The organism is Mesorhizobium sp. M0621 (assembly GCF_040320745.1).
Lineage (GTDB): Bacteria > Pseudomonadota > Alphaproteobacteria > Rhizobiales > Rhizobiaceae > Mesorhizobium.
In genome coordinates, this window is the sequence record NZ_JAMYQF010000011.1 from 1 (window position 1) to 110,670 (window position 110,670).

General features: G+C 62.9%; 118 protein-coding genes and 1 pseudogene. 62 read left to right on the top strand and 57 right to left on the bottom strand.

Translation table 11 applies throughout. The features are described from left to right. On the top strand, positions 1-216 hold a 216-nt coding region (locus tag NKI38_RS10225), incomplete at its 5' end, for a transposase (protein WP_352656155.1). A gap of 85 nt (positions 217-301) precedes the next feature. Here NKI38_RS10225 and NKI38_RS10230 read toward each other — a convergent pair. The 3 genes from NKI38_RS10230 to NKI38_RS10240 form a co-directional block, all read right to left on the bottom strand. Then, entirely contained in the window at positions 302-823 is a 522-nt protein-coding gene (locus tag NKI38_RS10230; protein WP_352657004.1) for a hypothetical protein, read from the bottom strand. Positions 824-977: 154 nt separating this feature from the next. After that, entirely contained in the window at positions 978-2,108 is a 1,131-nt protein-coding gene (locus tag NKI38_RS10235) for a hypothetical protein (protein ID WP_352657006.1), read from the bottom strand. A gap of 6 nt (positions 2,109-2,114) precedes the next feature. Next, positions 2,115-2,549 (bottom strand): DUF4383 domain-containing protein, encoded by a 435-nt coding sequence (locus NKI38_RS10240; protein WP_352627654.1) that lies wholly within the window; start codon positions 2,547-2,549, stop codon positions 2,115-2,117. A gap of 676 nt (positions 2,550-3,225) precedes the next feature. Between NKI38_RS10240 and NKI38_RS10245 the strand changes: the two genes are divergently transcribed. After that, positions 3,226-4,164 carry a diacylglycerol/lipid kinase family protein gene (locus tag NKI38_RS10245; protein ID WP_352657008.1) on the top strand — a complete coding sequence of 313 codons (939 nt, stop codon included), beginning with the start codon at positions 3,226-3,228 and terminating at the stop codon, positions 4,162-4,164. Positions 4,165-4,244: 80 nt separating this feature from the next. Here the strand turns inward: NKI38_RS10245 and NKI38_RS10250 are convergent, their stop codons facing one another. From NKI38_RS10250 to NKI38_RS10260, 3 genes are read right to left on the bottom strand one after another with little or no spacing between them, the layout of a single operon-like run. Beyond that, positions 4,245-5,162 (bottom strand): NAD(P)-dependent oxidoreductase, encoded by a 918-nt coding sequence (locus tag NKI38_RS10250; protein ID WP_352657010.1) that lies wholly within the window; start codon positions 5,160-5,162, stop codon positions 4,245-4,247. After that, the gene (locus NKI38_RS10255; protein ID WP_352657012.1) at positions 5,159-6,373 is read right to left on the bottom strand and encodes a mandelate racemase/muconate lactonizing enzyme family protein; all 1,215 of its coding nucleotides are present in this window, start codon (positions 6,371-6,373) and stop codon (positions 5,159-5,161) included. The genes NKI38_RS10250 and NKI38_RS10255 overlap by 4 nt, the downstream gene beginning before the upstream one ends. After that, positions 6,370-7,986 carry a GMC family oxidoreductase gene (locus tag NKI38_RS10260; protein ID WP_352657014.1) on the bottom strand — a complete coding sequence of 539 codons (1,617 nt, stop codon included), beginning with the start codon at positions 7,984-7,986 and terminating at the stop codon, positions 6,370-6,372. The genes NKI38_RS10255 and NKI38_RS10260 overlap by 4 nt, the downstream gene beginning before the upstream one ends. Positions 7,987-8,245: 259 nt before the next feature. Between NKI38_RS10260 and NKI38_RS10265 the strand changes: the two genes are divergently transcribed. Together NKI38_RS10265 and NKI38_RS10270 are read left to right on the top strand one after the other, a co-directional pair. Next, a complete protein-coding gene (locus tag NKI38_RS10265) occupies positions 8,246-9,187 on the top strand; it encodes a phosphoribosylaminoimidazolesuccinocarboxamide synthase (protein ID WP_352657016.1) in 942 nt (313 codons plus the stop codon). A gap of 105 nt (positions 9,188-9,292) precedes the next feature. Next, a complete protein-coding gene (locus NKI38_RS10270; protein ID WP_023761257.1) occupies positions 9,293-9,688 on the top strand; it encodes an acyl-CoA thioesterase in 396 nt (131 codons plus the stop codon). 500 nt (positions 9,689-10,188) lie between these two features. On the opposite strand, the gene NKI38_RS10275 is transcribed toward NKI38_RS10270, so the two are convergent. Then, complete coding sequence (locus tag NKI38_RS10275) at positions 10,189-10,557, bottom strand: winged helix-turn-helix transcriptional regulator (RefSeq protein WP_352627660.1); 369 nt, start codon at positions 10,555-10,557, stop codon at positions 10,189-10,191. 86 nt (positions 10,558-10,643) lie between these two features. On the opposite strand from NKI38_RS10275, the gene NKI38_RS10280 reads away from it, so the two are divergent. Continuing rightward, positions 10,644-11,249, top strand: coding sequence for an NADPH-dependent FMN reductase (locus NKI38_RS10280; protein WP_352627661.1), 606 nt, complete (start codon positions 10,644-10,646; stop codon positions 11,247-11,249). A gap of 146 nt (positions 11,250-11,395) precedes the next feature. Here the strand turns inward: NKI38_RS10280 and NKI38_RS10285 are convergent, their stop codons facing one another. From NKI38_RS10285 to NKI38_RS10300, 4 genes are read right to left on the bottom strand one after another with little or no spacing between them, the layout of a single operon-like run. Further along, complete coding sequence (locus tag NKI38_RS10285; RefSeq protein WP_352657018.1) at positions 11,396-12,001, bottom strand: cupin domain-containing protein; 606 nt, start codon at positions 11,999-12,001, stop codon at positions 11,396-11,398. Between the two features lie 30 nt (positions 12,002-12,031). Then, a complete protein-coding gene (locus NKI38_RS10290) occupies positions 12,032-12,181 on the bottom strand; it encodes a hypothetical protein (RefSeq protein WP_352657020.1) in 150 nt (49 codons plus the stop codon). A 29-nt stretch (positions 12,182-12,210) separates the two neighbouring features. Further along, positions 12,211-13,086, bottom strand: coding sequence for a class I SAM-dependent methyltransferase (locus NKI38_RS10295; protein ID WP_352657022.1), 876 nt, complete (start codon positions 13,084-13,086; stop codon positions 12,211-12,213). A gap of 38 nt (positions 13,087-13,124) precedes the next feature. Continuing rightward, on the bottom strand, positions 13,125-14,186 hold the full coding sequence (locus NKI38_RS10300; RefSeq protein WP_352657024.1) for a methyltransferase: 1,062 nt from the start codon (positions 14,184-14,186) through the stop codon (positions 13,125-13,127). A gap of 277 nt (positions 14,187-14,463) precedes the next feature. On the opposite strand from NKI38_RS10300, the gene NKI38_RS10305 reads away from it, so the two are divergent. The 3 genes from NKI38_RS10305 (at position 14,464) to NKI38_RS10315 (ending at position 17,209) form a co-directional block, all read left to right on the top strand. Then, positions 14,464-15,504, top strand: a complete 1,041-nt coding sequence (locus NKI38_RS10305; protein ID WP_352657026.1) for a helix-turn-helix domain-containing protein — start codon at positions 14,464-14,466, stop codon at positions 15,502-15,504. Between the two features lie 72 nt (positions 15,505-15,576). After that, complete coding sequence (locus tag NKI38_RS10310) at positions 15,577-15,996, top strand: cupin domain-containing protein (RefSeq protein WP_352657028.1); 420 nt, start codon at positions 15,577-15,579, stop codon at positions 15,994-15,996. 286 nt (positions 15,997-16,282) lie between these two features. Continuing rightward, on the top strand, positions 16,283-17,209 hold the full coding sequence (locus NKI38_RS10315; RefSeq protein ID WP_352657031.1) for a DMT family transporter: 927 nt from the start codon (positions 16,283-16,285) through the stop codon (positions 17,207-17,209). 49 nt (positions 17,210-17,258) lie between these two features. Here NKI38_RS10315 and NKI38_RS10320 read toward each other — a convergent pair whose 3' ends face one another. Continuing rightward, positions 17,259-18,788 carry a winged helix-turn-helix domain-containing tetratricopeptide repeat protein gene (locus tag NKI38_RS10320; protein WP_352657033.1) on the bottom strand — a complete coding sequence of 510 codons (1,530 nt, stop codon included), beginning with the start codon at positions 18,786-18,788 and terminating at the stop codon, positions 17,259-17,261. 125 nt (positions 18,789-18,913) lie between these two features. Here NKI38_RS10320 and NKI38_RS10325 point away from each other — a divergent pair, with 125 nt between their 5' ends. Further along, positions 18,914-19,168, top strand: a complete 255-nt coding sequence (locus tag NKI38_RS10325; protein WP_352657035.1) for a DUF1127 domain-containing protein — start codon at positions 18,914-18,916, stop codon at positions 19,166-19,168. A gap of 27 nt (positions 19,169-19,195) precedes the next feature. Here the strand turns inward: NKI38_RS10325 and NKI38_RS10330 are convergent, their stop codons facing one another. The 6 genes from NKI38_RS10330 to NKI38_RS10355 all read right to left on the bottom strand — a co-directional run bounded on the left by NKI38_RS10330 (position 19,196) and on the right by NKI38_RS10355 (position 24,447). Next, positions 19,196-20,506, bottom strand: coding sequence for a hemolysin family protein (locus NKI38_RS10330; RefSeq protein ID WP_352657037.1), 1,311 nt, complete (start codon positions 20,504-20,506; stop codon positions 19,196-19,198). Positions 20,507-20,612: 106 nt separating this feature from the next. Beyond that, positions 20,613-20,987: a hypothetical protein gene (locus NKI38_RS10335; protein WP_352657039.1), complete on the bottom strand. Its 375-nt coding sequence runs from the start codon at positions 20,985-20,987 to the stop codon at positions 20,613-20,615. Between the two features lie 68 nt (positions 20,988-21,055). Further along, entirely contained in the window at positions 21,056-21,757 is a 702-nt protein-coding gene (locus tag NKI38_RS10340; protein WP_352657040.1) for an LssY C-terminal domain-containing protein, read from the bottom strand. A gap of 73 nt (positions 21,758-21,830) precedes the next feature. Further along, the gene (locus tag NKI38_RS10345) at positions 21,831-22,637 is read right to left on the bottom strand and encodes an extensin-like domain-containing protein (RefSeq protein WP_352657042.1); all 807 of its coding nucleotides are present in this window, start codon (positions 22,635-22,637) and stop codon (positions 21,831-21,833) included. 117 nt (positions 22,638-22,754) lie between these two features. Beyond that, positions 22,755-23,834, bottom strand: a complete 1,080-nt coding sequence (locus NKI38_RS10350; RefSeq protein WP_352657290.1) for an extensin-like domain-containing protein — start codon at positions 23,832-23,834, stop codon at positions 22,755-22,757. A 187-nt stretch (positions 23,835-24,021) separates the two neighbouring features. Continuing rightward, on the bottom strand, positions 24,022-24,447 hold the full coding sequence (locus NKI38_RS10355) for a DUF3775 domain-containing protein (protein ID WP_023761271.1): 426 nt from the start codon (positions 24,445-24,447) through the stop codon (positions 24,022-24,024). A 146-nt stretch (positions 24,448-24,593) separates the two neighbouring features. On the opposite strand from NKI38_RS10355, the gene NKI38_RS10360 reads away from it, so the two are divergent. Both NKI38_RS10360 and greA read left to right on the top strand, forming a co-directional pair. Then, complete coding sequence (locus tag NKI38_RS10360) at positions 24,594-25,127, top strand: tetratricopeptide repeat protein (RefSeq protein ID WP_352657045.1); 534 nt, start codon at positions 24,594-24,596, stop codon at positions 25,125-25,127. A 272-nt stretch (positions 25,128-25,399) separates the two neighbouring features. Continuing rightward, positions 25,400-25,873 (top strand): transcription elongation factor GreA, encoded by a 474-nt coding sequence (gene greA / locus NKI38_RS10365; RefSeq protein ID WP_013530066.1) that lies wholly within the window; start codon positions 25,400-25,402, stop codon positions 25,871-25,873. Between the two features lie 96 nt (positions 25,874-25,969). On the opposite strand, the gene waaC is transcribed toward greA, so the two are convergent. The 3 genes from waaC to rfaD are packed head-to-tail and all read right to left on the bottom strand — an operon-like array spanning position 25,970 to position 28,871. Further along, positions 25,970-26,944, bottom strand: a complete 975-nt coding sequence (waaC, locus tag NKI38_RS10370) for a lipopolysaccharide heptosyltransferase I (RefSeq protein ID WP_352657048.1) — start codon at positions 26,942-26,944, stop codon at positions 25,970-25,972. Next, the gene (gene waaF / locus NKI38_RS10375) at positions 26,941-27,948 is read right to left on the bottom strand and encodes a lipopolysaccharide heptosyltransferase II (protein WP_352657050.1); all 1,008 of its coding nucleotides are present in this window, start codon (positions 27,946-27,948) and stop codon (positions 26,941-26,943) included. Before waaF ends, waaC begins: the two co-directional genes overlap by 4 nt. Further along, positions 27,921-28,871, bottom strand: a complete 951-nt coding sequence (gene rfaD, locus NKI38_RS10380; RefSeq protein ID WP_352657051.1) for an ADP-glyceromanno-heptose 6-epimerase — start codon at positions 28,869-28,871, stop codon at positions 27,921-27,923. Before rfaD ends, waaF begins: the two co-directional genes overlap by 28 nt. A 158-nt stretch (positions 28,872-29,029) precedes the next feature. On the opposite strand from rfaD, the gene NKI38_RS10385 reads away from it, so the two are divergent. The 6 genes from NKI38_RS10385 (at position 29,030) to NKI38_RS10410 (ending at position 33,208) form a co-directional block, all read left to right on the top strand. Then, positions 29,030-29,266, top strand: a complete 237-nt coding sequence (locus NKI38_RS10385) for a type II toxin-antitoxin system Phd/YefM family antitoxin (protein ID WP_352657053.1) — start codon at positions 29,030-29,032, stop codon at positions 29,264-29,266. Further along, on the top strand, positions 29,259-29,672 hold the full coding sequence (locus tag NKI38_RS10390; protein WP_502899287.1) for a hypothetical protein: 414 nt from the start codon (positions 29,259-29,261) through the stop codon (positions 29,670-29,672). Before NKI38_RS10385 ends, NKI38_RS10390 begins: the two co-directional genes overlap by 8 nt. 37 nt (positions 29,673-29,709) lie before the next feature. Beyond that, the gene (locus NKI38_RS10395; RefSeq protein ID WP_352657057.1) at positions 29,710-30,342 is read left to right on the top strand and encodes a LysE family translocator; all 633 of its coding nucleotides are present in this window, start codon (positions 29,710-29,712) and stop codon (positions 30,340-30,342) included. Positions 30,343-30,479: 137 nt separating this feature from the next. Then, positions 30,480-31,973 carry a D-glycero-beta-D-manno-heptose-7-phosphate kinase gene (gene rfaE1 / locus NKI38_RS10400; RefSeq protein ID WP_352657059.1) on the top strand — a complete coding sequence of 498 codons (1,494 nt, stop codon included), beginning with the start codon at positions 30,480-30,482 and terminating at the stop codon, positions 31,971-31,973. Positions 31,974-31,980: 7 nt separating this feature from the next. Beyond that, positions 31,981-32,553: a D-sedoheptulose-7-phosphate isomerase gene (locus tag NKI38_RS10405; RefSeq protein ID WP_352657060.1), complete on the top strand. Its 573-nt coding sequence runs from the start codon at positions 31,981-31,983 to the stop codon at positions 32,551-32,553. After that, positions 32,546-33,208 (top strand): D-glycero-alpha-D-manno-heptose-1,7-bisphosphate 7-phosphatase, encoded by a 663-nt coding sequence (locus tag NKI38_RS10410; RefSeq protein WP_352657062.1) that lies wholly within the window; start codon positions 32,546-32,548, stop codon positions 33,206-33,208. The genes NKI38_RS10405 and NKI38_RS10410 overlap by 8 nt, the downstream gene beginning before the upstream one ends. Positions 33,209-33,212: 4 nt before the next feature. Here NKI38_RS10410 and NKI38_RS10415 read toward each other — a convergent pair whose 3' ends face one another. Both NKI38_RS10415 and NKI38_RS10420 read right to left on the bottom strand, forming a co-directional pair. Then, the gene (locus NKI38_RS10415) at positions 33,213-34,007 is read right to left on the bottom strand and encodes a glycosyltransferase family 2 protein (RefSeq protein ID WP_352657064.1); all 795 of its coding nucleotides are present in this window, start codon (positions 34,005-34,007) and stop codon (positions 33,213-33,215) included. A gap of 224 nt (positions 34,008-34,231) precedes the next feature. After that, positions 34,232-34,711 (bottom strand): Lrp/AsnC family transcriptional regulator, encoded by a 480-nt coding sequence (locus NKI38_RS10420; protein ID WP_352627686.1) that lies wholly within the window; start codon positions 34,709-34,711, stop codon positions 34,232-34,234. Positions 34,712-34,959: 248 nt separating this feature from the next. Between NKI38_RS10420 and trxB the strand changes: the two genes are divergently transcribed. Together trxB and NKI38_RS10430 are read left to right on the top strand one after the other, a co-directional pair. After that, complete coding sequence (gene trxB / locus NKI38_RS10425; RefSeq protein WP_352657065.1) at positions 34,960-35,934, top strand: thioredoxin-disulfide reductase; 975 nt, start codon at positions 34,960-34,962, stop codon at positions 35,932-35,934. 78 nt (positions 35,935-36,012) lie between these two features. Continuing rightward, positions 36,013-36,909: a LysR family transcriptional regulator gene (locus tag NKI38_RS10430; RefSeq protein WP_352627688.1), complete on the top strand. Its 897-nt coding sequence runs from the start codon at positions 36,013-36,015 to the stop codon at positions 36,907-36,909. Positions 36,910-37,075: 166 nt separating this feature from the next. On the opposite strand, the gene NKI38_RS10435 is transcribed toward NKI38_RS10430, so the two are convergent. Both NKI38_RS10435 and NKI38_RS10440 read right to left on the bottom strand, forming a co-directional pair. Next, positions 37,076-37,573, bottom strand: a complete 498-nt coding sequence (locus tag NKI38_RS10435; RefSeq protein ID WP_352657066.1) for a methyltransferase family protein — start codon at positions 37,571-37,573, stop codon at positions 37,076-37,078. Positions 37,574-38,304: 731 nt separating this feature from the next. Next, entirely contained in the window at positions 38,305-40,356 is a 2,052-nt protein-coding gene (locus NKI38_RS10440) for an elongation factor G (protein WP_352657068.1), read from the bottom strand. 308 nt (positions 40,357-40,664) lie between these two features. Here NKI38_RS10440 and NKI38_RS10445 point away from each other — a divergent pair, with 308 nt between their 5' ends. Then, entirely contained in the window at positions 40,665-41,060 is a 396-nt protein-coding gene (locus NKI38_RS10445; protein WP_352657069.1) for a (R)-mandelonitrile lyase, read from the top strand. After that, on the top strand, positions 41,050-41,190 hold the full coding sequence (locus tag NKI38_RS10450) for a hypothetical protein (protein WP_352657071.1): 141 nt from the start codon (positions 41,050-41,052) through the stop codon (positions 41,188-41,190). The genes NKI38_RS10445 and NKI38_RS10450 overlap by 11 nt, the downstream gene beginning before the upstream one ends. 59 nt (positions 41,191-41,249) lie before the next feature. On the opposite strand, the gene NKI38_RS10455 is transcribed toward NKI38_RS10450, so the two are convergent. Beyond that, positions 41,250-42,452, bottom strand: coding sequence for a pyridoxal phosphate-dependent aminotransferase (locus NKI38_RS10455; protein ID WP_352657293.1), 1,203 nt, complete (start codon positions 42,450-42,452; stop codon positions 41,250-41,252). 219 nt (positions 42,453-42,671) lie between these two features. Here NKI38_RS10455 and NKI38_RS10460 point away from each other — a divergent pair, with 219 nt between their 5' ends. From NKI38_RS10460 to NKI38_RS10470, 3 genes are all read left to right on the top strand, one after another. Continuing rightward, complete coding sequence (locus NKI38_RS10460) at positions 42,672-43,565, top strand: EAL domain-containing protein (RefSeq protein ID WP_352657073.1); 894 nt, start codon at positions 42,672-42,674, stop codon at positions 43,563-43,565. Further along, positions 43,562-44,410 carry an EAL domain-containing protein gene (locus tag NKI38_RS10465; protein WP_352657075.1) on the top strand — a complete coding sequence of 283 codons (849 nt, stop codon included), beginning with the start codon at positions 43,562-43,564 and terminating at the stop codon, positions 44,408-44,410. The genes NKI38_RS10460 and NKI38_RS10465 overlap by 4 nt, the downstream gene beginning before the upstream one ends. Positions 44,411-44,521: 111 nt before the next feature. After that, positions 44,522-45,130: a glutathione S-transferase family protein gene (locus tag NKI38_RS10470; RefSeq protein WP_352657077.1), complete on the top strand. Its 609-nt coding sequence runs from the start codon at positions 44,522-44,524 to the stop codon at positions 45,128-45,130. 124 nt (positions 45,131-45,254) lie between these two features. On the opposite strand, the gene NKI38_RS10475 is transcribed toward NKI38_RS10470, so the two are convergent. The 3 genes from NKI38_RS10475 to NKI38_RS10485 form a co-directional block, all read right to left on the bottom strand. After that, positions 45,255-45,509, bottom strand: a complete 255-nt coding sequence (locus tag NKI38_RS10475) for a type II toxin-antitoxin system RelE family toxin (protein WP_352657079.1) — start codon at positions 45,507-45,509, stop codon at positions 45,255-45,257. Continuing rightward, entirely contained in the window at positions 45,506-45,706 is a 201-nt protein-coding gene (locus NKI38_RS10480; RefSeq protein ID WP_023809724.1) for a hypothetical protein, read from the bottom strand. The genes NKI38_RS10475 and NKI38_RS10480 overlap by 4 nt, the downstream gene beginning before the upstream one ends. A 271-nt stretch (positions 45,707-45,977) precedes the next feature. Further along, positions 45,978-46,190, bottom strand: coding sequence for a cold-shock protein (locus tag NKI38_RS10485; RefSeq protein ID WP_010910991.1), 213 nt, complete (start codon positions 46,188-46,190; stop codon positions 45,978-45,980). 277 nt (positions 46,191-46,467) lie between these two features. On the opposite strand from NKI38_RS10485, the gene NKI38_RS10490 reads away from it, so the two are divergent. Both NKI38_RS10490 and NKI38_RS10495 read left to right on the top strand, forming a co-directional pair. Then, the gene (locus tag NKI38_RS10490) at positions 46,468-46,797 is read left to right on the top strand and encodes a hypothetical protein (RefSeq protein ID WP_352657081.1); all 330 of its coding nucleotides are present in this window, start codon (positions 46,468-46,470) and stop codon (positions 46,795-46,797) included. 122 nt (positions 46,798-46,919) lie between these two features. Next, positions 46,920-47,456: a GNAT family N-acetyltransferase gene (locus NKI38_RS10495; RefSeq protein WP_352657084.1), complete on the top strand. Its 537-nt coding sequence runs from the start codon at positions 46,920-46,922 to the stop codon at positions 47,454-47,456. A gap of 25 nt (positions 47,457-47,481) precedes the next feature. Here NKI38_RS10495 and NKI38_RS10500 read toward each other — a convergent pair. Beyond that, positions 47,482-47,763, bottom strand: a pseudogene (locus NKI38_RS10500) (IS5/IS1182 family transposase); the annotation flags it as partial. Between the two features lie 85 nt (positions 47,764-47,848). Continuing rightward, on the bottom strand, positions 47,849-48,418 hold the full coding sequence (locus NKI38_RS10505) for a methylated-DNA--[protein]-cysteine S-methyltransferase (RefSeq protein WP_352657085.1): 570 nt from the start codon (positions 48,416-48,418) through the stop codon (positions 47,849-47,851). A gap of 181 nt (positions 48,419-48,599) precedes the next feature. Here NKI38_RS10505 and NKI38_RS10510 point away from each other — a divergent pair, with 181 nt between their 5' ends. The 9 genes from NKI38_RS10510 (at position 48,600) to NKI38_RS10550 (ending at position 56,320) form a co-directional block, all read left to right on the top strand. Next, complete coding sequence (locus NKI38_RS10510; protein ID WP_352657087.1) at positions 48,600-49,502, top strand: transglycosylase SLT domain-containing protein; 903 nt, start codon at positions 48,600-48,602, stop codon at positions 49,500-49,502. 5 nt (positions 49,503-49,507) lie between these two features. After that, entirely contained in the window at positions 49,508-49,996 is a 489-nt protein-coding gene (locus NKI38_RS10515; protein WP_352657089.1) for a GNAT family N-acetyltransferase, read from the top strand. A 307-nt stretch (positions 49,997-50,303) separates the two neighbouring features. Next, positions 50,304-51,572 (top strand): ABC transporter substrate-binding protein, encoded by a 1,269-nt coding sequence (locus NKI38_RS10520; protein ID WP_352657092.1) that lies wholly within the window; start codon positions 50,304-50,306, stop codon positions 51,570-51,572. Positions 51,573-51,624: 52 nt separating this feature from the next. Next, a complete protein-coding gene (locus NKI38_RS10525) occupies positions 51,625-52,593 on the top strand; it encodes a carbohydrate ABC transporter permease (RefSeq protein ID WP_352657094.1) in 969 nt (322 codons plus the stop codon). Between the two features lies 1 nt (position 52,594). Next, complete coding sequence (locus tag NKI38_RS10530) at positions 52,595-53,419, top strand: carbohydrate ABC transporter permease (RefSeq protein WP_352657095.1); 825 nt, start codon at positions 52,595-52,597, stop codon at positions 53,417-53,419. 199 nt (positions 53,420-53,618) lie between these two features. Next, on the top strand, positions 53,619-54,047 hold the full coding sequence (locus NKI38_RS10535) for a lysozyme inhibitor LprI family protein (protein WP_352657097.1): 429 nt from the start codon (positions 53,619-53,621) through the stop codon (positions 54,045-54,047). Positions 54,048-54,186: 139 nt separating this feature from the next. Next, a complete protein-coding gene (locus NKI38_RS10540) occupies positions 54,187-54,930 on the top strand; it encodes a DUF899 family protein (protein ID WP_352657098.1) in 744 nt (247 codons plus the stop codon). Between the two features lie 92 nt (positions 54,931-55,022). Further along, positions 55,023-55,568 carry a DUF4142 domain-containing protein gene (locus NKI38_RS10545; protein ID WP_352657100.1) on the top strand — a complete coding sequence of 182 codons (546 nt, stop codon included), beginning with the start codon at positions 55,023-55,025 and terminating at the stop codon, positions 55,566-55,568. 287 nt (positions 55,569-55,855) lie between these two features. After that, on the top strand, positions 55,856-56,320 hold the full coding sequence (locus tag NKI38_RS10550; RefSeq protein WP_352657103.1) for a cupin domain-containing protein: 465 nt from the start codon (positions 55,856-55,858) through the stop codon (positions 56,318-56,320). A 7-nt stretch (positions 56,321-56,327) separates the two neighbouring features. On the opposite strand, the gene NKI38_RS10555 is transcribed toward NKI38_RS10550, so the two are convergent. Next, positions 56,328-56,648: a DUF1476 domain-containing protein gene (locus tag NKI38_RS10555; RefSeq protein ID WP_352657104.1), complete on the bottom strand. Its 321-nt coding sequence runs from the start codon at positions 56,646-56,648 to the stop codon at positions 56,328-56,330. Positions 56,649-56,861: 213 nt separating this feature from the next. Here NKI38_RS10555 and NKI38_RS10560 point away from each other — a divergent pair, with 213 nt between their 5' ends. From NKI38_RS10560 to NKI38_RS10570, 3 genes are all read left to right on the top strand, one after another. Beyond that, positions 56,862-57,245 (top strand): DUF6152 family protein, encoded by a 384-nt coding sequence (locus NKI38_RS10560; RefSeq protein ID WP_352657105.1) that lies wholly within the window; start codon positions 56,862-56,864, stop codon positions 57,243-57,245. Continuing rightward, positions 57,246-57,710 (top strand): DUF6644 family protein, encoded by a 465-nt coding sequence (locus NKI38_RS10565; RefSeq protein ID WP_352657107.1) that lies wholly within the window; start codon positions 57,246-57,248, stop codon positions 57,708-57,710. 347 nt (positions 57,711-58,057) lie between these two features. Further along, complete coding sequence (locus NKI38_RS10570; RefSeq protein ID WP_352657109.1) at positions 58,058-58,450, top strand: RidA family protein; 393 nt, start codon at positions 58,058-58,060, stop codon at positions 58,448-58,450. Between the two features lie 172 nt (positions 58,451-58,622). Here the strand turns inward: NKI38_RS10570 and NKI38_RS10575 are convergent, their stop codons facing one another. Beyond that, positions 58,623-59,912 (bottom strand): IS4 family transposase, encoded by a 1,290-nt coding sequence (locus tag NKI38_RS10575; RefSeq protein ID WP_352657111.1) that lies wholly within the window; start codon positions 59,910-59,912, stop codon positions 58,623-58,625. A gap of 320 nt (positions 59,913-60,232) precedes the next feature. Here NKI38_RS10575 and NKI38_RS10580 point away from each other — a divergent pair, with 320 nt between their 5' ends. Next, positions 60,233-60,625, top strand: coding sequence for a RidA family protein (locus NKI38_RS10580; RefSeq protein WP_352657114.1), 393 nt, complete (start codon positions 60,233-60,235; stop codon positions 60,623-60,625). 131 nt (positions 60,626-60,756) lie between these two features. Here the strand turns inward: NKI38_RS10580 and NKI38_RS10585 are convergent, their stop codons facing one another. The 5 genes from NKI38_RS10585 to NKI38_RS10605 form a co-directional block, all read right to left on the bottom strand. Beyond that, positions 60,757-61,929 (bottom strand): hypothetical protein, encoded by a 1,173-nt coding sequence (locus NKI38_RS10585; protein WP_352657116.1) that lies wholly within the window; start codon positions 61,927-61,929, stop codon positions 60,757-60,759. Between the two features lie 272 nt (positions 61,930-62,201). Then, complete coding sequence (carB, locus tag NKI38_RS10590; RefSeq protein ID WP_352657117.1) at positions 62,202-65,705, bottom strand: carbamoyl-phosphate synthase large subunit; 3,504 nt, start codon at positions 65,703-65,705, stop codon at positions 62,202-62,204. Between the two features lie 363 nt (positions 65,706-66,068). After that, positions 66,069-66,980, bottom strand: a complete 912-nt coding sequence (locus NKI38_RS10595) for an SH3 domain-containing protein (RefSeq protein ID WP_352657120.1) — start codon at positions 66,978-66,980, stop codon at positions 66,069-66,071. Between the two features lie 212 nt (positions 66,981-67,192). Then, positions 67,193-67,951 (bottom strand): metallophosphoesterase family protein, encoded by a 759-nt coding sequence (locus NKI38_RS10600; RefSeq protein ID WP_352657123.1) that lies wholly within the window; start codon positions 67,949-67,951, stop codon positions 67,193-67,195. Positions 67,952-68,213: 262 nt separating this feature from the next. Continuing rightward, positions 68,214-68,570, bottom strand: a complete 357-nt coding sequence (locus NKI38_RS10605; RefSeq protein ID WP_352657125.1) for an ArsR/SmtB family transcription factor — start codon at positions 68,568-68,570, stop codon at positions 68,214-68,216. Between the two features lie 218 nt (positions 68,571-68,788). Between NKI38_RS10605 and NKI38_RS10610 the strand changes: the two genes are divergently transcribed. Beyond that, positions 68,789-69,967 (top strand): MFS transporter, encoded by a 1,179-nt coding sequence (locus tag NKI38_RS10610; RefSeq protein WP_352657127.1) that lies wholly within the window; start codon positions 68,789-68,791, stop codon positions 69,965-69,967. A 23-nt stretch (positions 69,968-69,990) separates the two neighbouring features. On the opposite strand, the gene NKI38_RS10615 is transcribed toward NKI38_RS10610, so the two are convergent. After that, entirely contained in the window at positions 69,991-70,446 is a 456-nt protein-coding gene (locus tag NKI38_RS10615; protein WP_352657296.1) for a MarR family winged helix-turn-helix transcriptional regulator, read from the bottom strand. A gap of 207 nt (positions 70,447-70,653) precedes the next feature. On the opposite strand from NKI38_RS10615, the gene NKI38_RS10620 reads away from it, so the two are divergent. Further along, a complete protein-coding gene (locus NKI38_RS10620) occupies positions 70,654-71,448 on the top strand; it encodes an SDR family NAD(P)-dependent oxidoreductase (RefSeq protein WP_352657129.1) in 795 nt (264 codons plus the stop codon). A 211-nt stretch (positions 71,449-71,659) separates the two neighbouring features. Here the strand turns inward: NKI38_RS10620 and NKI38_RS10625 are convergent, their stop codons facing one another. Then, complete coding sequence (locus NKI38_RS10625; RefSeq protein ID WP_352657131.1) at positions 71,660-72,259, bottom strand: LysE family translocator; 600 nt, start codon at positions 72,257-72,259, stop codon at positions 71,660-71,662. Positions 72,260-72,357: 98 nt separating this feature from the next. On the opposite strand from NKI38_RS10625, the gene NKI38_RS10630 reads away from it, so the two are divergent. Next, positions 72,358-73,227 (top strand): LysR family transcriptional regulator, encoded by an 870-nt coding sequence (locus tag NKI38_RS10630; RefSeq protein WP_352657299.1) that lies wholly within the window; start codon positions 72,358-72,360, stop codon positions 73,225-73,227. Between the two features lie 37 nt (positions 73,228-73,264). Here NKI38_RS10630 and NKI38_RS10635 read toward each other — a convergent pair whose 3' ends face one another. The 3 genes from NKI38_RS10635 to NKI38_RS10645 form a co-directional block, all read right to left on the bottom strand. Next, positions 73,265-73,915 (bottom strand): dihydrofolate reductase family protein, encoded by a 651-nt coding sequence (locus tag NKI38_RS10635; protein ID WP_352657132.1) that lies wholly within the window; start codon positions 73,913-73,915, stop codon positions 73,265-73,267. 107 nt (positions 73,916-74,022) lie between these two features. Then, complete coding sequence (locus NKI38_RS10640) at positions 74,023-74,865, bottom strand: protein-L-isoaspartate O-methyltransferase family protein (protein WP_352657135.1); 843 nt, start codon at positions 74,863-74,865, stop codon at positions 74,023-74,025. Between the two features lie 89 nt (positions 74,866-74,954). Further along, positions 74,955-76,319 (bottom strand): Nramp family divalent metal transporter, encoded by a 1,365-nt coding sequence (locus NKI38_RS10645; protein ID WP_352657137.1) that lies wholly within the window; start codon positions 76,317-76,319, stop codon positions 74,955-74,957. 212 nt (positions 76,320-76,531) lie between these two features. Between NKI38_RS10645 and mntR the strand changes: the two genes are divergently transcribed. Together mntR and NKI38_RS10655 are read left to right on the top strand one after the other, a co-directional pair. Continuing rightward, on the top strand, positions 76,532-76,984 hold the full coding sequence (mntR, locus tag NKI38_RS10650) for a manganese-binding transcriptional regulator MntR (protein ID WP_056578997.1): 453 nt from the start codon (positions 76,532-76,534) through the stop codon (positions 76,982-76,984). 101 nt (positions 76,985-77,085) lie between these two features. Beyond that, the gene (locus NKI38_RS10655) at positions 77,086-77,274 is read left to right on the top strand and encodes a hypothetical protein (RefSeq protein ID WP_352657138.1); all 189 of its coding nucleotides are present in this window, start codon (positions 77,086-77,088) and stop codon (positions 77,272-77,274) included. A gap of 105 nt (positions 77,275-77,379) precedes the next feature. Here NKI38_RS10655 and NKI38_RS10660 read toward each other — a convergent pair whose 3' ends face one another. Next, a complete protein-coding gene (locus NKI38_RS10660; protein ID WP_352657140.1) occupies positions 77,380-79,479 on the bottom strand; it encodes a hypothetical protein in 2,100 nt (699 codons plus the stop codon). 175 nt (positions 79,480-79,654) lie between these two features. Between NKI38_RS10660 and ypfJ the strand changes: the two genes are divergently transcribed. Both ypfJ and NKI38_RS10670 read left to right on the top strand, forming a co-directional pair. Next, positions 79,655-80,587, top strand: a complete 933-nt coding sequence (ypfJ, locus tag NKI38_RS10665; protein ID WP_352657141.1) for a KPN_02809 family neutral zinc metallopeptidase — start codon at positions 79,655-79,657, stop codon at positions 80,585-80,587. A 238-nt stretch (positions 80,588-80,825) separates the two neighbouring features. Next, positions 80,826-82,091: a TCR/Tet family MFS transporter gene (locus NKI38_RS10670; protein ID WP_352657143.1), complete on the top strand. Its 1,266-nt coding sequence runs from the start codon at positions 80,826-80,828 to the stop codon at positions 82,089-82,091. 273 nt (positions 82,092-82,364) lie between these two features. Here the strand turns inward: NKI38_RS10670 and carA are convergent, their stop codons facing one another. Beyond that, a complete protein-coding gene (gene carA, locus NKI38_RS10675; protein ID WP_352657145.1) occupies positions 82,365-83,570 on the bottom strand; it encodes a glutamine-hydrolyzing carbamoyl-phosphate synthase small subunit in 1,206 nt (401 codons plus the stop codon). A gap of 277 nt (positions 83,571-83,847) precedes the next feature. Between carA and NKI38_RS10680 the strand changes: the two genes are divergently transcribed. The 4 genes from NKI38_RS10680 to NKI38_RS10695 all read left to right on the top strand — a co-directional run bounded on the left by NKI38_RS10680 (position 83,848) and on the right by NKI38_RS10695 (position 85,432). Beyond that, complete coding sequence (locus NKI38_RS10680; protein ID WP_352657147.1) at positions 83,848-84,297, top strand: GatB/YqeY domain-containing protein; 450 nt, start codon at positions 83,848-83,850, stop codon at positions 84,295-84,297. A 168-nt stretch (positions 84,298-84,465) separates the two neighbouring features. Continuing rightward, positions 84,466-84,765: a hypothetical protein gene (locus NKI38_RS10685; protein WP_352657149.1), complete on the top strand. Its 300-nt coding sequence runs from the start codon at positions 84,466-84,468 to the stop codon at positions 84,763-84,765. A 163-nt stretch (positions 84,766-84,928) separates the two neighbouring features. Continuing rightward, positions 84,929-85,174: a hypothetical protein gene (locus NKI38_RS10690; RefSeq protein ID WP_352657151.1), complete on the top strand. Its 246-nt coding sequence runs from the start codon at positions 84,929-84,931 to the stop codon at positions 85,172-85,174. A 42-nt stretch (positions 85,175-85,216) separates the two neighbouring features. Further along, positions 85,217-85,432, top strand: a complete 216-nt coding sequence (locus NKI38_RS10695) for a hypothetical protein (RefSeq protein WP_352657153.1) — start codon at positions 85,217-85,219, stop codon at positions 85,430-85,432. A gap of 70 nt (positions 85,433-85,502) precedes the next feature. On the opposite strand, the gene NKI38_RS10700 is transcribed toward NKI38_RS10695, so the two are convergent. From NKI38_RS10700 to NKI38_RS10725, 6 genes are all read right to left on the bottom strand, one after another. After that, on the bottom strand, positions 85,503-85,943 hold the full coding sequence (locus tag NKI38_RS10700) for a DUF2267 domain-containing protein (protein WP_352657302.1): 441 nt from the start codon (positions 85,941-85,943) through the stop codon (positions 85,503-85,505). Positions 85,944-86,234: 291 nt separating this feature from the next. Beyond that, positions 86,235-87,152, bottom strand: a complete 918-nt coding sequence (locus NKI38_RS10705) for an NADP-dependent oxidoreductase (protein ID WP_352657155.1) — start codon at positions 87,150-87,152, stop codon at positions 86,235-86,237. Between the two features lie 158 nt (positions 87,153-87,310). Then, on the bottom strand, positions 87,311-87,667 hold the full coding sequence (locus tag NKI38_RS10710; RefSeq protein ID WP_352632382.1) for an SPW repeat protein: 357 nt from the start codon (positions 87,665-87,667) through the stop codon (positions 87,311-87,313). Positions 87,668-87,868: 201 nt separating this feature from the next. Continuing rightward, the gene (locus NKI38_RS10715) at positions 87,869-88,780 is read right to left on the bottom strand and encodes a hypothetical protein (RefSeq protein WP_352657157.1); all 912 of its coding nucleotides are present in this window, start codon (positions 88,778-88,780) and stop codon (positions 87,869-87,871) included. A gap of 111 nt (positions 88,781-88,891) precedes the next feature. Continuing rightward, positions 88,892-89,326, bottom strand: coding sequence for a CBS domain-containing protein (locus tag NKI38_RS10720; protein ID WP_352657159.1), 435 nt, complete (start codon positions 89,324-89,326; stop codon positions 88,892-88,894). A gap of 184 nt (positions 89,327-89,510) precedes the next feature. Continuing rightward, positions 89,511-90,437 carry a LysR family transcriptional regulator gene (locus NKI38_RS10725; RefSeq protein WP_352657161.1) on the bottom strand — a complete coding sequence of 309 codons (927 nt, stop codon included), beginning with the start codon at positions 90,435-90,437 and terminating at the stop codon, positions 89,511-89,513. A gap of 101 nt (positions 90,438-90,538) precedes the next feature. On the opposite strand from NKI38_RS10725, the gene pcaD reads away from it, so the two are divergent. After that, a complete protein-coding gene (pcaD, locus tag NKI38_RS10730; RefSeq protein ID WP_352657163.1) occupies positions 90,539-91,330 on the top strand; it encodes a 3-oxoadipate enol-lactonase in 792 nt (263 codons plus the stop codon). 57 nt (positions 91,331-91,387) lie between these two features. Here pcaD and NKI38_RS10735 read toward each other — a convergent pair whose 3' ends face one another. Next, a complete protein-coding gene (locus NKI38_RS10735; protein WP_352657166.1) occupies positions 91,388-92,365 on the bottom strand; it encodes a hypothetical protein in 978 nt (325 codons plus the stop codon). A gap of 394 nt (positions 92,366-92,759) precedes the next feature. On the opposite strand from NKI38_RS10735, the gene NKI38_RS10740 reads away from it, so the two are divergent. Beyond that, positions 92,760-93,473: a DNA helicase gene (locus NKI38_RS10740; protein ID WP_352657168.1), complete on the top strand. Its 714-nt coding sequence runs from the start codon at positions 92,760-92,762 to the stop codon at positions 93,471-93,473. A 22-nt stretch (positions 93,474-93,495) separates the two neighbouring features. Here the strand turns inward: NKI38_RS10740 and NKI38_RS10745 are convergent, their stop codons facing one another. Then, positions 93,496-94,443 (bottom strand): hydrogen peroxide-inducible genes activator, encoded by a 948-nt coding sequence (locus NKI38_RS10745; RefSeq protein WP_352657170.1) that lies wholly within the window; start codon positions 94,441-94,443, stop codon positions 93,496-93,498. A gap of 259 nt (positions 94,444-94,702) precedes the next feature. Between NKI38_RS10745 and katG the strand changes: the two genes are divergently transcribed. Together katG and NKI38_RS10755 are read left to right on the top strand one after the other, a co-directional pair. Then, positions 94,703-96,910 (top strand): catalase/peroxidase HPI, encoded by a 2,208-nt coding sequence (gene katG, locus NKI38_RS10750; protein WP_352657172.1) that lies wholly within the window; start codon positions 94,703-94,705, stop codon positions 96,908-96,910. 175 nt (positions 96,911-97,085) lie between these two features. Beyond that, positions 97,086-97,643: a GNAT family N-acetyltransferase gene (locus NKI38_RS10755; RefSeq protein ID WP_352657173.1), complete on the top strand. Its 558-nt coding sequence runs from the start codon at positions 97,086-97,088 to the stop codon at positions 97,641-97,643. A gap of 190 nt (positions 97,644-97,833) precedes the next feature. On the opposite strand, the gene NKI38_RS10760 is transcribed toward NKI38_RS10755, so the two are convergent. Continuing rightward, the gene (locus NKI38_RS10760) at positions 97,834-98,250 is read right to left on the bottom strand and encodes a MerR family transcriptional regulator (protein WP_352657175.1); all 417 of its coding nucleotides are present in this window, start codon (positions 98,248-98,250) and stop codon (positions 97,834-97,836) included. A 107-nt stretch (positions 98,251-98,357) separates the two neighbouring features. Here NKI38_RS10760 and NKI38_RS10765 point away from each other — a divergent pair, with 107 nt between their 5' ends. After that, complete coding sequence (locus NKI38_RS10765; RefSeq protein ID WP_352657177.1) at positions 98,358-100,586, top strand: heavy metal translocating P-type ATPase; 2,229 nt, start codon at positions 98,358-98,360, stop codon at positions 100,584-100,586. Between the two features lie 16 nt (positions 100,587-100,602). Here the strand turns inward: NKI38_RS10765 and NKI38_RS10770 are convergent, their stop codons facing one another. The 3 genes from NKI38_RS10770 to NKI38_RS10780 all read right to left on the bottom strand — a co-directional run bounded on the left by NKI38_RS10770 (position 100,603) and on the right by NKI38_RS10780 (position 103,804). Continuing rightward, on the bottom strand, positions 100,603-101,787 hold the full coding sequence (locus tag NKI38_RS10770; RefSeq protein WP_352657179.1) for an MFS transporter: 1,185 nt from the start codon (positions 101,785-101,787) through the stop codon (positions 100,603-100,605). Positions 101,788-101,933: 146 nt separating this feature from the next. After that, on the bottom strand, positions 101,934-103,598 hold the full coding sequence (locus tag NKI38_RS10775) for a Na/Pi cotransporter family protein (RefSeq protein WP_352657181.1): 1,665 nt from the start codon (positions 103,596-103,598) through the stop codon (positions 101,934-101,936). Beyond that, entirely contained in the window at positions 103,595-103,804 is a 210-nt protein-coding gene (locus NKI38_RS10780) for a hypothetical protein (RefSeq protein WP_352657184.1), read from the bottom strand. Before NKI38_RS10780 ends, NKI38_RS10775 begins: the two co-directional genes overlap by 4 nt. Positions 103,805-103,988: 184 nt before the next feature. On the opposite strand from NKI38_RS10780, the gene NKI38_RS10785 reads away from it, so the two are divergent. From NKI38_RS10785 to NKI38_RS10815, 7 genes are all read left to right on the top strand, one after another. Further along, positions 103,989-104,357 (top strand): RcnB family protein, encoded by a 369-nt coding sequence (locus tag NKI38_RS10785; RefSeq protein WP_352657185.1) that lies wholly within the window; start codon positions 103,989-103,991, stop codon positions 104,355-104,357. 156 nt (positions 104,358-104,513) lie between these two features. Continuing rightward, the gene (locus tag NKI38_RS10790; protein ID WP_352657305.1) at positions 104,514-104,738 is read left to right on the top strand and encodes a type II toxin-antitoxin system RelE family toxin; all 225 of its coding nucleotides are present in this window, start codon (positions 104,514-104,516) and stop codon (positions 104,736-104,738) included. Between the two features lie 12 nt (positions 104,739-104,750). Continuing rightward, positions 104,751-105,116 (top strand): helix-turn-helix transcriptional regulator, encoded by a 366-nt coding sequence (locus tag NKI38_RS10795; RefSeq protein WP_352657188.1) that lies wholly within the window; start codon positions 104,751-104,753, stop codon positions 105,114-105,116. 111 nt (positions 105,117-105,227) lie between these two features. Then, positions 105,228-107,174, top strand: coding sequence for a DNA primase (dnaG, locus tag NKI38_RS10800; RefSeq protein ID WP_352657190.1), 1,947 nt, complete (start codon positions 105,228-105,230; stop codon positions 107,172-107,174). A 421-nt stretch (positions 107,175-107,595) separates the two neighbouring features. Further along, positions 107,596-109,617, top strand: a complete 2,022-nt coding sequence (rpoD, locus tag NKI38_RS10805; RefSeq protein ID WP_352632355.1) for an RNA polymerase sigma factor RpoD — start codon at positions 107,596-107,598, stop codon at positions 109,615-109,617. A gap of 185 nt (positions 109,618-109,802) precedes the next feature. Continuing rightward, positions 109,803-110,096 (top strand): GYD domain-containing protein, encoded by a 294-nt coding sequence (locus NKI38_RS10810; protein ID WP_352657192.1) that lies wholly within the window; start codon positions 109,803-109,805, stop codon positions 110,094-110,096. A 110-nt stretch (positions 110,097-110,206) separates the two neighbouring features. Further along, positions 110,207-110,575, top strand: a complete 369-nt coding sequence (locus NKI38_RS10815; RefSeq protein WP_352632420.1) for a thiol-disulfide oxidoreductase DCC family protein — start codon at positions 110,207-110,209, stop codon at positions 110,573-110,575. Positions 110,576-110,670 lie beyond the last annotated feature (95 nt).

Sequence of the window (110,670 nt, forward strand, 5' to 3'; positions counted from 1 at the left end):
GCCAGGCTGTTCTTGCTGCCGAAATACTCGCCCGACCTCAATCCTATCGAGAAGCTCTTCGCCAAGCTCAAGCACTGGCTGCGCAAGGCTGCCAAGCGAACAGTCGAAACCGTCTGTGACGCCATCGGCCAAATCCTCGGCGAGGTCACGTCAACTGAATGCCGAAATTACTTCACCGAGGCTGGCTATGCCCAACCTAAATTCATCCCGCTCTAAATAAAACTCAGTGGTAGGTTTTTGATCGGGCGTCGTACGTCCGCAACGGGTCGTGAGCGAAAAACAAACCGAGACGCTGGCTGGACTACAGTCCCTTCGGCACCAGTCCGGCCAGCCAGTTCACAGAGCGTTTCGCGGCGCTGGCGGTCGCCGAGGCGGCGCGGCCGAGATCGGTCTTGACCACGGCGTAGCCGTTCTTCGTGCGATAGAGCACGCCAGTTCCGCCATCGACCACTTGTTCATAGGCGACGGGCCGGGCGGCGTCCGCTTCCATGGCCGTCGTCGGCGAACCGACCGAGACGCTCGGCCGATGGCTCAGTTCAGGCGGCAACGGGCTTTCGGTTCTGACAACGCGGCTGGCGGGCTTCAATTCCGGGCGCGACGCGGTCGCGGCCAGCTGTGAGGAGGACGACGAGCCCTTGGTGCGGCAGATGCCGGAAATCAGTGGATAGTTGAAATTCCGCTCGTGCAGCATCTGGCTTTTCATCGCGGCTTCGCACTCGGCGACGGTCGACCACTTGGCCGGCGTCTCGCCGATATATTCGCAAAGCTTGGCGTCGCAGTCGCAGCCGACGATGGTCATGGCGACAAGGGCGGTCTTGATCACGGTCTCGTCCCTTCGAGATGGCTCCTTGGCAGCTCATTCAGGTGCATGCAACATTCCATCGCGCGTGAACAAGGCGGGATTTGGCCGCGATTGTGGAATGAGCGTGGCGGGGCGCTCGCGATAGCCGATCTCTGTGGAACGTGGCCGGATCGTCTCAGTAGTCATAGACATGTTCGAGCCTGGCGCCCGACTTGATCAGCGCCGGCAGCACGAGATGCAGCTTGCGTACGGCGACAACCATGCCGGTGCGGCGCGTTGCCGGATCGGCCGGCAGAGGATAGCTGAACAGGATGCGCATGCCTTCGGGGATGGCAATCGAGTCGGTGGAGAGCATGGTGATCATGATCTCGTCGTTGCCGCCGATCTCGACGAAGGAGACGCCCTTGTCGATCAGGCGCGGGATCATGTCGGTGAACACCTGATAGCGCTTGGTAACGAAGATGGCGCCGTCGGCACCCATGTCGCGTTCGAGCAAGGTGTCCGGCTCGTCGCGAGTGGCTTCTCCGACCGGCCCCTTGGCCCAGACATGGATATCGAGAAAGGCCGGGTTCGTCGTGGCGGCGAGTGCCTTTTTGATCAGGTCGGCATAGGCCTGCTTGATGGTGTCGGCGAGGCCGAATGCCAGCTTGCGTTCGCTGGTGCGGATGGAGCTGTCGCCGGGCGCCGACTGCACGGCAAACAAGCCGGCGCGCTTTTCGGCATAGGGGAACTGGTACCACGGCACCTGATCGAGGAAGGCGGCATAGTCGGCCGCCACCTTGGCCTGATAGATGTCGGCAGCGGTTCGCTTGCCTGATACCGCCTCGGTGATGCGGCCGACCGTGTTCTCATAGGCCCACTGAAGGATATGCTCGATCGAGTGGCTGGTGCCGATGATGACCAGCATCTGGTGGTTGGCGTAGTTGAATTTGTAGGGAGAGCCGGCGCGGATCACCATGGCGTAGTCCTGCCAGAAGCGGCCGACATAAGACCAGTAGGGGAAGCCGCTCGGCTGGTCCTTATCGACGAAGCCGGCATATTCGCGCGCGGCGTAGACGATCGCCCATTCCGGGTAGGTGAGGAAGGTCGATTCCTCCGGCCGCTGGTAGCCGGGAATCTCGGCGCGCACCTTGTCGGCCAGCGCCTTGGGCGGAGCGCCGTCGGCAATGCCGGGCAGCGGCGTCTTGTCGAGCGACGTCGTCGTCAGGAAGCCATAGCTCAGCCCGGCGATCGGGATGAGGATAACGATGACGATCAGCCAGAGGATCGTCTTGATGATGCGCTTCAGCCAGCGAAACAGGAACATGGCCGATCAGGCCGTGGCGAAGTGGTCGTGTATGCGCTTTGCCAGCCAAAAGCCGACATAGACGGCGAAGCCGCCAATGACGATGTGCGGCAGGTTGGCGAAGAAGCGGGCCGGGAATTCGATATCGTTGAGGGAGCGGAAGCCGTTGATGAAGATGCCGGCATCGAGGCAGCCGGAACCGGTGATCAGCCCGAGCACGCCGTCGAACAGGTAGACCGAACCGAACAGCTTGAAATAGAACACCGCCTGGCGGTGCGAGATGAAGGCTGCGGCGAGCGCCCAGACGCCTGAGAAGGCGTGCAGCAGGTCGTCATACCATTGCAGCGAGAACAGGCCGAACAGATTGCCGTTGGCATCGTTGAACGCCGGTATGTAGCCGATGGCGACGACGCCGAAGAACAGGAAGGCATAGGCAACAGCAAGCTTCTGGATCAGCGTCATGAAGTATCCCCCTCCGAGTGACGCCGAACGTTAGCCGATTTTACCGCCGGTTGCAGCCCCAACCGAAAACACCGTAAAAATATGGGGACAAAACGACAGTCGGCGCCGGGATTTCTCCCAGCGCCTCCCTGTCAGATCAGGACACGGTCGCGGCAGCAACTTCCGTAAAGTCGTCGCGCCTTGCCGGCCTTGATTTTGACGGTCCTGCCAGTCCGCAACCCGAAAGCAGCGTCCGTTCGGGACCACGCCGGTCGCCACCCTTGCGAGCTTTGCCCTGCGCACCATCGAAGGTTTTTGCCGTCCTTCATGGCAGCATCGGTCCGCCGTCGGCGTTGGCACGCTTTCCGCGGCCCCGTAGGTCTCGGCTCCGTCCCTCGAAACAGGCAAGCCTGCTCTCGCTTCGGGCCGTACGGGCCTCAGGAAAATCCGCCTTTCACTTCGCCTTTCGGCTGGGCGATCGGTAGCCGCCTGAGATGGGTTTAACGTACGCCGGGTAAGGGTCTTGGGGAATGGCCCAGGGCCTGTGGATAGCGGGATTATCGGGGATCATTGCCGCGTTTGCCGGTCACGCCGAAAACAGGACAGCGCGTTTCGCCACTTGCTCCGCCGGCGGGCGCGAGCTTCAATGCCGGCAAAGGATCGAGCGCTGCTTGCTCGGCGCTGGGGAGGGTGCGTATTGAAAGTCGGGGTGGTTCTCAATCCGATTGCCGGTGGCGGCCGGCTGAAACGGCATTGGCCTGATGTCGCCGTGTCGCTGAAAAAGCATTTCGGCCAATTCGAGCTGCGCGAGACGCAGGCCGAAGGTGATGCCGAAAGGCTGGCGCTCGATCTTGCGGCTGAAGGTTTCAATCTGGTGATCGCGGCCGGTGGTGACGGCACCGCCAGCGAAGTGGCCGATGGCCTGCTGCAGGCATTCCAGGAGACCGGCCGGACGACCGAACTCGGCCTCTTGCCGTGCGGCACCGGCATCGATTTCGCGCGCGGGCTCGGCCTGCCGAAGGAGGTGGACGCGGTGCTGAAGCGGATCGCCGGGGCCAAGGCCCGCAAGGTCGATGCCGGGCTCATCTGCTACATCGACGACCATGGCGCGCTGGCCAGCCGCCACTTCATCAACATCGCCAGCCTGGGCCTGTCCGGCGCCACAGACCGTGCCGTCAATGCCGACAAGCGCAAGGGCAGGATGTCGGCCAAGGCGCTATTCCTGTGGCGCACCGTGGTCGAATTCATCCGCTACCGCTTCCAGGACGTCAGGATCACCGTCGACGACGGCGCCCCGGTCGAGGCGCGCATGGCCCTGGTGGCTGTGGCCAACGGCAAATTCTTCGGCGGCGGCATGATGATCGCCCCAGATGCCGATTTGACCGACGGGCAGTTCGACATCGTCATTCTGCGCGCCGCCGGCAAGCTGAAGCTGATCTGGGATATCCGCCTGCTCTACGGCGGCCGGCACCGCAATCATCCAGCGATCACCATCCTGCGCGGCAGGAAAGTAGTGGTCGAGCCGCTCGGCGATTTGGAGAAGAACGGCGCGCTGGTCGATATAGACGGCGAGTCACCCGGACGCATACCCGCGACCTTCGAAATCCTGCCGGGTGCGCTGACGCTGAGATATTGAATCAAGCCGTTGACAGATTGATTCAGATGGATCCGCCGATCCGTACAACAGACTGAAATTGTTGCGCATTTTCTGAAGCGTCAGATTTCCAGCTTGGCCGGAAAACCGGGCGCGCGCAGGTCGGTGCCGACGGTATCCTCCAGCAATTTGACGATTTGGGTCGACCAGGCGCCGCCGCCATAGGCAGCCTTGCCTTGCTCAAAAATCGCGTTGACGCGTGATGCCAGGTCGAGCGGCACACCTGACTGCTCGCCCATGGCGAGCGCGAAGCCGAGGTCCTTCAGCGCCAGGTCCATGGTGAAGCCGATGTCGTAGGAGCCGTTGAGAATGAGCTGGCTTTCGGTCTCGTGGACGAAGCTGTTGCCGGAGGAGGCAACGATGGCGTGATAGGATTGGGCGAGGTCGAGCCCGCCCTGTTTGGCCAGCATCAGCGCCTCGCCGGCGGCGACGAGATGGATGAAGGCGAGCATGTTGGTGATGACCTTGATCACCGCTGCCGAGCCGACCGGTCCCATCAGGAACGACTTCGCGCACATCGCTTCGATTGCCGGGCGATGACGCTCGTAGAGCGCTGGATCGCCGCCGACCAGTGCGGTGATTTTTCCGACCGCCGCCAGATGCACGCCACCGGTGACCGGGCATTCCAATGTCTCGACGCCCTTGGCTGAGGCGAGGGCGGCGAGTCGAAGAATCTCGTCGCGGCCATTGGTCGACATCTCGATCCAGGTGCCGCTCCGGGGCAGCCCTTCGAGCAAGCCGCCGGGGCCAGCCAGCACCGCTTCGCTGACCTTCGGCGAGGGCAGGCACGTAATGGCGTTGCCGGCCCGTGCCGCCGCGTCGGCCGGGCTATTCGCCGCCACTGCTCCAAGCGCAACGAGGCGCTCGACAGCAGTGGGATCACGGTCGAAAACAATGACGGCAAAGCCGTTGCGGATCAGGCTGGCGGCAAGGTTGCCGCCGAGATGGCCAAGACCGATGAAGGCGTAGCTTTCGCTCACGGCATCAGCGGCGTCTGCATCATCTGCAGATGCAGCTCCTTGCCCGTATAGGGATGGGCGTCGCAGACTGCTTCATTGAGCTCAACGCCGAGGCCGGGCTCCTTCGACGGGATGACGTTGCCGTCCTGCCACTCGATCTTCTTCTTCAGCAGCTTGGCGTGGAAACCGTCCCACTGCTTCAGCGATTCCAGGATGAGGAAGTTGGGCAGCGTCACCGCCAGCTGGATGTTGGCGGCACCGACGATTGGCCCGCAATAGCAATGCGGGGCGATCTGGATGTGGTAGGCCTCTGCCATGGCGGCGATCTTCTTGGTTTCCAGAATGCCGCCGGAGCGGCCGAGGTCCGGCTGCAGGATGGTCGCGGCGCGGTTCTCGATGACGCGGGCGAATTCGAACTTGGTCGTCAGCCGCTCGCCGGTGGCGATCGGGATCGAGGTCGCGCGGGCCACTTGGGCCATGACCTCGGGCATATCAGGCGGCACCGGCTCTTCGAACCACAGCGGATCATAAGGCTCGATGGCGCGCGCCATGCGCAGCGCGCCGGACGCGGTGAACTGGCCGTGCGTGCCGAACAGGATGTCGGCGCGGGTGCCGACCGCCTCGCGGATCGCCTTGACCATGCGGGTGGAGACATCGATGTCGACAAGGCGCGGCTGGTGGCCGTCGAAGGCGGTGTAGGGGCCGGCCGGGTCGAGCTTGACGGCATTGAAACCCTGCTCGACATATTCGAGCGCACAGGCCGCCGCCATTTCGGGGTCGTTGTAGACGTTCCTGCCGTCCGGTGCGTCCTCCGAATGGACACTGCCGGTGTGCGGATAGAGATAGGTGTAGGAGCGCAGCGTCTCGTGCACCTGGCCACCGAGCAGTTTGTAGACCGGCTTATCGGCTTCCTTGCCGATAATGTCCCAGCAGGCCATTTCCAGCGCCGAGAAGCAGCCCATGCCGGACACGTCGGGGCGCTGGGTGAAGCCGGACGAATAGGCGCGGCGGAAAAAGTTCTCGATGTCGTGCGGATCGCGTCCGACGAGATAGCGCTCGGCCATGTCCTCGACCATCCTTGCCGTGACATGGGCTGAGAAGGTCGCGTTATAGGCCTCGCCATAGCCGACGACGCCGCCGTCGGTGGTCAGCTTGACGAAGATGAAATACTTGCCGCCGATGCCGGGTGGCGGGTTGCCGACAACCCAGGTCTTGACGTCGGTGATCTTCATTCTTGGTCCTCCAGAACCAGCTCGGCGCCCTTCCAACCGGTCATGATCGAGGCGGCGTTGGTGTTGCCGGTGATGTTGTCGGGAAAGATCGAGGCGTCGATGACGCGCAAGCCTTCGATACCGTGCACCTTGAGACACGGATCGACGACGGCGCGCGCGGGATCGGGCCCCATGCGGCAGGTCGACACCGGGTGATAGACGGTCCCCGAGCGTTTTCGGAAATCCTGGATCAGATCGGCGTCGGAGGTGATCGACGGACCGGGCAGGACCTCTTCCTCGATGATCTCGGCCATGGCGGGCATCGAGGCGATCTTGCGCACGAATTTCACCGCTGCCAGCATCTCCTCGACATCGGCATTGGTGGAGTAGGCATTGGCGACAATTTTGGGGTAGTCGCGCGGGTTGCTGGAGCGGATCATGATCTCGCCACGGCTGGACGGGCGGCAATTGGACAGGCCGATGGAAAAGCCCGGCCATGGATCCGGCGTCAGGATCGGGCGCTCGCCGCTCTTGGGAATGACGGTTGAGAAGGCCTGGAAATAGAGCTGCATGTTGGGCCGGCTGGCCGCCGGGTCGGTGCGGAAGAAGCCGCCGGCATTGTTCATCGACAGCGACAGCGGGCCCGAACGCGTCAGGATGTATTGCATGCCGACCAGCAGCTTGCCCCACCACGGACGCAGGATCTGATTGAGCGTCGGCAGCCGGCCCTTGAAGGTGTAATTGATGCCGACATGGTCCTGCAGATGCGCGCCGACATTTTCGTTGGCGTGAACGACGGGAATGCCCAGCCCCCCAAGCAGAGCGGAGGGGCCGACGCCGGATAGCTGCAGCAATTGCGGCGAGTTGACCGAACCACCCGACAGGATGACCTCGCGGCCGGCGCGCACCGTCTTCGTCTCGCCGTTCTGCAGATATTCGACGCCAACGGCGTGCTTGCCCTCGAACCGCACCTTGGTCGCCAGCGCGTTCATCTCGACACGGACGTTGGCCCGTTTCATTGCCGGGCGCAGGAAAGCGCGCGCCGCCGACATGCGGCGGCCGTTGCGGGTCGAGATCTGGTAGATGCCGACGCCTTCCTGGGCGGCACCGTTGAAATCCGGATTGAGCGGCAGGCCGGCCTGCTGGCCGGCGGCGAGATAGCGCTTGGTCAGCGGATGGACGGCGTTCGAACAGTCGGTGACATGCAGCGGACCGCCCGTGCCGCGCCATGCATCAGCGCCGGCCTGGTTGTCCTCGAGCGCCTTGAGGGCGGGCAGCAGGTCGTCATAGCCCCAGCCGGGATTGCCGGCGGCCGCCCAGGCATCGAAATCCTCACGCGCGCCCCTGATCCAGACCATGGCGTTGATCGAGCTCGAACCGCCCAACAACTTGCCGCGCGGCCAATGGTCGGCATTGCCGGCGAGGCCGGGGTCTGGCTCGGCCTTGTAGTTCCAGTTCACATCAGGATCGAAGAAGGTCTTGCCGTAGCCCAGCGGCATCTGCACGTAGAAGCGCCGGTCGGTGCCGCCGGCCTCCAGCACCAGCACCGAAAAGCGCCCCGACGCCGATAGTTTGTCGGCCAGGACCGAGCCGGCCGAGCCGGAGCCGACGATGATGAAATCATAGGTCTGCATGATGGGTCTGGTCGGCTCCGGAAATCTGGCCGCAGCCTAGACGCGACGGGTTGACCGCGTCGCCGTGCCATCCGGCATCAGTTGTGAAAAAAGCGACCGTCAAACCGGGCGGGTTTGCGGGAATTCCCGACAATCGCGCTTGATATGCACCGGCTCGACGGCCTATGCGATGGCATTATTTTGGCGCATGATTTTTCCCGAAAAGTCTGCAGCTTTTCGGAATCATGCTCTGGCCAATTTGCGGAAGGCAGAAAATCATATGCGGACCCTTCCTGACGCGTTCATCCCCGAACTGCCGGGCCACTATAGCGGCAAGGTCCGCGAAAACTACGATTTGGCGGATGGCAGGCGCATCATCATCGCCACCGACCGTCTCAGTGCCTTCGACACCATCCTGACTTCGATCCCATACAAGGGAGAGATCCTCACCCAGACGGCTCGGTACTGGTTCGAGGAAACCGCCGATATCTGCCCGAACCACGTTCTCGAATACCCCGACCCGAATGTCGTCGTCGGCACAAGGCTCGACATCCTGCCGGTCGAGATCGTCGTGCGTGGCTATCTGGCGGGAACCACCAGCACCTCGATCCTGACCAGGTACCGGCGCGGCGATCGGGAGATGTATGGAATGCGCCTGCCGGACGGCCTGCGCGACAATGAAAAACTGGCGGAACCGATCATCACGCCGACCAGCAAGGCTTCGCACGGTGGTCACGACGAGCCCCTGTCCAAAGCCGAGATCCTTGAACAGGGCCTGCTCACGCCGGCGCAGTGGGATACCGTATCGGACTATGCCTTGCGGCTGTTCGCCCGCGGCCAGCAGCGCGCCGCCGAGCGCGGCCTCATCCTTGCCGATACGAAATACGAATTCGGCACCGACAAGAACGGGACCATCATTCTCGCCGACGAAATCCACACGCCGGACAGCAGCCGGTACTGGATTGCGGCGAGTTACGAACAGGCGCTCGCCAGCGGCAGCCGGCCGGAGAGCTTCGACAAGGATTTCATCCGCTCGTGGGTCTCGGCCCGGTGCGATCCTTACAGCGACCCTATCCCTGAGATACCCGACGAGATCGTCGAACAGGCTTCGCGGGTCTACGCGCAGGCCTATGAGGCAATCACGGGCAAGGAATTCTCTCCCGACCTTTCCGGGGACAGCGTGCTCGATCGCATTCGCTCGAACCTTGAGCGTTATTTTTAGCAGTCACGTGAGCCTTCGCCGGGGGCAGTCGGGCAGTGGCGCGTTGACCTGTCGGCGCCATGACGTTACGGGATCGAGGGCAACCGGTCTCGAAGGATTTTCCCCATGGTGCACTACGCGGATGGACGGCCGATCGGAGACCTGACGCTGCGCACGCTGGCCATGCCTTCGGATGCCAATGCAGCCGGCGACATCTTCGGCGGCTGGGTGATGGCGCAGATGGACCTCGCCTGCGGCATCCGCGCCGCTGAGCGCGCCAAGGGCCGGGTGGTGACGGCGGCGGTCAAGGAAATGTCTTTCGCCAAGGCGATGAAGATCGGCGACACGCTGTGCATCTACACCCATGTCGAGCGCGTCGGCCGCACCTCGATGACGCTCAAGGTCGAAGCCTGGGCGCAGCGCTACCTCTCCGACCTGATGGAAAAGGTCACTCATGCCGATTTCGTCATGGTGGCGTTGGATGGCGAAGGCAAGCCGAAAGCGGTTCCTGCCGAAGGCTGACGGAAGCCGGTTCTCCCAAGCTTAGTCATTTGTAACACCGCCTGTAACATCGCCCATGCGGGGGACGCGTTTTCGCGACATCCAATGGTTGCCTCCAGGCCCGATTCTGCGGGCGTTGGGGGAGAAACAATGCGTCAACATATGCTGAACAGCTGGCTTGTGGCAGCCTTGGTCGCGGTGGCCTGCCTGCTTGGCGTAACCGCCTATGCCGCAGTCAAGGAAGACCTTCCGTCCACCACCTGCTTGCATGGCAATGGCGTTAGGGAGTCAGCCGCGACATGCACGATCTGCAGCCCGGCGCCTTGCGAGGGCATGGCGCCAAGAACCTGAAATGGTTGTCTTTGGTATGCGATTGTCGTCGTCAGAGTGGCGCGTGCGTTGGTCGGCCTCAGGCACCTAAGACAAAATTGCAGCGCCTCGCTTAGAGAAGCGCGAGGTCCACTTGTCGACGGGCAATTTGGCTCACCGCGAAACTCCGGATTCCTTGCCATGCAAGGATCTCAGGCATGCACACTGTCGAATTTTTCACGTGCCGCTCTAACGCGTGTGGTGTTCTTGCGCGCCCATTCGCCCAGCGCACTGACCGGAATCAGCAGCTCGTGACCGAGCTCGGTCAGCTCATAGTCGACACGCGGCGGAATGGTCGGAAATACGGTGCGGGTGACGAAGCCGTCGCGCTCCAGCCCGCGCAAGGTGGTGGTCAGCATCTTCTGTGAAATGCCGCCGACGGCTGCGCGCAACTCGTTGAAGCGCAGCGGTCCGTCGCCCAGCTTGCCGACGACCAGAACGGTCCATTTGTCGCCGACGCGCTGCAGGATTTCCGAGATGGCGCGACAGTCCTCGGTGCGGTGCGGGTGCCTCAGTAACAAAAAGGTGCCTCCTTGCGTCTCGAGTTGACAGTATCTCATATAGCGCCGGTATCCAAACGATACCAGTACTGCAAGGAGAGCCCTTCATGTCCAAACCCAAAATCGCCATTGTCATCGGTTCGACACGCGCCGCGCGTTTCGCCGATGTGCCGACCGAATGGATCGCCAAGATCGCCAAGTCACATGCCGACATCAACGTCGAAGTCGTCGACCTGCGCGACTTCCCGCTTCCTTTCTTCGACGAGGTCGCATCCTCTGCCTGGGTGCCGTCGACGAATGAAGTGGCACAGCGCTGGCAGAAGAAGGTCGCCGAATTCGATGGCTTCATCTTCACCGCCGCCGAATACAATCATGGTCCGACGGCCGTGCTGAAGAACGCCATCGATTACGCTGCCAATGAGTGGAACAAGAAGCCGGCCGGCTTCGTCGGTTATGGCAGCGTCGGCGGCTCTCGCGCCGTCGAACAGCTCCGCCTTCATGCGGTCGAATTGCAGATGGCGCCGGTCAAGTCCGCCGTCCATATCGCCTGGGGCGATTTCCTTGCCGTCCGCCAGGGCGAGAAGAAGCTGGAAGATCTCGAGCATCTGAACCAGGCCGCGACCGCGCTGGTCAACGACGTTGCGTGGTGGGCCAAGGTACTCAAGGCAGCGCGTCAGGCCGACGCCGTCGCAGAGGAAGTCAAGGCGGCCTGACCGCCGTTCGAATTATCCTCCCAAGGATCCGGGGCGGCGCTTGCGCCGCCCTTTTCAATTGTCAGAGGCGTGGGTCAGAGGCGTGCGCCTCCCGCGCCTGTCTTGACCGGATGATGCGATCGGCGAGAACGAGCGTAGCGCCGGGGTTATGAATTTGAGGCCACCTCGGACGACGCCTGTCGTCCATGCCAGTGTTGTCCAAACTCCGGCGCCGGACATATGCCTACCCTGGCGTTTTCTCGCGGGTTGGCGTTCCAGTGACCGTATCTCGTTGCGGTTTCCATGAAGTGCCGCAGAGCCGCTTCGGAGGGAGGGACAGGCGGCGCTCCAGCCACGACCGGCGTGCCGATTTCCTTGAAAAATTTGGCCATCCTGGAAGTCGTGACGATGTTTGAGACCGCCGGCTGATGGGACAGGTTTCGAAAGGCGTGCATGGCCATGCCCGGCACATGGAAAATATCACCGGGCTTGATGCGGATCCAATCGAAGAGCACGGCCGATCCTGAAAGCCCTTCCAACTCACCGGAAACGTGGATGAAGGTCTCGAGATCCGGATGGCTGTGAAGCGGCACGATCACGCCGGGCGGAATTGTGCCCCGCATGAGGCACGGGGAATTGTCCTCCTCCCCGGGTTCGGTCAGGACCTGGATCGTAGGTCCCATGATGTCGATGGCCTGGACGCCATGCGGATCGACAATATGGCCGAGTTGGCCTGATATCACGCGGTTTTCCGAAAATTCTGGTTCCGGCATTCCATATCTCCTTCGGTTGAGCCGCCTCTGTCAGCGCTGTCGCGTCTCTCGGAAGATCGCCGTCGTTTTCCGCCACAGTCCCGGACGACGAAGCTGGATCAATCGGACGATATTGATGGGCAGAGAGGCGAAGACGGCAAGTGACGCCGCATAGCCGATGGGTTCGATCCATTGGGTCATGCCAGGCTCCAGTCCTCGCGACGCGCGGTCTATTTCGGCACTGTCGTCCAGGCGCCGACAAAGGGTGGCAACATGATGCATGCGTTGTGCTGGATGGCTTCCTCGCGCAGCCGCTCGGCCAGCGTATCGATGGCGATCTCTGCCGGGGTGGCAACGCCGACCTGCTCGGTCATTGGCAGGAGGCTGCGCACAACGCCGGAGAGATAGTCGTAGACGAGGGAATGCGGGCCACCTTCGGTTCGACTTGACGCGATCATCTGGGGCGCCGGCAGTCCGGCGGCGACAAACGTGGCGAACAGCTTGCTACCCATCTCGAGTTCGAACCCCGCCCGATCGAAAGTGCCCATGATCCATTCGATGCATTGGCGAAATTGTGGCCCGTCGGGATTGCTCCTTGCCATCGGCATGACAAGTTCCTGAAAGGCGACGACGCCGCCAGGGCGCAGATGCCGGCACAGCCGCCGCAGCGTCTCGGCAGGATCGGGCAAATACATCAGCACCAGGCGACCGATCACGGCGTCGAAGGTGCCCTCCGGCGAGAACGTTTCGATATCGGCTATCGCAAAGCGCATCCAATTGGATTGCCCGGCCTCGGCTGCGCGGCGTTGAGCGATGGCGACGGCATCCGCCGAGCGGTCGATGCCGAGCACCTTGCCAGAGGACCCGGCCAGCCTTCCGGCGATCAGCGACACGTCGCCGACACCGCAGCCGATGTCGAGCACGCGCATGCCTTCCTCGATGCCGGCCCGCCGCATCATGTCCTCGGTCAGATCGCTGAAGAATTCTCCCTGTTTCTGCAGCCGCATGAATTCACCCTCGGAATAGCCCAGAGCATAAGGGCGCGAGTCTGTGCGGGTTGCGGAGTGGCCGTTCGGCTGCCGCGGATCGAAATTGGGATCGTTCATCTCATTCTCCTTTCGGGTATCGGCCGCTCGAGGCGCGGCTACTTGCGCCCCACGATCATCGAATAGGAGCTTGTCAGGGGCGCGTGGCGCACGTCGCCAAAGCCGGCGCCGCGCATCCATCCGGTTGCATCGGCGCGGGTGTAGTCGAAGCCGCCGCGTGTCCCGACCAGCATGCTGAGGCTCATCAGCAGGCCGGCGGCGTTCTCGCGCCGCTCGTCGTCGATCATCTGGTCATAGACGATGAGCGCGCCGCCCTTCGGAAGCGCGGCAAATGCCTTGGAGAGGAGTTCTTGCTTCACTTGCAAGCTCCAGTCGTGGAGGATTTGTCCCATCACCAGGACATCGGCCGAGGGCAGTGGTTCGCTGAAGAAATCGCCTGCATGGAATCGGAGCCGATCCTCGACGCGGCGAGATTGTACATAGGCCTCGAACAGGGGCTGCATTTTCGGCAGATCGAAGCCGCCGCCGGTGAGGTGCGGATGAGCCTTGGCGATCTCGACCGCGGCCGCTCCCTCGGCGGCGCCGACATCGATGAACGTTCGATAGTCGGTCCACGGAAAACACCGTGCGAGTGCCGTCGCGACGGGGAGGCTGGAACCGGTCATTCCTTGCGCGAACCGGGCCAGCGAAGGCGGGTCGGAATAGGCGAAGTCGAACAGATCCTGGCCGTCCTTGATCCCGCTGTGCGGTTCGCCCGTCCTCAGTGTTTCGGTCAGCGAATTCCACACCGGATAGACCATCGTATCGGCCAGCCGAAGTATTCCGCCGATGTAGGAAGGCTTGCTTCGATCGAGATAGAAATCCGTTTCCGGCGTGTTGCTGTAGATACCGCTGCATCGATCTATCATTCCCAATGCGACGAGTGCGTCGAAGAAATCGCGCGCGCCTCTCTGATGCAGCCCGAGACGCTGTCGCAGCGTTTCGCCATCGAGCGGCGCCACGGCAAGATGGGAAAAAAGATCGAGTTCGACGGCGCTCAGAAGCGCCTTCGCGCCGCGAAAACCGAAGCCTAGCCGCACGATGCGATCGGGCGACAGCTCGACGGCTTTCGCCTGCTCCGCGGTTTCCGACCTCGCTGCCGCACTGATGCTTGCGTCCATGTCCTTTCTCCTCATTCGGGCAAACGGTCCGATAAATCCCATAACAGGCATTCGGCGTGGCGCTTTTCAGCCGCGCCACAGTGAAGGCACGATAGGGGATGCCGGCCCGTGGCTCTTGGGCAGGAGCGAACGGAGTTTTGGGGAAAAGTGAACTCCGTCCCGATGGGGGAACCCGTGGGCCTGTTCGGCGTTTGACCGGCAATGGACAAGATAGCGTCGGGGTGGACTGAAGGCATGAGCGCGGCGCAATTCTGGCAGAGCGGCCGTGGAGAGCCTGATGACATCGCATGAAATCACCTCGTTCCGTTTCTCGACAAAAAATCTCCCGCCAAGACAGCGGCTACTGAGATGGAACGAAACCTTCGGCCGCCCGGTGGCGCGGCGTGTGCTTGCTCCCCCGTGGTCATCCGATGGCCAGTTCCATGTCGAGATGGCGGGCTACACGCTGGGCAGCGCCAATATCTCGGACAACAGCCAGGGCATCAGCGTCATGCGGATGACAGTGACCGCGGGGGGCGAGGCCCATCGAACCCGCGAACTTCTGTCCGATGGCAATGACGACGTCATCCTGCATGTCCACGAGGTTGGCCAGCGTGTCGTCTCTCAACTCGGCCGGGAGGCAACCGTGGAACCCGGCGCCGGCCTCCTCTCGTCCAACGCCGACACCAGCAGGATGGTCTTGCCGGGGCCGGCGCGGTTCTCAAGCGTTGCAGTGCCACGCAAGCTGTTGACGGCGCGGGCTCCTGGCGTCGAGGACGCGTTCTTACGGCCACTGCCGCCCGACGCGAGTGTGCTGCGATTGCTGGTGCGATATCTCGATATTCTTGAAGACGAGCGCGCGCTGAGCACACCGGAATTACAGCATGCTGTCGCGACGCATATTCAAGATCTCTGCGCCCTGGCGGTCGGAGCGACGCGTGGCGCCGCTGAGATAGCAAAGGGGCGCGGCCTGCGGGCCGCGCGGCTGCGCATGCTCAAGGCCCATATCGCAGAAAATCTCGGGGACGGAGATCTGTCGGCCGCCACGCTGGCACGTTGTCAAGGCGTTACGCCGCGCTACATCCACAAGCTGTTCGAGACCGAAGGCACGACATTGTCGAAATTCGTGCGCGGCCAGCGTCTCGCCGAGGTTCACCGTAGGTTGGCCGACCCGCGCCATGCCGGTCTGACGATCGGCGCTATCGCCTACAGCGCCGGCTTCGGCGATCTGTCGACGTTCAACCGCGCGTTTCGCCAGCATTTCGGGGTGAGACCTTCGGAGGTGCGCAGAGAATCGAGCCGTGAAGCATATCTGGTGCCTGACCGGCTCGCTCGCTGAGACAGGATGTCGGGTAGGATTGAACCAATGACAGATCTCGGATCGAAAGAATTTGTGCTCGCAGGCGTCGTCATGAAGCAACTGATTTCCGGCAGACAGACGGAAGGTCTGCTTTGTCTCCTCGAAAACAGAAGTGACGGGCAGACGAAGACGCCGATCCATGTTCATGCGAACGACGACGAGACGGTCTACGTCATCGAAGGGCAGTTGACCGCGATTGTCGATGGCGAGCCGAAAACGCTGTCGGCGGGCGAGAGCATGTTTTTGAAACGCGGCGTACCGCACCAACTCATGAACCCTGGCAATCGGCCAGTCCGCTACATCCTGATAGGTACGCCAAGCGGATTCGAGCAGTTTCTCGCCGAAGGTGGCCGCGAACTGCGTGAGGGAGAGGTGGCCGGGCCGCCGTCACCCGCCGATATCGAACGGCTCAAGGTAGCCGCGCCGAAGTTCGGGATTACGCTCCTGCGCGACTGGCCGGCAAGAGAATGACTAGCTTCGCGATAGAGGCTGGCATCCGCGGGGGAAGCGCACGGAACGACGAGATCGCATGCAGCCTCGCCGGCGCGCAGCAAGAGTGCCGGCACATGGTGGAAGAATGCTGCACGGCGCGGCGAAGCGCACCGGCTGCTGGAGGAGCGCCGTTCGACGGGGAAAGTGGTGCTGGTGCCTTGGCGCCGCAGTGGACATGACGTCAATCGGGATTGGACCTCCATATGCGCGGTCCTGCCATCTGGTCCCGCCCTTTGCCTTGAGATATCCGGCTGCAATCCGTCACATGAGTGTAGCCGTGAAGACATCCAGCCTGACCGGCGCCGTTTCCCCGATGATCCCGGTGCTCGTCTGCGCGCTCGGGATCTTCCTGCTGTCGGGGATGGATGCGGCGATGAAGACCCTGGTTATTGCGGTCGGCGTCTATAACACGGTGCTGTGGCGCAGCATGGTCGCGACCGTGGTCGCGGGTGCTGCCTGGTCTGCGGGGCCACGCTCAAAGCCAACCTTTCCGGTACTGAGGCTGCATGCGCTGCGTGCCGCAATTGTCGGCATCGTTCTGATATCCTTCTTTTGGGGCCTTGCCAGGCTGCCGCTGGCGGAGGCGATCGGGCTCAGCTTCGTGGCGCCCTTGTTCGCCCTTTTCCTCGCCGCGTTGCTACTGGGCGAACGAATCCGGCGCCAGGCAATCTGGGCATCGTTGGCCGGCATTGCCGGCGTCGCGATCATCATGGCCGGCCAGTTCGGGCAGGCAAGCTATTCGCAGGATGCCATGCTTGGTACGGCGGCCGTGCTCGTATCGACGGTGTTCTACGGCTACAATCTGATCCTCGCCCGGCAACAGGCGCAGTTGGCCAAGCCAATCGAGATCATGTTGTTCCAGAACCTCTGCGTTGCGATCATCCTTGGCCTCGCGGCACCTTGGCTCGCCGTCGCCCTGCCGACCGATCTTTGGCTTCCCCTGGCCGGAGTGACGGTGCTGTCGCTTGCCGGGCAATTCTTGATGAGCTGGGCCTACGCCCGCGCCGAAGCGCAATATTTGATCCAAACCGAATACTCGGCTTTCATCTGGGCGGTAGCACTTGGCTGGTTCTTGTTCGGCGAGGAAGCGACCTGGACCACGCTAACCGGAGCATGCCTGATCGTCGCCGGCTGCCTGATCGCCGCGCGGGCAAATCCCAGGCTTGCCAAGCCAATCGAAGCGGCGGTTTGAGGACGCAAGTCGTCCCGCCAGGTGTCCTCATTGGATCACGCCCTGCGCGTCACTCCGGAAGACCGGCCTTGCGGAAGCCATCGACGAAATGCTCCTGCATGGCGGCGTCGCGAAACGGCTCCGTCATGACCCAGTGGCGGGTTGTGAAATGCGGGTTGCTGATGAGGAACATTTCGACCTCCGCGCGCGCCTCGTCGAACCGGCCGAGTTGCGCAAGGCTTGCCGCAAGGAAACGGCGTGAGCTTGTGCGATAGGTCTCGTCCCTGCGCAGTGTCTCGATGGCGGCTTCGTATTCTCGCGCCGCGTATTGCGCAGCGCCGAGCGTCAGATAGTACCAGCTTGCCGGAAACGGGTTCAGCCGGAACGCCTTGCGAATGTGCTCAAGGCCCTCTTCGACTTGCCCGGCCAAGACCGCGATGTCGGACAATGTCGCCCAGGCGTCGGCCTCGTTCGGGTCGAGCTCGAACGCCTTGGCGAATTCCGCATCCGCCTCGGCGAAGCGGCGTTCATAGGCGAGCAGGTTGGCAAGGACCCAATGGCAGCCGGCATCGTTGGGATCGATCGCCACGGCCTTGCGCGCCAGCTCCAAAGCAAGGCTGCGGTTTGGCTCGATGGGTTCGCCCCAATGCACCCATCCCATCCAGTGGTTCATGGCAAGCCAGCGATAGGCCTCGGCGTATTCCGGATCGAGCGCTACCGCGCGCGTGAGCAGCAGATGTGCTTCCCGCGCCGTCTGCGGCGAATCATCGATCAGCTTGCGCGCCCGCACGCAGAGGTCGTAGGCCTCAAGATTTTGGGGCCGGTTGCGCGGCAGCGGTGCGCGCAGCCGGCCAAGCAACGCCTCGACGATCTTGGCCGTGACCTCGTCCTGAACGGCAAAGATATCCTCCAGGCCGCGATCGAAGCGTTCCGCCCATAGATGTTCGCCCGTCACCGCATCGACCAGTTGGGCGTTGATGCGCACGCGATCCGCGGCGCGTCTTGCGCTGCCTTCCAGCAGGTAGCGCACGCCAAGATCCCCGGCGATCTCCCGCACGTCCATCGCCTTTCCCTTATAGGCAAAGGTCGAGTTGCGCGCGATGACGAACAGGCCGGAGATCCTGGACAGGTCGGTGATCAGGTCTTCGGTCAACCCATCCGCAAAGGAGTCCTGTTCGGGATCGTTGCTGAAATTGACGAAGGGCAGCACGGCTATCGATGGTTTGTCGGGCAGCGGTAGAGTTTTTTTCTTCGCGCTGCCGAGCTGTTCGACGGCTCCCGTGAAGCGGTAGCCGACACGCGGAACCGTGGATATCCATTCACCGCCCCCATCACTGTCATCCCCGACCGGACCAAGCAGCTTGCGCAATTGCGCGATCTGGACGGTGAGGTTGCCTTCCTCGACGGCCGTGCCCGGCCATGCCGCGTCCATCAACTCGGCCTTCCCCAGGATTTCGCCGGGCCGTCCGACGAGCGCCGCAAGCAGACTTAACCCGCGGTAGCCAACGGCAACGGGCACATCGTTCCGAAGCAGCGTTCCCGCACCCGGATCAAGCACAAACGGACCAAAGGCAAAACGCGATCCCTGCATAGGGCGCATCTATAGCCCGTTTGGAAGTTTTGAGAACTATTTGGGAGGGCTTAATTACGGCGCTGCTCGTATCGCGCAGAATTCAACCTCTTTCAGGCGAGGGCCCTCCGACCCTCAAACCATAGGAGGTTGCCATGACCAATACCCTTGCATCGGCCCCGCATTGTGCAGCGCGGCCGGGAACGCCCGTGGGGCCGGCGTCGCGTCGGCTCCTGACGACATTGCGAAGCATTATCATGACCTTGCGCGAGCGGACCTGGCGCGAGCGGATACGCTTTCGCTGGCAACTCAGGCAAATGTCGAAGGACAATCCCTATCTGATCGACGATATCGGCCTCACGAGACGAGAGGTCGAGGAAGAGATCGCCAAGCCCTTCTGGGAACGATAGAGCGAATGCTGCACATCGGGTTGACCGTCAGCGCACCGCCTCGCGGTGAGCGCCGGGCAGACGGGTGGCGATCAGCTTATCGATGCGGCGGCCGTCGAGATCGACCACCTCGAAGCGCCAGCCCTGCGCATCGACGCATTCGCCGGTCGCCGGCAGATGGTGCATGTGCGACAGCACATAGCCGGCGACGGTCTCGTAGTCGCGGCTTTCCGGCAGGTCGATGCCGAGAATATCGGCCATCTCGTCGGCCTGCATGTAGCCGGCCAGCAGCCATGAGCCGTCCTCGCGCTTGACGGCATTTTCCTCATCGCCAGCGTCGGTGTCCGCCCGGAACACGCCGGTAATGGCTTCGAGGATATCGGCCGGGGTGACGATGCCTTCGAAATGGCCGTATTCGTCATGCACCAGCGCCATCGGCACGTCGGATTCCTTGAGCTTGGAAAGCACATCCAGCGCGTCGGCTTGGTCATAGACGATGGGTGCGGCGCGCACGTGCCTGCGCGGGTCGAGCACGCGGCCGGCAAGCATTGCCGCCAGCACGTCGCGCGTCTGGACGACGCCGACCATGACATCGACGCCGCCGTCGCCGGCGGGCAGGCGCGAATGCTGGGTCTCCATCAAAAGCTTGCGGATGGCCGTCTCGTCGGATTGCAGATTGATCCAGTCGACCTCGGTGCGCGGCGTCATCACCGCGCGCACGGCGCGGTCGCCAAGCCGCATGACGCCGGCGATCATGCGCCGCTCGTCGGATTCGATGGTGCCGTGATGCTCGGCCTCGGCGACCAGCATCTTGATCTCCTCGTCGGTGACCTTTTCCTCGCTTTCGCCGCGCTGGCCGAGCAGCCACAGGATGGCGCGGCCGGAAAAGTCGAGCAGGAAGACCAGCGGCGCCGAGACGGTGGCAAGGATGGTCATCGCCGGAGCGACCTTGGCGGCGACCCTTTCAGGATCACGCAAGGCGATCTGCTTGGGCACCAGTTCGCCGACGATCAGCGAGAAATAGGTGATGACGGCAACGACGATACCGACGCCGAGCGGATCGGCGACCGTTTCACGGATGCCGGTGGAGGCCAGGAACTGCGCCAGCCGCTCGCCGAGCGTGGCGCCGGAAAAGGCGCCCGACAAGACACCGACCAGGGTGATGCCAATCTGCACCGAGGATAGGAACTTGCCGGGATTGGAGCCAAGCTCCAGCGCCCGGCCGGCGCCGTTGATGCCGCGGTCGATCATCGCTTTCAGCCGGGCCGGCCGTGACGAGACGATGGCAAGCTCTGACATCGACAAAAGGCCGTTCAAGCAGATGAGGACGACCACGATAGCGATTTCGACGTATAGCATGAGCGGTCAATAGCATTGCCGCGCGGTGTTCGAAAATAGTCCGGCGTGTTTTTTGAGAAATGTCCGGTATTTCGATCAGAAGGCATCCGCGGCGGTGAGGGAACCGTCAGGGATTTGGCATTGGTCTGAAGGGCCCGAAAAAGCCCACGACCAGCGACAGTTTTCCCTGCTTGGAGACGCGGCACATGTCCATGCTGTCGGCGCCTCGAAATCCGTTTTCGCCTCTCCGCACCCAGCCAAAACGTAGGAAGTCATGATGGACATCGACCAAGGTCGTCCGTTCGAGCCAGAAGTCCGGACGGGCTTTCACGACCTGATCGATGTGGTGGAGCAGCGCCTCGGCACCGGAGATATGCACCGTCGGATCGATGTATGTGCCTTCCGGTTCGAATGAGGCGAACAACAGCCGGCGACGCCTTTCAGGCTCCGGGTCGAACCAAGCCTTGCAGTAGCTATTCACAACACTTTCCGCGTCGAACATCCGAATCTCCCTTTGAAACCGCCCTTTTTGAACCGCTTAGCTGTCTCAGTTTGCAGGGGCCGCGCGACCTACTGTTTGAGTACGCCGACAATCGCCTCGCCGTCGGTGACATAGGGGTCGCCGCCGCCATTGCGGCCAGTCGTTGTCGCGCCGATGCCCGCGATTTCGGCGGTCGAGATCAGCATGCCGGCCGTGGCCAGGTCGCGCATCAGGAAGTCACGTTCGGCATCGATGTCGGGGCCAATGTGGTGGGTGACGGCGCCGGTGTCGTGGCTGAGGCCAACGCCGCGATCGAAGCTGGCGGAGCCCAGCCACAGCGGGCGGCCGTCGTCGCCGGTCGCACCGGTCTGCCAGAAGCGCACATGATGCCGGCGGTCGGCGCTGGCTCCCACGGGCTTTTCGAAGGCGAGATCCTGGGCGCGGCCCTCGAACAGCAGCCGGCTGACCGGCGCATCGGGGTAGGGGTGGTCGAACAACACGCTTTCGCCGATCTCGATCGCGGTCTTCAAGGTCACGGCGTCGGCGGTGTCCCAGCCGGCGACGGCGAAGGCGTGGACAACCTCCTTTTGCGTGCCGACAAGGCCGACATTGATGGGGTCGCCGGGAATGCCTTGCGGCGTGTGCGTCACCATCTCGAAGCGTTGGCTGCGAAAGCCGCGATCCCGGAATGTCCAGAATTCGGGTGCCGCGAAATAGGCCAGTGCCAGATAGGCGGCCAGGAAGGCCGCCACCCAGATTGTAATGCGTCGCCGAAGGCTTCGTTGGCTCATCACTGCCGTCCGAACGTTCCGGCATCACTCTATGCGGTGCAGCAGGCCTTGGGCAGAGAGCATGCACTTGGGTTCAGCGGCAGGCGCGATATCCGTTCCTGCGGTTCTTGATGTCGAAATGGAAATGGTTGCGGTGGTCGTAATTGTAGCCGGGGCCGAGCACGGTGGTGAAATACTGGCAGCCGTCGGCACGCACATTGTTGAGGAAGCCGCGCGTGCGGAAGGCGAACAGGCCGGGCTTGCGTACATCGATGTCGTCGCCATTGTTGAGTTCGATGCTCATGACGTCGAGCGCATTGCCCTTGCCATGTTCCGACAAAACGCCTTCGCCGGCGATCCTGCGGCACGAATAGCTGGAGCCCTGGTGGATGGTCTTGACGCCGGAGAAATAGCGCCAGCGGGCGGAGGGAACGAGTTCGTTCTTCGTCCAGCCGGCAAAGGTGGCGGCCATGTCGCAGGTCAGCGTCGCGGCGGGCTTCATCTGGATGTTGCCGATGGCCGAAACCTTGACCGGATAGTCGATGCCGCACTGGCCTTCATGGATCGGCGCCAGGTCGGTGAAGGCAACATCGAGGCGCTTCAATTGCTGGCGGCAGTCGGTCTCACTGACCGGCATCTGCTCGATCGGCGACATCGGCTCATCCATGCGCGGATAGGCGGCCTGCGTCATGTAGGGGTTGGAGGGAACAAGCTTCTGCATGCCTGCGTATTGCGGCACGGCAGCCGTCTGGGAGCCGACGTCGACGGCCGGCTCAAGTGATAGCACGCTGCCGGTGTTGCAGGCCGAAACTGCCCCGAGGGCAAGGCCGGCGGCCACCGTCGCTGCATGTTTCGATTGGCGCGCGGAGGCGAGAAAAACGGCGCGAAATTTGCCGGCCATTGGCGGAATCCCATTGATGGATATCCGGCATTTTAACGATCAAGGGTAAAGGAAAACTCAGCGCCCGCGTTCATGCCTGCGGCCGAATTGCGGCACGCGGTCTCGGCCAACCATGTTTCACTGGCAGAAGGTGCCGCCATGCCGGCGCGGTTCGAGATCGAGGTGGAAATGCAAGGAATGATCGGCGTCGGCGCCCGGTCCAAGCACGGTCTTGAACGGCCCGCAGGCGGCCTTGCGCACGGCGTTGAGGAATTTGGCGTCCTTCTCGGGCGGCGCCGGACCGACCTCGATCTTCTTGCCATCCGACAGCGTGAAGCTGGCGATATCGAGCGCGTTGCCGAAGGCATGTTCCGATAGTTTTCGTGTGCCGTTGCGTGGCCGGCAGATAAAGGCCGATGCCTGACCGATTGACTTAAGGTCTGCACCGAACTCGGCTTTCGCCGCCGGCTGGATGACATCGGCGGCAAAACGTGCCGCCGCCTCTGCCATCGGGCAATTGAGTTCGGTGCCGGGGGCGATCGCGATCGACTTGCCGAGTGTCTTCAGCACCAGGGGATAGGGGATCGAACAGCCGATTTCGGGATTGCTTTCCGCCTTGTGCTCCTCGAATTCGACGCCAAGCGTCTTTAGCCGTTCGCGACAGGCGACTTCCTCGGCGGGCATCTTCTCGTCGGGCCGGTCAGCCGATCGCGGATCGGGCAGCATTTTGTTGTCGCCTGCATCGGCCGGCTTTTGCGGCGGCTGCGGGGCGACGGTCGGGGGCAAAACCTCGGGCTCTTCTTCGACGTCAGGTTTCGGTGTCGGCGTCGGCGCAACGGCAGGCGCCTCCGGCTCGCCTTCGGTATCGGTTGACGGCTCCGGGGCCGGCGGCTCGGGGCGTGCCTGCTTTTTCTGATGGGATTGTTCTTCATTGAACCGGTCGGGTGCCCCGGTGGTCTTCGGACCTTCCGTCTTCTGCTCCTCCGTCTTTGCAGCGTCGGCCTTCGGAGCGTCCGCCGGGCGTGGCTCGGGCACCGGAATACCGGGCCGGGGCAGCGGAATACCGGGCCGGGGCACCGGAATATCGGCAGGCGAGGGCAGCGGTTCCTGCGTTTTCTGCTGGTTCGGTGTGACCTGCCGGTGGCGCCGCGGTTTCAGGCGCTGTCCGCCCCGCGATTTCAGGGGCTGGTCGGCTCGCGGCGTCAGCGGCTGCTCCACGCGCGGCGTCAGTGGCTTGTGGTGCCGGTGGCGATGTCTGGCGTCGGCCGGCGCCACCAGCAAAGCCGTGACGGCTATGACCAACGCGATCCTGCATGTTCGGGAAAGGACAATTGACCCCATGGCCCTCAACGGGCGCTTACGGCCGGAGGTTGCCTTGGCCGCATCACGAACGGTAACCACGCCGTTACGCGCCGATCGCTTCCAGGCCTTCCTCCAGCCAGTCGGCAAGCAGCGGCATGCCAAGCAGGTATTTTGCGGTGCGCTTGTTGGCGCGTTCGCGCGCCGTGGCAAGCGCGTCCGCCCATTCGGTGGCGTCGTAATCGCCACGACCGACCCAGGCCAGCGCGATCAGTTCGGCTGCTTCATCGACATTGAGGTCGTTGATCAGCTCGCGCAGCTCCTCCTCGGTGAGGTCTTCGGAGCTTTCCTCGGCAAGGCCGTCATGATGATGGCTGGCATGGGACTCGCCATCGAGCTCGACCTCGTGCTCCGCGCCGTCGGCATAGTCTTCATTGACGGCGGCACTCAGCGCCTTGGCCTTGAGAATGAACAGGCGCACGGTGTCGGGGCCGATCGAAAGCTCCCAGTCCTTTTCAAGCCGCCGCTGCACGAGCAGTCTCCCAGTGCCGAAATCCTGGCCGATGATAGCGGATTTACGGCATCCGTCACCTGATGTTCTCCGGCACGCATTTTTACGGGATGAAACGTAAGCCGCCCGGCGTTAGTGTGGCATTCTCACCCCTCAAGGAGGCTTCGATGCATAAAAGAATGCTGATCCAGGCGGCGACTGCCCTTGTCGCACTGCAGTTCCTTGCCGTTCCGGTGTTCGCCGCCGGCAGCGGTGGCGACACTAATACGACTACCCAATGCAAGAAGGGCATGGTCTGGGACAAGAAGAAGAAGAAGTGCGTCGCGCCCCAGGAAGGCATGCTGGACGATGACAGCATCTACTATGCAGGGCACGACCTGGCGATGGCCGGGCGTTATGACGAGGCGATTGCCGTGCTCAGCCTCGCCGCCAACAAGCAGGATCCGCGCATCCTCAACTATCTCGGCTATTCGCACCGCCATTCCGGCCGCGTCATCGTCGGCCTCGGCTATTACGAAGAAGCGCTGCGCATCGATCCCAACTACACGCTGGTGCGCGAATATCTCGGTGAAGCGCATCTGCAGATCGGCGATCTCGCCGGCGCGCAGCAGCAGTTGATGGAGATCGAGAAGCGGACCGGCAAGGGCTCGCGCGAATACGGCATGCTGGCTGAGCAGATCGACCATTTCATGCGGAGTTGAAAAGGCCCCAGGGCTATTCGAAGCGGCCGTGAGCGATCGCGGCCGCTTTTTTGTTACCCCTCAGTCTCATTGGCCGCCCCCGACCGATGAAAGCGGGGATGATTTTTGCAAAACCGATTTTTGGGCGTGAAAAACCCGCGAAGATTGCTATATTCGGGGAAATTGCGGTGACACGGTTCCGTTAGCTCGAGGCTGTCGGACCGTTTTCTTTTTGTACCCATCGACTAGGCTTCCCCCGAAACGCGGGGGTGGCAGCAGGAAAGGCAGGCATCATGAACAAGGTCCCGATGACAGGCGAGGGGTTCGCGTCATTGAAGGAAGAACTGCGCTGGCGCCAGCAGGAAGAGCGGCCGCGCATCATCGAGGCGATCTCCGAAGCGCGCTCGCATGGCGACCTGTCCGAGAATGCCGAGTATCATGCCGCCAAAGAGGCGCAGAGCCTCAACGAAGGCCGCGTCAACGAGCTTGAAGATTATATCGCGCGCGCCGAGGTGATCGACGTGAGCAAGCTCAGCGGCGACAAGATCAAGTTCGGCGCCACCGTGGTGCTGGTCGACGAGGACACCGAGGAAAAGAAGACCTACCGGATCGTCGGCGACCAGGAAGCGGACGTGAAGTCCGGCCGCATCTCGATCTCCTCGCCGATCGCCCGCGCGCTGATCGGCAAGGAAGTCGGCGACGCCATCGAGGTCAACGCGCCGGGCGGCGCAAGGGGTTACGAAATCGTCCAGGTGCAGTTCATCTAGGACCTTTGATAATTCTACTCTGGCGGCCGACTAGCGCGGTTTTCTGCGCTTCCGGTGCGTACTTTAAGTATGCCCCAGAACGAATTCTGAAAGGTTCTATGCCGGCGCTTGTGACCTAAGGGCCAGCAGCCTGTCAGCCTCCGTCATCACATCAGTCGGCGCAACACGCCCCCCAGGTGCCGCCAAAAGCGTCGATGCATAGGGCCCGCGTGGGCCGGTGAGGCCCGGCTCGGTCGCCAGGAAAACCGCGACCGTCGGCAGGCCGAAGGCGCTGGACAGGTGGGTCAGCCCGGTGTCGGCGCCGATGACGAGCGTCGAGCGACCCAAGATGGCGGCGATCTCGGCCAACGGTGATTTGGGCACCACGACAGTTGACGGAATAGCGCTGGCGATCGCTTCGGCCACGGCTTTTTCGCGGTCGTTTGACCAGGTGGTGACCGGCGTCATGCCGCGATCCACAACGAGGCGGGCGGTTTCGATCCAGTCCTGGATGGGCCATTTCTTGTCTTCGCGGCTGGTGCCGTGCAGCAGGAAGGCGGTTTTCCCGGCGATGCCGGCCAGAGTGCCGGCCGGCGGCACAATTCCGGAGGCCAGCGTCGAAAGATCGGGCTGATAGCCAAGCGCCAGGCCGAACAGCCGTCGCGTCCGTTCGATGGCGTGCAGGTCGCGTGGCACGGCATAGGTGACGTCGTAGAGCAGCGTCGCTGAAGGTTCGCGCGCACTCGACCGGCCGAAACCGGCAATCGGCGCGCCCGCCTGTCTTGCCACCAGGGCCGATTTCAGCAGGCCTTGCGCATCGATGACCAGGTCGTAGCGGCAATCGCGCAAGGTACGGCGCAAGCCGGCCGCTTCGCGCCAGATGCCGCCGTCGAACAGCGTCTTGCGCCAGCGCCGGATCGCCACCGTGTGGATTTTGTCGATCGCCGGGTGGAGCGCGACGATGCCGGCGAACGCCTCTTCGACGCACCAGTCGAAGGTCACGTCCGGTCGGTTGCGGCTGGCATCCTCGACGGCCGGAAAGGTGTGGATGACATCGCCCATCGACGATGTCTTGACGATCAGCACCTTCATGCCGCGGCCGGGATTTCCAGCAGGCGGCCCGCCGCCGCCGCGACCTGGCCGACTTCAAGCGTCTTCAGGCAGTTGAGGTGGCCGAGCGGGCAGATTTTCTGGTGGCAGGGCGAGCATGACAGGCCAAGCCAGACCAGCTCCCGATGTTCGGCCAGCGGCGGCGTGTTCTCAGGCGAGGTCGAGCCATAGACGGCCACGATCGGCGTGCCGACGGCAGCGGCGACATGCATCAGCCCGCTGTCATTGGACACCGCGAGCCTTGCGGCAGCGATCAGGTCGATGGCGTCCTCCAGCCGCGTCTGCCCGGCGAGGTCGACGACGCCAGGGGCAAGTGCTGCGATCTCCGCCGTCACGTCGCGGTCGTTCTTCGAGCCGAACAGCGCGACCTTCAAACCTTTGTCAATGAAGCCGCGGGCAAGACCGGCATAGCTTTCGCTCGGCCAGCGCTTGGCCGGGCCGAATTCGGCGCCGGGCATCAGTGCCGCGAATTTTTGCGGCGCTAGGCCGAAACGGTCGAGCAGATCAACCTGGTTTTTCGTGTCCACGCTCAGCCGTGGCGCCCGGAAGCTGCCGCCTTGGGCGAGGCCGAAATAAGCCTGCGCGGTGCGCCGTTTGACGCTGTCGGGCAGCGCTACGATGTCGGTCAACAGGCCATAGCGCATTTCGCGCAGATGACCGACACGGCGCGGAATGCCGGCAAAGAACGGGATCAGCGCCGATTTCCAGCTTCCCGGCAGGATATAGGCCACGTCGTAGCGGCCGCGCAGCAAGCGGCCGAAGCGGCGGCGATGGGTGAATTCCAGAGCGCCGGGTTTGAGCGGAAAGTCGATCTGCTGGCGGATTTCGGGCATGCGCTTGACCAGCGGTGCGGCCCAGGCCGGCGCCAGCACATCGATGGCGGCGTTGGGATGCAGCTCCTTGAGCGCCGAAAACAGGCACTGCGCCATCACCATGTCGCCCACCCAGCGTGGGCCGATCACGAGGATCGTTGGGCTTTCAGCCATTCGACATAGTCTCTGACACCGGTTTCCACTGTCCGGAATTGGCCATTATAGCCGACCGTGCGCAAATGGGACATATCAGCTTGCGTAAAGCTCTGGTAGCTGCCCTTGAGGTGGTCGGGGAATTCGATGAACTCGATCTCACCCTTGCCCAGCGTATCGATCACCGTTTCGGCGATGGCGCGGAAGGGCTGGGCGCGGCCGGTGCCGCAATTGAAGATGCCGCTCGAGCCGCGCTTCCACAGCCACAGATTGACGTCGGCGACATCGCCGACATGGATGAAATCGCGGCTTTGTTCGCCAGGCCCGAAGCCATCATAGGCGCCGAACAGTTTCGGGTTCTCGCCGCGTTCGACCTGGTTGAACAGATGGAAGGCGACCGAAGCCATGGCTCCCTTGTGCGCCTCGCGCGGGCCGTAAACGTTGAAATAGCGCAAACCTGCGACCTGGGAGTGGTCGGTATCGAACACCGTTCGCCTGACATAGTCGTCGAACAGCTTCTTGGAATAGGCGTAGACGTTGAGCGGCCGCTCGAGCGCCGGGTCCTCGCGAAACTCCGAGCCGCCGCCATAGACGGAAGCCGAGGAGGCGTAGAGGAAAGGCACGCGCAGCACCTGGCTTGCATGCAGCAGCCGTTTCGAGAAGGCGTAATTCACCTCCATCATGAATTTGCCGTTCCACTCGGTGGTGGTGGAGCAGGCGCCCTGGTGGAAGACGGCCTCGATGCGGCCGAGCGAACCTGCCTCCATGCGGGGCAGGAAATCGTCCTTGTCGAGATAGTCGGCGATCTGCAAGTCGGCGAGATTGGCTGTTTTGTGGCCGTCGGTGAGGTCGTCGACGACAAGGATGTCGTCATGGCCTTCGGCATTCAGTGCGGCGACGATGTTGGAGCCGATCATGCCGGCGCCGCCCGTGACGATGATCATGTTGCTGGCCCTGATATGCGTTTCACTTGCCGATTCCGGGCCCTTATAAGGGAGGCAGGGTGGGCTGTCGATAAAGCAGGCGTGGTCGCCCGATCCGTCATTTCTTATGCTTGTCTATTTTGTCTATTTTGTCTATTATGTGTAAAACGGAGTGGCCTATGAAGCGCTATCCATCGACCGATCTGAAACAGAATCTTGGAGACGTGCTCGCGGCAGCCAGCCAGCAGCCTGTCTCCATCACTCGTCACAACAAGCCGAGATACGTCCTGATGAGCATAGAGACCTACGAAGCTCGCTTCGTCAACGATAGCCGCCGCGTCTACGCGACCAAAGACGCCCCACCCGAACATGTCGAGATGCTTGAAGAATACATGGCGGAGTTGGATCGTGAATAGACCCATCGCCGCCGACGTCTGGAGATATCCATATCTGTGGTATGGCCAACACGGAGACGGCGAGACCGAAGGCCGCAAGACACGGCCTGTCGCCTTCGTGGCCGTCCTTCCTGGGAAAGCCGGCGGTACGAATCTCTTCATCCTTGCAATCACTTCCACGCAGCCGGGCCGCGATCGCATTGCCGCCAGCATCCCGGAAATTGAACGCCGCCGCGCAGGCCTCGACCCTATCCCTCTTTGGATCATCGTCGATGAGTACAACCACGATATCCTAGAAACGTCAGCCTATTTCGAACCGGGTGCGCGCATCGGCGCATTCAGCCCATCATTCCATAAGAAAATCATGTCCGCTTTTATCGCGGCTGTCCGCACGGGTCGGTCCAAAGCCATCCCGCGCGCGGACTGAACCGACAGGACAGAGGCATGATCGTGAGGGACCAATAATGCCGTCGACCGAACTGCTCCTGGCGTTCTTCGCCACCACGGCGATCTTCGCCTATATTCCGGGCCCGGCCATGCTCTATGCCGCCGCGCAGACGATGGCACGCGGCCGCTGGTCCGGGCTGACGGCGGCACTTGGCATCCATCTGGGCGGCTATGTGCATGTTTTCGCCGCCGCCGCCGGGCTGTCGGTGCTGTTTCACGCCGTGCCGACGCTCTACATGGCGGTCAAGCTGGTCGGCGCGCTCTATCTGATCTGGCTCGGCGTCTCGCTGTTTCGCAAGCGCGTGGAGGGCGATGTGGCGCTGCCGGCGATCGAGCGCAAATCGGCACGACGTGCCTTTTTCGAGAGCATCACCGTCGAGGTGCTCAATCCCAAGACGGCGATTTTCTTCATGGCGTTCCTGCCACAGTTCATCGATGCCTCGGCGGCGTTTCCGGTCTGGCTGCAGTTCATCGTGCTGGGCACGATCGTCAATCTGATGTTCTCCTCGGCCGATGTCGTCTGCGTGTTCCTGGCGGGTGCCGTGATTGGCCGCTTGCGGCGTTCGAGCCGTGCCCAGCGGCTGATGCAGCGGACTGGCGGCGCGGTGCTGGTGGGGCTGGGCGTCCATGTCGCCTTGCAGAAGAGCTGACCGGGCCGTCGCGGCCATGCCTTGCCGTTGCGCTGCACGGATTTGCGGTATATCGGCTTCGCCATGAACGATCGGGCCTGTCTGACGATGATGACCAGCAAGATTGAAATCGGCCTTTTCCACGCGTTGCCAGTGACATGATCAAGCACTATCCGCCTTCCCCCGAATCCCTGCACCGCGCCATTGCGCGGTTCGGCCAGGCTACCGTGCTGGTGGTCGGCGACTTCATCCTCGATCGTTTCGTCAACGGCGTCATCGAGCGGATCTCGCCGGAAGCGCCGATCCCAGTGCTGCACGGGCGCGGCGAGACCTCGACGATGGGCGGCGCCGGCAATGTCGTGGCCAACATCGTTTCGCTCGGTGCTACCGCTGTTCCCGTCTCGGTGATCGGCACCGATGTGGCGGGCGACAGCCTGGTGCGCATGCTGCGGGAACTTGGCGCCGATACGGCGGGCCTCGCGCAAGAGCGCGGCCGCATGACCTCGTCGAAAAGCCGTTTCAGCGCGCTCAACCAGCAGGTGCTGCGCTTCGATGAGGAGGAGATCAAGCCGCTCGGTGCTGCGGAGCGCGCCGGTCTGATCAGGCATTTCCGCGCCGCGCTGACGCGCGCCGACATCGTCATCCTGTCCGACTACGGCAAGGGCATCCTGCTCGACGGTGTCGCCGCCGACCTGATCGCCATCTGCCGCGAGGCAGGAAAGCTGGTGCTGGTCGACCCGAAGGGCCGCGACTATGCGCGCTATGCCGGGGCGACCGCCATCACCCCCAACCGCAAGGAGCTTGGCGAGGCCGTCGGCCATGCGGTGTTCGCCGATGACGAGATTGTGGCTGCGGCGCGCCAGCTGATTTCGGCGCACGGCTTCAACTTCGTCGTCGCGACGCGCAGCGAAAAGGGCATGAGCGTGGTCGGTCCGACCGAGGCGCGCCACATCGCCACCCAGGCGCGCGAAGTGTTCGACGTTTCGGGCGCCGGCGACACGGTGATCGCGAGCTTCGCGCTGGCGTTGGCCGTAGGCGCCGACAACGTCATGGCCGCCTCGATCGCCAATGCCGCCGGCGGCGTCGTGGTCGGAAAACGCGGCACTGCCCGGCTGACGGCCGAGGAACTCACCGGCGCGCTGTTCCGCTCACATGGACCGACCGCCCACAAGGACGCCATCCTCGATGCCACATCGGCCGCGCGCATGGTGGCGGCGTGGAAGGAGGAGGGCCTCAGCGTCGGCTTCACCAATGGCTGTTTCGACATCCTGCATGCCGGCCATGTCAGTCTCTTGCACGCGGCGCGCAGCCAGTGCGACCGGCTGGTGCTCGGCCTCAACAGCGACGCCTCGGTGCGGCGGCTGAAGGGCGCCGGGCGACCGGTCAACGACCAGCACGACCGCGCCTGCGTGCTCGCAGCCCTTGCCTCGGTCGATGCGGTTGTGGTGTTCGAGGAAAGTACGCCGCTGGCGCTGATCGAGGCCTTGCTGCCCGACATACTGGTCAAGGGTGCCGATTACACGGTCGATACCGTGGTTGGCGCCGATGTGGTGCAGAAGGCTGGCGGACGCATCGTGTTGGTCGATCTCGTCGCCGGCAAGAGCACCACCGGCACCATTGGCAAATTGCGTGCCGGCGGCGCGACAAACTGAGGTTTTCATGTCCGACTTGAACGATTACCTGGTCCGCTCGGCGGCAGCGATTTCCGCCATGGTCGAGCGCGACCTGACCGGCGAGATGGAGCGGGCGGTGAGCGCCGTGGTGACGGCGCTTTCGTCGGGGAAGGCCTTGCTGATTGCCGGCAATGGCGGCTCGGCGAGCGACGCCATCCACATCGCCGGTGAACTGGTCGGCCGCTTCCTGAAGGAGCGCAAGGCCTACAACGTCATCGCGCTGCCGGCCAACGCAGCTGTGCTGACTGCCTGGGGCAATGACTATGGTTTCGATACCGTGTTTTCACGCCAGGTCGAGGCGCATGGCTCGGCCGGCGGCGTGCTTTTGGCGATCTCGACCAGCGGCAATTCTCCGAGCATCCTCGCCGCGGCCGAACAGGCGCGGACGATGGACATGACGGTGATCAGCCTGACCGGCGACACCGGCGGCAAGCTGAAGCCGCTGACAGACATCTTGCTCAACGTGCCGTCGACCTCGACGCCGATCATCCAGCAGGGGCATCTGTGCCTCTATCATCATCTGTGCGAGGTGGTCGAAGCGCGCCTCAGCGATGGCTGACCCCACGACGTCTGGCCGCCGCTATCCGCTGGAGGAGCCCGGCCTATGGGTCGAGCGGATCGGCCGGACGGTGTTTCCCGCTGGCACGCCGGCGCTGTTCCTCGACCGCGACGGCACCATCAATGTCGATACCGGCTATCCCGATGATCCGGCCGAAATGGTGCTGCGCGAGGATATCGCCGAGGTGATCGCCGCCGCCAATCGGGCCGGCATTCCCGTCATCATCGTCACCAACCAGTCGGGCATCGCGCGCGGCTATTACGGCTGGGGCGATTTCGCCGCCGTCAATGGCCGCGTGTTCGACCTGCTGCGCGCCGACAACGCATCGGTGGATATGGTCCTCGCCTGCGCCTATCACGAAGCGGGCTCCGGCCCGCTTGCGATCGCCGATCATCCGATGCGCAAGCCCAATCCGGGCATGCTGCTGGAGGCGGCCAAACGGCTCGAGCTCGATCTGCAGCGTTCGCTGATCGTCGGCGACAAGAAGGCCGACATGGAGGCGGGACAGCGCGCCGGCCTCTCGCAGGGCTGGCTGGTCGACGGGCAAGCGGCTGTTCAACCGTGCTTTACGGTTAGGCCCTGGCGCGACCGCGAGGATTTCGGCCGCCTGCTCGCCGCGATAGCGGCACTTGGCGCCGTGTCGGGCGAGCCGTGATGGCTCACACCGGATCGTTGTCTCGCCAAGCCTCATAAAGCTTGGCCTCGGTGGCGAACGAATACACCATCACCATCATCGAATAGACGAAGCCGTGCCGGCCGCACAGGAAGTAGCGCTTGGCCAGGTAGAACTTCAGGAAGTTGCCGAGCGGCGACAGCACCAGTTTTATCAGGCCGGGCTTCTTGCCCCGTTCGACCAGCGTGGCAACCTTGAGGCTGGAATAGGTGTTGGCCCTGGCAAGATCCTCGGCGATAGTCATTTCGCGGCGGTGCAGCAGCACGCCATTTTCAATCGTGCCGGTTTCGCCCGGCACCTCGAACGATTCATGGACCCGCAAGTTGAGGTCCATGGTGGCCTTGTCACGGCGGAAAAGGCGCAGCAGCCTGTTGTGCAGCACCCAGCGGTGCGCATAGCCATAGCCCTTCAGCTTGTCGCGGCGTCTTACGTACCACCCGTCGAAGGCATTATTGCGAGGCTGCGTCACGTCCATGATCGACCGCCTGAGCAGATCGTCGATGGCCTCGTCGGCTTCAATCGAAAGGCACCATGGCTGCGTGGCCTGATCGAGCGCGAATTGCCGCTGGCGTGGAAAACCGGGCCAATCGTTGTGAAACAGCCTTATCGGGTAGCCCTTGGCGACGAACTCCTGAACGACATCCAGGGTGCTGTCCGTCGAACCTGAATCGACGACGACGATCTCGGCGCAGAAGTCGACGCTTTCCAGGCACTGACCGATCATGTCGGCTTCGTTCATGCAGATGATGAGCGCCGAAACGGGGCTAGCAAATCGAGTCATGATCTCACCCCGCGGCACCCTGTTCTCGGAATTTGCGCTGGTTGCGCCATCTCTTTTTTAGCAATCCCGGACGGGAACCGTTACACATTTTTCCCGGAATTGCTCCAGGAAACCCACCAGAGCGGGCACGGCAAAACGATCCGGCTTTCTACACGAGAGGCTATCGAACGCCAAAGCGGCCCTGGTGTGGCGAAGCCGAGAATTCGCATCGCCGTTCGACCGGCTCAAGCCTGTGCGAACGAGACCAGCCCTTCGTCCTTGACCCGGCGGATGGTGAGCGCGGTGCGCACCGTGTCGACATTGGGGGCAGAGGTCAGTTCCTCGATGACGAAGGTCTGGAAGGCGCCGAGGTCGCTCGCCACGCAATGCAGCAGGAAATCGGATTCGCCCGACACCATCCAGGCGTCGCGCACGATCGGCCAGCCTCGGGTGCGCTCGGCAAAGATGCGCAGCTCGGCGTCGGCCTGGTGATGAAGGCCGATCAGGCAAAAGGCGACGACATCGAGACCGAGCGCCGGCGCGTTGAGCAAAGCGCGGTAGCCGCGGATGATGCCGGCTTCCTCCAGCCGCTTGACGCGGCGCAGGCATGGCGGCGCCGAAATGCCGACGCGGTTCGACAGTTCGACATTGGTCATGCGGCCGTCGCCCTGCAGTTCGCGCAGGATCTTCCAGTCGATGGCGTCGAGGTCGGCCTTGAGCGGCATGAGGGCTCTCGAGAAGTCAGCGGCAACGCGCAAGAATCTTGCGTGATTTCGTAATTAAACGACTTCGCTGTCCATTCCATCCCTCGCCCGGAATTTTTCGGGATCAAGCGGAGGGAAGGGTGCGACAAAGCTTTCCGGGGACGAACGCCAACTTGCCTTGCTGGCGTCGTGGGCAACACTTACATTACGCGCGATAGCGACGAGTTTTCCATGCCGTAATTGCCGGCAGCCCTCCACAGAGGCTTTAGATGACCACCAAGCATGCGCCCGTTCTCATCATCGGATCCGGTCCGGCCGGCTATACGGCGGCGGTCTACGCCGCCCGCGCCATGCTGAAGCCGATGCTGGTCGCCGGCCTGCAGCAAGGCGGCCAGCTGATGATCACCACCGATGTCGAGAACTATCCCGGCTTCGCCGACCCCATCCAGGGTCCGTGGCTGATGGAGCAGATGCTGAAGCAGGCCGAGCATGTCGGCACCGACATCATCAACGACATCATCACCGAGGTCGATCTCAACGTACGGCCATTCCGTGCCAAGGGCGATTCCGGCACCACCTACACCGCCGACGCGCTGATCATCGCCACCGGCGCGCAGGCCAAGTGGCTGGGCATCCCGACCGAACAGACCTTCATGGGTTTTGGCGTCTCGGCCTGCGCCACCTGCGACGGTTTCTTCTATCGCGGCAAGGATGTCGCGGTGATCGGCGGCGGCAATTCGGCGGTGGAGGAGGCGCTCTATCTGTCGAACCTCGCCAAAAGCGTGACGGTCATCCATCGGCGCAGCGATTTCCGCGCCGAACGCATCCTGCGCGAGCGGCTCCTGAAGAAGGACAATGTCCGCGTTATCTGGGACACGATCGTCGACGAGATTACCGGCCGTCCCGGCAAGACGCCGCTGCCGCCTTCGGTCGAAGGGCTGAAGCTTAAGCATGCGGTGACCGGCCAGGAAACGCACCTCAAGGTCGATGGCGTGTTCGTGGCGATCGGTCACGCACCGGCGGTCGAACTGTTCGCGGGCAAGCTGAAGCAGAAGCCGAACGGCTATCTGTGGACGGCGCCGGATTCGACCCGCACCGACGTGCCCGGCGTGTTCGCGGCCGGCGATGTTACCGACGACATCTACCGCCAGGCGGTGACGGCGGCGGGGCTAGGCTGCATGGCCGCACTCGAGGCGGAGAAATATCTGGCCGGTATCGAAGTGCACCGCGAAGCGGCCGAGTAGAGAGTTCAGAAAGCGGCTTAGAAACGCCGTGTAAAAGCCTGATTTTTCATTCAGACGCCAAACAGAACGAGGGGAATCATGGCGTTGGACTGGGACAAGCTTCGCGTCTTTCACGCTGCGGCGGAAGCGGGGTCGTTTACCCATGCGGCCGAGACACTGCATCTGTCGCAATCGGCGATCTCGCGGCAGGTCAGCGCGCTTGAGCATGATGTCGGCGTGCCGCTGTTCAACCGCCACGCCCGCGGGCTGGTGCTGACCGAGCAGGGCGAGATGCTGTTCCGCACGGCGCATGACGTGCTGATGAAGCTGGAGACCATCAAGTCACGGCTGACCGAGACCAAGGACCGCCCCTCCGGCGTGCTCAGGGTGACGACGACGGTGGGTCTGGGCGCCGGCTGGCTGACCGAGCGGGTGCAGGAGTTCATCGAGCTTTACCCCGAAATCAGCCTGCAGCTGATCCTCGCCAACGAGGAACTCGACCTCACCATGCGCCAGGCCGATTGCGCCATCCGTCTACGCCAGCCCCAGCAGCCGGACTTGATCCAGCGCCGCCTGTTCACCGTGCATTTCCACCTCTACGCGGCGCCTTCCTATGTCGCCAAGCACGGCAAGCCGGCTTCGGTCGCCGAGCTGAAGGCCCATCGTATCGTCACCTTCGGCGTGCCCGTGCCCGCGCATCTGTCGGAGCTGAACTGGCTGGAAACGGTCGGCGATTTCGAAGGCGGAAAAAGGGTGCCGACGCTGCAGATCAACGACATATTGTCGATCAAGCGCGCGGTGCAGGGCGGCGCCGGCATCGCCATGCTGCCCGATTACGTGATCAGCAAGGACTCCGACCTGGTGCAGTTGCTGCCGGAAACCGAAGTGCCGTCCTTCGACACCTATTTCGCCTATCCCGACGCGATGAAGAACCAGGCCAAGCTGCACGTCTTTCGGGACTTCATCATTGCCAAGGCCCGTAGCTGGTCGTTTTAAGGGGCATATCGATATTCAGGTCAGGCCGGCCCGCGGACGAGGGCTTCCTGCGCTTCCGGTACTCACGGACCCAACTGTCCGCCGTTCCGGTTCTCGGAATCCCCCGCTCTCGGCTCGGCCTGACCTGAATCTCACATGCCCCATGTGGCCGCTGCATCGGCCTAATTTAGCCCCGCCAGGGCGTCAGGCGAGGCAGCCAGCCCGGGACGTTGCGACGGTAGGTCTCGTATTCGGCGCCATAGCGATGGGCCAATGTCGGCTCCTCGTAGAACCGCACGAAGGAGCCCATGGCGATCGCGCCGATGACGGCGTAGGCGACCAGTGTCCAGCTGGAGAATAGCAGCGCCTGGCCGAGAATGATCGACAGCACGGCGACATACATCGGGTTGCGGACATGGCGGTAGATGCCGCCGATCACCAGTCTCTCGGTCGGTGCGACCGGAGCGGGCGTGCCCAGGCCTTCGAGGGCAAAGCGGCCGAAGGCATGCAGCAACGCAGCGATCGCGGCGACGATCAGGAGCCCGCCAACAGGGATAAAGCCCGGCAGGCTCGACCATGGCAAGCTCCAGCGATCGGTCAACAGCCAGGGCACCAGGCCGGCAACCACGCCGGGGGCTGCGATGAAGAAGGCCGCACTGCCGGCGATCGCTGAAAACGTCCGCATTGGCTGCTTCCTCCCTGATTGCCTTAGAAATGAACGCCTGCTGCCCGCTTCCACGTCATTGCGCAGTTTTGGCATTTCGAGCCGAAAACCAGCGACGATTGGCGATTCTGTAGTGGCAATCGCCCAGTTCAGCGCTCCATTTTGACGATTTTGCTGGTCCTATTGGGTCCTGGGATGGGTTAGACCACAGCCTGCGCCTTTTTGCATGCGTGTGTTGCAAAATAGATGCTTGTTTCTTGGGCATGATGAGCACATATATAGATCATCTCCTGGGCGCGTTCTCCTCCCATTAGCGCCCTTGAGTGTTCCCCTCTGGAGGTTAGCCTTAACAGGCACTTCCAATCAAACTCAGCCGGATCTTCGTTGATCCGGCTTTTTTGTTGCCTGTGCCCTGCTGGGGTGGCCAAAAAATCCATCACAATTGCCACGTAACAGTGACATGTAACCTCGGGTAACATATCGCCGACGCCCGCGACCTGCTAAGCAGATCATAGGACGCGGTGTGGTTCGGACGGGAGATGGGGGCATCACTCGTACGGCCCGGGCTCAGGCGGCTACCGCGTCCGAACCGTTTCTCCGCCGAAGTTCGGCGGAACCAAATGCGGCGGACCTGCCGTTTTACCTCCCAAGGAAACGGTCCGCAAACAAAACGACGCCCGGTCCCCGCCGGGCGTCGTTTTCTTTTTCTGCCCCCCGAACCGGGTTCGAGGGGCGTGTGATGGTGCTCCGGGTCAGGCAGCCTTGCCGTTGGTGTTCATCGCGTCGTCGGCCAGACGGCCGGTGAGTTCGGCCATGTGGTCGAAGACGGCGCGGTAGCTGGCGACGCCCGCCGTCGCGGAGCGCAGTTCGATGATCAGGTCGCCGATCTCGGCTTGCGGCATGGTTGCCTCGACGACATCCCATCCCGGCCAGTCAGGCCGCGCGTCATAGCCGAGAATCTGGCCGCGCCGCTGCGGGATGAGTGCGATGATCTTCGAGGTGGCGTCGGACGGCGTGACGATCTCGACCTTCATCACCGGTTCCAGCAGCACCGGCGAGCAGGCGGCCATGCCTTCTTTCATCGCCAGCCTGGCCGCCATCTGGAAGGCCATGTCGGAGGAATCGACCGCGTGATACGAGCCGTCCGACAGATTGACGGCGACATCGACCACGGGAAAGCCGAGCGGCCCGGACTTCAGATAGTCGCGCACGCCGGTTTCGACCGACTGGATGTAGGTCTTCGGCACGACGCCGCCGGTGATGGTGTCGGTGAACTGGAAGCCGGAGCCGCGCGGCAGCGGCTTGATCTCGATCACCACATCGCCGAACTGGCCGTGGCCGCCGGACTGCTTCTTGTGACGGCCGCGCTGCTGCGCCGGTTTGCGGATCGTCTCGCGATAGGGCACCGCCGGCGCATGGCCTTCGACCGGTATCTGGTTCTTGCCTTCCAGCCGTTCGCGCACGACGCGCAAATGCATCTCGCCATGGCCCGACAGCACGGTCTCGGCCGAGTCCTGGTTGTGGCGCAGGCTAAGCGAAGGGTCTTCCTCGGCCAGCCGCTGGATGGCGGCCGACATCTTCACTTCGTCCTTGCGCTCCTTGGGGCGCAACGCGAAGGCGAAGACCGGCTGCGGCGGCTCGAACTCAAGCAGCGGCTTGATGCCGCCCTTGGCCGAACTGAGCGTCTGGCCGGTCTTGACCTCGTCCAGCTTGCCCAGCGCCACCGTGTCGCCGGCCTTGGCGATGGTGAGCTTAACCTGGTCCTTGCCGAGCATTCGGTAAATGCCGGAGACCTTGGCCGTGTCGCCGCCGGGCAGCCAAAGTTCGGAGCCGTCGACGACCTGGCCGTAGAGGATACGCGACACCGACAGTTTGCCGCCATGCGGCGTGTGGATGGTCTTGATTACCTGGACCACGGTGGCCGCGCCGTCGGGTGCGCCGAGCCGCTTGCGGGTCGCCTCGATGTCGGGCGCGTCGTGACGGATCGCCTTCAAGAGGCGCAGCACGCCGTTGCCTTTCTCGGCGGTGCCGATCAGCACCGGCGTCACCGCGCCGTCGCGCAGATCGGCGGCAAGGTCGTCGAAGACGGCGTCCTTGGGCGGCTCGATCTCTTCGAGAAGCTGTTCCATCAACTGGTCGTCATGGTCGGCCAGCGTCTCCAGCATGGAGAAGCGTGCCTCCAGCTCGCGCGCCTTGTCGTCGCCCGGTATCTGGGCCACCTCGCTCTCGGCATATTCGCGATAGATGTAGGCACGCTCCAGCGCCAGATCGATCGAACCGATGACGACGCCGTCCTTGCGCAGCGGAATCTGGCGCAGCAGCAACGGCACCGAGCTTGCCGGCTGCAGCATCTTCAGCGTGTCGCGCACGCCGGCGATTGCCTTGTCGACCTTGTTGAGAAACAGGATGCGCGGCACGCCGAGATCGTCGAGCTTGCGCATGATCAACTGCAGGGCAGGGATCTTCTTTTCATCGGCCTCGGCAACGACCACGGCGAGGTCGCAGGCGGCCAGCACCGGCTCGGCCTCGAAGGAGAATTCGATTGAGCCGGGACAATCGACGAAAGTGATCTGCTCGCCCATGAATTCGGTGGTGGCGATTGTCGCCTCGACGCTCATGGCATGGGCGCGCGCCTCGGGCGAATGATCTGAAACGGTATTGCCTGATGAAACGGGATTTTGTCGGGGAATTGAGCCCGTACGGGCCAATATGGCTTCGAGAAGTGTCGTCTTACCGCTTGCAAAGGGACCGACTATGGCAATGCATTTCGGTCCCGTGCGTCGTCCTCCGGCGCGAGTACCCATGACTGACCTCCACTCAGGCGTTTCCCGTAGGACCGACTGGCATGCATGGTTCAGGCTTGGTCAATCGGTCCTGAGCGGCGGCCGGCCTGTTCGACCGTCGCGGGCGGGGTTCTTTTCAAGCGCCACCTGCCCAAAGCCATCGTCCCACTTGTTTGCCGGCAGGGCAAGAAAAATAGAAATCCGGCGCTCTGCCGCTGACACGCGCCGATCGGACGCTGTTGGCAGCCGGAAGCTGTTGCACGTTGGCTGATATCGGCCGAAACTGGAAATGGGCGGTCTATCGCCCTCCGTTTCAAGGACCACCGACCATGAAGATCATTGCCTGCGGCAGCGTGCCGACCATCATAGCGCCAGAAAAATACTTCACCGGCCGGGTGCTGCAGACGCCGATCATCGAGAAAGAGGCGCCGGCGCAGCTGCGGGCCACGCTGGTCAGCTTCGAGCCGGGCGCGCGCACCCACTGGCACACCCATCCGCTTGGCCAGACGCTCTACATTACCGTGGGCGCCGGGCTCGCCCAGACATGGGGCGAACCGGTCCAGGAGATCAGGGCCGGAGACGTCATTTCCTTTGCGCCTGGCGAAAAGCACTGGCACGGCGCGGCGTCGAAATCGACGATGACGCATATCGCCATGCAGGAGGCGATCGACGGTGTCCATGTAGACTGGCTGGAAGCGGTGACGTCGGCGCAATATGGCGGCTGAATGCCGAGCCCGGCGGGTTCCACGCCGCGATGCGATTGCCGCGTTCCTCACCGCCGCATTGCTGGCCGCCGTGCTGACGCCGGCCGAGGCGCGCTCGGCCAAAGAGGCCAAGCAAGAGGTGTCACGCTGACGGCCAAAATAAAACCCGGCGATGTGAAGCCGGGTTTTTCTGTTCCAGGGTTGACCTGATCAGGTCAGCGATGCCGTGAAGCGCTGGATGCGCGTGCAGGCTTCCTCCAGCAGCGTCTCCGAGGTGGCGTAGGAGATGCGGAAGTTGGGGCCAAGCCCGAAAGCCGAGCCGAACACCACCGCGACGCCCTCGGCCTCGAGCAGTTCCGAGCAGAAGGTCTCGTCGGTGTCGATCAGCTTACCGGCTTTGGTCTTCTTGCCGATCAGCTGGGCGCAGGAGGGATAGACATAGAAAGCGCCTTCCGGCGACGGACACGTGATGCCCCGCGCCTGGTTGAGCATAGAGACGACGAGGTCGCGCCGCCCTTGAAAGATCGCCTTGTTCCTGGCGATGAAGTCCTGCGGGCCGTTGAGCGCCTCGACGGAGGCCCATTGCGCGATGGTGCAGGCGCCTGATGTCTGCTGGCCCTGGATCATGTCCATCGCCTTGATCAATTGGACGGGACCGGCCGCATAGCCGATGCGCCAGCCGGTCATGGCATAGGCTTTCGACACGCCGTTCATGGTCAGCGTGCGCTCGTAGAGCTTCGGCTCGACCTCGGCGATGGTCTTGAAGACGAAATCGCCATAGGTCAGGTGCTCGTACATGTCGTCGGTCAGCGTCCAGACATGCGGATGCTTCAACAGCACATCGGCCAGCGCCCTGAGTTCGGCCTCGGTGTAGGCGGCGCCCGACGGGTTCGACGGCGAGTTCATCAGCAGCCATTTGGTCTTCGGCGTGATCGCCTTTTCCAGCACAGCAGCGGTCAGCTTGAAGCCGTTGTCGATGGAGGTCTCGGCAAACACGGAGGTGCCGCCGCAGATCGCCACCATTTCGGGATAGCTGACCCAGTAGGGGCGCGGAATGACGACCTCGTCGCCCGGATTCAGCGTCGCCATGAAGGCGTTGAACAGGATCTGCTTGCCGCCGGTGCCGACGATGGTCTGCTCGGGCTTGTAGTCGAGATTGTTCTCACGCTTGAACTTTTTCGCGATCGCCTCGCGCAACGGCACGATACCCGAAACCGGCGGATACTTGGTCTCGCCACGGCGGATCGCCTCGATCGCCGCGTTCTTGATGTTGTCGGGTGTGTCGAAATCCGGCTCGCCGGCGCCGAGGCCGATAATGTCACGGCCGGCATTTTTCAGCTCACGCGCTTTCTGTGTCACCGCGATGGTGGCGGAAGGCTTTACGCGGGAAAGGGTGTCGGCAAGAAAGGCCATGACCTTGAACGTCTCCATGGAAGATCGGTGCGACCAGAAGCGGCCGCGGCGCTTCTCATGTCGCATGATTTCGCGCAGTGCAAGCATTGTCGGCTGATCCAGCCGTCAAGGAGCTGTGATCGGGACCCGTGATCGGCAACAATAAATTCATTAACGAGCGGTAGAGGCTTGAGTGGCAGGATCGCAGACCAATTCCGCCAGGTCGCGGAGCGAGGAACCGTGTCGCGCAGCATCGGGCTTGCCCACATCATCCGTCAGGACGACGGCACCTCCACCGGTGTCTGGGGTATCTACACGCTGCAGAGCGCCTTCCAGCCGATCTTCGCCTTCAACGAAGGCAAGCTGTCAGTGGTCGCGTTCGAGGGACTGATCCGGCCGTTCCGTGACGGCGAGCCGCAATCGCCGACGAATTTCTTCTCGACCTGCCCAGCCGCCGACCGTCTGCATATCGAGGCGCTGACCAGGACGCTGCATCTTCTGAACGCCGGCGTCTGCCTGCCGCAGGAGGCGTCGATCTTCGTCAATTTCGACCCGTCGGTGTTCACCGAACGCACCGTTGCCGACGGTGCCTTGCGCGAAATGCGGCTGGTGCTGCATGAGGCCGGCATCGATCCGCGCCGGATCGTCTGCGAAGTGACCGAGCAGCGATCGGCATCGCAGGAAACCCTGCACAACTTTGTCGCGGCACTGAGGGCCAACGGCTTTCGCATCGCCGTCGATGATTATGGCGCCGACGATTCCGACATCAACCGTATCAAGGAACTGAAGCCGGATATCGTCAAGTTCGATGCCTACTGGATCACGCAGCTGATGGAATCAGGCGCCGGCTTCGCGCTTTTGACCACCATGGTGAAAAGCTTCGAGGAGCAAGGCATCCGCACGGTGTTCGAAGGCATCGAGGAGAGCTGGCAATTGGAGCTTGCCGAGAAATCGGGAGCGTCGATGGTCCAGGGTTTCGTGCTGGCACGGCCCGAACTGGCGCCGACCAGTTTTCGCGTCTTCGACAAGACCAGGCAGGCACCCGTCGCCGCTGCCGCAGACACGGCTGCCCCTGCCGTGGCAACGCCCTCGGCGCGGCCGGTGAAGGCCTTCGGGCGTCGGGTGGCGCCATGAGGCTTGAGCGGCGGCGCAATGTCGGCGATGCGATCCAGGTCGATGAAGTCGGTATCGCATACGGCATCCATGGCGAGTTCCGGCTGCGCAGCGCCTATCAGCCGATTTTCGCGCCGCGCGGCCGGTTCCTTCATGCTGTCGCGGTCGAAGCCCTGATCGAGCCGCACCGTGCCGGCCGCCCCGGTGCGCCACGGGTTTTCTTCGACAGCATTGCCGCCTCGGACCGGCTGTTTGTCGAGACCATGTGCCGGGCGCTGCACCTCATGAATTTTCGCAACATCGGCGTCGACGGACTCGACCTGTTCCTCAACTACAATCCGCTGATCAACGACCATCCCGGGCGGGCGCTGGCCGAGATCCGGCTGATGACCAGACACCTCGGCGATTTCGGCCTGGCACCGGGCATGCTGGTCTGCGAAATCACCGAGCAGGCGGCCGATGACGCGCTTCTCGCCCGGCTGGCGCGCGAAATGCGGCATGATGGCATCCGCATCGCCATTGACGATTTCGGCACCGGGCACTCGACCGAGGAGCGGGTGAGCCTGCTCAGGCCCGATATCGTCAAGATCGACGGCGCCTGGTTCGCCGAGTTCTGCCGCCACGCCGCCGCCGAACGGTTCTTCCGCCCGCTGGTTTCCAGCCTGCATGATCGCGGCGCCAAGGTGCTGGTCGAAGGCATCGAGCAGCCCACCCATCTGCGCGTCGCGCTCGAAGGCGGCGTTGACTTGCTGCAGGGTTTTCTCCTCGCCCGTCCCGCGCTTGCCGGCACCATATTTGAGGAAAAGCCGTTGGTCATCGATACGCTGCTGGGTACCGGTGGCAATGTCGTTCCGCTGTTCGGCTAGGGCGCCGGTGTTCACACATCAGCGGCGCCGATCGTCGTACCAAAACAAATCATTGGTTGGGGACGCCGCCGCTGCGATAATCGCGGCAGAGACAGCGCTCCGGGGAACAGCATGATACTTTACGGCATGATCGACAGCGGCAATTGCTACAAACCGCGCCTGCTGATGGCCAAGCTTGGCCTTGCCTTCACCAATGTCGAGGTGAGTTCGCACACCGGCGATACGCGCAAAGCCGATTTTGTCGCCAAGAATCCGAATGCCATGGTGCCGCTGCTCGAGCTCGATGATGGCCGGCGGCTGGCCGAGTCCAACGCCATCCTGCTCTATCTCGCCGAAGGCACGCGATTCCTGCCGGTGGGCAGATACGAGCGGGGGCTCGCCTATCAATGGCTATTCTTCGAACAGTACAGCCACGAGCCTTACATCGCCGTGCGCAAGGCGCTGCTGACTTTCCCTGAAAGAGCCGCGGATGCGACGCCGGAGCGGCTGGCGGTGACGCTGGAGCGCGGCAACAAGGCGCTCGGCGTGATGAACAGGCATTTGGAAAACAATGCCTTCTTCGCCGGCGGCGCGCTCAGCGTCGCCGACATCGCGCTCTATGCCTATACGCATACCGCGGATCAGGGCGGCTTTCAGCTCGACGCCTATCCGGCGGTGGCCGCCTGGCTGAAAAGGGTGGAGGCCGATCCGGGGCATGTACCGATCGAGTGGCTGCCTTAGTTTTGTCCTCACGCCGTCGCCGCTTCGCGGCTGCTCCGGACGGGGCGCGCCAACAGGCGCCACGCCCGGTCGGGCTTGCGGCCTTCGGCCGAGGCGTGAATGGCTGCCTGAGTGAGATGATTGGCTATTTCAGGAGACGGTCGTAATCGGCATGGACGCCGATCCAGAACCAGATCACGTCATCATTGGTGCGGATGGCAACAGCCCGGTAATTGTCGTCAACTCGCGCCGACCAATAGCGTCCGACCTGTTTGAAATGCAGTGATGGATGAAAGGGATCAGAACGCAGTCTGGCAAAACGCCTGTCAGCCTTTGCCCTGATGGGCAATGGCAGTTTTTCATAAGCCTCCCAGAACGATGGGGAGGCGACGTGATTCACAGAGGGCGCGTCCGGCCAGCGCGATGATCCGCCAGTGCCTGTTCGGCAAGCTTGTCCAATCGGCCCGCCTTCGCGTCGGCCTCGATCTGCCGATCCCACATGTCCGCCCGAAGCGCCTCGAACCAGGCGGCAAACGCCTTCAGTTCTTCGGCGCTTAGTTCGGCGACGGATTTTTCGATTTGCTCAAGCTTGGTCATGGCTGAATAGTACCACTACTGGGCCAAAAGTACCACAAGTGGTACTATAGATCCTAGCTGAGGCGACTGCCCCCAGACAGCAAAAAGGCGGGATAAATCCCGCCTTCCCATGCTTGGTAGCCTGATCGGGAGCGTCCGGTCCGGGCTGGCAGCTATCTGCTGATCCAGCTTGTCGGGTCTTTCGCTCCAGCGCGCTTCTCGCGCGACTGTCAGTACATCCGTGACTTGCCGCGCGCCCCGAACTCTCGCCCGGCGCGCGCTGTTCGCAAAATCAGGCTGCCTTGCTCAGAGATCCAGCGGACGACTTGCCAGTGCGGCGGTCCTGCTCGATCTCGAAGTTGATCTTCTGGCCTTCGACCAGGGTCGACAGTCCAGCACGCTCGACAGCGGAGATGTGGACGAAAACGTCCGCGCCGCCCGCGTCAGGCTGAATGAAGCCGAAGCCCTTGGTGGCGTTGAACCACTTGACCGTTCCAGTTGCCATTTTAGATAGTCCTTCAACATTTGCTTTAGTTTGACCAGACCGAGGTCCAGCCGGTGTGCATCGAGATTTTGGAGATAGACGTCAGCAAACGCGAAGATCGCGAGGCCCGGATCGATCGGCCGAAATATCAATGGAAGGCATATAGGCTGGTTTCGCATAAAAAACAAGACTGCGTGAGAAAGCTGTGATCGAGGCGCTGCCCAACGGCTGCCCCAATCTGCTGAAAACGTTGCGGCAGATCACGCTGTCCTCGAGCGGCGGGTCAGGGGAGAGGACCATGAAAACCATTCTGCTTGCCGCTTGCCTGACGCTGGTGGCCGCCGAGGCGCAGGCGGTCTCGCGCTACGACCCGACCCGCATGAGCTGCGGCAAGGTTCAGGCGACGGTCGCCCGGCAGGGCGCCGTCATCCTGCGCTACCAGTCGACGCGCGTGCCGGGATTGCCGCTTTACGACCGCTATGTGCAGAGCCAGCAATTCTGCACCATGGGCGAGGTGAGGACGCGCGCCTACGTGCCGAGTGCCGACACCAGGTCCTGCCCGGTCTACAACTGCAAGCGCCCGGACAATGACCGGCATTTCCGCCGGCGGTTCTTCCACAACAACTAGACACTTGCCCTAAGATCCCGGGCGAAGGGCGAAGCTTCGACCCGGCTATGCCTTAGGTTTTTTCCCATCATCGTGACGATCTGTGCTAACTTCAAAACGGTTTGCACTGGACATGCCGAAGAATGCCGAAGATCGGCCTTGAGCACCGGTTGGCGACACGTGCCGATATGCCGGCGCTGGCTGTACTGATGAATGCAGCCATCGGCGAGCTTCAGAAGCCGTTTCTCACAGAGGAACAGATCGCTTCGAGCCGATCAATCATGGGGCTCGATACTCAACTCGTCGATGATGGAACATATTTCATTGTGAAGCAAAATGGCGTCTTGGCCGGTTGCGGCGGATGGAGTCGGCGCGCAACCCTCTACGGCGGCGACCGTTCACCTGGGCGCGATGCAGCGCTGCTTGATCCGACGAAAGACGCTGCGCGCGTGCGTGCCATGTATACGCATCCCAGCTTCATTCGCCGGGGCGTGGGTCGTCTCATCCTCACGCTGTGCGAGGATGCCGCCCGCGGCGAGGGCTTCACAAGTGTCGAGCTTATGGCAACGATGGCTGGCGAACCGCTCTATCGGGCCTGCGGCTTTGAGGCGGTTGAAGAAGTCGTCGACAACAGAGGCGGAGCGGGCGTGCCACTGTTGAGGATGAGGAAGGCGTTGTGACTGATCGGCGGGCTCGCCCTCATAGCTAGTAGCTGACGGTAGCTGCGAGGCAGACGGCGGCTAGGAAGTTCGTCGCCGATCGATCGTCAAGTGGCGATGCGACGAAAATCCTTGAGGCACCCAAAGATGCGCTCGATGGCGTCGCGAGCGCGGTAGAGGAATGGTGAGAAGCAGTTTTCCAGCGTCGGTTAGCCTTCGGTGGGATGTTCGGCATCGTCTCTCCGCCCTAGACCTTATGGCGGATGGCATTGATGTCATAGCCTTTGTCGCCACGCAGGATTGGACACTTGGGCATCCGCTCCATGATCGCGATTCATCGTTGGTCTCCCTTTGGAGACCGTGAATCACGAAACCGCTGTCAATGGCATCCCCCTTATCGGTCTGGACGCTAGTCAGAACCCGAAGGAAACCTGCGCCGGTGGCGGCGGGCCGACGCGCACGCCTTCCATGGCCAGCATCTTCTCCTTGGTGACCGAACCGCCCGGCGCCGAGAAGCCGCCGATCTTGCCGCCGGCAGCAAGGATGCGATGACAAGGGATGACCAGCGGCACCGGATTGGCGCCGAGCGCCGCGCCGGTCTCGCGGGCGAGCCCGGCATGGCCGGCGGTTTTGGCCAACTCGCCATAGGTGGTGGTTTCGCCGAAGCTGAGCCTTCGCGCTGCGTCGTAAATCGCGAGGCGGAAATCGTCGACGCCATCGAGATCGACCGGCACGCCGGAGAAATCGACGTCCTCGCCCGCCGCATAGGCCTTGATCGAGGCGATCAGCTCGACCACCCATGGCGGCTGGGCCGTGGAGGCGGAAACGCCGCCATGGCGCAGCAGGCGCCGCTCCACCGCTTCGCGGCTGCGTTCGGGCAGGCAGAGCCGGATCAGGCCCTTTTCGCTCCAGGCGATGCCCATGAAACCGATCACTGTTTCTAACACTGCGTGGCCGGACGTGATCGAAGATGTCGTGTCCATGCTGCGTTCCTTTCCACAAAGCAACGAAAACCGGGATTCGTCCCAGTACATATCCGGAACAATATGGCATCGGACCCCAGGTCTTGCCACCCGAAAACCACCTGATGGCCCCGATTGCCGCTCATGAATCGCTGGTGTAAGGGATTTCTTAACAACCCGACAAATCGGACCCGAGCGCGGCTTGCCAGCAAAACTCAACCTTATCGCGATCGGCGTGATCCTGGCCGCCGCCGGCATCAGCGGCTGCACGTCGACCTCGCAGATGAAGTCCGCGCCTGCTCTTACTGAAACCGCAACCGTCGCCGGCACTGATGCCGGCTTCACCGTGCCGCTGCCGGAGACGGTTTCAGTGCTGCCTGAATCATCCGGTATTGCCCCCGTTCAGACGGCCGAGCTGCCGCTCGACCCCGCCGCACAACCGGCGGCAGTGACCGCGGCCTTTGCCGGATCGACACCGGCGGCACCAGCCGTGCCTGCCGCAATGACCGCCAACGCCTTGCAGGCGCCTACGCCGGCCAATGCGGGTGAGCCGGTCGAGGCAGCCGAGACCTATACGACCGCAGGGCTCGTCATGCCAGCGACCGCCAAGGGCGACCGGATGCCCGGCGTCCAGCAGGTCGCCTACGTCGTGCCGCAGAACCCGGCCGCTTTGGTGCAGGGTCCCTTCGGGCCGACGGAAGAACGCTCGACGGGCGTGCGTGGCGATGTCGAACGGCTGATCGAGAAATATGCCGCCCTCTATCAGGTGCCGGTGGATTTGGTGCGCCATGTCGTCAACCGCGAGAGCACCTTCAACCCGAAAGCCTACAACAATGGCCATTGGGGGCTGATGCAGATCAAGCACGCGACGGCGCGCGGCATGGGCTATGACGGACCGGCCAAGGGCCTGTTCGACGCCGAGACCAATCTGAAATACGCGGTCAAATATCTGCGCGGCGCCTGGTTGGTGGCTGGCGGCAACGCCAAGAAGGCCGACTGGCTCTACCAGACCGGCTACTATTTCGATGCCAAGCGCAAGGGCTTGCTCGAGGCAACCGGCCTTGGTGTCGACCGCCAGCGCCGCCGCCTGCAGCCCGACGCCTGAGCGCGATGCCTGAACCGCGTCCGCCGGCTTTGAACGACATCCGGCTGCGCAAGATCCTCGACGAGACGTTGGTTCCGCCGCATTGGCCCGACGGCTTTGTCATGCGCTGCTTCGAGCCCGGTGACGCGCTGCCCCTGCATGCGTTGTTGACCGAGGTGTTCGACGACGGCGCCGATGGCCCGTTCGACGAATGGTGGCCGCGCATATCGGACGATCCCGAATTCGACCCGGCACTGTGCTTCCTCGTCATCGACGCCAAAGGCCGGCTGGCGGCGGCGGCGCTGTGCTGGACCCGCGCCTTCGTTAGGGATCTCGCCGTTCACCCCGAGGCGCGCGGCAAGGGCGTTGCCGAGGCGCTGATGTGGCACGCCTTCGCCATTTTTCGCGAACGCGGCGCCGATCACGTCGACCTCAAGACCAACACGGTCGAGAACGCCGCCGCCGTCCGGCTCTACGAGCGGCTGGGGATGATGCCTGTCGCCTGGGAAGGCTAGGGTGTGCTGATATTCAGGTGATACCGGCCTGCAAGCGACGGTTCCCTGCGCTTCCCCGTTCTACCGCGTCGCGGTAGAACTGAGCTCACGTACTTCAAATACGCTCCGCTCCGGTTCTCGGAAACCGCCTCTTGCGACACGGCCTGACCTGAATCTCAACACGCGCTATTACATGTCGCCCCGCGCAGGAATGGCGTGATTTGGGAACCCAAAGCGCCGCTTCGCATTCAATGGAAGGTGGGGTCTGACAAGCTGCCGGTGCGTGGGAGGATTTTCCGTCGCCGGCGGCGGAGGGACATCCACCATCATGAAGCTTTTTCACGCATTCCTGGCGCTCGGCGTCGCCGCCATGCTGGTTGGCACGCCGGCGCGGGCCGTGGAGTTGTCGATCGTGTCGGGCGATACCGGCGACGGCATCAAGGTGCTGCGCGAGATCCTCGACCGTTACGAGAAAGACAGCGGCAACAAAGTCGGCATCGTCGTCATGCCGACGTCCGGGACCGACCAGTTCGGCCAATACCGGCTTTGGCTCGCCGCGGGAAACAGCGACATCGACGTCTATCAGACGGACGTGATCTGGGCGCCGCAGCTCGCCAGCCAACTCGTCGATCTGACCGCCGCGACCAAGGATGTCGTCGGCGCCCATTTCCCGTCGATCATCCAGTCGCAGACGGTCAATGGCAAGCTCGTCGCCTTGCCGATCTTCACCGATGCGCCGGCGCTCTACTACCGCAAGGATCTCCTCGACAAATACGGCGCAAAGGTGCCGGCGACCTGGAAGGAACTGGCAGACACCGCCAAGCTGGTCATGGACAAGGAGCGTGCGGCGGGCAATCGGGATATCTGGGGCTTCGTCTTCCAGGGCAATGCCTATGAGGGGCTGACCTGCAACGCGCTCGAATGGGTGATGTCGAATGGCGGCGGCCAGATCATCGAGCCGGACGGCTCCATTTCCATCAACAACCCGAAAGCGGCGGCGGTGCTCGATATGGCCAAGGGCTGGGTCGGGACCATCGCACCGCCCGGCGTGCTTGCCTATCAGGAAGAGGAATCGCGCGGCGTGTGGCAGACCGGCAACGCGGTGTTCATGCGCAACTGGCCCTATGCCTACGCACTCGGCAACGGCGAAGGCTCGCCGATCAAGGGCAAATTCGACGTGGCGCCGCTGCCGGCCGGCACGGGCGAAGGCGCCCGACCGGTCGCGACCCTGGGCGGCTGGAACCTCGCCGTCTCCAAATATTCGAAGCATCCTGATGCCGCGATCGAGCTGGTCAAGTTCATCGCCTCGCCCGCGATGCAGAAATACCGCACGCTGAAGACGTCCAACCTGCCGACAATCCAGGCGCTGTATGACGATGCCGACATCGCCAGGCAACAGCCGATTGTTCCGCGCTGGAAGCAGATCTTTCTCAACGCGGTGCCGCGCCCCTCGGCCGCGACCAGGATCAAATACAACGAGGCGTCGAGCCAGTTCTGGAACGCCATTCACAACACGCTCTCGGGCGACGGGACTGCCGCCGACAATCTGGCCGACCTCGAAGCGATGCTGACCAAGATGGAGGGCCGAGGCTGGTGACGCGACGATGCTGGGGCATCCGCCCGGCGGAACCGCAACGAGCGGGTGCGAGATGACAGGAATGGAACCGGTACCCGAAACAGCCAGGGCTGCGCACTCGCCGCTGAAGGCACAGCGCGTTCGTTCGGCGTGGCTTTTCCTGGCGCCAATGCTTCTGGTGCTCGCCGCGGCGGCCGGTTGGCCGCTTGCCCGCACAGTCTATTTCAGCTTCACCGACGCCTCGCTGGCCGACCTCGACGCACGCCAATGGGTCGGCTTCGGCAATTATTTCTCGGTGTTCAGCATGCCGAGCGGGCGGGTCCTCTACGATGGTCTGCTCGTTGATCCGGTCTGGTGGCGTGCCGTCTGGAACACGATGCGCTTCGCGGTGGTCTCCGTGACCTGCGAGACGATCCTCGGCACGATCGTTGCGCTGGTTCTCAATGCCAAATTCCCGGGCCGCGGCATCGTTAGGGCGGCGATCCTGATCCCCTGGGCCATCCCGACGATCGTCTCGGCGAAGATGTGGCAGTGGATGCTCAACGACCAGTTCGGCATCATCAATGTCGTGCTGCTCAACCTCGGCCTGATCAGCAACAAGATCGCCTGGACGGCCAACGCCGACACGGCGATGGCGGCGATCCTCATCGTCGATATCTGGAAGGCGACACCATTCATGACGCTGCTGATCCTGGCCGCGCTGCAGATGCTGCCGAGAGAGATCATCGAGGTCGCCAGGCTCGACGGTGCCAACCCCTGGCAGATCTTCTGGCGGGTGACCTTGCCGCTCATCCGCCCGGCGGTGATGGTGGCGGTGATCTTCCGCGCGCTCGATGCATTGCGCATCTTCGACCTGATCTATGTGCTGACGCCCAACAATGTGCACACCAAGTCTATGTCGGTGTTCGCCCGCGAGAACCTGTTCGAGTTCGACAAGTTCGCCTATGGCTCTGCCGCCTCGACCTTGCTCTTCCTGATCCTCGCTCTGCTCACCATCGTCACCATCCGGGTTGGCCGGGTCAGCCTGGACGGAGGCCGCTGACATGTGGATCCTGAAGCGCACGGCCTTTTACTTGCTGGTCGGCGGAATCGTCTTCGTCGCGGTGTTCCCGTTCTACTATGCCATCGTCACCAGCCTGAAATCGGGAACCGACCTGTTCCGGGCAGATCTGTGGCCGGCGACGGTCAGTCTTGCCAACTACCGGAATGTGCTGACCGAGGGCAGCTTCGTGCGCAATCTCATCAATTCGCTGTTCGTCTCGGGCGCGGTCGTTGCGCTGTCGCTGTTGCTCGGCGTCACATCAGCCTATGCGCTGGCACGCATCCGCTTTCGCGGCCGCTCGGCCCTGCTGTTCACCATCCTGTCGGTCTCGATGTTCCCGCAGGTGGCGCTGCTGGCCGGGCTGTTCGAACTGGTCCGCATGTTCGGCCTCTACAATTCGCTGTTTGCGCTGATCTTCTCCTACATGATCTTCACCTTGCCCTTCACGGTCTGGGTGCTCACCACCTTCGTCCGCGACCTGCCGGTCGAGGTCGAGGAGGCGGCGATCCTCGACGGCGCGACGCCGTGGATCATCATCACGCGGGTGTTCCTGCCGCTGATGTGGCCGGCGCTGGCGACCACCGGGCTGCTGGCCTTCATCGGCGCGTGGAACGAGTTCCTGTTTGCCTTGACCTTCACCTCCAACAACGCACAGCGGACCGTGCCGGTGGCGATCGCGCTGCTCTCCGGCAACTCGCAGTTCGAGATCCCCTGGGGCAACATCATGGCCGCATCGGTGATCGTTACCGTGCCGCTGGTGGTGCTGGTCCTGATCTTCCAGCGCAAGATCGTCTCCGGCCTGACCGCCGGCGGGGTCAAGGGGTGAGGCGGCTGTCATCCTGCGGCGCGTTTTGCCGAGCCGCCCCGAGAATCCTGTAAGTACGAGAATCCGGTAAGTACGAGAATCCTGTAAGTAAAGGAAATGTCCACCAAGGCCACAGACCGGGTCTTGCCGGCAACGGATCGGGCGTTAAGCTTCGGTCTTGCAGTCCCATGGGCGCGGGATCAACTGAAACCGGAGAAACATGATGCGGCTGTTGCTTTCCAGAACCGGCCTCGCCACCCTGATCCTTGCCATTCCGCTCTATGCCGGCACGGCAAGGGCCGATGACTGCGCCAATGCGCAGGACCAGGCGACCATGAACGAGTGTGCGGGCAAAGCGTTCAACGAGGCCGACGCGAAGCTCAACGATGCCTACAGGCAGATCGAGGGCAGGTTGAAGGGCGAGGCGGCGTCGAAGAAGCTGCTGGTCGATGCGCAGCGCGCCTGGGTCGCTTTCCGTGACGCCGAATGCAATTTCCAGGGTGGCCCGCGCGATGAAGCGGGCAGCATGTATCCGATGGTCGTCGCCTCCTGCCAGGCGTCCCTCACCAACAACAGGCTGAAGGACCTGCAGGGCTACCTCAATTGCACGGATGCCGATACGGACTGCCCGGTGCCGGCAGCCCAATAGGGTTCGTCGCCGCTCCGGGAAGGCATGCTGCTTCGTCGCCGTTCTCCGTGCAAAAATGTCGGAACCGATCGTCGCCAGACGTCCTTGGGTCGTAGAGCAACCGCGCCGGGACGCCGGCGCGACGACCAAGGAGACGACCATGATCACCTTCCCCAACGAATCCGCCAGATACCGCACCGCGCGCGAAAAGCTGCTGCAGAAGGAAATCGTGCTGCGCCGCGCCATGGAGGACGTGGCCGAGGCACGGCGGGCACTGCCGCCGGGCGGGCTGATCCGCCAGGACTATGAGTTCGACGGGTTGGACGCCGAAGGCAAGTCCGCAAAGGTGAAACTGTCGGAGCTGTTCGCGCCCGGCAAGGACAGCCTGATCCTCTATAACATGATGTTTCCGCGTCACCCGCAGGAGAAGCGCGATGTAGCCGCGAGCGGCGGCACGGCGAAGCTTGCGCGACAGGACCAGCCATGCCCGTCCTGTACGGCGCTGCTCGACCAGTTCGACGGCGCGGTCGGCCATCTCGAGGCGGCCGGCTTCAATTTCGCGGTGGTGGGCAAGACCGCGCTCGAAAACCTGGTCACGCTCGGCCGCGACCGGGGCTGGCGCAACATGCGGCTGGTGTCTTCAGCTTCCAACAGCTTCAAGCGCGACTACAATGCCGAGGATGCCGACGGCGCGCAGATCCCGCTGCTGTCGGTGTTCCATCGCGACGCTGACGGCATCCGCCATTTCTGGTCGTCCGAACTCGGCTTCGCGCCGCCGGAGCCGGGCCAAGACCCGCGCGCCATCGGCACCTGCGAGATCCTGTGGAACCTGATGGATTTCACGCCGGAAGGCCGGCCGAACTGGCACGAGCAGCTGCAATATGGCGAGGCGTGCTGCCATTGAGGGGCCATCGTTTGAGAAGGGATGTCCGCGCAACCTCGTCGCTTTTACCGCGTTGGATTGTCCGAGGGATAGTTCAAACCCGGAGACATGCCATGAAGACCCTTCTTGTCCTTACCGCGGCGGCAATGCTGGGCGGCGCGCCTGCCTTTGCCCAATCGGCGACGGTCGCGCCGCTTGTCGCCGCGACCAAGGTCGACACTTCGACCTTCATCAAAATGGTGCCAAGCGCCAATGAGTTCGAGATTCAGGCCAGCAAGCTCGCCGAGCAACAGGCGACCGACGCCGATGTCAAGGCGTTCGCCAAGCAGATGGTAACCGATCACACCAAGGCCGGCGAGGATTTCAAGGCGGCTCTCAGCCAGGGCCAGACAACCTCGGCCACCGCACCTTCCGGTCCGGCATTGCAGCCCAAGGAGCAGAAGATGCTCGATGAGCTGAAGAGCACCGGCAGCGGTCAGTTCCAGGCGAAATACATCGAGATGCAGACCAACGCCCACAAGGAAGCCGTCGCGCTGTTCAGCGCTTATGCAAAGTCGGGCGACGACCCGGCGATGAAGGAATTCGCCAAGAAGACACTGCCGACGCTGAAGATGCACGAAAAGCACGTGAAGGAGCTGGCGGTCGCGCACCAGGGTTGAAGGCGGTCCCAGGTCGGCACCCTACGGCGCCCCCCTCTGTCCTGCCGGACATCTCCCCCTCAAGTGGGGAGATTGGCAGCTTCGGCGCCGGCGCTCTTCTTGCAAGGGTGAAAATTTGCGAAGGCCGCAGTGACAGCCAATCTCCCTCCTTGAGGGGGAGATGTCCGGCAGGACAGAGGGGGCCGTAGACTGCCGCGGTGGATGTTGGCAAACCACTGCCGCAAGGTGGCCCTGTTCCTCAGCCCTTCGTGGATTAGACTGCGGCCGCCAATCCGAGGGAGACACCCATGCCCAAGGTCGACCTATCAGCCGTGCCCGTCCGCAAAGGCTCCCGCTACCCCGCACCCTTCGATGCCCCCTGTGCCATCCGCACACGCCAGCGTCTCGGTGACGCCGGCGGCCTCACCGATTTCGGCGTCAATCTGATGACCTTGCCGCCAGGCGGCTGGTCCAGCCAGCGCCATTGGCACAGCCATGAGGATGAGTTCGTCACTGTGCTGGAAGGCGAGCTGACGCTGGTCGAGGATGGCGGTGAGACGCTGCTCAGGGCAGGCGATTGCGCGACCTTCGCCAAGAACAGCGGCAATGGCCATCACCTGATCAACCGCTCGTCGACGACGGCGCTCTATCTGGAGGTCGGCTCGCGCAACCCGGACGATGTCATCACCTGCTCCGACGTCGACATGATGAGCCCAAGCTCCGACGGACGCTTTCTGCACAAGGATGGAACGCCATATCCAGGGCAGGGGTGAGCGATGCTCAGGTCGACCTGATCTGCTCGACCGCGGTTACCAGCAGGTCTTCCATGGCGGTGCGTATCTGAGCATCCGACTGGGCGATGCCTGCCGCGTCGAAATCGGCGCGCACCTTGCGGAACACGTCGTTGTCGCCGGCCTCCTCGAAGTCCGCGTGCACAACCTCCTTCGCATAGGCGTCGGCGTCCGCACCGGATTTGCCGAGCTTTTCGGCGGCCCACAGGCCGAGCAGCTTGTTGCGGCGCGCCATGGCCCTGAACTTCGTTTCCTCGTCCATCGCAAACTTCTTTTCGAAGCCTTCCTGACGGTCTCTCATGCTGCTCATGGTTTGCCTCGTTTTGATGTGAGTCCGGTCTTCAGCCTGGGGGAAAAGCGGCCAAGACGGGCAAGAGTGGCGGGCATGGATGTCATTAGCAAGGCAGGGTCGCCGGTGATTGAGCGGGCGCCTTGCGGCACGGCCTTTCGTCCGATGTGATTTGACCTTGCCTTGCCGTGTCCTACTTCTCGAATGCCTCTGGATGAAACGAGGAGACGAGCGATGCAGTTCAACGGAATTCGCGGTGTCGCGCTGACGGCGGCCGTGATGCTTGCCGCCGGCACCGCGGCCTATGCCCATCATGGCTGGTCGTGGACGCAGGACGGGTTTTTCGAACTCAGGGGCAAGATCACGGCCATCTATATCGGCAATCCGCATGCCACGCTGGATGTCGACGCCGAGGGAGAGGCCTGGCGGGTGGAGATGGCGCCGCCATCCGGCACGATCGCTGCCGGCTTCACGGAGGAGGTTGCCAAGGTCGGCGACGAGGTGACCGCGATCGGCAACCGCTCGCTCGAGGCGACCGAAAAGCGCATGAAAGCGGTGCGCATCATCGTCAATGGGAAGACGTATGATGTCTATCCCGACCGTGTGCCACCGGCCTGAATGGCGGAGTTCCTCGCCGGTATCGAGCAACTCGCCTTCGCGCGTTGGCTGAAGGCTTCCTTCGTTGCCTACCCCGTGGTCAACGCGCTCCACATCATGTCGATCGGCGCGCTGCTGACCAGCGTCGTTCTCATGGACCTCAGGATCTGCGGCGCCTTCCGCTCGCTGCCGCACGCGGCATTCGTCGCGCTGCTGCGCCACATTGCATTGGCGGCGTTCGCGGGTGCGCTCGTCACAGGCTCGCTGCTGTTTTCAGTGAAGGCGAGCACCTACGCGGCGATGCCGATATTCCTCGCCAAGATGACACTCATCCTTGTTGCCGGCGTGAATTTCCTCGTCTTCACGCGCTTCTCCCGCGCAACAGGCAGCGGCGAGCCGGCAGGTGGGACCGTCCTGGCCGTGCTCTCGATTCTGCTGTGGACCTCGGTGCTTTTCGCCGGACGTTTCATCGGTTTTTTTGATTAGAGCGAGCGCCGGCACTGGCGTTCCGCCAGCGCCGGGATAAGCTCCCTGAAGCACTGGGTTGTCACCTACAGTTTTTTTGCGAAGAGGACCCCCACCCCTAGCCCCTCCCCACAAGGGGGAGGGAGACTTCCGTTGACGCTGACCTAGGCAAATCGCCTGTCTTTCGGCGCCAAAGAAGAATTTAAGGGCACGCGGCAGCGTTCCCTCCCCCTTGTGGGGAGGGTTAGGGTGGGGGTCCTTCTTCGCAAGAATCCACATGCGATAGCCCTGCCCTTGGGAGGAGGGTTAGGGGGTCCTCTTCATGAGAACTAAAGCGGCAGCCTGCTGCAAACTCAGGGAGATTTGCCATGAAGAAGGAAGTCATCGAAGTGCCAGTGCTGTCGGCGGCTGTGCGCGGGCTGGGCGTGCCGCTGTCGCTGGTGACCAAAGCCGCCGGGCTGGTCTTCGTGTCCGGCACGCCGCCGCTCGATATCGCGACCGGCAGGCTGGTCAAGGGCGACATTGAAACCCAGACCGAGGCGTCGCTCAAGGCGCTGAAACACTGCCTGGAAGCGGCCGGCACCTCGCTGGACAATGTCGTGATGGTGCGCATCTACGCCGTCAATTCCGGCTTCTACAATGCCATCAACCGCGTCTACGCCAGGCATTTTTCCGAAAACCCGCCATCGCGGACCTTCGTGCCGGTGGCGTCATGGCCGATGGAGTTCGATATCGAGATCGAGTGCGTGGCGACGGGTTGATCTTCCCTTCTCCCCTTGCGGGAGAAGGTGGATCGGCGCGATAGCGCCGAGACGGATGAGGGGTGTTCCAGGGAGCGCCAACGCCTCACTCCGCTGGAACACCCCTCATCCGTCGCCTTCGGCGACACCTTCTCCCACAAGGGGCTAGCGTGCGCGCACATTTGCTTCGGGTTCATATTTGCGAGGCCAGAACGAAGCCATCGACGATTGCGTTGAAGCGTCTGAGGCCGTGTGTGAAGGTGATTGGTCCAGGCGGGCGTTCCTTTTCGTAGCCGTTCCAGCCTCCGAGCCTTGCGATACACCAGGCGGCCCAGGCGAGCGTGTGCATGGGGTGCGGGTTCTTCTGCTTTTGGGTCTTGCCTTCGAGCTTGGCGATGAGCACTTCCAGGACGGTGACCTCGGTGGGATCGAAGAGGCGTGCGGCCTGGAAGGCTTGGCCCGGCGAACCACGCCCGTGCACGAGTTGCATGACCCTGGTGGCGACGACCAGAGCGGCGGCGGCCAGACGTTCGAGCGCATCGCCATCGGCGATGAGACTTTCCTCCAGATCGATGGCCTGCGACTTCACGGTGCGGAACAGCTGTTCGACGATCCAGCGCGAGCGATACATCTCGACGATAGCGATGGCGCCGGCCAGCGTGTTGACGCAATGTGTCGTCAGAAGCCGCCAGATCACCGCGTCCTTGGCCGAAGGTGGATCGATCTCACGCACTTCCACCGCGTTGAGCGTGAGTTCGCGCGGATCGCGACTGTCGGCGCCAAGGCGGGGCTGGCGCAAGTTTACCGCGCTGAAGCGAACGGCCAGTTCAACGGTGCGGGCCGGCCGGCCGGGACGTGCCTGCAGTTCGAAGGCAATGCGGCCGGCTTGCGGGGCCTTGGCGATCGCGCTGAACAGGCGCTCGCCCCGCGTGCCCAAAGCCCGATCCCGTACAGCGCGAATGAGCACATGGGTGCGCTCGTCGGGAAGCCTCGCAAAGACTTCGTAGATATCGGCTTCGCGGTCGCCGACCACCGTCATCTGCGGCGTGTCGGCCAGCGCCTGGCATGCCGCCTTGGCGGTACCGATCCATTTGTAGCTTTCCTTGTCTTCGATAGGCAGCGCCTGGTAGTCATCCGCCTTCTTTGCCTCGCGCCGCCAGATCGTGGCGCCTGCAAGGCCAAGGACCGAGCCGTCCATGGCATCCACGGCCAGCGCCGGATGCACGAACAGCCCGATATCCTTGCCATTGCCGACACGACCGAGACCGCGCTTGCGTGAAGCCTTGGCTTCATAGTTGATCTCGCTGCTGTCCTCGATGATCAGCACGTGGCGGCCGGCAGTCACTTCGGCTGTTCGGGCCGCTGCCGTGCGGATGATCTCTTGCGGGCTCACGTGGCGATTGCGAAACAGGCGTGTGAACGCGACCTTCTCGGCTCGCGTGTCGGCCAACCGGCGCATCCCCGCGCTGACGCGCGCAAACATGCGCTCCAGAACCATGCTCCCCTTTTTTGCAGGCGCAGGTCGCCGAAGTATCCAAGCAACGAAGCCATCGTCGAAACCTCCAGAATCAACCATGGCAGATACAGAATCACATAGGATTCAAACCCTTCAAGCCATTTTGCGACTTCGCTTCTTCACGCTTGACCACAGCACGAAGCAAATGTGTGCGCACGCTAGCCCACAAGGGGAGAAGGGAAGGCGCGCTCCCACGGCAGGGGTGGGCGGCTGGCCCTGGACCATGTGTCGGCGCTGGCGTTCCGCCAATGCCGGGATAAGCTCCCTGAAACAAAGGGAGAATTGCCATGAAGAAAGAAATCATCGAAGTGCCGGTCATGTCGGACAAGGTGCGGGCGCTCGGCCTGCCCTGTTCGACAGCGGTCAAGGCCAACGGCTTCGTGTTCATCTCGGCGACGCCGCCGGTGGACATGGTGACCGGCGAAATGGTGCGCGGCGACATCGAAACGCAGACCGAGGCGTCGCTGAAGGCGCTGAAACACTGCCTGGAAGCGGCGGGCACCTCGCTGGAAAACGTGGTGATGGTGCGCATCTACGCCGTCAATTCCGGCTTCTACAACGCCATCAACCGGGTCTATGCGAAGTACTTCAGCGTCAACCCGCCGGCGCGGAGTTTTGTGCCGGTGGCTTCTTGGCCGATGGAGTTTGATATCGAGATTGAGTGTGTGGCGGTGGCGTGAGGGGGGCATTTGTGCCAACCACGGCGCGGTAACCGTTTAATCTAGCAGAATTCCAGGCTCATTGAGTCGACTTACGCGAAGTATTCGCTGTTAGGAGATGCCTACGCGATGTGTATGCCACTCGACCTCAGTCAAAATAGTTTGGTTGCGATAAGAGCCGCGACAGCTCCGACAACTGCTGATATTATTACGGTGTAGTTTGCCCTACTGCTCGTGTGCCGATCACGAAGTATCGAAATTATATTGAGGTATCTTTCAATCGGAACTGATCCGACATCAGAAATTCTTTCGTCAATTTTATTTTTATTGATTATTTCACCAAAAGACTTCTCTATGTAGGAGATTTTCTCTTTGTAATTGGCCAGAAGCCTCTCAAGACTTATCATTACCTTTTCTATTTCAATTGATATATCATAAACTTCCGGGTCTCCGCCAATTAATATACGACGTATTTTATTTAGAAATGACTCACTGTCTATAATCTTGTCTATTTTTTCTGATATAGAGGAGAAGCTTTCGTGAAACCTGATACTGTCTATTGACGCCTCATAAAATAAGGAAAATTCTTCAGTGAATCTATATCGAATAAGTTCCTTTATGTTTTCAGTTCTGATCCGTTCTGGAATCACAATCGTCATCCCGTCGTAGCCGCGAGACTCTTTCAAAGATATGTCTAATCTGTCCATCTTAGTTCGTTTAACTACAAAGTCGGTGTGAAATGGTGATGGCCCAACCATTTGAAATCTAATTGTCTTGCTTTCTGGATTTGAGTTTTTGAAATGCTTCCACAATATCGAAACAGCGGTAGACGGAGAAGTTTCATCGGCGTCAAGCCAGACGTAAGCAACGGGAACGTCTTCTGCATAATCAATCTCAACAAGAAAATTTTCACTAGTTGTTGGCTCCCGCCAAGAAAGCATATATTCCTTCTGAATTCTCTTTGGAATGTGTATTTCAAATCTCACTAAACAGTTATCTATGTATGGATAAAATATTTCCGAGTCTGAAATGTTTTCTGTTATCAATCCTGGCTTTTCCTCAGCATAAATAGTTGTATTATCGTCAATTACTGCTTCAAACTTCGTTACTAATTTATCTGAAAGAAGGTATTCCTTCAGATCATTAAAATATGTTTCTCGGTTTATTTCACTAGTTGGCCGGAGGCTAGCGAAATGGAAGCATCCAATTCCAAACGTCAGATAAATTTTGTTCTCTAGTCTTCTTGCGGCTGTCCTAGGAACCTTTTGCAGCGCGCCGGTAGCTCCCATTTCGGAAGCAGCCGTGTTGACCTTACCCTTATCCATCTTTTTACCCCCCATTCATTGAGAACGAGGCTACGGACTGACAGAAACATAATCAAGTGTCGTTCTTGAGAAGCAATGCCAGTGGGGTCGCCACAAAAAACTCTTCGCTTGACCGAATACGACTGCAGGGCCGGCATAGATAGTTGACTCATGTCTGTCGGCGGCTCGAAGGGCCGGATGAAGGCAGCACTTTCGCTGGCACGTCGCCTCTGCCCCTCATTTGCCTGCCGGCATCTTCTCCCCGTAGAACGGGGGAGAAGGAAGCTAATCGCCTAAGCAAAATACTCCTGCAGCGGCCTCACTTCGAGGCTCCCTGCCTTCAGCGCCGCAATGGCCTCCGCCACCGCAGCCGCGCCCGATAGCGTCGTATAATACGGCACCTTCTGCATCAGCGTGGCGCGGCGCAGCGACTTGGAGTCCGACACGGCCTTCTGGCCATCCGTCGTGTTGAAGACGATCTGCACCTGGCGGTTGCGGATGGCGTCTTCGATGTGGGGGCGGCCTTCCAGCACCTTGTTTATTTTCTCGGCGACAACGCCGTTTTCGGCGAGGAAGCGGGCGGTGCCAGAGGTGGCCAGCACCTTGAAGCCGAGGCCGGCGAGACGCTTGACCGCGGGCAATATTCCCTTCTTGTCCTCGTCGCGCACGGAGACGAACAGCGTGCCGGAGCGTGGCAGGTCGACACCGGCGCCGAGCTGGCTCTTGGCGAAGGCGAGCGCAAAATCGCGGTCGAGGCCCATGACCTCGCCGGTCGAGCGCATTTCCGGGCCGAGCAGGATGTCGACGCCGGGGAAGCGGGCGAAGGGGAACACGGCTTCCTTGACCGCGATGTGGCCGGGGTTCCTGGGGTCGGGCATGGCGCCGTAATGGGCGAAGGCGTCTTCCAGCTTTTCGCCGGCCATGATGCGGGCAGCAATCTTCGCGATCGGACGGCCGATGGTCTTGGCGACGAAGGGCACGGTGCGTGATGCGCGCGGGTTGACCTCCAGCACATAAACCGTGCCGTCCTTGATCGCGTACTGCACGTTCATCAGGCCGCCGACATTGAGCGCGCGGGCCAGCGCCGCGGTCTGCCGCTCCAACTCGTCGACCAGTTCCGAAGGCAGCGAGTGCACCGGCAGCGAGCAGGCACTGTCGCCCGAATGGATGCCGGCTTCCTCGATATGCTCCAATATGCCGGAGACGAAGGTGTCCTTGCCGTCGCAGAGACAGTCGACATCGACCTCGATGGCGCCCGAGAGATAGGTGTCGAACAGCAGGGGGTTCTTGCCCAGCAGCGTGTTGATCTGGCCGGTCTTGTCGTTGGGGTATTTCTGCTTGATGTCCTCCGGCACCAAGCCGGGCACGGTGTCGAGCAAATAGGTTTGCAGCATGCCCTCGCTGTGGATGATCTGCATGGCGCGGCCGCCGAGCACATAGGACGGGCGCACCACCAGCGGGAAACCGAGTTCGCCGGCGACGAGGCGGGCCTGCTCGACCGAATAGGCGATGCCGTTCTTCGGCTGGCTGAGGCCGAGCTTGTGCAGCAGCTTCTGGAAGCGGTCGCGGTCTTCGGCGAGGTCGATCATGTCGGGCGAGGTGCCGAGGATCGGGATGCCGGCCTTCTCCAGCGCATCCGCCAGCTTCAGCGGCGTCTGGCCGCCGAACTGGACGATGACGCCGACCAGCTCGCCCGACGCCTGCTCGGCGCGCAGGATCTCAAGCACGTCCTCCGCCGTCAGCGGCTCGAAATAGAGCCGGTCGGAGGTGTCGTAGTCGGTCGAGACCGTCTCCGGGTTGCAGTTGATCATGATCGCTTCATAGCCGGCGTCGCGCAGCGCAAACGCCGCGTGGCAGCAGCAATAGTCGAACTCGATGCCCTGGCCGATGCGGTTGGGTCCGCCACCGAGGATGACGACTTTCTTGCGCGACGAGACCTGCGCCTCGTTGGCGAGCGCGCCGGCAAACGGCACTTCATAGGTGGAATACATGTAGGCGGTGGGCGAGGCGAACTCGGCCGCGCAGGTGTCGATGCGCTTGTAGACCGGATGCACGTCGAGCTTTTCACGCGCCTTCTCGATGACCTCGATGTCGGTTCTGGTCAGCGAGGCGAGGCGGGCGTCCGAGAAACCCATCGCCTTCAGCATGCGCAGGTTGACGGCGTCCTGCGGGATGCCGTGCTCGCGGATGCGGGCTTCCATGGCCAGGATGCCGGCGATCTGCTCGAGGAACCACGGGTCGATCTTGCACATGGCGTGCACGTCTTCCAGCGAGGTGCCCATGCGGATCGCCTGCGCCACCATGCGCAGCCGGTCGGGCGTCGGCGTGCCGAGTGCGGCACGAATGGCGTTGCGGTCGTCGGCATGGTTGGCGGTCGCGGCACCGTAACCGAGGCCGGGGATCTCGATCTCGTCGAGGCCGGTCAGGCCGGTTTCGAGGCCGCGCAGCGCCTTCTGCAGCGATTCCTGGAAAGTGCGGCCGATGGCCATGACTTCGCCGACCGACTTCATGGCGGTGGTCAGCACCGGCTCGGCGCCGGGGAACTTTTCAAACGCAAAGCGCGGGATTTTCGTGACGACATAGTCGATGCTGGGTTCGAACGAGGCTGGCGTGGCGCCGCCGGTGATGTCGTTCTCCAGCTCGTCCAGCGTGTAGCCGACGGCGAGTTTCGCCGCGATCTTGGCGATCGGGAAACCGGTCGCCTTTGAGGCGAGAGCGGACGAGCGCGAGACGCGCGGGTTCATCTCGATGACGACGAGCCTTCCGTCCGCAGGGTTGACGGCGAACTGCACGTTGGAGCCGCCGGTCTCGACGCCGATCTCGCGCAGCACCGCGATCGAGGCGTTGCGCATCATCTGATATTCCTTGTCGGTCAGCGTCAGCGCCGGGGCGACGGTGATCGAATCGCCCGTATGCACGCCCATCGGGTCGATGTTCTCGATCGAGCAGACGATGATGCAATTGTCCGCCTTGTCGCGGACGACCTCCATCTCATACTCCTTCCAGCCGAGCACGCTCTCCTCGATCAGCACTTCGGTGGTCGGCGAGGCGTCGAGGCCGGACTGGACGATCTCGTAGAATTCGGCGCGGTTGTAGGCTATGCCGCCGCCGGTGCCGCCCATGGTGAAGGACGGGCGGATGATGGCGGGCAGGCCGACATGGTCGAGCGCCTGGGCCGCGATCGCCATGCCGTGGCTGATGTAGCGCTGCTTGCGGTCGCCTTCGCCGAGGTTCCAGCGAGTCTCCAAGGCATCGAGCGCGGCGTCGAGATCGGCCGGGGCCTCGGCCTTGACCGCGGCGCGCTCGGCCTCATGCGTCTTGCGGTCGGTGTTCTTGACGTCGGTGGCGTTGGCCAGCATCGACTTCGGCGTTTCCAGGCCGATCTTCTTCATCGCCTCGCGAAACAGCGCCCGGTCCTCGGCCTTGTCGATGGCCGTGGCGTCGGCGCCGATCATCTCGACATTGTAGCGCTCCAGCACGCCCATGCGGCGCAGCGACAGAGCGGTGTTGAGCGCGGTCTGGCCGCCCATGGTCGGCAGCAGCGCGTCGGGCCGCTCCTTGGCGATGATCTTGGCCACCACTTCAGGCGTGATCGGCTCGATATAGGTGGCGTCGGCCAGTTCCGGGTCGGTCATGATGGTGGCCGGATTGGAATTGACCAGGATGACCCTGAAACCTTCTTCCTTCAGCGCCTTGCAGGCCTGGGTGCCGGAATAGTCGAACTCGCAGGCCTGGCCGATGACGATGGGGCCGGCCCCGATGATCAGGATCGACTTGATGTCAGTGCGTCTTGGCATGTCATGGTCCGTTCGGCGGGCGGCTTGCACAAAAAACCGGGACGGGAAGACCCGGCCGGTTGTGCTCGCGATTCTGGTATCAGGCTAGGAGGGCCTTATAGGGAAGAGTTTTGACTGATGTAACCCCGAAAATGAGGGATTGCGTGGGCTGCCCCAAACAAGCGCCTCGTTCCTTCGCGCCCCCCTCTGTCCTGCCGGACATCTCCCCCACGAGGGGGGAGATTGGACGTCGCGACCGCTTTCGCCAATTTTCGACGATGAAGGAACGGGGGAGGTGCCAGAACTACCAATCTCCCCCCGTGTGGGGGAGATGTCCGGCAGGACAGAGGGGGGCGCTGTCCTGCCGACGTCCGAAGAGTCCAGCTAATTCCCCAGCGCCAACGTATCCGTGATCTCAAAACGTTCCGACACCCCGACGCGGATCATGTTGAGGCTGCCTTCTTGGGTGAAGCGGAAGTCGCCGGGCGCGTCGGAGCTGGCCGGCTTGCCAGCGACGAAGGAGATGATGCGCGTGCCGCCGTCGGGCCAGGTGACCGTGACGTCGGTCTTGTCGGCGGTGCGCGCGACGCTGACCTTGCAGCGATCCATCGGCTGGCCGACATAGCGGGCGCAGGGAATCTCGTCGGCGGCAGAATCGGGCGGCTGTGACGGCGCGGCGTCCTGGACATCTCCTGAGGTTTCGGTCGCCGCCAGCGCCAAGCCATAGGCATCCTGCATCGCGGCGCGGCCGATTTCGGCGGCGGATTTCGGCATGCTTTCAGTTGCCGGGCCGGCGCCGCCCAACCGCGCCGTCAGGTCGGGTGGCGGCTGAGCAGAAGCGGCGGCCTCAGCGGCGGCTTCGGCCTCCGGCTTGCCCGCCTCATCGCCAGTGGAGGCAACCACCGGCGCATCGGCCGGTTTTGTCTCGCCTTCGACATAGGGGGCCGGATTGAGCGGGATGAGGTAGCGCGCCGGCGCCCATCCGCTCAGCTTCTGCTTGCCCGTGCTCTCGACCTTGCACCATTTGTAGCCGTTGACATCATTGCAGCCGAGATTGGTCACCCTGTCGCCGCCAATCAGCCGGGCCTCGACCTTGGCGACCGGCGATGCGGTGGTGCGGAGATTGAGAAGATCGTCCGGTGCCAGGCCGGTGACGATGGAGATGACGAGGTCCGGCGCCTCTTCGGCCATCTCTTCAGCCATAGTGGGGGCAAGGACCGGCCATGCCGCCATCAGTAGCAGAGCGGCAATCAGCGCATGCAGGGTTGTTCGGAGCGTAACTGTGCGCCTCATCATTTGGCCGTGCGCTGATACCATGCCGCGGCGAGTCGAGCCCGCCGCATGCCCGGCCGGTTTTATAAGGGACGACGCGCCGCCATGTAAGCCAGAAAATTCGACCGCCGTTTCCGCTCTGCCGGCTGTCACCCATGCCGGCCAATTCAGCCTGGAACGCAAGTGCGTTCAGCTGGACATGAACGCAAGTGCGTTCAGCCAGACATGAGCTTGGCTCAGCCAGACATAAATCCGGTTCTGAGCGCGTGGGCCCATTCCGGCCGTCCCGCCTGCTCGGCCTGTCTGGCGGCCGCCTCGTGGTCGTAGTCGACGGCGATGGCCTCGAAACGGTCGGGCTGGCCCGCGCCACCCAAGGTGACGATACCGTAGCGGGCGTGCGGCGAGCCCTGCTCGGAGACATGCGCGGGCGGCGTCGAATCATCATAGGCGGGGCAACCGATGCTGCCGGGATTGAAGATGACCGGACCATCGGGGATGCGGATCAATTCCGCCCGGTGGCTGTGGCCGCACAGTGCGATGCGGCAGGCGGGATCGAGCGGCTTCAGCCGGCGCCGGATCGCCGCCAGCGGCGCGCGCACCAACTGGCCATTGACGATCGTATCGAGCAGATATTTTTCGTCATGGTCGGGCCGGGCATGGAAGGCGATGACGCCGGGCGCGATCTCCAGGGTCAGCGGCTGGGCGAAGAGGACTTCGCGCTGCGCCTGTGTCAGCCGCTCCTGCGCATAGACGTCGGAGGGCCACATGGTGTCATCAGCGGGGTCGGCGGCGACGCGGCGGTCGTGGTTGCCGCGCACCGTCGGCAGGTTGAGCGCCTCCAGCCGCGCAAACGTCTCGCGCGGCCATAGCGGGCCGGAAACACTGTCGCCGAGATTGACGGTCAGGTCAGCACCACCGCGCCGGCGCAGGTCGTCAAGCACAGCGTCCAGCGCCAGCACATTGCCATGGATATCGGCGAGGACGGCGATGCGCATTTTTTGGCGGCTCCGTGGGAATGATTGGTCGGCAAGGCGAACCTTGCAGGATCTGGGTTCCTCGCCCCCGCAAAGCGGGGGAGAGGTGGCCGCGAAGCGGTCGGAGAGGGGGCTCTTTGCGCGTCGAGGAAAAACCCAATTTCTTTGAACGGTTGGGGGGCGTCAAGGTCCCCCTCTCCGTCTCGGCTTCGCCGAGCCACCTCTCCCCCGTTTCACGGGAGGCGAGGAACCCAAGTTCTGCGAGGGCGCAGGTACTTCGTGCCTAGGCGGGGATTTCGAGGTCGTGGCCGCCGACCGCCGGCAACGCCGGCTCAGCGCCGGCCGCGGCAATGACGCTGTCGAGCAGCCCGGGGAAGCGGGCGTCGAGGTCGGCGCGGCGCAGCGTGATCATGCGGTTGGTGCCGACCACTTCGGCGCGGGTGACACCGGCCTCGCGCAGTTTGGCCAGGTGATAGCTCAGATTGGTCTTCGAGCCGAAATCGAGGAACTGGCTGCAGTTCAGCGGCACACCCTGCTTGCTGGCGAGATAGCGCACGATGGCGAGCCGGGTCGGATCGCCGAGCACGCCGAGCACGACCGGCAGGCTGATCTGGTCCGTATTGGGGTGTGGCAAGGTCATGCCTCGAAACTAAGCACAGTCGGGGCCGATTTCAACGCGTCTGTCCTTCTGGTCCGTACACACTGTTTCTCCGTTTCGCGGCCCTGTTGGCCGACTGTGCTGACCGAATGCTGACATGGGGCTGTCAGGAGGGTTCAGCTATTTTCCGCTGGCTTCATTGACATGATGCCCGGTTATGTCCAATTGTTCAATAACCTTTGAACTAAGGACACCCCGCCATGGACAAGCGTCTCTTCTGGCTTGCGCTCGGATCGTTCACGATCTCGACCGAAGGCTTCGTCATCTCCAGCCTTCTGCCCGACATCGCGGTGGATGCCGGTATTTCCATTCCTCTGGCCGGCACGCTGATCACCGCCTTCGCGCTCGCCTATGCGGTCGGCACGCCGATCCTGGCGACGCTGACCGGCGAATGGGACCGCCGCCGCGTCATCCTGTGGACGCTGGTGTTCTTCGTGCTCGGCAACATCGCCGCCGCCTTGAGTTCCTCCTTCGAACTGCTGCTGATCGCGCGCATCGTCATGGCGCTGTCGTCGGGCCTGTTCGCCGCGACTGCGCAAGGAACCGCGGTGGCACTGGTCGATGACCATCACCGGGCGCGTGCCATCGCCGTCGTCGTCGGCGGCACCACTGTGGCCGTAGCCATCGGTGCGCCACTGGGCGCGCTCGTTGCCACCATTGCCGGCTGGCGCGGCACCTTCTTTGCCATCGCCGGCCTTGGCGCGCTTGCGGGCGCGATTCTGTGGTATCGGCTGCCGCAGGGTATCGTTGGCACCAGGCTGCCCTTGAAGCGCAGGCTGGCTGCCGCGCTGCGTCCCGGCGTGATGCCGATCCTGTTGACGACAGTGCTGGCGCTGATCGGCGCCTTCACCGTCTTTGCCTATGTCGCGCCGCTCGCCATCGAGGGCGGCGGGCTCAGCCAGATCGCACTGCCCGGCATGCTGCTCGCCTTCGGCGTCGGGGCCGTCATCGGCAACATTGGCGGCGGCCAGGCAGCCGACCGGTTCGGCGCGACCCGCACCGTCGGTTGGTCGCTGGCGCTGAGTGCCGGCATGCTGGTCCTGCTGTCGGCCATCCCGACCTTCCTGCCGCACCATATTGCCGGGCCGGCGCTGATGGCGATGATGGTGCCGTGGGGCATCGTCGGCTGGGCGTTCCCACCGGCGCAGGCGAGCCGCATCATCAAGCTGGCGCCCGATGCCGCCCCGATCGTGCTGTCGCTTAACGCCTCGGCGCTCTATCTCGGCGTCGCGCTGGGCGCCGTGGTCGGCGGTGCGGTGCTGCGCTACGGCGCGCCGGCCGATCTCGGCCTGGTCGCCGCGATCTTCCCGATCATCGGGCTTGGTGTCATGCTGGCTGGTCGGTGGGTGGCCCGGACGGTCGCCATGCCGGCTGAATAGAACCTTAAGACTTCGCTGCCGGCTCAGCTGGCCGGCGGCAGGTCAAAATCCAGCGCGGCGATCTCATCCAGCGCCGCGCGCAGCCTCTCCGCCTGTTCCTTGCCGGCCACGTCCTCGAAGCGTTGCTGGGCGATTTGCCAAAGCTTCATCGCTTCCTCGAGCTTGACGAGACCTTGCGGCGTCAGCCGCACGCGCTTGATGCGGCGATCCTCCGGATCGGCGAAGGTCTCGACATAGCCGTCGCGGATCAGCGGCTTCAGCGTATGGCCGAGCGCCGACAGGTCCATGATCAGCGAGGCGGCAATGGCGCCCATCGCCGGTTCGTTGCCGATATGGATCTGGTAGAGGAGGCCTTGCTGCGTGGCCTTCAGTCCCGAAGGCGCCATCACATCATCATAAAACTGGCCGAGCTTGCGCGCCGCGCGCCGCAGCGCGGCGTTGTTGCAAAGCGTGAGGCCGGGCAGGGTATCCTTCGACATCATGGGTCCTTGCGCCGGCGAACAATGTCCGGCTGCTCTCCGTCAAATAATCCTCGCTTCGATCATTGACAAGATAGTGGCATATACCTACTTCGCAGTTAGTGGCATATACCACTAAATAAAATCAGATAGCTTTCCGGCAGGGCGAGTCAGATGACCACGGCGCCGGCGGTCGAAACGAACAACTTAAACAGAAGGAACAGCACAATGAGTGGACAGAGCAACAAGGGCACGGCGGTCGTCACCGGCGCTTCGGCGGGCATAGGCGCGGTCTATGCCGACCGGCTGGCGGGGCAGGGCTATGATTTGGTGCTGGTGGCGCGGCGCGCCGACCGGCTCGAGGAACTGGCGGAGAAGCTGCGCTATGCCTACGACCGCAAGGTCAGCGTGATCAGCGCGGATCTGGCCGATGACAATGACGTGCGCCGCGTCGAGCAGGCCATATCAGCCGACGACAGCGTGACGCTGCTGGTCAACAATGCCGGGCTTGGCGGCCAGTCCGTGGTGGCAACTGCTGATGCGAACGCTGCCGAACGCATGATCAAGGTCAATGTCATCGCACTGACGCGCCTGACCCGTGCCGTGCTGCCGGGGCTTCTCGCACGCAACCGCGGCGCCATCGTCAACATCGCCTCGGTGCTTGCCTTCGACACCTCGTTCGGCGGCATCTACAGCGGTACCAAGGCCTATGTCGTCAACTTCACCGAAGCCCTGCACCGTGAAGTCGCCGGCACTGAGGTGAGGGTGCAGGCGGTGCTGCCGGGCGCGACCCGGACCGATTTCTGGGAACTTTCCGGCGGCGATATCGATACGCTTCCGAAGGAGATCATCATGACGGCCGACGATATGGTCGATGCAGCGCTTGTCGGCCTGGCCAGGGGCGAAGCCGTCACCGTGCCGGCGCTTGCCGATGCGGCCAAGCTGGACACTTTCCTCGGTGCCCGGCAGGTCTTCTTCGGCAGCCTGCACGCCGACAAGCCGGCCGCGCGCTACGCGGCTTGAGCTGGCAAGGCTTGGGTTCCTCGCCCCCACGGATGTGGACGGATGTGGGGGAGAGGTGGCTCGGCGAAGCCGAGACGGAGAGGGGGAATGGCGCGACGGTGACCAAATTCTAAAAGGCACCCGCCCTACGAAGCCCCCTCTCCGACCGCTTCGCGGCCACCTCTCCCCCATTTCATGGGGGCGAGGAACCCCGGTTCTGCAAGGCCGTGCCTCAGGCCGTCCGCCACATCGGGATGATCGATGCGGCAAGCACCAGCGCCAGCACGATGTTGAGCGCGCGCCATTGCCGCTCGGTCTTGAGCAGCCGGGCAAGCAGCATGCCGGCCACGCACCACAGCGACAACGAGGCGGCGGCGGCGAGGCCGAAGGTGACGCCTAGCAGCAACGCAAGCTGCATCGGCCCGCTGGCCAGCGCCGCGAACGAGGCCGCGGCGCCCAGCCCCATCGCCCAGCCCTTCGGGTTCATCCATTGAATGCCGGCGCCGCCGAGAAAGCTGTTCGGTCTGGCCATGGTCACATCCAGATTGGGCGGTCCGCTGCGGCCCATCTTGATCGCCAGCCAGACGAGATAGAGCGAGCCGATGACCTTCATCGCCAGTTGCAGCGAGGGCACGGCAAGCAGCAAGCCGGCGAGCCCGGCCGCCGCGGCACCGGTCACGGTGGCGAGGCCGGCGGCGCTGCCGACCAGCAAAGGCACGGAACGGCGAAAGCCGAACTGGGCGCCGGACGCGGTCGACAAGGTCGTGGCGATGCCGGGCGTTGTGGTGGCAACGATGGCAAACAGGATGAGCGGGATGATGGACTCGAGCATGCGGCTTCCTCTGTTCGGAAGTTGCCATCGTAGCCGTGCACGAACTTCAGTAAATGCAATGTTTGCCATGGTTAGCATTAGCAGTCATAATGCATGTCATGATCCGAAATCTCGATATGGCACTGATCCGCACCTTCGTGACCGTCGCCGACAAGGCCAGCATGACGGCGGCCGCAAATGCGCTGCACCTCACGCAGGGTGCTGTCAGCCAGCAGGTCAAGCGGCTGGAGGATGCGCTCGGTTCCGGCCTATTCGAGCGCGACCGGCGCGGCTTGCGGCTGACGCATGCCGGCGAACAGCTGTTCGGCAAGGGAAAGCGGCTGCTGGCCTTGAATGACGAAATCTGGGCCGAAATGGCGGGCACCCCGGTCGCCGGGCAGGTGCGCCTCGGTGTGCCCTACGACCTTGTCGGCACCTTGCTGGCACCGGTGCTGAAGACCTATGCCGAGACCTATCCGCAGGTCGAAATATCGCTGGTCTGCGCCTCGTCGCCAGAGCTGACCGCTGCCCTCGCGGCCGGGACCATCGACCTTGCGGTGATCGAGGAACGCGTCGGCCCCTCGGCCGGCGAGTGCCTTGCCATCGACCGGCTGGTCTGGGTCGGCGCCAAGGGCGGCGTTGCCCGGGCCAAGCGGCCGTTGCCGGTCTCGATCGTCGCCGACACCTGCGCCTTCCGACCGGCGGTGCTGGCGGCGCTCAGCGAGCATGGGCTGGAATGGCGCACCGTGTTCGAAAACGGTAATATCGACGCGACGACGACGACGGTCCGCTCCGACCTCGCGGTCACCACATGGCTCGCCTCCACGGTGCCGGCCGATCTCGACATATTGCCGTTTGACTCCGGCCTGCCGCCATTGCCGAATTTCTCGATCAACCTGCATTTGCCGAGACTCGGAGTCGGGCCGGCAGCGCAGGAATTCGCGCGCCACATCCGCGATGGGCTGGCGCGGCGGCCGCAGGCGGCTTGAACGCCTCGCTCCAGCTTAGCGCCATGTCTCGGCAGTTCTACTTCCAGTTCTTGCGCCGCTCGAGTTCGGCTTCCGATGGCTCTCCCGTGACAAAGGAGCCGACCTTGATTTCGCCCGCGCGCTCGTAGGTCGCCATGATGACGCCGGTGCTGGAGACCTGCGACTTGACAAGCTTGAAGGCGGCCGGCATCGCGCTATCGCCGAACAGTCGTTTGCCCTTGCCCAGCAATAGCGGAAAGATCATCAGCCGGATCTCGTCGATCAGCCCGTTGGCGAGCAAGGTCTGGATCAGATTGCCCGATCCCTGGATGAGCAGGTCAGGTCCATCCTCCTGCTTGAGGCGGCGCAGCGTCGCGACGATATCCGGTCCAAGCGACTGCGTGTTCTGCCAGGTGAGGGTGTCAGGCCGATGCGTCGCCACATATTTGGTCGCGGGGTTGAAGGCGTCCGCGATCGAATCTTTCTGATACGGCCAGTACGCGGCGAAGATGTCGTAGGTTCTGCGGCCAAGCAGCAGGGCGAAGGGCTTGGAGAAGAGTTCATCCATTGCCGCGCCCGCCACCTCGTCAAAGTAATGAAACGTCCAGCCGCCGAACTTGAAGCCGCCGACAGGATCCTCTTCCGGACCGCCGGGCGCCTGCATGACGCCATCGAGGCTGACGAATGTCGCTGCGATGATCTTTCTCATTGTCTGCTCCCTTTAACTCAATCCACGCCGCTGCGGCGGGACTTCAGCCCAAGGACGGGCGAGTGCTCATCGGTCCGACAGGACATGCGAAATTTGGCAAACCACCGTCATTTGCGCGGCCTGGCGTCGAGATTTTTCGATGAAAACCAGACATCGCCGAAGATTGCGGTGGCCGTGCGGTCCGGCGCCTTGTCCTCCACCAGCCAGATCGAGCGGCTGAGTGCGGCCTGCTCGTGCGTCGGGATCGTCGCCGCAGGGTCCGCAACCGAGGCGCCGACACAGGGAATGAACCACGAGCGCATGAACGGATCGCAAGCGAATCCCTTTTCGGTGCGGGTCACCATTACCGCCAGAGGGACACGCTCGGCTGGGCGCCAGGGAAAGATCATGCGGGCGCCTGGTCGCAGCGCCTTCAGCCATCCGGCCGGCGGTGCGGCCACACCGGCATTGACATAGATGATGTCGGATGGCGGCAAGGGCATCGTTACCGCATTGCCATGGACGACGGTCACATTGCCATAGGCTTCGAGATTTTTCCGCGCGAGATCGGCCAGCTTTTCATCGAGTTCGAAAGCGGTGGCGGTGCCGCCTGGTGAAACCAGTCTGGCCAGCACCGCGGTGTAGTAGCCGGTGCCGGCGCCGATATGAGTAACCGCTTCGCCGGGTTTCGGCGCCAGCTTTCCGATCCACATGGCGTGCAGGAACGGCTCGCCATTGTTGATGCCCTTGTCGGCATCGAGCGCTACCAGCACATTCTGGTAGATGTGCGCCGGATCGGCGCTCGGTGTGGTGATCTTGCCGTTGCCGGCGATGATCGTCCATGGCCCGGGACCTAGAAACGCTTCGCGCGGCACCTCGGCGAAAACCGCCTCCAGGCGAGGATCGGGCGAGCCGGCATTGGCCGTCATCAGCCGCGCGTAGAACTTCCTGATGTCTTCGATCCCGGCCATGATGCCGGAAAAGATAGCGCGGATCGCCGATTTGTCGCGGGACTACCCTCTGCGCGGAGGGAGTGATCGATGTCTCGGCGCGGCGGAGCTCAGCCGATCCCGAACATGGCGTCGTAGAGCAGTTTGAAGTTAAGCGACAGGATGACCGCCGCGACCACCCAGGCAAGAGCAGCGACGCCGCGCGGAATGGCGAGGTTGCCCATCTTCTTCTTGTCGGAGACGAATTGCACCAGCGGAATGACCGCGAAGGGCAGCTGCATCGACAGGATCACCTGGCTGAACACCAGCAACTGGCCGGTGCCCTTCTCGCCATAGAGCGCGGTGACGACCACCACCGGGACGATGGCGAGGCCGCGCGTCAAAAGACGGCGCGCCCAGTTGGGGATGCGCAGGCGCAGAAAGCCTTCCATGACGATCTGGCCGGCCAGCGTCGCCGTCACCGTCGAGTTGAGGCCGGAAGCCAGCAGCGCCACCGCGAACAGGATCGAAGCGATGCCGAGGCCGAGCAGCGGCGACAAAAGCTCGAAGGCCTGGCCGATCTCGGCGACGTCATGGTGGCCGGTGTTGTGGAAGGCGACCGCTGACACGATCAGGATCGAGGCGTTGACGAACAGCGCCAGCATCAGGGCAATGGTCGAGTCCGTCGTTGCCCATTTGATGGCGTCGCGCTTGCCCTTGTCGGTGCGTTCATAGGCGCGGGTCTGCACGATCGAGGAGTGCAGATAGAGATTGTGGGGCATGACGGTGGCGCCGATGATGCCGATGGCGATGTAGAGCATCGCCGGATTGGTGACGATCTCCGACGACGGCACGAACATCGCGTGCAGGATCGAGCCGGCCGGTGGGGCGGCGACGAAGATCTGGATGGCAAAGCAGCTGAAGATGATGATCAAAAGCGCGATGACGAAGGCCTCGAGATAGCGGAAGCCCTTGTTCATCAAGAGAAGCACGAGGAAGGCGTCGAGCGCCGTCAGTATCGCGCCGCCGATCAGCGGAATGCCGAACAGAAGCTGCAGCGCAATCGCGGTGCCGATGACCTCGGCCAAGTCGCAAGCGATGATGGCCAGTTCGCAGGCGATCCACAGCACGAAGTTGACCGGACGGGGATAGTAGGCCCGGCAGGCCTGGGCAAGGTCGCGGCCGGTGGCGATGCCGAGCCGTGCCGCCAGCGCCTGCAGCAGGATCGCCATCAGGTTAGACAGCATGATGATGAACAGCAGCGTGTAGCCGAACTGCGCGCCGCCGGCGAGGTCGGTCGCCCAGTTGCCGGGGTCCATATAGCCGACCGACACCATGTAGCCAGGGCCTATGAAGGCGAACAGGCGACGGAACCAGATACCCGAATTCGGCACGGCGATGGAGGAATTGACTTCGCGCAGGCTGGGCTGTTCGTCTTCCTCGGGCCTGGCGAAGCGCCATGAGGAGCGGGGAACTGTGGCTTCGACGTCGGACATGAAGGAGGGCTTTCCGCGAGACTGGTCCATATGGCGTTAAGGTATGCCATGGCTCAACATTATGCAATATGCTATATTTCATTGTTCGTGCTTTTATCTGGTAGCCGCTGGGGCAATCGAGGACGCCGGTTGCACCTGCAAATAAACGGCCTGAAGAATCAAAGCCCGTGCTATGAAGCAGCAACGGCTAAAACTCCGAGGAGGAGCGCATATTGGCGCTGAAGAACAGACCGGTCCCGCGCGAGCCATTGCCTGACGCCGATGTTCATTCGGAGGGATTCCGGCAGACGCGCGAAGCGCGCCGCAGCGCGCTGGTCGAGGATTATGTCGAGCTGATCGCCGACCTGATCGAGGACGGCAACGAGGCCCGCCAGGTCGACATCGCCGCACGGCTCGGCGTCGCCCAACCGACCGTGGCCAAGATGCTGACCAGGCTGTGCGCCGACGGGCTGGTGTCGAGAAAGCCCTATCGCGGCGTGTTCCTGACCGATGCCGGCCGCAAGGTCGCGGAGGAAAGCCGCATCCGCCACCAGACCGTGGAAGCTTTTTTGCGCTCGCTTGGTGTCAGTGCGGAGACAGCGCGCATCGATGCCGAGGGGATAGAGCACCATGTCAGCGCCGAGACACTGGAAGCGTTTCGTAAAGCGATGACGGCGCCGCGCTGAGCCGCACCCGCCGCCGGATTTCCCGAGCCGCCGGAACCCCTCGCACGCTAAGGACGTTGCTTGTTGACACCCGCGCAAGTCGCGCGGCAAGGGAGGAAGCGATGGGCGTTGAACAGGCACCGACCGCAAAGGGCAAGCAGGCGGCGAAGGGACTGAAACAGGCGGCGGCAAGCGATGAGCGCAAAACCGAGGCCGAAACCGGCCATCCGCTGAAAAAGGGCGCGGCGCGTTTCGAGGAACGTTCGAAGAGTTCCGACGCCAAGAGCGCCGGCGCCAAGCAGAAAGATTAGACTCGCTGAGGGCAGCACCGCTTGGCCCTCCGCTATGGCTCCGGGCGTTCGGGTCCTTTGAAAGGTCCAGTGGACCTTTCAATTTGCCTGCGGCAAACCGGTCCCTCACTCCCTGACATCCTGCACCCAGCTGCGCGGGTGGCCGTCGACGCGGAACTGGAAGATGAAATAGGGCGGAATGCAGGTGCCCTTGCCGGCTTTCGCTTCCGCCAGATCGTCATAGCCTGATGTGCAGATATAGTCCTCGCGGCAGGGATGCGCCTTGTCGCAGGCGCGCAGGCCGGCGGTCTTGGTGAATTCCCTGGTGCAGAATTTGTGGTCCTTGCCCGAGGCGACGCAGTCGTTGAAGCCGGTCTTGGCGAGACGGCCGCAGGTCGCCTCGCCGGGCAGCTTGTCGCAGCTCGCCTTGCGCAACATGCCGCCGGGAAAGCCACCGGTCTTCTGTTCGGGATTGTCGTAGCGCTGGCGCGCAGCACCGTAGCCGGCGAGCTTGACCGCTGGCTTCTTGTCACGAGCCGGATCGATGGCACAGGTCTTGGCGGTGGCTGGCGACAGGCGGCAATACTGGTCGTTGCCCCAGGTCGACATTTTGATCTCGCCGAACTCGACGGGATCACCGACCGCCGTGCCGGCCTCGCTGACGCAGGTGCCGAAGCCCGGATGGATGGCGCTTTCATGGACGCCGGCGCAGCGCAGGCCTGCGCCGCAGCTCCAGTTCTTGAAGCTCAAATCCTCGCCGCGATAGCAGATCGAGCCCCAGCCATCGTAAAGGTCGGTGCCCTTCAGCGCCTCGGCATATTTCGCGTCCGGATGGGCGGCGAAGCCGCGCGTAAAGTCCGGGTGGCCGCCGGCGGCGAATTGTTCGACGATGGCGCGGCGGCGCGGGAGGTCGGCGAAAAAGACGGCGGAGCCAGGCACGAAGACGGCGTTGCGGCGTGGCTCGCTCGCCGGATCGGCGCCGGTGTAGTGGAAGCCGGCAATGCCATGCGTCTGGTGGCAGCCGGTGCAGCTCATTTCGTTGAGCCGCAATTCGAAGCCGGCCACCGACCTGATGGTGGCGAGCGTGTTGCCTTTGGCGACGTAGTCCTTCAGTGCCTTGTCGATGTCGGCGTCGTCGACCAGCTCATGGGCGATGTTGTTCTGCGACCGGCTGAGGCCGCCGGGCGCGACGGAAACGGCGCTCTTGGCCAGGAACTTCTCGTCGATGACCAGCCGGCCATGGTCGAGGTCGTAGATGTTGCGGTCGGTGAGCAGCCATCTGGCGAAGGACGGCTTGTCGGCCAGCACGGTGGCGCGGTCGATCTGGTTTTCCATCTTCGCTTCGTAGAAGCTGGACGTGGCCGGATCCCATTTGAAGATCTTCAAGAGATATTCGGCATGGCCGCCGAAATCACGCCGTGTCGAGGCAGACAGGCGCAGCACCTGCATGTTGAGTTCGAGCCGCATGATCTGCGAGGCGTTCAGCATGGCGCCGGAGAGCGGCCCTTCGTCGGAACGCAGCCAGGCGGCAAGCTGGCCGGGGGGCAGGTCCTGTTTCCCGGCAGCCAGCCAGCGCTGGGCGATTTCGGCGCAGGACACATCGGTGGCGCGCGGCAGGTCCTTCGAGGCGCGGGCTTGTGCCTGGCGGGGCTTGGCGTTGAACACCAGGCTCATCGTCAGCGGCAGGCGCGACGAGATGCGCTGGCTTGCCTTGCCCTTGGCTGGCTTTTCCGCGACCGAATAGTGGAAGCGGTAGATCAGCCGGATCTCGCCGCATTCGGTGTGGCCGAGATAACCGCGGTCCATGCGGTTGACGACGCCGGTCAGGTCCAGCGTCGAGCCGTGGTCGTCGATGTATTTCGGATTGAATTTCTGGCTGGTGTCCTTCGACCCGGCCATATCAGCGACATAGGGGTCTGGACTGGTCTTCGGTTCGTCGGCGATCTGCTGTTTAACCGTGTCGCGCACTGTGGTCAGCGCCGGCACCGAAAATAGGCCGCGATTGTCGACCTCGCGGGTGAGGCCGAGTGCGGGTCCGAGCAGGCGGCTGATCGACAGTCCGCCGCGCTCGAGCGCCTGCAAGGTGGCGGGATCGGTGACGGCAACGCTGGAATCGAGCGTGACGGCACGGGCGGACCCGATACTGAAACAAGTCAATGCCGTCAGCAACAGCAGGAATTGGCCGATCGTCCGCAAGCGCCCCTCGCTTCCCAGAGAAACGGACATTAACGGTCTTCGATAGTCTCGGCCATGGGGACGATTGCAACGCCCAACGAACTTGGCCGCAAGGCGACCCGTGTCGCCAAAAAGGCCACCGAAAAATGCTGTGACTTGGCGCAACCATTGGGATAATTGTTGTTGCCCCGGAGCAACGGGGAGGTTTGCAGCGCGAGGAGTTGCCATGCTCTGGAAGGGTCGTCGTCAGAGTGACAATATCGAGGACGCCCGCGGCGACAGCGGCGGTGGCGGGCTCGGTGGCGGCAGCCCTGGCCAGTTCCGCATTCCGATCGGCGGCCGCACCGGTGGCGGCGGCAGCATCTTCCTGGTTATCCTGGTGGTGCTGGCCGGATGGTATTTCGGCTTCGATCCGTCGACGATCCTGGGTGGCGGCGACGGCGGCCTGCTGCCGGGCGGCGGCGGCCAGATCACCGACAACAGCGGCGGTGGCCAGGATAGCGGCGCGGGTACGCCCGCCAGTGACGAGATGAAGCAGTTCGTGGCGACCGTGCTGGCCGAGACCGAGGATACCTGGACCGGCATCTTCAAATCGCAGGGGCTGACCTATCAGGACCCGAAGCTGGTGCTGTTTTCCGGCCAGGTCCGCTCGGCTTGCGGCTTTGCCTCCGCGGCGGCCGGACCGTTCTATTGTCCCGGCGACCACAAGGTCTATCTCGACATGACCTTCTTCCAGCAGCTTGATCAGCAATTCGGCGCCTCGGGTGAATTCGCCCGGGCCTATGTGGTCGCGCATGAGATCGGCCACCACGTGCAGAACCTGACCGGCATCATGTCCAAGTTCAACCAGATGCGGCAAAGCATGGGCGAGGTCGAGGCCAACCAGATGTCGGTGCGCATCGAGCTTCAGGCCGACTGCTTCGCCGGCGTGTGGGCGCACTACACTGCGCAGAAAGGCATATTGGAGCAGGGCGACTTCGAAAGCGCGCTGAACGCGGCCAAACAGATCGGCGACGACACGCTGCAGAAGAAGATGCAGGGCTATGTCGTGCCGGAAAGCTTCAACCATGGCACCTCACAGCAGCGACAGACCTGGCTGACGCGTGGCTACAAGAGCGGCAAGCTTTCGGATTGCAACACGCTGAGCGGCCCGATCTGACGAGACCGTTTGGAAATTCTACTCTGGCGGCCATCTGATGGCGTTTTCTCGCCTGAGCGGATTTCGAAAAAGCGATCTCGGGCACGTGCCTTTCCTCCACTGATCTGCCGGCGAAGGCGCCGCCAGGTGATGTCAGGATGAAAGAATCCGGCCTGTTCCCTTATTGTTCCTTGCATCGGGCTCGCCTATAAGGTGCGTCCGCCTGCGCCCCAGGGCGAGCAGAGGAGCTTGACCCATCATGATCGACCCCAAAACCGCCAGACGGGGCCTTGCGCTCGTCTTCACCACGCTGCTGCTCGACATTATCGGCTTCGGGATGATCATGCCGGTGCTGCCGGCCTATCTCAGGGAATTGACCGGGGTCAGCATCAGCGGGGCGGCGATCGAAGGCGGCTGGCTGTTCTTCGTCTATGCGGCGATGCAGTTCTTCTTCGCGCCCATCATGGGCGGCTTGAGCGATCGGTTCGGACGGCGGCCTATCCTGCTCGCTTCCGTGCTGACGTTTTCCATCGACAACCTGATCTGCGCCGTCGCCTGGTCTTATCCCATGCTGTTCATCGGGCGCGTGCTGGCCGGCATTTCGGGCGCCAGCTATTCGACGACATCCGCCTTCATCGCCGACATCTCGAACGATGAGAACCGGGCGAAGAATTTCGGCCTGCTCGGCATCGCTTTTGGCGTCGGCTTCGTCATCGGGCCGGTCCTGGGCGGGCTGCTCGGCACATTCGGGCCGCGCGTGCCGTTCTATTTCGCCGCCGGGCTCGCCTTCGTGAATTTCCTGATCGCGCTGTTCCTGTTGCCGGAAACGCTTGACGACAAGCACCGCCGCCGCTTCGAGTGGAAACGCGCCAACCCGGTCGGCACGCTCCTCCAGATGCGCCAATATCAGGGCATCGGCTGGATCGGGCTTGTCTTCTTCCTGATGACGCTCGGACACATGATGTATCCGGCGGTCTGGTCGTTCGTTTCCAATTATCGCTATGGCTGGAGCGAGCAGCAGATCGGCTTCTCGCTCGGCGCCTTCGGTCTGTGCGGCGCGATCGTCATGGCGACGGTGCTGCCGCGCGTGATCCCCCGGCTTGGCGAGTGGAGGACGGCGGTCATCGGTCTTGCCTTTACGGCACTCAGCGCCTTCGGCTACGCGTTCGCGTCGCAAGGCTGGATGATCTATGCGGTGATCGTCTTCGGCTGTCTCGAAGCGCTGGCCGATCCGCCGCTGAGGAGCCTCGCCGCCGCCAAGGTGCCGCCTTCCGCGCAAGGCGAACTGCAGGGCGCGATGACCTCGATCTTTTCGATCACCTCGATCATCACGCCGCTGCTCTATACGGCGATCTTTTCCTGGTTCACCGGGCCAAGCGCGCCCGTGACCTTCGGCGGCGCGCCCTATCTGGTTGGCGCGTGTTTCCTGATGCTGGCGCTCATCGTCTTCGTCACCAAAGTGGCCAGGCCGGTCGCGCGCACGAATGTCACCACCGGCGTTGCGGAAGATGGCGCGCAGGTGTGAGTCACGACAGCCGCATAGCGAAGGCCGGCCGGTGGTGTAGGCATTTCAGATACGTTTGCTGTGATGCGCTAATCGTGCCTGACGCTTGCGCCGCCCCTCATTGCCCTGCCGGGCATTTCTCCCCGTAAAACGGGGAGAAAGAAGCCTGCGCCGAAGCTTTCGCCAATTTTAAACGTGCAGAGAAATGCGCCGAGATCGCGGCAAGCTCCCTTCTCCCTGTTCACGGGGAGAAGATGCCGGCAGGCAGATGAGGGGCAGCGCTAACGGATCGAGTTAAGCCCGCTCGGCGAGCAATTCCTCGCCGCGCTTTTCGCGGATCAGGTTGACGAAGCGGCGGAACAGATAGTGCGAATCCTGCGGGCCGGGCGAAGCCTCGGGGTGATGCTGGACCGAGAACACCGGCCGGCCGGTCAGCGTGATGCCGCAGTTCGAGCCGTCGAACAGCGATACGTGGGTCTCCTCGACGCCGGACGGCAGCGAGTCGGCATCGACGGCAAAGCCGTGGTTCATCGAGACGATCTCGACCTTGCCGGTGGTGTGGTCCTTGACCGGATGGTTGGCGCCGTGATGGCCCTGATGCATCTTGGCGGTCTTGCCGCCCAGCGCCAGCGCCAGCATCTGGTGGCCAAGGCAGATGCCGAACACCGGAATGTCGGTCTTCAACAGGTCCTGGATGACCGGCACGGCATAGTCGCCGGTGGCTTCCGGATCGCCGGGGCCGTTGGAGAGGAAGATGCCGTCCGGCTGCATGGCGAGAATCTCCTCGGCGCCGGTCTTGGCCGGAACCACGGTGACCTTGGCCCCAAGGCCGGCGAGCAGGCGCAGGATGTTGCGCTTGACGCCATAGTCGATGGCAACGACATGCATTGTCGGGTCGGCCTGTTCGCCAAAGCCTTCGTTCCATACCCAGGGTGTCTCGCGCCAGACCGATGACTGGCCCGACGTGACCTCCTTGGCGAGGTCGAGCCCAATCAGGCCAGACCACGCAGCGGCGCGCCGCTTCAGATCGTCGAGGTCGAATACGCCATCGGGCGAATGCGCGATGACGGCGTTGGGCATGCCCTTTTCGCGGATCAGCGCGGTCAGCGCGCGGGTGTCGATGCCCGACAGAGCGACGATGCCGCGCTTCTTCAGCCACTGGTCGAGACCGGTGCCGGCACGGTAATTGGACGGGTTGGTGACATCGGCCTTGAACACGGCGCCCACAGCGCCGGCGCGGGCGACCGGGTTGAGGTCCTCGATGTCCTCGTCATTGGTGCCGATGTTGCCGATATGCGGGAAGGTGAAGGTGACGATCTGGCCGGCATAGGACGGGTCGGTGAGGATTTCCTGGTAGCCGGTGAGCGCCGTATTGAAGCAGACTTCGGCGACGGCAGAGCCGGTAGCGCCGAGACCGCGACCTTCGATGACGGTGCCGTCGGCCAGCACCAACAGCGCGGTCGGCTTTTCCGTTGCCCAGGCGGGCGTCATCTCGGCCATGGCGGCACTCCTATCAGGCTACGCGCTTCCATAGGCCCGGCGGGCCATTCGCGCAGCAAACGGCGCGAAGCGGCGAATTCGCGGCCTCCACGCACACAAGCTTCAGTTCATGCAAGGCCCAGTACATAGGGGAAGGGGGCAGGGCGGTCAATGATCATGCGAAATGCGGCTTCGATTTATTTCATCAAGCAATATCAGAGGCTTGCCTTGGCACATCAGGGTTTGCGTTGACTCTCACCCGGCGCTATTGTCCGCGCCGATCGAAGGAGACTGCACCATGCGCGGCAAAATCGCCGAATCCCTGAAGAGCGCGATGAAGGCGCAAGACAAGCACCGGCTGCCGACATTGCGGCTGATCCAGGCCGCCATCCACGACCGCGACATCGCCAATCGCGGTTCGGGCAAGGGGCCGGCCAGCGACGAGGAGATCCTGCAGATCCTGGCCAAGATGGTGAAGCAGCGCGAGGAATCGGCAAAGGCGTTCGAAGACGGCAAACGGCCGGAATTGGCCGCGCAGGAGCGCGGCGAGATGGAGATCATCCGAGATTTCCTGCCGGCGCAGCTTGACGATGCCGCCATCACCACGGCGGCGCGCGAGGCGATTGCGGCGACGGGCGCGGCCAGCCAGAAGGACATGGGCAAGGTGATCGCCGCGCTGAAGCAGAAATATTCCGGCCAGATGGATTTCGGCAAGGCGAGCGGTATCGTCAAGGGGTTGCTGCAGTAAGGGCTGCTGCCCATCTCTGTAGCGGGGCGGAAAAATCGGCTGTCCTGCGGCTGTCCGTTATACCGAAGGTAGAGCCTCATTCGACCGGGCGCTTCCCGAATCCAAGTCCGGGAACTGGAACTCGGATGCCGCCGAGATGTTTATCCGTCATGCAACCGGAGAGATGTCATGGCTGAGAACGAAACCCACTACGAAACCGGTGCGACGAAGTATCCGGCAAAGACCGATGCCGACGCATCCGATGAATTCTCCCAGGATGCGGCCGGCAACAAGAAGCCTGCCGGCGGAGTGGGGCTCACCCGTCGGATGGGCGAAGTGGAAGACCGAACCCACCAGTCGGACGGACAGAACCCGCCGAGGCAAGCCACGCCGGGTACCGCGATGGAAAAGGCGTCCGGCGCCAGTCCGGCGGTCGCCGGGCGTTTGAAGGGTACCAAGGCTCCGAAGATCAGGCGGCAGCAGCGCTAAGCCGAACCGAGCCACTTGGCGAGAAGACTGTTCGACGCCTTTCGGAACGATCCCGTCGCTTTGCCATTATCAGCACGAGGGCAGGCCCGGACAGGCAGCGCCGTGAGGCAGCGACGCGCCACTTCCTCATCCGGGCGACAACACGAACATTCCGGAGGAAGCGATGACTGGACGCAGAACCCACGATCAACAAATTCGCATCATTGAAGAGGCGGAAAACACAAAGAACGCCGGCAAGGATTTCGATGCGAAGGCGGATCTGAAACGGTCGGCGGCGGAACGCGAAGCGCTGCGGAAGGGATCGGAGATAAGAACCGACGCACCTGATCTCGTCGATCCCGACGACCGCAACATCCTCCGGGGCAAGAACCAGGAGAGCGTCCATCACAAGAACCGTGCTGACGACTAGGCACCCATCGTGAGACGTTTTGGCATAGATTGGAGGCAGGCCATGGCACGCGGCAGCAAGAAACACATCGGAGCAGGTTCGCAGGGAAAGGGTTCTGGCGCAGGCGCCATGACCGAAACGCCAAAGGATAAGCTCGAAGAAAACAAGGTTCTATCCAATCGCGACAAGGCACAGCATTCCCGAGAACGCGGCTTGGATTCCAGACAGGTCGCGACCGAGCAGCGCCAGGATCACGCCGCCAACCGGTTGCGGGATTGACGCCCGACAGGGCACCACCTTGGCACGGCTGGCTTGGCACGGCTGGGAATCGCCGGAATCGTTGCCCTCGCTATTTGACGCCGATGCTTTCGGGCCAGAGCGCCTGGATTTCCTTCGGCAGCGCATCGCGAACCTTGGCCGATTGGCCAAGATCAATATGCCGTGCAAGAACGCGGAAGACCGTGCGGGCTGCATCCTCGGGATCGACGGGGCGGATCGATTTTAATTCCTCGTCGATCTGCTGCGAGAAGTCTTCCAGCGAGCGCGTTTTGTCTGGCTCAGCTGCAGGCCGGTAGTGATCGTAATAAGCGCCGCGCACCAGCAGCGGCAGTTCCGCCCCAAGCTTCGCCGCAAGTCCGATCTGCAGCCTGTCCCTTAAGGTCCGCAAGACCGCGCCCAATATGTGCCATGCAACCCGCCGATCCGGGCCGTGATCGTCCATGATCTCATCGAGCCAGATGTTCGTTGTCTGCAGCGTCCTGTCGAAAACCTCCAAACCGGTAGCGCTCATTATCGCCTCCTCGTTCATTCATGCCTGGTTTCGAAACGATGCTCGGGGGCAATCGTTTCGCTATCCGTTGAGAAAATTTCTCCGGCGGTCGAGATCTGCTTGTCGGCGGAATCCGGGAACGCTCTCGATTGCGCCGGAACCCGCCCGACAGAAATCGCTCCTCAACTGGCGCCCAATGGCCGCGCAGCCGGGCAAGCGCGGAACACAAACTGAAGCTGCTGTTTCCAAATGCGAGGAATGGCGGTGACCGCTGTCCCGCCGGAGAGATCCGCAATCGCTGCCATCAGGTCGTTAGGCTGAGACCTCAAGCACGATCTTGCCGCGCACATGCTCGTTTTCCAGCCGTTCCTCCGCCCTGGCGACCTCTCCAAGAGGATAGATAGCTTGCACGAAGGGGATGACCTTGCCGGCGTCGATGAGATGGCCGATCTCCGCGAGATGTGCCGCATTCGGCTCGGCCAGATAGGAGACGCCACGCGCCCGATGCAAGTTTGCCTTTTCCTGCGAAGGTTGGGAAAGCGTGGAAACGAGCGCCCCTCCTGGCTTGAGCACATCCCAGGAGCGGTCCTGCGTGTCGCCCGCGACAAGGTCGAACACCAGATCGACCTTATCGACGACCTCTTCGAAACGCTGATCCTTGTAGTCGATCGTCTGATCTGCGCCGAGCTCGCGGACAAAAACGATGTCCTCGGCGGAAACGGTTGTCGCGACGAACGCGCCCGCGGCCTTGGCCAACTGGATCGCCAGATGACCAACGCCGCCGGCGCCGCCATGGATGAGAACCCTTTGCCCGGATTTGAGGCCGCCATGATCGAACAGGCCCTGCCAAGCAGTGATGCCCGCAAGCGGCACCGCTGCGGCTTCGATATGGCTTAGACGCTCCGGTTTCGCAGCCGCCTCCGTCGCCTTGACCACGACATATTCGGCATTGCCGCCGCGGTCATGACCAAGCATGGCAAATAGCGGGTCGCCCTTCTTCAGCGTATGCGCTCGCGTGCCGCATATTTCCACCGTGCCGGACACGTCACGTCCGAGCGTGACCGGCAGGGGCTGGCTCGTCGAACCTTCGCGGGTCTTGTAGTCGATCGGATTGACGCTCGCCGCGCGGACCCTGAGCACAACCTCGTCGTCAAGCGGCTGAGGAAAGGGGACTTGATCGATCGAAAGAACCTCAGGTCCGCCAAAAGCATGGATGCGGACTGCTTTCATGTCGACATACCTCCTCTTCGTTCGGCTGTCGGCGACGCTGTCTACGGGTCGACGTTATAGCGGCTATGCGACCCCGATCGCTGCGGCGCCTGCATGTTCATTTGCTCGTGCAGGCCACACCCGCTAGATCAATCGGCGCCGCAGCGACGCCAGTCCTGCTAGGCCGCAGACTGCGTTGGAGGGTTCTGGTACATCATCCACAGCTCGATCGCAGCAAGGACCGCGACCAGAACGCCGATTACCACATGCACGCTCATGGCCGTGGTTGCCTGGAATCCAAGGACCCAGGGAGACACGAGTACCCAAAGACCCACAACGAGGTTCAACCATTCCTCCCAAATAGCAAAGGCGGAGAGGGCGGCAACCGAAAGCAAGAAAATCACGATGCCGCTGCCCATGGCATTCTGGGACTGTGTCCCTGCCGCGAAGGCGAATATCCAGGGAGAGAAGAAGAGAGCTGCTCCGAGGATTAGATTTGCCACGTCACAAAGCTTGGCGTTTGACCACTGGTTCATGATTTTTCTCCATCAAGCGTGCTTTCCACGCTTCCGAAGCTCAGTCGGCTGGCCTTGAAACCGCCGGTCCACATGGCGGCATGGCTACAACCGGACTTGCTGGCTCTGTAACTGTGTCGCAGGCCATTGGTTCCAATCAACAAATCTGGAGCGCCATCGGCTGAGCGTGGTGGCGGGCATTTTTTCCTCGGCTAGGAACATTCAGCAAGTCTTGATCGGCCCGCGCGATACAAACGCAGCGGGAAGGTGCGAGGTGCAGGCCATCACCCATGTTATCGCCTCTCGATCATATTCGTCACCGGAGCGCCAGTCTTCGAAGAAGGCGTTCAACGTGCCGACACGCTCGGGCCAGACGTCGCTGGCCTGCAGCCCCAGTGACACGCCGAAATTGGTGAAAGCGAACTTGGTGTCGCGCAGCCACGGCGCGCGGCTGAAATAACCTGGCGGGTCGACCCACATCGTTTCCAGGGTTCTAAGCGATCGTTTCGTCTGGGCCTCGGCCCATGGTTCCGCAGGGAAGAAGTGGGCGAGCCACAGCATCATGCCGAGACCGAGATCCTGTTCGATATCGAGCGCTTGCCAATCGCGCTCGATCAGGTCACGCATCTGCGCAATTTCGGGCGCCAGCTCGTCTTCATCGAGCATCCGGTAGGAGACATAGCCATCGTAGGCGTCCATGCTGCCGAGGCCATAGCCGGGATAAGGCCTGCTCAAGTCCTCCTGCATCTTCCAGATCACACCGCGCCCGGGGATCACAAAAGCCGGGTGAATGTCACGCGCCAGCGCGATACCGCGCGCGCGGTATCGCGGCTTCAGATCGCCGAGACGCGCCAAGGCAAACAGCCACATCGCCAGGTAGTGGAAATACTGACCGTCACGATCAGCCGCTTCCCCGATCCTCAGTCCGCGCCGACGGCCGAGTACACGCTCTACATCGGCCACAAGCCGCTCAGCCTCGTCCAGCCAGCGCGCCTCGCCAGTTTCCGTGTAGAGTGAGATGTAGAGCACAACCCCGAATGCATCGGTCCATAGATAACGCAGGCCGTTAGGCCAGATGCCTTCGGCCCGCATCCAATCGAGTTTTCGCAGCACATAGCCGACGTCATGCAACATTGGCACCAAACCCGAACGATAGACCATGGTTGCGGCCAAGCGACATGCGCCTCTGTCTGGGCTGGCTATCGCAATCTGGTCGGCAGCGACGCCGCACTTGTTAAGCTGACCTCAATGCATCTGCGAATGCTGTCCGCCATGCTGCGAGATGCCGCTCAATGCCTCACCCGCTTCTGCCGATTCGCCATTCATGGCGAGGTCGCCCAGCGAAACAATGCCGATTAGTCGCTTGTCGTGGTTCAATACCGGCAGGCGCCTTACTTGAAGCTCACCCATTTTGCGAAGGACGTCATCGGCGTCTTCGTCACCGAAACAATATTCGACGTCAGGGCTCATCACCTCGCGAATTTTGGCATCGGGTCCTTTGCCCTGGGCGATGCCGCGGATCGCGATATCTCGGTCCGTTATCATGCCGACAAGCCGGTCGTTCTCACCCACCGGCATGACGCCGGCATCGAGACGGCCCATGGTTCGGGCGGCATCGCGTATGGTTTGCTCCGGACTGGCGATCTGAACGTCTCTCGTCATACAATCGGCAATCCTCATTGTAACCTCCTCTCGTTCCACGGCCCCGCGCCACCTGATACTTGGCCACCTGATACTTGAATGAGCGCCCTTGGAAAACGTTCCATGGTTTCGGTCTGCACGAGCGCTATGAAGGCGCGGGACAGAGCGAAGAATCCGCCAAGGCTTTCAGCATCATGCAAATGCCGTAGCGACGGGTCGCTTGCTACCGGCCAGATTTCGGCGGTTCGAGCGCACGGCGCAATGCCGGCGCCTCCTGCTGGATATGGTCCCACAACCGGTTCGCGACCCGCCCGTGCGGCCGGTGGCGGCGGCGCGCCACCACAAGTTCGTCGGTGCGGCCCGGCATATGGCGGCCGGCGATGGAGTGCAGGCGCCCGTCGCGCAGCTCGTCCTCGATCAGGAAGCGGGGCAGGTGGCCCCAGCCGAGGCCCTGCAGGATGATTTCCTTCTTCATGCCCTGATCGGCCACCATGCACTGAGGCGCTCCTTCGACCATGAAGTAGTCCTGCCGTGGCGAATGGCGGGCTGTGTCGCGCATGACGCATTGGGTAAAAACGCGCATCTGATCCAGGGTGATTGGCTGCTTGATACGCTCCGGCAGAAAGCCCGGCGCCACCACGGGAATGAACGGCACCTTGCACAGGTCGACCCATTCCACCCGCGCATCGCCCTTGTCGATCCAATGCAGAATCAAATCGGCTTCGTCATCGAAGAGGCGCTCCCACGGGCCGCCCACCGCTTCGAAGTGCAGATGCAGGCGCGTGCCGGGACACTGGGCGAAAAACCGCCCAAGCATCCCCAGCACCTGCGGGCGCGGACAGAGGTCGCCGATCACCACATGGATCTCGCTTTCCTCGCCCATCGACAGCTGGGCGGCATGGACACGCAAGCCCTCCAGCTCGCGCAGCAGTGATTGCGCCCGGCGGTGGAACGACAGCCCCGCTTCGGTGGGGCGCACGCGATAGCCATTGCGATCCAGGAGAACGAGGTCGAGCTGCCGTTCCAGCTTCGCGACGGCGGCGAACACCGCCGGGTGCGAGCGATAAAGTAACGCAGCCGCGGGCTGAAAGCCGCCGGTGCGGATCACGGCATCGAAGCATTGCAGTTCGTGCAAGGTGAATTCGGCCATGTCAGCTTTATATACAGAGATTATCTTATCTTTGTAATATCAGCAAAATTGCCGGTCGGCTACGGTCAGCCTCATTCAAACGTTCCAGAAGGAATTTCATTATGAAAGAGCTTAGTTTCGTCACAACGGGCGACGGCACACGCATCGCCTATCGCTTCGACGGGGACGCCGGTAAACCGGTGCTGGTGCTGTCGAACTCCATCGGCACCACGCTGCATATGTGGGAGGGGCAGGTCGGGGAATTGTCCAAGCATTTCCGTGTTTTGCGCTACGATTTTCGCGGCCATGGCGGATCGAGCGTTCCGGTCGGCGCCTATTCGCTCGATCGGCTTGGCCGCGACGTTATCGAGCTGCTCGATGCGCTCGACCTGCAACGCGTCCATTTCCTTGGCCTGTCGCTCGGCGGCTTCGTCGGGCAGTGGCTCGGCATCCACGCGCCCGAGCGGATCGACCGGCTGATCCTGAGCAACACCTCGTCCCATCTGGCGCCGGCAAGCTATTTCGACGAGCGGATCGCCGCCGTGCGGCAGGCGCCCGATATGTCGGAAACCGCCGAAATCTTCCTCAACAACTGGTTCCCCGCCTCGATGGTTGCCGCCAACGAGCCTGAGGTCGAAGATTTTCGTGCCATGCTGCTGGCCATCGACCGGCAGGGCCTGGCGGGTCTGTTTGCGGCGGTTCGCGATGCGGACCTGCGCCGCACCGTGGCGCTGATCTCCCGGCCGACGCTGGTGATCGCCGGCCAGCACGACACTGTCACAGCAGCCAGCCACAGCGAGTTGATCGCTGCGACGGTGCCCGGCGCGAAGCTTGTCGTCCTGCCCGCGGTTCACTTGTCGAATGTCGAGTATCCTGCCGAGTTCATGCAGGCCGTGCTCGACTTTCTGCGCTGAGCTGGAGCGCGACATGGATCGTGCTTGAAGTCCGCAGGCATTCAGGGGAAGCGGACCTCACGGCTCCTTGCAAATCGGCACCGGCTGTGGCGGCGGCGCCGGGTGATCCTTCCTGTATTGAGCGATGATCGGCTCGAGAGTCTTTCGCGGCCAGAATTTCGGAGCGCCGATCTCCTTCAGGCAAGATGCGTTCCAATAGGCGCCCGACTGCGAACGGCTGGCCGCCACCGCGGCGACGTCGCGTGATTCAGGGTAGATGTAGAGCGTCGTCGGATTGTCCTTGACCATCGTGATGATCTGCTGCGCGTCTGATGGCGACCAGCTGGTGCAGCCATTGCTGCGGCCGCCGGCATAGTCCACCAGCTTGCCGAAAGGCACGTAACCGTCATGGTCGGCGTGCGAGCTGTTCGGATTTTTGCGCAGGCACATGCCGTGCAGCACCTGGGCCGCGTGGCCGCCGATCACCCGCTGCCTGGCGTTCGCGGCTTCGCCCTCGCCGTCGAACTGTATGAAGGTGCGCTGGAAAACCGCATCCTGTTTCGCGCCAGTGCGGTAGAAGCCCTTGAACGAGGTTTTCGCCTCGCTGGTCATATAGGCGCCGCCGGCCGTCAAGGATGAATCCATCGCATTGCCGAAGTTCTTCGCGCAGCGTCTGCCGTTGGCGAAATCGACGACGCCTTTCAAATTCCGGCCGCTGCCGTGGCCCGACGAAATTGCGCGAAACGACTGGCTGCTTTCGCAAATGACATAATAGCGGTGTCCGGGCTTGCCGTTGCCCAGATCGCTGGGGCGCGTCGCATCCATGGCAAAGTAGCAGCCGTTCTTGACGGCGCCTTGGGCCACTTTTTTCAGGTAAAGCGCGCGAGCTCGCTCCAGCACCACTCGTGAGATCTGACCGTCGCTGTCGCCGACATGGGCCTGCAGCCAGGCGGGAACATCGGAAGGTGCGGCAAATGATCGGACCGACGCCGTCACCGCGACGACGGCGACAAGAAGGCTGGCAACGACACCCAGAGGGACAGATATCAACCGCACCGGATCAATTCTCCTGTCGAAGCGCTTTGCGATTCCTTGCGGGTGTTGCCGCAGGTGATCCATCATAGATGGCTTCGCGCCAATCGGCGAAACACATCTTGTTCAGCCCGCCGACCAGAAGCTCGCGCCAAGGGCCACCGGGAGGTGCGGAAGCGTCAAACGGCCGTGCCGCGACGTGTTGGCTCAAGGCTTGCGGCGAACTTTTCCGCATCCATGCGCGTCGGCGACTTTCGATTCCCAGGGATTGAGCTATCATTTGATTCTGGCATGGCCCACGCCTCCTCCCTCCGACGGGAAAGCATCATTCATGCAGGGCTTTCCGATCACCGAACCGACTGTTCGAGCGCCAGGCATAAGGAGGGATTGCGAAACGGCTCGCACCAGGAGGTTTGCAATGAAGTTGTCCGCGCCTGTCTACCATTTGAAGCGTCAAGCCAGGCTGTTGTCCCGCGAGGGCAGGATTGCGCTCCACGAAGCGCTCGACCGTGTTGCGGCACGGGAAGGTTTCACCAGTTGGAGCCTGCTTGCAGCCAAGGCAGCCGAGGCGGCGCCTGCAGGCGTATTGTTTGCGCAACTGGCGCCCGGCGACCTGGTCCTGGTCGGTGCGCGACCCGGCCACGGCAAGACGCTGATGAGCCTCGAACTCGCGATCGAAGCCATGAAATCAGGCCATCGCGGCGTGTTCTTCACGCTGGAGTATACGCAACGAGATGTGCTCGACCGGTTTCGCGCCATCGGGGCGGATCCGGCGCGGTTCAACGACCAGTTCGTGTTCGACAATTCCGATGCCATCAGCGCCGACTATATCGTCAGAACACTGGCGGCGGCGGCGCGCGGTACGCTGGTGGTCATAGACTATCTGCAACTGCTCGATCAGAAGCGGGAAAACCCGGACCTGATGGCGCAAGTCCGCACGCTGAAGGCCTTTGCCCGCGACAGGGGATTGATCCTCGTCTTCATCTCGCAGATCGACCGGTCATACGATCCGGCGAAGAAGCCGGTTCCCGATATCAGCGACGTGCGGTTGCCGAATCCGCTGGATCTGTCGCTGTTCAACAAGACCTGTTTTCTGAACAAGGGTGAAATCCGGTTCCAGGCGGCAAGCTGAGATCCGGTCACTTGGGCAGCCTTCATTGGGCTTCTGCCGCCAGGTTCAGCTCAACCGCTGCCGGATTGTGCTGCGCGCGCAGCGCGTCGGCCGCCTGGCGAACCACTTCGGATATCCGCAGCAGCTGTTTGGCGATCGGGCTTGTCTTGCGCCAGATCATGCCGATGGTTCGCGACGGCTGCGGGCTGGCGAAGTGGGCGATGGAGACCGGCGCCGAGCGTGTCTCCACCGGCACGGCCATTTCCGGGATCAAGGTGACGCCGACGCCGGCGCCGACCATCTGCACCAAGGTCGACAGCGAGCTGCCGTCGAGCAACTCCCTTGGGCGTGCCGAATGCATGTTGCAGAACGACAGCGCCTGGTCGCGGAAACAATGGCCTTCCTCCAGCAGGAGCAGCCGCATCTCGCGCAGCATTTCGCGATTGGGCACCGGCTTTCCCGCGTCCTCGCCCGGCCGGACCAGCACGAAGTTCTCGGCAAACAGCACGATTTCGGTCAGTGACGGTTCCGACACCGGCAGCGCGACGATGGCCGCGTCGAGCCGGCCGTCGGCCAGTTCCTGGATCAGTTTCTGCGTCTGCGTCTCGCGCACGTGGATATCGAGGCCGTCATGCATGCGGGCGAGGTTGCCGATGATTGCAGGCAGAAGGTAGGGCGCGATCGTCGGGATCACGCCGATGCGCAGCCGCCCCACCAGCCGGTCGCGCGAGGCGCGGGCCAGATCCGGCAGCTCATCCACCGAGCGCAGGATGTCGCGGACGCGCAAGGCAAACTCCTCGCCGAAATTGGTCAGCCGGACCTGTCGCGGACCTCTTTCGAAAAGCTCCGTGCCCAGCGTTTCCTCCAATTCCTTGATCTGCACCGAGATGGCGGGCTGGGAGATCGCGCACGCATCCGCAGCACGTCCGAAATGGTTGTGTCTGGCCAGCGCTTCGAAATAACGCAGCTGCTTCAGCGTCAGGTTTGTCATAATGTCATCTTATCGCTGCAATCAGGAAATCCAACTTAAATTAATCACGTGGCTCTGCTATAGGAGTTGCAAGGAAGATGAGGAGCAGCCCGCCTCGTTCGGGGCGCGCGTGCAGCGATAAGACATCCAACATATTCGGTCGCGTATCGGGCACAGGTCATCGCGCCGGCCATGAAACGGACCACCTACAGGGACATCCAGTGTCCCTGCTCACGCAGCAGTTGAAACAGCTCAACACAGCCACGATCGGAGAAAAAACATGGACGCCAACACAGACGACAACAGCAAGGGCAAATGCCCGGTTGCGCATGGGGCCTCCCGCAGGAGCAATCGTGACTGGTGGCCAAACCAACTTGACCTCGGCGTTCTGCATCAGCAATCGAACCTCTCCGACCCAATGGGCGAAGAGTTCGACTATGCCAAGGAATTCAAGTCGCTCGATCTCGATGCGGTGATCAAGGACCTGCACCATGTGATGACGGATTCGCAGGATTGGTGGCCGGCCGATTTCGGCCATTACGGGCCGCTGTTCATCCGCATGGCCTGGCACAGTGCCGGCACGTATCGCATCGGCGACGGCCGTGGCGGCGCCGGCGCCGGCCAGCAGCGTTTCGCTCCGCTCAACAGCTGGCCGGACAATGCCAATCTCGACAAGGCGCGCCGGCTGCTGTGGCCGGTCAAGCAGAAATACGGCAGGAAGATCTCCTGGGCCGACCTGCTGATCCTCACCGGCAACATCGCGCTGGAATCGATGGGCTTCAAGACCTTCGGCTTCGCCGGCGGCCGCGCCGACGTCTGGGAGCCCGAGCAGGACGTGGACTGGGGCTCGGAAACCAAGTGGCTCGACGACAATCGCTACTCCGGCGATCGTGAACTCCAAGGCCATCTCGGCGCCGTGCAGATGGGTCTGATCTACGTCAATCCGGAAGGGCCGAACGGCAAGCCGGATCCGCTGGCTTCGGCACGCGACATTCGCGAAACCTTCGGCCGCATGGCGATGAACGACGAGGAGACCGTGGCGCTGATCGCCGGCGGTCACACCTTCGGCAAGACGCACGGCGCCGGCGATGCCGCGCTTGTAGGCGCCGAGCCGGAAGGCGCCGGCATCGAGGCGCAGGGCCTCGGCTGGTCGAGCAAGCATGCCACCGGCATTGCCGGCGACGCGATCACTTCGGGCCTCGAGGTGACCTGGACCACGACGCCGACGAAGTGGAGCAACAACTTCTTCGACAATCTGTTCAATTATGAATGGGAATTGACGAAGAGCCCGGCGGGCGCCCATCAATGGACGCCGAAGGGCGGCGCTGGCGCCGGCATCGTGCCGGATGCCCACGACCCGTCAAAGCGCCGCGCGCCGTCCATGCTGACCACCGATCTCGCGCTGAGGGTCGATCCGGCCTACGAAAAGATCTCGCGGCGTTTCCACGAGCATCCGGATCAGTTCGCCGACGCGTTTGCCCGCGCCTGGTACAAGCTGACCCACCGCGATATGGGCCCGGTCGTCCGCTATCTCGGCCGGCTCGTGCCGAAGGAAGAACTGATCTGGCAGGATCCGATCCCGGCGGTCGACCACGAATTGGTCAGCGAGCAGGATATCGCATCCCTGAAGTCGAAGATCCTGGCATCGGGCCTGTCGGTCTCCGAATTGGTCTCGACTGCCTGGGCCTCGGCCTCGACCTTCCGCAATTCCGACAAGCGCGGCGGCGCCAATGGCGCACGCATCAGGCTCGCGCCGCAGAAGGACTGGGAGGTCAACCAGCCGGCTGAACTGTCGAAGGTGCTGGCGAAGCTGGAAGGCATCCAGAGCGAGTTCAACGCGGCGCAGACCGGCGGCAAGAAGGTCTCGATTGCCGATCTCATCGTGCTCGGCGGCGTCGCCGCGGTCGAAAAAGCCGCGAAGGACGGTGGCCATGAGGTGAAGGTGCCATTCACGCCAGGCCGCATGGACGCCTCTCAGGAACAGACGGATGTTCATTCCTTCGCGCCGCTCGAGCCGAAAGTCGACGGCTTCCGCAACTATGTCAGGGGCAAGCAGCCAATGTCGGTCGAAGCCATGCTGGTCGACCGGGCGCAATTGCTGTCGCTGACGGCGCCGGAGATGACGGTGCTGGTCGGCGGCTTGCGGGTGCTTGGCGCCAACACGGCCAAGTCGAAGCGTGGCGTGTTCACCGACCGGCCGGGGACGCTGACCAATGACTTCTTCGTCAACCTGCTCAGCATGAACACGGTCTGGGATCCTGCCGCCGGCTCTGTTCCGGGTTCGGAAGAGGTGTACGAGGCGCGCGACCGTAAGACCAAGGCGGTCAAGTGGACCGGCACGCGCGCAGACCTGATCTTCGGTTCGCACGCACAATTGCGTGCACTTGCCGAGGTCTATGGCTCCGCGGACTCCGGGCAGAAATTCGCCAGGGATTTCGTGGCGGCATGGACCAAGGTGATGAACGCCGACCGCTTCGACATCGCCTGAGATATCCCCCTTGGCGATCTGGCGCGACCATGCCGGATCGCCGTCCTCCCAAGGACTTGGATCAGGGCCACGTTTCCAGCAATGGGAACGCGGCCCAAGAGGCTGCTCTTTGGTGGATCGTGCCTTTCCGGGCAATGCTGTTATCTTATCGGCGTAGCGTCTCCGCTGGTGCACCATGGTCGAAATCGTCAAACCCGCGCTTGAACATTTGCCGTCCTACAAGGCGGCGCTTGAGCGCGGCTGGTCGCCGGACAATGTGCGATTGCTGGAAGCGACGCGCGAGCAGCTTGCGGCGATCGAAAAAGATCCGGTGGCCTTTCTCGCCGACCTCGACGATCCTCAAGCCAGGGGCGGCCCGATCATCTTGCCCGACGGCAAGCAAGTGCCGCGCCTGCCGGGCTTCCGCCGTTGGATCTGGGACGGCGAGGCGTCGGGCTCGATCGGCTTCCGCTGGCAACCAGGAACGGCGGGACTGCCGCCGCATGTGCTCGGCCATATCGGCTATGCGGTGGTGCCGTGGAAGCGGCGGCGCGGTTACGCCACCGAGGCGCTGCGGCTGATGCTGGACGAGGCGAGGGCGGTCGGCCTGCCCTATGTCGAGATCACCGCCAAACCCGGCAATCCAGCCTCGCACAAGGTGATCCTGGCCAACGGCGGCAAGCTCGTTGAGCGCTTCTTCGAGGACGCCGCCTATGGCGGGGCGGAGAGTTTGCGGTTTCGGATCGAGTTGTAGGGGTGGGCGCAATCTTATCCGAGGCAGGCCGGGAGAAATCCCCTTATATCCGCTGGCGCAGGCCCCTCTCCGACCGCTTCGCGGCCACCTCTCCCCACTTTCGTGGGGCGAGGAACCTGAGCCTTGCAGCGGCGGTGCGAGGTCTGCTTTGTGTCCTCACAGCTCCTGGATCGCTGCCAGCACCAGCCTCTCACCCATGCTCGTCAGTGCACAGCGCGTGGTCGGACAGCGCGCGGATAACGTAGCAGTCGCCGACCGTCTTGCCATTGCAGCAGGTGGCGATGCGTTCGAGTTCGGCCTCCAGCCGCTTCAACTGGGCGATCTTGTCCCGCACCGAGATCAGCTGTTCCTCGGCGATCCTGTCGGCGTGGCCGCAGGGCTGCTCGGGATGACCGCTCAGTTCGATCAGCGAGCGGATGTCCTCGACGGCGAAACCGAGGTCGCGGGCGTGGCGGATGAAGGCCAGCCGCTCCAGCTCCTGCCTGGAATAGCGGCGCTGGTTGCCTTCCGAACGCTCGGGTGCCGCGACCAGGCCCATCTGCTCGTAGTAGCGGATGGTCGGCACCTTGACCCCAGTGCGGCGGGAGAGATCACCGATCGAAAACATGAATTTTGCCTCTTGAAGCTCTAGTGACTAGAGCAATTACAGTGCCTGACATCAGCATTCAAGACCAATGCGGCTACGCCGTGCGGGCAAGACAGACAGGTGATGTGATGACGGCTCCCCTCAAGCAGACGCGGTTCAGGATCGGCGGCATGGATTGCGCCTCCTGTGCGGCCAAGATCGACACGGCGATTCGCCGTCTCGACGGCGTCGCCGATGTCTCGGTTTCGGTGACCGGCGCCAGCATGACGATCAGCCATGGCGGGTCGCTCAACGACGGCAAGGTGCTGCAGCAAGTGGCGCGGCTGGGCTACGGCATCGCCAGGGCGGAGACCAGGATCGACGGGCGTGCTTCAGCAGCCAAGGCGCATGAACATGCTGATCATGACCACGAAGGCCACGAAGGGCACGACCGTGGCGAGCCGGCCACCACGCAGGCCACCGGTTCCACCCATTTCCACAGTGATGTCCAGCCGGAGCAGGCGTGGTGGCGTACCCGCCGCGCGACGCTGACGCTGGCTTGCGCGGCGGCACTTCTTGCCGCCTACGGCATCGGTCATCTGTTTCCAGTGGCCGAGCGCTGGGTGTTCCTGGCCGCTTTGCTGGTCGGCCTGGTGCCGATCGCGCGGCGCGCGCTGATAGCGGCACTGGCCGGCACGCCGTTCTCGATCGAGATGCTGATGACCATCGCGGCGATAGGCGCCGTGATGATCGGCGCCACGGAAGAAGCCGCCGCCGTGGTGGTGCTGTTCCTGATCGGCGAACTTCTGGAAGGTGTCGCCGCCGGCCGCGCACGGGCGAGCATCCAGGGACTTGCAGATCTAGTGCCGAAGACAGCACGGATCGAGCGTGCAGGCGGCACATCGGAGGTTCCCGCTGAAGATCTTGCGGTCGGCGACGTCATCGTGGTGCGGCCGGGCGACCGCATCCCTGCCGATGGCGAGATCGTCGAGGGGGCGAGCGAGATCGACGAGGCGCCGGTGACCGGGGAGAGCACGCCGAAGCGCAAGGGTGTTGCCGAAACCGTCTTCGCCGGCACGATCAACACCGATGGCGTGCTCAAGGTGCGGGTGTCGGCTGCCGCGTCGGACAACACCATCGCCCGCGTCGTGCGGCTGGTGGAGGAAGCGCAGGAGGCCAAGGCGCCGACCGAGCGCTTCATCGATCGATTCTCGCGTTATTATACGCCGGCGGTGCTGGCCGTCGGCGCGTTGGTGGCGCTGCTGCCGCCGCTGCTTGCCGGCGGCGACTGGAACGAGTGGATCTACAAGGGCTTGGCGATCCTGCTGATCGGTTGCCCTTGTGCGTTGGTCATCTCGACGCCGGCGGCGATCGCCGCGGGTCTTGCTACCGGCGCGCGGCGTGGCCTGCTGATGAAGGGCGGCGCGGTGCTGGAAGAGTTTCGCCGGATCACGGCAGTGGCCTTCGACAAGACCGGCACGCTGACGGCGGGCAGGCCGGTAGTGACCGACATCGTGGCGTATGGCCGCGATGAACGCACCGTGCTGGCGCTGGCGGCAGCCCTCGAGCAGGGCTCCAGCCATCCGCTGGCGACGGCGATCCTGGACAGGGCCAAGGCCGACAAGGCTCCGGTCCCGCCGGCGCTGGCGGCGAAGGCAATTTCGGGCAAGGGCGTCGAGGGCCGTGTCGGTGGCGTCGCCGTCTTTCTCGGCTCCGGCCAGGCGGCGGGAGAACGTGCTGATATGACCGAAGCGCAGCGCCTGGCCGTCGACAGCCTCAACGGCCAGGGCAAGACCGTCTCGGTGCTGGTGGCGGACGGCGTGGTGGCCGGGCTGATCGCCATGCGCGATGAGCCGCGGCCGGATGCGGCGGCCGGGATCGCGGCGCTCAAAGCTGAGGGCATCCGGGCTGTGATGCTAACCGGCGACAACCGCCGCACGGCCGAAGCCATTGCCGCTTCGCTCGGCATCGAGGCACGGGCGGAACTGCTGCCGCAGGACAAGCAGCGCATCGTCGGCGATTTGAAGAGCGAAGGGCTCAAGGTGGCCAAGGTCGGCGATGGCATCAACGACGCGCCGGCGCTCGCCGCCGCCGACATCGGCATCGCCATGGGTGGCGGCACCGATGTGGCGCTGGAGACCGCGGACGCGGCGATCCTGCATGGCCGCGTCATGGACGTCGCGCGCATGGTAAAACTGTCGCGGGCGGTAATGGCCAATATCGGCCAGAACATCACCGTGGCGCTCGGGCTGAAGGCGGTGTTCCTGGTCACCACCATTGCCGGCATCACCGGCCTTTGGCCGGCGATCCTGGCCGACACCGGCGCCACCGTGCTGGTCACCGCCAACGCCATGCGCCTGCTGCGCTGGCGCGGGTGAGGGCTTTGTTCGAGCTCTACTCCGCCGGGGCCGTCAGCGGCGGCGTGGCATTGCTGCGCCCTTCCCAGACATAAGAGGCGAGTGCCACCGCGACGGCGACCAGCATGGCGACGGCTCCAAGCAGCGGCAGGCTGCGGTAGCCGTAGCCGCCATTGAGCATGGCGGCGCCAAGCGATGCGGCCAGCGCGATGCCGACATTGAAGCCGGACGGAATGAGCGACGAAGCGAGGTTCGAGGCGTCTGCCGTCCAGGCCAGGATGCGGGTCTGGATTGGTGTGCCGATGGCGAAGTTGAGACCGCCCCAGACGACGATCGCGACAACCATCGGCAGGGGATAGGGGCTGACGGCATAGATGACGGCCAGCGTCACCGCCTGCAAGCCCAGCATGGTGATCAATGACGGCATCAGCTTCCAGTCGGACAGCTTGCCGCCGAGGAAGACGCCGAGCGTGGCGCCGACGCCGTTGAGCAGCAGCACCCACGGCACCAGGCTCTCGTCGAGCCCGGTGATCTCCAGCAATGTCGGGGTGATGTAGGTGAACAGGCCGAACTGGCCGATCATCAGCATCAACATCAGGATCAGCGAGGTCCAGACCTGCTGGCGAGCCAGCACGCGAACCTCGCGGGCGAAACCGGCGGGCCTGGCCGATGATCCGGTGGTGCGCGGCAAAAGTGCTGCCATGGCGAGCGTTGCCGCCACGCCGAGCGCGCACATCACCCAGAAGGTGGCGCGCCAGCCCCAGATGTTGCCGATCGCAGTACCCGCCGGCACGCCGATGACGTTGGAGACGGTGAGGCCGGACAGGATGACGGCAACCGCCATGCCGCGCTGGTCCTCGCGCACAAGACCAACGGCGACGACCATGGCGACGCCGAAATAGCCGCCATGCGCGACCGCAACGGCAATGCGCAACAAAAGCATCGAGGTGAAGTCGGGCGCCAGCGCGCAGGCCGCCTGGCCGATGGTGAAGGCGATGGCGAGGCCGAGCAGCAAGGTCTTGCGCGGCAGCGACTTGGTGGCGAGCGCCAGCAGCGGACCGCCGATGGCGATGCCGCAGGCATAGCCGGAAACGAGATAACCGGCCGAGGGAACCGAAACACCCAGCCCTTCCGCCACCTGCGGCAGCACGCCGGCAATGACGAATTCGGTGGTGCCGAAAGCAAAGGCGGCGATAAACAGGGCGATGAGCGGAAGCGACATGGGAAAGGCCTTGGTTGGAACGGCCTCAAACCACGGATAAGGGCTGCGAGCAATCCAGAAATGTTTGTCGCCGGTTTAGCTTTTCTTCAATGGGGCGCGGCGATGAAGCGCCAATCTCCCTCCTTGTGGGGGAGATCGGCTGCTTCTCAGCTCGCCTTCAGCCGCGATCCGGTGAGCAGGCCGCGCTCTTCGAGCACCGGATAGGCCATCGAGGCCAGCAGCGAGTTGATCTGCTTCAGGTCGCGGATGGTGTCGAGGTGGATCGAGCTGGTCTCGACGCTCTTGGCGGTGCCGTCGCGCAGACGCTCGAAATGGCTGGCGCTGGTTTCCTTCTCGCGGTCGCGCAGCTGGTCCTTTTCCAGCACCAGCTGGCGGGCGGTTTCGGGATCGCGCGACACCAGCACGTTGAAGGCAAGCCGCGCGTTGGCGAGCACCGAGCTGTGGAAGGCGAACAACTCACTCCAGCCCTCGTCGGTGAATTCCAGTCCGCGCTCGAACTTCTTCTTCACATGCACCAGCATGTTGCGCACGATGATGTCGCCGACCTGCTCGAGCTTGACGCAGGCGCCGATCAGTTCCTGGCAGCGCAGCGCCTCGTCCTCGGTCAGCGGGTTCTTGGTAAGCTTTGCCAGATAGAGCTTGATCGCCGCATGCTTCCTGTCGACGCGGTCGTCGAGTGCAGCCAGCGCCATGATCTTGTCGGCGTCGGCACTTTCATAGAGTTCGATGATGCGCTTGAGCATGATCTCGACCGTCTCGCAGACCCGCACCACTTCGCGCGTGGCATTGGCCAGCGCTTGGCTTGGGACGTCGAGCGCGCTTTCATTGAGGGCGGACAGCTCGACGACGTCGAGCGAGGCAGCCGGAACGGGCTTGGTGCCAAGTGCGACGATCTTTTCGGAAGCGCGATAGACGAACCCGGCCAGCGGCAGCCCGGCGAGCAGGATCAGCACATTGAACAGGATGTGGGCGTTGACGATCTGGTCCGCGGCCGTCGAACCGAGAAAGGCGAAGTGCGGCCTGAAGATCATGATCAGGATCAGCATGACCAGCGAGCCGAGCCCGCGCATCAGGAGGTTGCCGACCGGCACGACGCGCACTTCGGGGCTCGACGAGCGGGTCAGCATCGGCGCAATGATCGAGGAGCCGAGATTGACGCCGAGGATGAGGACGACGCCGAGTTCGGGCGTGATCAGGCCACGGCCGGCCAGCGTCGCCATCAACAGAACCGCCGCGATGCTCGACTGGAACAACCAAGTGATCAGCGCCGCCAGCAGATAGGCGGTGATGGAATCGGTGGAGAAGTAGTTGATGATGACCGGCATGAGCTGGCTGTTGCGCAGCGGCTCCGATGCCTGGCCGATCATTTCCAGCGACAGGATCAAAAGGCCGATGCCGATCAGGATGCGGCCGGACTGGCGCCAGTCGCGCCGCTCGGTGGCCATGAACATCACCGTGCCGGTGATCAGGCAAAGCGGCACCAGCAAGGTGAGATCGAAGGTCAGCAGCTTGACCACCAGCGCCGAGCCGATCTCGGCGCCGCGCACGGCAAGCTGGCCCGCGGCGCCCGAGACGATGCCGGAGCCGGCGAAGGAGCCGACCAGCAGCGTGACGGCGGTGGAGCTTTGCAGGGCGATGGCGAGGCCGGTGCCGGCCAGCACCGCCATGATCGGATTGCGCATGGTAGCGCGCAGACGATGGCGCAGCACGTCGCCATAGGCGCGCTCGACGCCGGTCTTCACCATGCGGGTGGCAAACAGCATCAGCGCCACGGCGCCGGCCAGATGCAGAAGGATGACGGAGCCGCTCATCTCTTTTTCGCCTGCATGCCAACGGCGCGCGCGACGCGGCCAGCGTGGCGAGCGGGATGAAAAGCGGGGTTACGAATCATGTTCATGGCGATGGTCGATAATAACTCGAATATTTTAGCCGGATAATAAAATCTTGTCGATTTCAAGGGGCCGTTGCCGCGCGACAGGCAGTGTCGGAAAATGGATTGAGGCGCAAATAGTTGCATTGCCGGGCTGCCGTGGCACGGCGGATCGCGCGGGTCGCCGCGCGCTTGGCCCCTACCTTTGCGAGGATGTTCAATTCCCTCAATTAAATGAAGGAATTCATTACATAATTGTAATGCTGGCGTTCAGTTTCGGTTCATCGGTGCGCGGCTATTCCCTTGGGCATCGACAACCAAGGAGACTTCCATGAAACGCATTGTCCTTTCCGCCCTCGCTTTCTCGATGCTGGCCGCCACGTCGCTCACCGGCCAGGCCGCGCCGCTGAATGCACCGGTCGCGCCGCAGTCGAACTATAGCCAGGTCGACTGGCAGAAGCCCGGCCACCATACCGATGTGAAGAAGCGCGTCTTCAAGAAGAAGGTCGTCGTGAAGCGCAGCCATTGGCGCAATGGCCAGAAATATTCCAGCTGGAAGCGTCACCAACCGATCCGCGATTATGGCCGCTATGGCCTGCATCGTCCCGGCCGCGGCCAGGAATGGATCCGCGTCGGCAACGACTATGTGCTGGTCGGTATCGTCTCCGGCGTGATCTTCGGCGCACTCGCCGCGCAATAACCGGCACCTTGCCGGGCATTGAAAGGGAGGCGGCCCGCAACGGCCGCCTTTCTGCCGTCCGCGAGCAACTCGTCGCAAATGTGAAGTTTGAACTGCTTGCCGAGAATATCGCGATATGCGATATTTTCGGGGTGAAGCGGGTTCATTCTTCCCCCTCTGGCTGCCAGGGCGCTGCGGAGGCATCGGGCGGATGCCGAGAGAATCCTGTCGAAGATAGAAGCATACGCCAATGACCCGAGCAGCCTTGCAAACATGGTCAAGGCCTTGCAAGGCTCGACCGCTCTGCGTTTGAGGGTGGGTGACTATCGCGTGGTGTTCGAGGCAACGGATCAGGAGATCGTCGTCACCAAGATCGGACCGCGCGGGTCGGTTTATGATTGAAGGAATGCCAAGGTGAACAATGTTGCCTATGTCACGACGCCAGGTGGCGAGGAACTGGCCATCCTGCCACGCAGCGAACTGGATGCATTGCGGGAATCGCTGGACCACGCACAGGCGCTGGGCAGCTTTCGCGCAGGCCAGATTCCAGGACTTACTCCGGACGAGGCGCGGGCTCTTGTCGCAGCGGTCTCTCCGCTTGCTTTCTGGCGCCGGTATCGCAAGCTTACCCAGGCTGTGCTCTCCGCGTCCGTCGGAGTGACGCAGAACTATCTTTCTGAAATCGAGAACGGAAAGCGCGGAGGGGATGTCGCGCTTTGGCTGCGGCTGGCTCGCGCGCTCGAACTGCCGGTTGAGAGTCTGGTCGACGCAGGCGACTGATCGACAGAATATCGGCAGGCGGCTTTTGCCCTGTGGAAACCGGGTATGGTCCGCATTAGGGGTCGTCGGATTTCGCGGGCATGATTATATGATGGGGAAACGAGTTCCCCGATGCGCTTTCCGCCCGCCTTCCTCGACGAGATACGCGACCGCGTGCCGATTTCCCAGGTTATCGGCCTGCGCGTCGCGTGGGACAGGAAGAAGACCAATGCGCCGCGCGGCGACTATTGGGCCTGCTGCCCGTTCCATGGCGAGAAGAGCCCGTCCTTCCACTGCGAGGACAAGAAGGGCCGCTACCACTGTTTCGGCTGCTCGGTCTCGGGCGATCATTTCAAGTTCCTCACCGAACTCGACGGGATGAGCTTTCCCGAAGCGGTCGAAAAGATCGCCGACATGGCCGGCGTGCCGATGCCGGTTCGCGATGCCCAGGAGGAGCGGCGCGAAAAGGAACGCGCCAGCCTGACCGACGTCATGGAGATGGCGACCGCTTTCTTCCAGGAGCGGCTGCAAGGGCCAGAGGGGGCAAAGGCCCGCGCCTATCTGCGCGATCGCGGGCTGACACCGGCGACGCAGCAATCGTTCCGGCTCGGCTTCGCACCCGACAGCCGCAATGCGCTGAAGGAGCATCTCGCCGCCAAGGGCGTCCCGAAAGCCGATATCGAGGCCTGCGGGCTGGTGCGCCACGGCGACGACATCCCGGTTTCCTATGACTGGTTCCGCGACCGCATCATGTTCCCGATCCCGGATTCCAGGGGCAAGATCATCGCTTTCGGTGGGCGCGCGCTGCAGCCGGATGCGCTGGCCAAATATATGAACTCGCCCGATACCGAGCTCTTCCACAAGGGCTATGTGCTCTACAATTTCGCCCGCGCTCGCAAGGCCTTGGCCAAGGGCGGCACGGTCATCGCCGTCGAAGGCTATATGGACGTGATCGCGCTGGCACAGGCCGGCTTCGAGAATGTCGTGGCGCCGCTTGGCACCGCGCTCACCGAGAACCAGCTCGAGCTGCTCTGGCGCATGGCGCCGGAGCCGATGTTGTGTTTCGACGGCGACAAGGCCGGGCTGAAGGCGGCCTGGCGCGCCGCCGACATGGCGCTGCCCTCGGTGCAGGCCGGGCGCTCGGCGCGCTTTGCACTGCTGCCGGAAGGCAAGGATCCCGACGATCTGGTCAAGGCCGACGGGCCAGACGCGTTCCGCACGGTGCTGGCCGAGGCGCGGCCGCTGGTCGATCTGTTATGGATGCGCGAAACGGCGGGCGGCGTCTTCGACACGCCGGAGCGGCGGGCCGAGCTTGAGAAGACGCTGCGCGAGCTGACCAGCCGCATCCGCGATGAAAGCCTGCGCTACCATTATCAGCAGGAGATGCGCGAGCGCGTGCTGAGCTTCTTCGGCTCGCAGCGCAGTGCGCGCCAAGGGCGTCAGGATGGCGGCCGGCCAGGCGAGCGCGGCCAGGGCAAGGCCGCCGCGCCCGGTGGGCAGTTCGCCAAGAGCGGTGGCGGCCGCATCGCGATCACTGAAAGCCTCGGCCAGTCGGCGCTGGTCAAACGCGGCAGCGAGGGGATGTCGGTGCGCGAGGCGACGATCATCGTCGCACTGGTCAACCATCCGGCGCTGATCGACGAGAATTTCGCTCATATAGAGTTTCTCGATCTCGCCAACTCCGATCTGAGGCGGCTGCATGCCGCGATTCTCGATGCGATGGCACATGACATGGCCAATGACCGCCAAGCCGTTATCGCGACGATCGAACGCGCCGGCTGCGCCGTGATCTGGGAACGGGCCGTCGGCCTGATCCGGCGAATGCGGCAATGGCCGGCTCTGGAGACCGCTGCCCTTGACGATGCCCGCGACGCTTTCAGCCAGGCACTGCACTTGCAGCGCAGCGCGCGCACCTTACATAAGGAGCTGAAACAGGCGGAAGCGGCGCTCGCCACCGATCCCACAGACGAAAACTACCGGCACCTGATCGAAATTCAGGCGCAATTTCAGGATGTACAGGCAACGGAAGCGCTGATCGAAGGATTTGGCGTGTCCTCGGGCAGGGCCGGGCGGGCTTAGTTTGAAGCGAGTGAGACGTGAAGGCGTTGTTGCGCGTCCAAATGGCGCGTGGCGGGCTAAGTCGGGTAATTGATTCGCTTTTTTAAGGCGAATCATGCGAGAGGCGCTTGACCTTCTTGCAGAATGGCGGAATCAGGACGATTCGAAACGTTAACCCGAACCCGCGTCGACGGGAAATAAGCGATGTGGGGGTACTGGTCACTGGACAGGCAGCCTGCCTGCCACAGATATCAGGGTTAATCTGGACTTAATGCATGTTGCCCAAAAGGAAACCGGTTTTGGGGACAACGACATGCACCAAACGACGAGTTGATGCAGTTACTGGCCCGGTGAAGCGCGTTCATAAGCGAGCGCATCCGATTTGACTGGTCCGACAGCTTACGCGGCTTCGATGTTCGGCCGCTAGGAGAAGATAAAGACTATGGCGACAAAGGAAAAGGAAGAGGTCGAGACCGAACGCGAAGGTGCCACCGATGGCCCGCTGCTCGACCTTTCCGATGATGCTGTCAAGAAGATGATCAAGGCCGCCAAGAAGCGCGGCTATGTCACCATGGACGAGCTGAATTCGGTGCTGCCCTCCGAGGAAGTGACCTCCGAGCAGATCGAGGACACGATGGCAATGCTGTCCGACATGGGCATCAACGTGGTCGAGGACGACGAGCAGGGCGAGGAGCCCGAGGCCGCCGACACGGCGGCCGATGCCGAGGAAGACGCCAACGAGCTGGCCGAGCAGACCGGCACCGCGGTCGCTGCCACCACCACCAAGAAAGAACCGACCGACCGCACCGACGATCCGGTGCGCATGTATCTGCGCGAGATGGGCTCGGTCGAGTTGCTGTCGCGCGAGGGCGAAATCGCCATCGCCAAGCGTATCGAGGCCGGCCGCGAGACGATGATCGCGGGCCTGTGCGAAAGCCCACTGACCTTCCAGGCCATCATCATCTGGCGTGACGAGCTCAACGAATCGAAGATCCTGCTGCGCGAGATCATCGATCTCGAAGCCACCTATGCCGGACCCGAAGCCAAGCAGGCGCCGGTGGTCGAGCGCATCGAGGAAGCCAAGGTCGAGGACAAGCCGCGCCGTTCGCGCGACGAGGAAGACGACGTCACCAATGTCGCCGCCGATACGCGCGGGCTGGTCGATGACGACGAGGAAGACGAGGACGAAGCGAGCCTTTCGCTGGCGGCCATGGAAGCGGAACTCCGCCCGCAGGTGATGGAGACGCTCGACGTCATCGCCGACACCTACAAGAAGCTGCGCAAGCTGCAGGACCAGCAGGTCGAGAACCGTCTCGCCGCCGCCGGCACGCTGTCGCCCAGCCAGGACCGCCGGCTGAAGGAGCTGAAGGACCAGCTGATCAAGGCGGTGAAGTCGCTGTCGCTCAACACGGCGCGCATCGAGGCGCTGGTCGAGCAGCTCTACGACATCAACAAGCGCCTGGTGCAGAACGAAGGCAAGCTGCTCAGGCTCGCTGAAAGCTATGGCGTGCGCCGCGAGGAGTTCCTCAAGGAATATCAGGGCTCCGAACTCGACCCGAACTGGACGCGCGCGATCGGCAACCTGACCTCCCGCGGCTGGAAGGAATTCACCAAGAACGAGAAGGACGCGATCAAGGACCTGCGCGCCGAGATCCAGAACCTCGCTACCGAAACGGCGATCTCGATCCTGGAATTCCGCAAGATCGTCAACCAGGTGCAGAAGGGCGAGCGCGAAGCGGCGATCGCCAAGAAGGAAATGGTCGAGGCCAATCTGCGCCTCGTCATCTCCATCGCCAAGAAATACACCAATCGCGGCCTGCAGTTCCTCGACCTGATCCAGGAAGGCAATATCGGCCTGATGAAGGCGGTCGACAAATTCGAATACCGCCGCGGCTACAAGTTCTCGACCTACGCGACATGGTGGATCCGGCAGGCGATCACCCGTTCGATCGCCGATCAGGCGCGCACCATCCGCATTCCGGTGCACATGATCGAGACGATCAACAAGATCGTGCGCACCTCGCGCCAGATGCTGCACGAGATCGGCCGCGAGCCGACGCCGGAGGAACTGGCCGAAAAGCTCGCTATGCCGCTCGAAAAAGTGCGCAAGGTTCTGAAGATCGCCAAGGAGCCGATCTCGCTCGAAACCCCTGTGGGTGACGAAGAGGATTCGCATCTGGGCGATTTCATCGAGGACAAGATGGCGATCCTGCCGATCGACGCGGCGATCCAGGCCAATCTGCGCGAGACCACCACGCGCGTGCTGGCCTCGTTGACGCCACGCGAGGAGCGCGTTCTCAGAATGCGCTTCGGCATCGGCATGAACACCGACCATACGCTGGAAGAAGTCGGCCAGCAATTCTCGGTCACCCGCGAGCGTATCCGCCAGATCGAAGCCAAGGCGCTGCGCAAGCTCAAGCACCCGAGCAGGAGCAGGAAGCTGCGGAGCTTTTTGGACAGCTAACACTTACCGATTGCAGAGAGATCAAGGGCGCCCATCGAGGCGCCCTTTTTCGTTCCGGGTGCGTGCTCTTGCGGCTCGCACCCTTCGGGAGGATAATTCGGCGTCGGATGCATTTTCTGGGCGACAACCCGGATGCCCGCCCCGGCGAAGCCGCCGTGCTCCGTGGCCCCGGAGGGAGGTGTGCCATGACAAGTTACATCGTGCTGATGAACTGGACCGAGCAGGGCGCCAGAAGCGTCCGCGATTCGCCGAAGCGGCTCGACGCCGCCAGGAAGCAGCTGGGAGACATGGGCGGATCGTTCAAGGCGTTCTACCTGACCATGGGCGAATACGACATGGTGGCGGTGGTCGAGGCCCCCGACGACGCGGTCCTGGCGCGTTTCTCGTTGATGCTGGCGGCGGCCGGCAACGTCAGGACGCGGACGCTGAAGGCCTTTCCCGAATTAGCCTACCGCGAGATCATCACCTCGCTCGGATAGGCCGGCTGGTCCGAAACAGCCTCGTTCGTGCGCAACCGCTCGAGCGAGGTCTTGACCGCGTCCAATTGTTCGTGGTCCTCAGGTTGCGTTACCAACCCAATGTCGAGACCATGCTGACCGTCTGGTACAACACGCGCTGCCCGGTTTGCGATGCCGGCATAAGCAGGCAGAAGCGGCGGTTGATCGAAGCGGTCAAGGCCGGACGGATCGAATTTCGCGACATCAATTTTGAACCGGCAGCGCTTGCCGGGCATGGCGCGTCACTCGAGGATATCCGACGCCGGCTGCACGCCACCGACGCGGCGGGCAGGCTGCTGGTCGGCGCCGATGTGGCGATCGCCGTGTGGAAGGTCACGCCGGGCGAGGGCTGGCTGGCGACTTTGTTCGGCAATCCGGCTGCCTTGCCGCTGACACGCTTTGCCTATGATCGTTTCGCCGACCTGCTCTATGCCTGGAACCGGCGCAAGGGCCGCTGGTAGCAGTCCGTCATCAATGACCAGAAGTGCAAAGTCCCGGAGGACACATCTCCGGACTTTTTCGTGCGAGCTATTGGCTGGCCGGCTCGCAGAGCGAA

Bases quoted from the DNA above. Each gene is read 5' to 3' on its own strand.
- NKI38_RS10235 (WP_352657006.1), bottom strand. From the start codon at position 2,108: ATGTTCCTGTTTCGCTGGCTGAAGCGCATCATCAAGACGATCCTCTGG.
- NKI38_RS10240 (WP_352627654.1), bottom strand. From the start codon at position 2,549: ATGACGCTGATCCAGAAGCTTGCTGTTGCCTATGCCTTCCTGTTCTTC.
- NKI38_RS10255 (WP_352657012.1), bottom strand. From the start codon at position 6,373: ATGAAGATCACCGACGTCAAGACCTGGGTTGTCGGCAACCCGCCACCC.
- NKI38_RS10260 (WP_352657014.1), bottom strand. From the start codon at position 7,986: ATGCAGACCTATGATTTCATCATCGTCGGCTCCGGCTCGGCCGGCTCG.
- NKI38_RS10265 (WP_352657016.1), top strand. From the start codon at position 8,246: ATGCGGACCCTTCCTGACGCGTTCATCCCCGAACTGCCGGGCCACTAT.
- NKI38_RS10270 (WP_023761257.1), top strand. From the start codon at position 9,293: ATGGTGCACTACGCGGATGGACGGCCGATCGGAGACCTGACGCTGCGC.
- NKI38_RS10280 (WP_352627661.1), top strand. From the start codon at position 10,644: ATGTCCAAACCCAAAATCGCCATTGTCATCGGTTCGACACGCGCCGCG.
- NKI38_RS10285 (WP_352657018.1), bottom strand. From the start codon at position 12,001: ATGCCGGAACCAGAATTTTCGGAAAACCGCGTGATATCAGGCCAACTC.
- NKI38_RS10290 (WP_352657020.1), bottom strand. From the start codon at position 12,181: ATGACCCAATGGATCGAACCCATCGGCTATGCGGCGTCACTTGCCGTC.
- NKI38_RS10295 (WP_352657022.1), bottom strand. From the start codon at position 13,086: ATGAACGATCCCAATTTCGATCCGCGGCAGCCGAACGGCCACTCCGCA.
- NKI38_RS10300 (WP_352657024.1), bottom strand. From the start codon at position 14,186: ATGGACGCAAGCATCAGTGCGGCAGCGAGGTCGGAAACCGCGGAGCAG.
- NKI38_RS10305 (WP_352657026.1), top strand. From the start codon at position 14,464: ATGACATCGCATGAAATCACCTCGTTCCGTTTCTCGACAAAAAATCTC.
- NKI38_RS10310 (WP_352657028.1), top strand. From the start codon at position 15,577: ATGAAGCAACTGATTTCCGGCAGACAGACGGAAGGTCTGCTTTGTCTC.
- NKI38_RS10315 (WP_352657031.1), top strand. From the start codon at position 16,283: ATGAGTGTAGCCGTGAAGACATCCAGCCTGACCGGCGCCGTTTCCCCG.
- NKI38_RS10320 (WP_352657033.1), bottom strand. From the start codon at position 18,788: ATGCGCCCTATGCAGGGATCGCGTTTTGCCTTTGGTCCGTTTGTGCTT.
- NKI38_RS10325 (WP_352657035.1), top strand. From the start codon at position 18,914: ATGACCAATACCCTTGCATCGGCCCCGCATTGTGCAGCGCGGCCGGGA.
- NKI38_RS10330 (WP_352657037.1), bottom strand. From the start codon at position 20,506: ATGCTATACGTCGAAATCGCTATCGTGGTCGTCCTCATCTGCTTGAAC.
- NKI38_RS10335 (WP_352657039.1), bottom strand. From the start codon at position 20,987: ATGTTCGACGCGGAAAGTGTTGTGAATAGCTACTGCAAGGCTTGGTTC.
- NKI38_RS10340 (WP_352657040.1), bottom strand. From the start codon at position 21,757: ATGAGCCAACGAAGCCTTCGGCGACGCATTACAATCTGGGTGGCGGCC.
- NKI38_RS10345 (WP_352657042.1), bottom strand. From the start codon at position 22,637: ATGGCCGGCAAATTTCGCGCCGTTTTTCTCGCCTCCGCGCGCCAATCG.
- NKI38_RS10360 (WP_352657045.1), top strand. From the start codon at position 24,594: ATGCATAAAAGAATGCTGATCCAGGCGGCGACTGCCCTTGTCGCACTG.
- greA (WP_013530066.1), top strand. From the start codon at position 25,400: ATGAACAAGGTCCCGATGACAGGCGAGGGGTTCGCGTCATTGAAGGAA.
- waaC (WP_352657048.1), bottom strand. From the start codon at position 26,944: ATGAAGGTGCTGATCGTCAAGACATCGTCGATGGGCGATGTCATCCAC.
- waaF (WP_352657050.1), bottom strand. From the start codon at position 27,948: ATGGCTGAAAGCCCAACGATCCTCGTGATCGGCCCACGCTGGGTGGGC.
- rfaD (WP_352657051.1), bottom strand. From the start codon at position 28,871: ATGATCATCGTCACGGGCGGCGCCGGCATGATCGGCTCCAACATCGTC.
- NKI38_RS10385 (WP_352657053.1), top strand. From the start codon at position 29,030: ATGAAGCGCTATCCATCGACCGATCTGAAACAGAATCTTGGAGACGTG.
- NKI38_RS10395 (WP_352657057.1), top strand. From the start codon at position 29,710: ATGCCGTCGACCGAACTGCTCCTGGCGTTCTTCGCCACCACGGCGATC.
- rfaE1 (WP_352657059.1), top strand. From the start codon at position 30,480: ATGATCAAGCACTATCCGCCTTCCCCCGAATCCCTGCACCGCGCCATT.
- NKI38_RS10405 (WP_352657060.1), top strand. From the start codon at position 31,981: ATGTCCGACTTGAACGATTACCTGGTCCGCTCGGCGGCAGCGATTTCC.
- NKI38_RS10410 (WP_352657062.1), top strand. From the start codon at position 32,546: ATGGCTGACCCCACGACGTCTGGCCGCCGCTATCCGCTGGAGGAGCCC.
- NKI38_RS10415 (WP_352657064.1), bottom strand. From the start codon at position 34,007: ATGACTCGATTTGCTAGCCCCGTTTCGGCGCTCATCATCTGCATGAAC.
- NKI38_RS10420 (WP_352627686.1), bottom strand. From the start codon at position 34,711: ATGCCGCTCAAGGCCGACCTCGACGCCATCGACTGGAAGATCCTGCGC.
- trxB (WP_352657065.1), top strand. From the start codon at position 34,960: ATGACCACCAAGCATGCGCCCGTTCTCATCATCGGATCCGGTCCGGCC.
- NKI38_RS10430 (WP_352627688.1), top strand. From the start codon at position 36,013: ATGGCGTTGGACTGGGACAAGCTTCGCGTCTTTCACGCTGCGGCGGAA.
- NKI38_RS10435 (WP_352657066.1), bottom strand. From the start codon at position 37,573: ATGCGGACGTTTTCAGCGATCGCCGGCAGTGCGGCCTTCTTCATCGCA.
- NKI38_RS10440 (WP_352657068.1), bottom strand. From the start codon at position 40,356: ATGGGTACTCGCGCCGGAGGACGACGCACGGGACCGAAATGCATTGCC.
- NKI38_RS10445 (WP_352657069.1), top strand. From the start codon at position 40,665: ATGAAGATCATTGCCTGCGGCAGCGTGCCGACCATCATAGCGCCAGAA.
- NKI38_RS10450 (WP_352657071.1), top strand. From the start codon at position 41,050: ATGGCGGCTGAATGCCGAGCCCGGCGGGTTCCACGCCGCGATGCGATT.
- NKI38_RS10455 (WP_352657293.1), bottom strand. From the start codon at position 42,452: ATGGCCTTTCTTGCCGACACCCTTTCCCGCGTAAAGCCTTCCGCCACC.
- NKI38_RS10465 (WP_352657075.1), top strand. From the start codon at position 43,562: ATGAGGCTTGAGCGGCGGCGCAATGTCGGCGATGCGATCCAGGTCGAT.
- NKI38_RS10470 (WP_352657077.1), top strand. From the start codon at position 44,522: ATGATACTTTACGGCATGATCGACAGCGGCAATTGCTACAAACCGCGC.
- NKI38_RS10480 (WP_023809724.1), bottom strand. From the start codon at position 45,706: ATGACCAAGCTTGAGCAAATCGAAAAATCCGTCGCCGAACTAAGCGCC.
- NKI38_RS10485 (WP_010910991.1), bottom strand. From the start codon at position 46,190: ATGGCAACTGGAACGGTCAAGTGGTTCAACGCCACCAAGGGCTTCGGC.
- NKI38_RS10490 (WP_352657081.1), top strand. From the start codon at position 46,468: ATGAAAACCATTCTGCTTGCCGCTTGCCTGACGCTGGTGGCCGCCGAG.
- NKI38_RS10495 (WP_352657084.1), top strand. From the start codon at position 46,920: ATGCCGAAGATCGGCCTTGAGCACCGGTTGGCGACACGTGCCGATATG.
- NKI38_RS10505 (WP_352657085.1), bottom strand. From the start codon at position 48,418: ATGGACACGACATCTTCGATCACGTCCGGCCACGCAGTGTTAGAAACA.
- NKI38_RS10515 (WP_352657089.1), top strand. From the start codon at position 49,508: ATGCCTGAACCGCGTCCGCCGGCTTTGAACGACATCCGGCTGCGCAAG.
- NKI38_RS10520 (WP_352657092.1), top strand. From the start codon at position 50,304: ATGAAGCTTTTTCACGCATTCCTGGCGCTCGGCGTCGCCGCCATGCTG.
- NKI38_RS10525 (WP_352657094.1), top strand. From the start codon at position 51,625: ATGACAGGAATGGAACCGGTACCCGAAACAGCCAGGGCTGCGCACTCG.
- NKI38_RS10530 (WP_352657095.1), top strand. From the start codon at position 52,595: ATGTGGATCCTGAAGCGCACGGCCTTTTACTTGCTGGTCGGCGGAATC.
- NKI38_RS10535 (WP_352657097.1), top strand. From the start codon at position 53,619: ATGATGCGGCTGTTGCTTTCCAGAACCGGCCTCGCCACCCTGATCCTT.
- NKI38_RS10540 (WP_352657098.1), top strand. From the start codon at position 54,187: ATGATCACCTTCCCCAACGAATCCGCCAGATACCGCACCGCGCGCGAA.
- NKI38_RS10545 (WP_352657100.1), top strand. From the start codon at position 55,023: ATGAAGACCCTTCTTGTCCTTACCGCGGCGGCAATGCTGGGCGGCGCG.
- NKI38_RS10550 (WP_352657103.1), top strand. From the start codon at position 55,856: ATGCCCAAGGTCGACCTATCAGCCGTGCCCGTCCGCAAAGGCTCCCGC.
- NKI38_RS10555 (WP_352657104.1), bottom strand. From the start codon at position 56,648: ATGAGCAGCATGAGAGACCGTCAGGAAGGCTTCGAAAAGAAGTTTGCG.
- NKI38_RS10560 (WP_352657105.1), top strand. From the start codon at position 56,862: ATGCAGTTCAACGGAATTCGCGGTGTCGCGCTGACGGCGGCCGTGATG.
- NKI38_RS10565 (WP_352657107.1), top strand. From the start codon at position 57,246: ATGGCGGAGTTCCTCGCCGGTATCGAGCAACTCGCCTTCGCGCGTTGG.
- NKI38_RS10570 (WP_352657109.1), top strand. From the start codon at position 58,058: ATGAAGAAGGAAGTCATCGAAGTGCCAGTGCTGTCGGCGGCTGTGCGC.
- NKI38_RS10575 (WP_352657111.1), bottom strand. From the start codon at position 59,912: ATGTTTGCGCGCGTCAGCGCGGGGATGCGCCGGTTGGCCGACACGCGA.
- NKI38_RS10580 (WP_352657114.1), top strand. From the start codon at position 60,233: ATGAAGAAAGAAATCATCGAAGTGCCGGTCATGTCGGACAAGGTGCGG.
- NKI38_RS10585 (WP_352657116.1), bottom strand. From the start codon at position 61,929: ATGGATAAGGGTAAGGTCAACACGGCTGCTTCCGAAATGGGAGCTACC.
- carB (WP_352657117.1), bottom strand. From the start codon at position 65,705: ATGCCAAGACGCACTGACATCAAGTCGATCCTGATCATCGGGGCCGGC.
- NKI38_RS10595 (WP_352657120.1), bottom strand. From the start codon at position 66,980: ATGATGAGGCGCACAGTTACGCTCCGAACAACCCTGCATGCGCTGATT.
- NKI38_RS10600 (WP_352657123.1), bottom strand. From the start codon at position 67,951: ATGCGCATCGCCGTCCTCGCCGATATCCATGGCAATGTGCTGGCGCTG.
- NKI38_RS10605 (WP_352657125.1), bottom strand. From the start codon at position 68,570: ATGACCTTGCCACACCCCAATACGGACCAGATCAGCCTGCCGGTCGTG.
- NKI38_RS10610 (WP_352657127.1), top strand. From the start codon at position 68,789: ATGGACAAGCGTCTCTTCTGGCTTGCGCTCGGATCGTTCACGATCTCG.
- NKI38_RS10615 (WP_352657296.1), bottom strand. From the start codon at position 70,446: ATGTCGAAGGATACCCTGCCCGGCCTCACGCTTTGCAACAACGCCGCG.
- NKI38_RS10620 (WP_352657129.1), top strand. From the start codon at position 70,654: ATGAGTGGACAGAGCAACAAGGGCACGGCGGTCGTCACCGGCGCTTCG.
- NKI38_RS10625 (WP_352657131.1), bottom strand. From the start codon at position 72,259: ATGCTCGAGTCCATCATCCCGCTCATCCTGTTTGCCATCGTTGCCACC.
- NKI38_RS10630 (WP_352657299.1), top strand. From the start codon at position 72,358: ATGATCCGAAATCTCGATATGGCACTGATCCGCACCTTCGTGACCGTC.
- NKI38_RS10635 (WP_352657132.1), bottom strand. From the start codon at position 73,915: ATGAGAAAGATCATCGCAGCGACATTCGTCAGCCTCGATGGCGTCATG.
- NKI38_RS10640 (WP_352657135.1), bottom strand. From the start codon at position 74,865: ATGGCCGGGATCGAAGACATCAGGAAGTTCTACGCGCGGCTGATGACG.
- NKI38_RS10645 (WP_352657137.1), bottom strand. From the start codon at position 76,319: ATGTCCGACGTCGAAGCCACAGTTCCCCGCTCCTCATGGCGCTTCGCC.
- NKI38_RS10655 (WP_352657138.1), top strand. From the start codon at position 77,086: ATGGGCGTTGAACAGGCACCGACCGCAAAGGGCAAGCAGGCGGCGAAG.
- NKI38_RS10660 (WP_352657140.1), bottom strand. From the start codon at position 79,479: ATGTCCGTTTCTCTGGGAAGCGAGGGGCGCTTGCGGACGATCGGCCAA.
- ypfJ (WP_352657141.1), top strand. From the start codon at position 79,655: ATGCTCTGGAAGGGTCGTCGTCAGAGTGACAATATCGAGGACGCCCGC.
- NKI38_RS10670 (WP_352657143.1), top strand. From the start codon at position 80,826: ATGATCGACCCCAAAACCGCCAGACGGGGCCTTGCGCTCGTCTTCACC.
- carA (WP_352657145.1), bottom strand. From the start codon at position 83,570: ATGGCCGAGATGACGCCCGCCTGGGCAACGGAAAAGCCGACCGCGCTG.
- NKI38_RS10680 (WP_352657147.1), top strand. From the start codon at position 83,848: ATGCGCGGCAAAATCGCCGAATCCCTGAAGAGCGCGATGAAGGCGCAA.
- NKI38_RS10685 (WP_352657149.1), top strand. From the start codon at position 84,466: ATGGCTGAGAACGAAACCCACTACGAAACCGGTGCGACGAAGTATCCG.
- NKI38_RS10690 (WP_352657151.1), top strand. From the start codon at position 84,929: ATGACTGGACGCAGAACCCACGATCAACAAATTCGCATCATTGAAGAG.
- NKI38_RS10695 (WP_352657153.1), top strand. From the start codon at position 85,217: ATGGCACGCGGCAGCAAGAAACACATCGGAGCAGGTTCGCAGGGAAAG.
- NKI38_RS10700 (WP_352657302.1), bottom strand. From the start codon at position 85,943: ATGAGCGCTACCGGTTTGGAGGTTTTCGACAGGACGCTGCAGACAACG.
- NKI38_RS10705 (WP_352657155.1), bottom strand. From the start codon at position 87,152: ATGAAAGCAGTCCGCATCCATGCTTTTGGCGGACCTGAGGTTCTTTCG.
- NKI38_RS10710 (WP_352632382.1), bottom strand. From the start codon at position 87,667: ATGAACCAGTGGTCAAACGCCAAGCTTTGTGACGTGGCAAATCTAATC.
- NKI38_RS10715 (WP_352657157.1), bottom strand. From the start codon at position 88,780: ATGTTGCATGACGTCGGCTATGTGCTGCGAAAACTCGATTGGATGCGG.
- NKI38_RS10720 (WP_352657159.1), bottom strand. From the start codon at position 89,326: ATGAGGATTGCCGATTGTATGACGAGAGACGTTCAGATCGCCAGTCCG.
- NKI38_RS10725 (WP_352657161.1), bottom strand. From the start codon at position 90,437: ATGGCCGAATTCACCTTGCACGAACTGCAATGCTTCGATGCCGTGATC.
- pcaD (WP_352657163.1), top strand. From the start codon at position 90,539: ATGAAAGAGCTTAGTTTCGTCACAACGGGCGACGGCACACGCATCGCC.
- NKI38_RS10740 (WP_352657168.1), top strand. From the start codon at position 92,760: ATGAAGTTGTCCGCGCCTGTCTACCATTTGAAGCGTCAAGCCAGGCTG.
- NKI38_RS10745 (WP_352657170.1), bottom strand. From the start codon at position 94,443: ATGACAAACCTGACGCTGAAGCAGCTGCGTTATTTCGAAGCGCTGGCC.
- katG (WP_352657172.1), top strand. From the start codon at position 94,703: ATGGACGCCAACACAGACGACAACAGCAAGGGCAAATGCCCGGTTGCG.
- NKI38_RS10755 (WP_352657173.1), top strand. From the start codon at position 97,086: ATGGTCGAAATCGTCAAACCCGCGCTTGAACATTTGCCGTCCTACAAG.
- NKI38_RS10760 (WP_352657175.1), bottom strand. From the start codon at position 98,250: ATGTTTTCGATCGGTGATCTCTCCCGCCGCACTGGGGTCAAGGTGCCG.
- NKI38_RS10765 (WP_352657177.1), top strand. From the start codon at position 98,358: ATGACGGCTCCCCTCAAGCAGACGCGGTTCAGGATCGGCGGCATGGAT.
- NKI38_RS10770 (WP_352657179.1), bottom strand. From the start codon at position 101,787: ATGTCGCTTCCGCTCATCGCCCTGTTTATCGCCGCCTTTGCTTTCGGC.
- NKI38_RS10775 (WP_352657181.1), bottom strand. From the start codon at position 103,598: ATGAGCGGCTCCGTCATCCTTCTGCATCTGGCCGGCGCCGTGGCGCTG.
- NKI38_RS10780 (WP_352657184.1), bottom strand. From the start codon at position 103,804: ATGCAACTATTTGCGCCTCAATCCATTTTCCGACACTGCCTGTCGCGC.
- NKI38_RS10785 (WP_352657185.1), top strand. From the start codon at position 103,989: ATGAAACGCATTGTCCTTTCCGCCCTCGCTTTCTCGATGCTGGCCGCC.
- dnaG (WP_352657190.1), top strand. From the start codon at position 105,228: ATGCGCTTTCCGCCCGCCTTCCTCGACGAGATACGCGACCGCGTGCCG.
- rpoD (WP_352632355.1), top strand. From the start codon at position 107,596: ATGGCGACAAAGGAAAAGGAAGAGGTCGAGACCGAACGCGAAGGTGCC.
- NKI38_RS10810 (WP_352657192.1), top strand. From the start codon at position 109,803: ATGACAAGTTACATCGTGCTGATGAACTGGACCGAGCAGGGCGCCAGA.
- NKI38_RS10815 (WP_352632420.1), top strand. From the start codon at position 110,207: ATGCTGACCGTCTGGTACAACACGCGCTGCCCGGTTTGCGATGCCGGC.